The organism is Burkholderia sp. BCC0097, from assembly GCF_902832985.1.
Taxonomy (GTDB): Bacteria; Pseudomonadota; Gammaproteobacteria; order Burkholderiales; family Burkholderiaceae; genus Burkholderia; species Burkholderia orbicola.
The window spans coordinates 56,527-167,599 of record NZ_CADFDM010000008.1 but is presented as its reverse complement, the minus strand read 5'-3'; the positions used below and the strand labels follow the sequence as shown (position 1 = coordinate 167,599).

At 67.3% G+C, this 111,073-nt stretch carries 109 protein-coding genes and 1 pseudogene (2 of these 110 running past the window's edge); 59 read left to right on the top strand and 51 right to left on the bottom strand.

Going from position 1 to position 111,073, the window contains the following annotated elements; genetic code table 11:
- A protein-coding gene (locus tag HWX07_RS26685) for a glutathione S-transferase family protein (protein WP_175878292.1) crosses the window boundary here: on the top strand, positions 1-491 show its 3' portion. 169 nt of this gene lie to the left of the window's left edge; the window shows 491 of its 660 coding nt (coding positions 170-660); the start codon falls outside the window, past its left edge; it ends in the stop codon at positions 489-491.
- A gap of 102 nt (positions 492-593) precedes the next feature.
- Here HWX07_RS26685 and HWX07_RS26680 read toward each other — a convergent pair whose 3' ends face one another.
- The gene (locus HWX07_RS26680) at positions 594-1,286 is read right to left on the bottom strand and encodes a phosphatase PAP2 family protein (protein WP_175878291.1); all 693 of its coding nucleotides are present in this window, start codon (positions 1,284-1,286) and stop codon (positions 594-596) included.
- A 416-nt stretch (positions 1,287-1,702) separates the two neighbouring features.
- The gene (locus HWX07_RS26675; protein ID WP_175878290.1) at positions 1,703-2,941 is read right to left on the bottom strand and encodes an MFS transporter; all 1,239 of its coding nucleotides are present in this window, start codon (positions 2,939-2,941) and stop codon (positions 1,703-1,705) included.
- A gap of 101 nt (positions 2,942-3,042) precedes the next feature.
- Between HWX07_RS26675 and HWX07_RS26670 the strand changes: the two genes are divergently transcribed.
- The gene (locus HWX07_RS26670) at positions 3,043-4,041 is read left to right on the top strand and encodes a LysR family transcriptional regulator (RefSeq protein WP_175878289.1); all 999 of its coding nucleotides are present in this window, start codon (positions 3,043-3,045) and stop codon (positions 4,039-4,041) included.
- Positions 4,042-4,063: 22 nt separating this feature from the next.
- Here HWX07_RS26670 and HWX07_RS26665 read toward each other — a convergent pair whose 3' ends face one another.
- Both HWX07_RS26665 and HWX07_RS26660 read right to left on the bottom strand, forming a co-directional pair.
- Positions 4,064-4,702: a 2-hydroxychromene-2-carboxylate isomerase gene (locus HWX07_RS26665; RefSeq protein WP_175878288.1), complete on the bottom strand. Its 639-nt coding sequence runs from the start codon at positions 4,700-4,702 to the stop codon at positions 4,064-4,066.
- A gap of 145 nt (positions 4,703-4,847) precedes the next feature.
- The gene (locus tag HWX07_RS26660) at positions 4,848-5,666 is read right to left on the bottom strand and encodes an IclR family transcriptional regulator (RefSeq protein WP_175878287.1); all 819 of its coding nucleotides are present in this window, start codon (positions 5,664-5,666) and stop codon (positions 4,848-4,850) included.
- Between the two features lie 160 nt (positions 5,667-5,826).
- Here HWX07_RS26660 and HWX07_RS26655 point away from each other — a divergent pair, with 160 nt between their 5' ends.
- The 4 genes from HWX07_RS26655 (at position 5,827) to HWX07_RS26640 (ending at position 10,619) form a co-directional block, all read left to right on the top strand.
- Entirely contained in the window at positions 5,827-6,819 is a 993-nt protein-coding gene (locus HWX07_RS26655; RefSeq protein ID WP_175878286.1) for a hydroxymethylglutaryl-CoA lyase, read from the top strand.
- Positions 6,816-8,108 carry a CaiB/BaiF CoA-transferase family protein gene (locus HWX07_RS26650; RefSeq protein ID WP_175878285.1) on the top strand — a complete coding sequence of 431 codons (1,293 nt, stop codon included), beginning with the start codon at positions 6,816-6,818 and terminating at the stop codon, positions 8,106-8,108. Before HWX07_RS26655 ends, HWX07_RS26650 begins: the two co-directional genes overlap by 4 nt.
- Positions 8,109-8,191: 83 nt before the next feature.
- Positions 8,192-9,502 (top strand): MFS transporter, encoded by a 1,311-nt coding sequence (locus HWX07_RS26645; RefSeq protein ID WP_175878284.1) that lies wholly within the window; start codon positions 8,192-8,194, stop codon positions 9,500-9,502.
- Between the two features lies 1 nt (position 9,503).
- The gene (locus tag HWX07_RS26640; protein ID WP_175878283.1) at positions 9,504-10,619 is read left to right on the top strand and encodes an amidohydrolase family protein; all 1,116 of its coding nucleotides are present in this window, start codon (positions 9,504-9,506) and stop codon (positions 10,617-10,619) included.
- Positions 10,620-10,634: 15 nt separating this feature from the next.
- Here the strand turns inward: HWX07_RS26640 and HWX07_RS26635 are convergent, their stop codons facing one another.
- The 3 genes from HWX07_RS26635 to HWX07_RS26625 all read right to left on the bottom strand — a co-directional run bounded on the left by HWX07_RS26635 (position 10,635) and on the right by HWX07_RS26625 (position 12,052).
- Complete coding sequence (locus HWX07_RS26635; protein WP_175878282.1) at positions 10,635-11,111, bottom strand: SRPBCC family protein; 477 nt, start codon at positions 11,109-11,111, stop codon at positions 10,635-10,637.
- A 118-nt stretch (positions 11,112-11,229) separates the two neighbouring features.
- A complete protein-coding gene (locus HWX07_RS26630; RefSeq protein ID WP_175878281.1) occupies positions 11,230-11,715 on the bottom strand; it encodes an SRPBCC family protein in 486 nt (161 codons plus the stop codon).
- Entirely contained in the window at positions 11,687-12,052 is a 366-nt protein-coding gene (locus HWX07_RS26625; protein WP_175878280.1) for a metalloregulator ArsR/SmtB family transcription factor, read from the bottom strand. The genes HWX07_RS26630 and HWX07_RS26625 overlap by 29 nt, the downstream gene beginning before the upstream one ends.
- A gap of 202 nt (positions 12,053-12,254) precedes the next feature.
- On the opposite strand from HWX07_RS26625, the gene HWX07_RS26620 reads away from it, so the two are divergent.
- Positions 12,255-12,785 carry a GNAT family N-acetyltransferase gene (locus HWX07_RS26620; protein ID WP_175878279.1) on the top strand — a complete coding sequence of 177 codons (531 nt, stop codon included), beginning with the start codon at positions 12,255-12,257 and terminating at the stop codon, positions 12,783-12,785.
- Between the two features lie 152 nt (positions 12,786-12,937).
- Positions 12,938-13,516, top strand: coding sequence for a hypothetical protein (locus HWX07_RS26615; protein ID WP_175878278.1), 579 nt, complete (start codon positions 12,938-12,940; stop codon positions 13,514-13,516).
- A gap of 21 nt (positions 13,517-13,537) precedes the next feature.
- Here the strand turns inward: HWX07_RS26615 and HWX07_RS26610 are convergent, their stop codons facing one another.
- On the bottom strand, positions 13,538-14,125 hold the full coding sequence (locus tag HWX07_RS26610; RefSeq protein ID WP_175878277.1) for a TetR/AcrR family transcriptional regulator: 588 nt from the start codon (positions 14,123-14,125) through the stop codon (positions 13,538-13,540).
- 341 nt (positions 14,126-14,466) lie between these two features.
- Between HWX07_RS26610 and HWX07_RS26605 the strand changes: the two genes are divergently transcribed.
- Entirely contained in the window at positions 14,467-15,171 is a 705-nt protein-coding gene (locus HWX07_RS26605; protein ID WP_077220729.1) for an SDR family oxidoreductase, read from the top strand.
- 58 nt (positions 15,172-15,229) lie between these two features.
- Here HWX07_RS26605 and fabV read toward each other — a convergent pair whose 3' ends face one another.
- Positions 15,230-16,432: an enoyl-ACP reductase FabV gene (gene fabV, locus HWX07_RS26600; RefSeq protein ID WP_175878276.1), complete on the bottom strand. Its 1,203-nt coding sequence runs from the start codon at positions 16,430-16,432 to the stop codon at positions 15,230-15,232.
- A 160-nt stretch (positions 16,433-16,592) separates the two neighbouring features.
- Between fabV and HWX07_RS26595 the strand changes: the two genes are divergently transcribed.
- The 6 genes from HWX07_RS26595 (at position 16,593) to HWX07_RS26570 (ending at position 22,153) form a co-directional block, all read left to right on the top strand.
- Positions 16,593-17,126 carry a MarR family transcriptional regulator gene (locus HWX07_RS26595; protein WP_006480371.1) on the top strand — a complete coding sequence of 178 codons (534 nt, stop codon included), beginning with the start codon at positions 16,593-16,595 and terminating at the stop codon, positions 17,124-17,126.
- A gap of 88 nt (positions 17,127-17,214) precedes the next feature.
- Positions 17,215-18,534: an SDR family oxidoreductase gene (locus HWX07_RS26590; RefSeq protein WP_175878275.1), complete on the top strand. Its 1,320-nt coding sequence runs from the start codon at positions 17,215-17,217 to the stop codon at positions 18,532-18,534.
- Positions 18,531-19,001, top strand: coding sequence for a DUF2269 domain-containing protein (locus tag HWX07_RS26585; RefSeq protein ID WP_175878274.1), 471 nt, complete (start codon positions 18,531-18,533; stop codon positions 18,999-19,001). Before HWX07_RS26590 ends, HWX07_RS26585 begins: the two co-directional genes overlap by 4 nt.
- Positions 19,002-19,091: 90 nt before the next feature.
- Positions 19,092-19,961 (top strand): DUF393 domain-containing protein, encoded by an 870-nt coding sequence (locus HWX07_RS26580; protein WP_175878273.1) that lies wholly within the window; start codon positions 19,092-19,094, stop codon positions 19,959-19,961.
- Positions 19,958-21,457 carry a TIGR01777 family oxidoreductase gene (locus HWX07_RS26575; RefSeq protein ID WP_175878272.1) on the top strand — a complete coding sequence of 500 codons (1,500 nt, stop codon included), beginning with the start codon at positions 19,958-19,960 and terminating at the stop codon, positions 21,455-21,457. The genes HWX07_RS26580 and HWX07_RS26575 overlap by 4 nt, the downstream gene beginning before the upstream one ends.
- Positions 21,458-21,529: 72 nt before the next feature.
- Positions 21,530-22,153 carry a glutathione S-transferase gene (locus tag HWX07_RS26570; protein WP_124548632.1) on the top strand — a complete coding sequence of 208 codons (624 nt, stop codon included), beginning with the start codon at positions 21,530-21,532 and terminating at the stop codon, positions 22,151-22,153.
- Positions 22,154-22,233: 80 nt separating this feature from the next.
- On the opposite strand, the gene HWX07_RS26565 is transcribed toward HWX07_RS26570, so the two are convergent.
- Complete coding sequence (locus tag HWX07_RS26565; RefSeq protein ID WP_175878271.1) at positions 22,234-23,646, bottom strand: serine hydrolase; 1,413 nt, start codon at positions 23,644-23,646, stop codon at positions 22,234-22,236.
- Positions 23,647-23,887: 241 nt separating this feature from the next.
- Between HWX07_RS26565 and HWX07_RS26560 the strand changes: the two genes are divergently transcribed.
- The 5 genes from HWX07_RS26560 to HWX07_RS26540 all read left to right on the top strand — a co-directional run bounded on the left by HWX07_RS26560 (position 23,888) and on the right by HWX07_RS26540 (position 28,048).
- Positions 23,888-24,307 (top strand): HIT domain-containing protein, encoded by a 420-nt coding sequence (locus tag HWX07_RS26560; protein ID WP_069231728.1) that lies wholly within the window; start codon positions 23,888-23,890, stop codon positions 24,305-24,307.
- A 252-nt stretch (positions 24,308-24,559) separates the two neighbouring features.
- Positions 24,560-24,724, top strand: coding sequence for a hypothetical protein (locus tag HWX07_RS26555; RefSeq protein WP_162838116.1), 165 nt, complete (start codon positions 24,560-24,562; stop codon positions 24,722-24,724).
- Between the two features lie 154 nt (positions 24,725-24,878).
- Entirely contained in the window at positions 24,879-25,538 is a 660-nt protein-coding gene (locus HWX07_RS26550) for an isoprenylcysteine carboxylmethyltransferase family protein (protein WP_175878270.1), read from the top strand.
- Between the two features lie 377 nt (positions 25,539-25,915).
- The gene (locus HWX07_RS26545; protein ID WP_006496212.1) at positions 25,916-26,353 is read left to right on the top strand and encodes a hypothetical protein; all 438 of its coding nucleotides are present in this window, start codon (positions 25,916-25,918) and stop codon (positions 26,351-26,353) included.
- An 858-nt stretch (positions 26,354-27,211) separates the two neighbouring features.
- Positions 27,212-28,048, top strand: coding sequence for a bifunctional allantoicase/(S)-ureidoglycine aminohydrolase (locus HWX07_RS26540; protein WP_175878269.1), 837 nt, complete (start codon positions 27,212-27,214; stop codon positions 28,046-28,048).
- 145 nt (positions 28,049-28,193) lie between these two features.
- On the opposite strand, the gene HWX07_RS26535 is transcribed toward HWX07_RS26540, so the two are convergent.
- The 5 genes from HWX07_RS26535 to HWX07_RS26515 form a co-directional block, all read right to left on the bottom strand.
- On the bottom strand, positions 28,194-28,769 hold the full coding sequence (locus HWX07_RS26535; RefSeq protein WP_175878268.1) for a GNAT family protein: 576 nt from the start codon (positions 28,767-28,769) through the stop codon (positions 28,194-28,196).
- 267 nt (positions 28,770-29,036) lie between these two features.
- Positions 29,037-29,522 carry a GNAT family N-acetyltransferase gene (locus tag HWX07_RS26530; RefSeq protein ID WP_175878267.1) on the bottom strand — a complete coding sequence of 162 codons (486 nt, stop codon included), beginning with the start codon at positions 29,520-29,522 and terminating at the stop codon, positions 29,037-29,039.
- A gap of 174 nt (positions 29,523-29,696) precedes the next feature.
- A complete protein-coding gene (locus HWX07_RS26525; protein ID WP_175878266.1) occupies positions 29,697-30,524 on the bottom strand; it encodes a class I SAM-dependent methyltransferase in 828 nt (275 codons plus the stop codon).
- Positions 30,525-30,747: 223 nt separating this feature from the next.
- The gene (locus tag HWX07_RS26520; protein WP_244130039.1) at positions 30,748-32,082 is read right to left on the bottom strand and encodes an MFS transporter; all 1,335 of its coding nucleotides are present in this window, start codon (positions 32,080-32,082) and stop codon (positions 30,748-30,750) included.
- A gap of 228 nt (positions 32,083-32,310) precedes the next feature.
- The gene (locus HWX07_RS26515) at positions 32,311-33,105 is read right to left on the bottom strand and encodes an aminoglycoside phosphotransferase family protein (protein WP_175878265.1); all 795 of its coding nucleotides are present in this window, start codon (positions 33,103-33,105) and stop codon (positions 32,311-32,313) included.
- 243 nt (positions 33,106-33,348) lie between these two features.
- Here HWX07_RS26515 and HWX07_RS26510 point away from each other — a divergent pair, with 243 nt between their 5' ends.
- Positions 33,349-35,478, top strand: coding sequence for a PBP1A family penicillin-binding protein (locus tag HWX07_RS26510; protein ID WP_175878264.1), 2,130 nt, complete (start codon positions 33,349-33,351; stop codon positions 35,476-35,478).
- Between the two features lie 8 nt (positions 35,479-35,486).
- The gene (locus HWX07_RS26505; protein WP_175878263.1) at positions 35,487-36,098 is read left to right on the top strand and encodes a trimeric intracellular cation channel family protein; all 612 of its coding nucleotides are present in this window, start codon (positions 35,487-35,489) and stop codon (positions 36,096-36,098) included.
- A gap of 67 nt (positions 36,099-36,165) precedes the next feature.
- Here HWX07_RS26505 and HWX07_RS26500 read toward each other — a convergent pair whose 3' ends face one another.
- From HWX07_RS26500 to HWX07_RS26460, 9 genes are all read right to left on the bottom strand, one after another.
- Positions 36,166-36,987, bottom strand: coding sequence for a heme ABC transporter ATP-binding protein (locus tag HWX07_RS26500; protein WP_175878262.1), 822 nt, complete (start codon positions 36,985-36,987; stop codon positions 36,166-36,168).
- Between the two features lie 19 nt (positions 36,988-37,006).
- The gene (locus HWX07_RS26495; RefSeq protein WP_175878261.1) at positions 37,007-38,095 is read right to left on the bottom strand and encodes an iron ABC transporter permease; all 1,089 of its coding nucleotides are present in this window, start codon (positions 38,093-38,095) and stop codon (positions 37,007-37,009) included.
- 15 nt (positions 38,096-38,110) lie between these two features.
- Positions 38,111-39,028 (bottom strand): helical backbone metal receptor, encoded by a 918-nt coding sequence (locus HWX07_RS26490; protein ID WP_175878260.1) that lies wholly within the window; start codon positions 39,026-39,028, stop codon positions 38,111-38,113.
- On the bottom strand, positions 39,025-40,116 hold the full coding sequence (locus HWX07_RS26485) for a ChuX/HutX family heme-like substrate-binding protein (protein WP_175878259.1): 1,092 nt from the start codon (positions 40,114-40,116) through the stop codon (positions 39,025-39,027). The genes HWX07_RS26490 and HWX07_RS26485 overlap by 4 nt, the downstream gene beginning before the upstream one ends.
- A 49-nt stretch (positions 40,117-40,165) precedes the next feature.
- Entirely contained in the window at positions 40,166-42,439 is a 2,274-nt protein-coding gene (locus tag HWX07_RS26480; protein WP_175878258.1) for a TonB-dependent hemoglobin/transferrin/lactoferrin family receptor, read from the bottom strand.
- A 228-nt stretch (positions 42,440-42,667) separates the two neighbouring features.
- On the bottom strand, positions 42,668-42,895 hold the full coding sequence (locus HWX07_RS26475; protein ID WP_175878257.1) for a hypothetical protein: 228 nt from the start codon (positions 42,893-42,895) through the stop codon (positions 42,668-42,670).
- 193 nt (positions 42,896-43,088) lie between these two features.
- Positions 43,089-43,472, bottom strand: coding sequence for a DUF6232 family protein (locus tag HWX07_RS26470; RefSeq protein ID WP_175878256.1), 384 nt, complete (start codon positions 43,470-43,472; stop codon positions 43,089-43,091).
- Between the two features lie 124 nt (positions 43,473-43,596).
- Complete coding sequence (locus HWX07_RS26465; RefSeq protein WP_011548992.1) at positions 43,597-43,857, bottom strand: DUF2866 domain-containing protein; 261 nt, start codon at positions 43,855-43,857, stop codon at positions 43,597-43,599.
- A 221-nt stretch (positions 43,858-44,078) separates the two neighbouring features.
- Entirely contained in the window at positions 44,079-45,236 is a 1,158-nt protein-coding gene (locus HWX07_RS26460; protein ID WP_011694874.1) for a porin, read from the bottom strand.
- A gap of 593 nt (positions 45,237-45,829) precedes the next feature.
- On the opposite strand from HWX07_RS26460, the gene HWX07_RS26455 reads away from it, so the two are divergent.
- The gene (locus HWX07_RS26455; protein ID WP_175878255.1) at positions 45,830-46,636 is read left to right on the top strand and encodes a MetQ/NlpA family lipoprotein; all 807 of its coding nucleotides are present in this window, start codon (positions 45,830-45,832) and stop codon (positions 46,634-46,636) included.
- Positions 46,637-46,789: 153 nt separating this feature from the next.
- Here HWX07_RS26455 and HWX07_RS26450 read toward each other — a convergent pair whose 3' ends face one another.
- The 4 genes from HWX07_RS26450 to HWX07_RS26435 form a co-directional block, all read right to left on the bottom strand.
- Positions 46,790-47,905 carry a succinylglutamate desuccinylase/aspartoacylase family protein gene (locus HWX07_RS26450; protein ID WP_175878254.1) on the bottom strand — a complete coding sequence of 372 codons (1,116 nt, stop codon included), beginning with the start codon at positions 47,903-47,905 and terminating at the stop codon, positions 46,790-46,792.
- A gap of 222 nt (positions 47,906-48,127) precedes the next feature.
- The gene (locus tag HWX07_RS26445; protein ID WP_124466630.1) at positions 48,128-48,910 is read right to left on the bottom strand and encodes an ABC transporter substrate-binding protein; all 783 of its coding nucleotides are present in this window, start codon (positions 48,908-48,910) and stop codon (positions 48,128-48,130) included.
- A 226-nt stretch (positions 48,911-49,136) separates the two neighbouring features.
- On the bottom strand, positions 49,137-50,057 hold the full coding sequence (locus HWX07_RS26440; RefSeq protein ID WP_175878253.1) for a LysR substrate-binding domain-containing protein: 921 nt from the start codon (positions 50,055-50,057) through the stop codon (positions 49,137-49,139).
- A gap of 60 nt (positions 50,058-50,117) precedes the next feature.
- A complete protein-coding gene (locus HWX07_RS26435) occupies positions 50,118-51,065 on the bottom strand; it encodes a helix-turn-helix domain-containing protein (protein ID WP_175878252.1) in 948 nt (315 codons plus the stop codon).
- Positions 51,066-51,171: 106 nt separating this feature from the next.
- On the opposite strand from HWX07_RS26435, the gene HWX07_RS26430 reads away from it, so the two are divergent.
- Together HWX07_RS26430 and HWX07_RS26425 are read left to right on the top strand one after the other, a co-directional pair.
- Positions 51,172-51,480 carry a DUF3817 domain-containing protein gene (locus HWX07_RS26430; protein ID WP_175878251.1) on the top strand — a complete coding sequence of 103 codons (309 nt, stop codon included), beginning with the start codon at positions 51,172-51,174 and terminating at the stop codon, positions 51,478-51,480.
- Entirely contained in the window at positions 51,477-51,878 is a 402-nt protein-coding gene (locus tag HWX07_RS26425) for a CopD family protein (RefSeq protein ID WP_175878250.1), read from the top strand. The genes HWX07_RS26430 and HWX07_RS26425 overlap by 4 nt, the downstream gene beginning before the upstream one ends.
- A 9-nt stretch (positions 51,879-51,887) precedes the next feature.
- Here HWX07_RS26425 and HWX07_RS26420 read toward each other — a convergent pair whose 3' ends face one another.
- From HWX07_RS26420 to HWX07_RS26410, 3 genes are all read right to left on the bottom strand, one after another.
- A complete protein-coding gene (locus HWX07_RS26420) occupies positions 51,888-52,481 on the bottom strand; it encodes a hypothetical protein (protein WP_006480394.1) in 594 nt (197 codons plus the stop codon).
- 212 nt (positions 52,482-52,693) lie between these two features.
- Positions 52,694-54,082 (bottom strand): NCS2 family permease, encoded by a 1,389-nt coding sequence (locus HWX07_RS26415; RefSeq protein WP_244130038.1) that lies wholly within the window; start codon positions 54,080-54,082, stop codon positions 52,694-52,696.
- A 528-nt stretch (positions 54,083-54,610) separates the two neighbouring features.
- Entirely contained in the window at positions 54,611-55,288 is a 678-nt protein-coding gene (locus tag HWX07_RS26410) for a TetR family transcriptional regulator (RefSeq protein ID WP_175878249.1), read from the bottom strand.
- A gap of 48 nt (positions 55,289-55,336) precedes the next feature.
- Between HWX07_RS26410 and HWX07_RS26405 the strand changes: the two genes are divergently transcribed.
- Positions 55,337-56,002, top strand: a complete 666-nt coding sequence (locus HWX07_RS26405; protein ID WP_175878248.1) for a class I SAM-dependent methyltransferase — start codon at positions 55,337-55,339, stop codon at positions 56,000-56,002.
- Between the two features lie 122 nt (positions 56,003-56,124).
- On the opposite strand, the gene HWX07_RS26400 is transcribed toward HWX07_RS26405, so the two are convergent.
- From HWX07_RS26400 to HWX07_RS26375, 6 genes are all read right to left on the bottom strand, one after another.
- Positions 56,125-56,643: a DUF3455 domain-containing protein gene (locus HWX07_RS26400; protein WP_175878247.1), complete on the bottom strand. Its 519-nt coding sequence runs from the start codon at positions 56,641-56,643 to the stop codon at positions 56,125-56,127.
- Between the two features lie 219 nt (positions 56,644-56,862).
- Positions 56,863-57,978, bottom strand: a complete 1,116-nt coding sequence (locus tag HWX07_RS26395; RefSeq protein WP_175878246.1) for an alkene reductase — start codon at positions 57,976-57,978, stop codon at positions 56,863-56,865.
- 79 nt (positions 57,979-58,057) lie between these two features.
- A complete protein-coding gene (dkgB, locus tag HWX07_RS26390; protein ID WP_175878245.1) occupies positions 58,058-58,864 on the bottom strand; it encodes a 2,5-didehydrogluconate reductase DkgB in 807 nt (268 codons plus the stop codon).
- A 150-nt stretch (positions 58,865-59,014) separates the two neighbouring features.
- Positions 59,015-59,965, bottom strand: coding sequence for an LLM class oxidoreductase (locus HWX07_RS26385; protein ID WP_175878244.1), 951 nt, complete (start codon positions 59,963-59,965; stop codon positions 59,015-59,017).
- Between the two features lie 16 nt (positions 59,966-59,981).
- Complete coding sequence (locus HWX07_RS26380) at positions 59,982-60,305, bottom strand: adenylate cyclase (RefSeq protein ID WP_175878243.1); 324 nt, start codon at positions 60,303-60,305, stop codon at positions 59,982-59,984.
- A 28-nt stretch (positions 60,306-60,333) separates the two neighbouring features.
- Positions 60,334-61,536: an MFS transporter gene (locus HWX07_RS26375; protein WP_175878242.1), complete on the bottom strand. Its 1,203-nt coding sequence runs from the start codon at positions 61,534-61,536 to the stop codon at positions 60,334-60,336.
- 101 nt (positions 61,537-61,637) lie between these two features.
- Here HWX07_RS26375 and HWX07_RS26370 point away from each other — a divergent pair, with 101 nt between their 5' ends.
- Complete coding sequence (locus HWX07_RS26370; RefSeq protein WP_175878241.1) at positions 61,638-62,579, top strand: LysR family transcriptional regulator; 942 nt, start codon at positions 61,638-61,640, stop codon at positions 62,577-62,579.
- 70 nt (positions 62,580-62,649) lie between these two features.
- Here the strand turns inward: HWX07_RS26370 and zwf are convergent, their stop codons facing one another.
- Positions 62,650-64,125 (bottom strand): glucose-6-phosphate dehydrogenase, encoded by a 1,476-nt coding sequence (gene zwf, locus HWX07_RS26365; RefSeq protein WP_175878240.1) that lies wholly within the window; start codon positions 64,123-64,125, stop codon positions 62,650-62,652.
- Positions 64,126-64,327: 202 nt separating this feature from the next.
- Between zwf and HWX07_RS26360 the strand changes: the two genes are divergently transcribed.
- Together HWX07_RS26360 and HWX07_RS26355 are read left to right on the top strand one after the other, a co-directional pair.
- A complete protein-coding gene (locus tag HWX07_RS26360) occupies positions 64,328-64,906 on the top strand; it encodes a TetR/AcrR family transcriptional regulator (RefSeq protein WP_175878239.1) in 579 nt (192 codons plus the stop codon).
- Positions 64,907-65,059: 153 nt separating this feature from the next.
- Positions 65,060-65,935 (top strand): SDR family NAD(P)-dependent oxidoreductase, encoded by an 876-nt coding sequence (locus tag HWX07_RS26355; RefSeq protein WP_175878238.1) that lies wholly within the window; start codon positions 65,060-65,062, stop codon positions 65,933-65,935.
- Positions 65,936-66,160: 225 nt separating this feature from the next.
- Here HWX07_RS26355 and HWX07_RS26350 read toward each other — a convergent pair whose 3' ends face one another.
- Positions 66,161-66,871: an IclR family transcriptional regulator gene (locus HWX07_RS26350; RefSeq protein ID WP_175878237.1), complete on the bottom strand. Its 711-nt coding sequence runs from the start codon at positions 66,869-66,871 to the stop codon at positions 66,161-66,163.
- Between the two features lie 165 nt (positions 66,872-67,036).
- On the opposite strand from HWX07_RS26350, the gene HWX07_RS26345 reads away from it, so the two are divergent.
- The 11 genes from HWX07_RS26345 to HWX07_RS26295 all read left to right on the top strand — a co-directional run bounded on the left by HWX07_RS26345 (position 67,037) and on the right by HWX07_RS26295 (position 78,721).
- The gene (locus HWX07_RS26345; RefSeq protein WP_175878236.1) at positions 67,037-67,735 is read left to right on the top strand and encodes an RraA family protein; all 699 of its coding nucleotides are present in this window, start codon (positions 67,037-67,039) and stop codon (positions 67,733-67,735) included.
- Positions 67,735-68,682, top strand: a complete 948-nt coding sequence (locus HWX07_RS26340) for an NAD(P)-dependent oxidoreductase (RefSeq protein WP_175878235.1) — start codon at positions 67,735-67,737, stop codon at positions 68,680-68,682. Before HWX07_RS26345 ends, HWX07_RS26340 begins: the two co-directional genes overlap by 1 nt.
- A 21-nt stretch (positions 68,683-68,703) precedes the next feature.
- A complete protein-coding gene (locus HWX07_RS26335) occupies positions 68,704-69,645 on the top strand; it encodes an SMP-30/gluconolactonase/LRE family protein (RefSeq protein WP_175878234.1) in 942 nt (313 codons plus the stop codon).
- An 86-nt stretch (positions 69,646-69,731) separates the two neighbouring features.
- Positions 69,732-71,111 carry an MFS transporter gene (locus HWX07_RS26330; RefSeq protein ID WP_175878233.1) on the top strand — a complete coding sequence of 460 codons (1,380 nt, stop codon included), beginning with the start codon at positions 69,732-69,734 and terminating at the stop codon, positions 71,109-71,111.
- A gap of 46 nt (positions 71,112-71,157) precedes the next feature.
- Positions 71,158-72,309, top strand: coding sequence for a porin (locus HWX07_RS26325; RefSeq protein WP_175878232.1), 1,152 nt, complete (start codon positions 71,158-71,160; stop codon positions 72,307-72,309).
- An 11-nt stretch (positions 72,310-72,320) separates the two neighbouring features.
- Positions 72,321-73,367 (top strand): amidohydrolase family protein, encoded by a 1,047-nt coding sequence (locus tag HWX07_RS26320; protein ID WP_175878231.1) that lies wholly within the window; start codon positions 72,321-72,323, stop codon positions 73,365-73,367.
- Positions 73,364-74,644, top strand: a complete 1,281-nt coding sequence (locus HWX07_RS26315) for an MFS transporter (RefSeq protein ID WP_175878230.1) — start codon at positions 73,364-73,366, stop codon at positions 74,642-74,644. The genes HWX07_RS26320 and HWX07_RS26315 overlap by 4 nt, the downstream gene beginning before the upstream one ends.
- Positions 74,641-75,879, top strand: a complete 1,239-nt coding sequence (locus tag HWX07_RS26310; RefSeq protein ID WP_175878229.1) for an MFS transporter — start codon at positions 74,641-74,643, stop codon at positions 75,877-75,879. The genes HWX07_RS26315 and HWX07_RS26310 overlap by 4 nt, the downstream gene beginning before the upstream one ends.
- 11 nt (positions 75,880-75,890) lie before the next feature.
- Positions 75,891-77,213, top strand: coding sequence for an MFS transporter (locus HWX07_RS26305; protein ID WP_175878228.1), 1,323 nt, complete (start codon positions 75,891-75,893; stop codon positions 77,211-77,213).
- 2 nt (positions 77,214-77,215) lie between these two features.
- Complete coding sequence (locus tag HWX07_RS26300; RefSeq protein WP_175878227.1) at positions 77,216-78,148, top strand: amidohydrolase family protein; 933 nt, start codon at positions 77,216-77,218, stop codon at positions 78,146-78,148.
- Between the two features lie 177 nt (positions 78,149-78,325).
- On the top strand, positions 78,326-78,721 hold the full coding sequence (locus HWX07_RS26295) for a tautomerase (RefSeq protein WP_175878428.1): 396 nt from the start codon (positions 78,326-78,328) through the stop codon (positions 78,719-78,721).
- 127 nt (positions 78,722-78,848) lie between these two features.
- On the opposite strand, the gene HWX07_RS26290 is transcribed toward HWX07_RS26295, so the two are convergent.
- Complete coding sequence (locus HWX07_RS26290; RefSeq protein WP_175878427.1) at positions 78,849-79,814, bottom strand: GlxA family transcriptional regulator; 966 nt, start codon at positions 79,812-79,814, stop codon at positions 78,849-78,851.
- Positions 79,815-80,128: 314 nt separating this feature from the next.
- Between HWX07_RS26290 and HWX07_RS26285 the strand changes: the two genes are divergently transcribed.
- The 5 genes and pseudogenes from HWX07_RS26285 to HWX07_RS26270 all read left to right on the top strand — a co-directional run bounded on the left by HWX07_RS26285 (position 80,129) and on the right by HWX07_RS26270 (position 84,808).
- The gene (locus HWX07_RS26285) at positions 80,129-80,938 is read left to right on the top strand and encodes an SDR family oxidoreductase (RefSeq protein ID WP_175878226.1); all 810 of its coding nucleotides are present in this window, start codon (positions 80,129-80,131) and stop codon (positions 80,936-80,938) included.
- A gap of 31 nt (positions 80,939-80,969) precedes the next feature.
- Positions 80,970-81,839, top strand: a complete 870-nt coding sequence (locus tag HWX07_RS26280) for a type 1 glutamine amidotransferase domain-containing protein (RefSeq protein WP_244130037.1) — start codon at positions 80,970-80,972, stop codon at positions 81,837-81,839.
- A 20-nt stretch (positions 81,840-81,859) separates the two neighbouring features.
- Positions 81,860-82,012, top strand: a pseudogene (locus HWX07_RS37040) (2-pyrone-4,6-dicarboxylate hydrolase); the annotation flags it as partial.
- 218 nt (positions 82,013-82,230) lie between these two features.
- Entirely contained in the window at positions 82,231-83,421 is a 1,191-nt protein-coding gene (locus HWX07_RS26275) for a M20 aminoacylase family protein (RefSeq protein WP_175878225.1), read from the top strand.
- Positions 83,422-83,476: 55 nt separating this feature from the next.
- Entirely contained in the window at positions 83,477-84,808 is a 1,332-nt protein-coding gene (locus tag HWX07_RS26270; RefSeq protein WP_175878224.1) for an MFS transporter, read from the top strand.
- A gap of 46 nt (positions 84,809-84,854) precedes the next feature.
- Here HWX07_RS26270 and HWX07_RS26265 read toward each other — a convergent pair whose 3' ends face one another.
- Positions 84,855-85,775, bottom strand: coding sequence for a LysR substrate-binding domain-containing protein (locus tag HWX07_RS26265; RefSeq protein WP_175878223.1), 921 nt, complete (start codon positions 85,773-85,775; stop codon positions 84,855-84,857).
- A 136-nt stretch (positions 85,776-85,911) separates the two neighbouring features.
- On the opposite strand from HWX07_RS26265, the gene HWX07_RS26260 reads away from it, so the two are divergent.
- Together HWX07_RS26260 and HWX07_RS26255 are read left to right on the top strand one after the other, a co-directional pair.
- A complete protein-coding gene (locus tag HWX07_RS26260) occupies positions 85,912-86,685 on the top strand; it encodes a transporter substrate-binding domain-containing protein (protein ID WP_175878222.1) in 774 nt (257 codons plus the stop codon).
- A gap of 55 nt (positions 86,686-86,740) precedes the next feature.
- Positions 86,741-87,856, top strand: coding sequence for a succinylglutamate desuccinylase/aspartoacylase family protein (locus tag HWX07_RS26255; protein WP_175878221.1), 1,116 nt, complete (start codon positions 86,741-86,743; stop codon positions 87,854-87,856).
- Positions 87,857-88,107: 251 nt separating this feature from the next.
- Here HWX07_RS26255 and HWX07_RS26250 read toward each other — a convergent pair whose 3' ends face one another.
- Complete coding sequence (locus HWX07_RS26250; RefSeq protein WP_175878220.1) at positions 88,108-88,893, bottom strand: IclR family transcriptional regulator; 786 nt, start codon at positions 88,891-88,893, stop codon at positions 88,108-88,110.
- A gap of 227 nt (positions 88,894-89,120) precedes the next feature.
- Between HWX07_RS26250 and pcaF the strand changes: the two genes are divergently transcribed.
- Complete coding sequence (pcaF, locus tag HWX07_RS26245) at positions 89,121-90,323, top strand: 3-oxoadipyl-CoA thiolase (RefSeq protein ID WP_006480432.1); 1,203 nt, start codon at positions 89,121-89,123, stop codon at positions 90,321-90,323.
- A 100-nt stretch (positions 90,324-90,423) separates the two neighbouring features.
- Here pcaF and HWX07_RS26240 read toward each other — a convergent pair whose 3' ends face one another.
- The 3 genes from HWX07_RS26240 to HWX07_RS26230 all read right to left on the bottom strand — a co-directional run bounded on the left by HWX07_RS26240 (position 90,424) and on the right by HWX07_RS26230 (position 92,450).
- Positions 90,424-90,951, bottom strand: a complete 528-nt coding sequence (locus HWX07_RS26240) for a DUF523 domain-containing protein (protein ID WP_244130036.1) — start codon at positions 90,949-90,951, stop codon at positions 90,424-90,426.
- Positions 90,952-91,035: 84 nt separating this feature from the next.
- Complete coding sequence (locus tag HWX07_RS26235; RefSeq protein WP_175878219.1) at positions 91,036-91,596, bottom strand: GNAT family N-acetyltransferase; 561 nt, start codon at positions 91,594-91,596, stop codon at positions 91,036-91,038.
- Complete coding sequence (locus tag HWX07_RS26230; RefSeq protein WP_175878218.1) at positions 91,593-92,450, bottom strand: class I SAM-dependent methyltransferase; 858 nt, start codon at positions 92,448-92,450, stop codon at positions 91,593-91,595. The genes HWX07_RS26235 and HWX07_RS26230 overlap by 4 nt, the downstream gene beginning before the upstream one ends.
- A gap of 311 nt (positions 92,451-92,761) precedes the next feature.
- Between HWX07_RS26230 and HWX07_RS26225 the strand changes: the two genes are divergently transcribed.
- The gene (locus tag HWX07_RS26225; protein WP_175878217.1) at positions 92,762-94,306 is read left to right on the top strand and encodes a PAS domain-containing methyl-accepting chemotaxis protein; all 1,545 of its coding nucleotides are present in this window, start codon (positions 92,762-92,764) and stop codon (positions 94,304-94,306) included.
- A 408-nt stretch (positions 94,307-94,714) separates the two neighbouring features.
- The gene (locus HWX07_RS26220; RefSeq protein WP_175878216.1) at positions 94,715-96,259 is read left to right on the top strand and encodes a PAS domain-containing methyl-accepting chemotaxis protein; all 1,545 of its coding nucleotides are present in this window, start codon (positions 94,715-94,717) and stop codon (positions 96,257-96,259) included.
- Between the two features lie 115 nt (positions 96,260-96,374).
- On the opposite strand, the gene gabD is transcribed toward HWX07_RS26220, so the two are convergent.
- Both gabD and HWX07_RS26210 read right to left on the bottom strand, forming a co-directional pair.
- Complete coding sequence (gene gabD, locus HWX07_RS26215) at positions 96,375-97,844, bottom strand: NADP-dependent succinate-semialdehyde dehydrogenase (protein WP_047902325.1); 1,470 nt, start codon at positions 97,842-97,844, stop codon at positions 96,375-96,377.
- 91 nt (positions 97,845-97,935) lie between these two features.
- Entirely contained in the window at positions 97,936-99,219 is a 1,284-nt protein-coding gene (locus HWX07_RS26210) for a 4-aminobutyrate--2-oxoglutarate transaminase (RefSeq protein WP_124632738.1), read from the bottom strand.
- A 125-nt stretch (positions 99,220-99,344) separates the two neighbouring features.
- Here HWX07_RS26210 and HWX07_RS26205 point away from each other — a divergent pair, with 125 nt between their 5' ends.
- From HWX07_RS26205 to HWX07_RS26190, 4 genes are all read left to right on the top strand, one after another.
- Positions 99,345-100,853 carry a PLP-dependent aminotransferase family protein gene (locus HWX07_RS26205; RefSeq protein ID WP_175878215.1) on the top strand — a complete coding sequence of 503 codons (1,509 nt, stop codon included), beginning with the start codon at positions 99,345-99,347 and terminating at the stop codon, positions 100,851-100,853.
- A 137-nt stretch (positions 100,854-100,990) separates the two neighbouring features.
- Positions 100,991-102,055: a selenide, water dikinase SelD gene (gene selD, locus HWX07_RS26200; protein WP_175878214.1), complete on the top strand. Its 1,065-nt coding sequence runs from the start codon at positions 100,991-100,993 to the stop codon at positions 102,053-102,055.
- A 72-nt stretch (positions 102,056-102,127) separates the two neighbouring features.
- On the top strand, positions 102,128-102,721 hold the full coding sequence (locus HWX07_RS26195; protein ID WP_175878213.1) for a LysE family transporter: 594 nt from the start codon (positions 102,128-102,130) through the stop codon (positions 102,719-102,721).
- Positions 102,722-102,951: 230 nt separating this feature from the next.
- Complete coding sequence (locus HWX07_RS26190; RefSeq protein ID WP_175878212.1) at positions 102,952-104,031, top strand: purine nucleoside permease; 1,080 nt, start codon at positions 102,952-102,954, stop codon at positions 104,029-104,031.
- A gap of 217 nt (positions 104,032-104,248) precedes the next feature.
- Here HWX07_RS26190 and HWX07_RS26185 read toward each other — a convergent pair whose 3' ends face one another.
- The 3 genes from HWX07_RS26185 to HWX07_RS26175 all read right to left on the bottom strand — a co-directional run bounded on the left by HWX07_RS26185 (position 104,249) and on the right by HWX07_RS26175 (position 105,614).
- Positions 104,249-104,542, bottom strand: a complete 294-nt coding sequence (locus HWX07_RS26185) for a DUF4148 domain-containing protein (RefSeq protein WP_012339340.1) — start codon at positions 104,540-104,542, stop codon at positions 104,249-104,251.
- A 155-nt stretch (positions 104,543-104,697) separates the two neighbouring features.
- Positions 104,698-104,838 (bottom strand): hypothetical protein, encoded by a 141-nt coding sequence (locus HWX07_RS26180; protein WP_175878211.1) that lies wholly within the window; start codon positions 104,836-104,838, stop codon positions 104,698-104,700.
- Between the two features lie 89 nt (positions 104,839-104,927).
- Positions 104,928-105,614, bottom strand: a complete 687-nt coding sequence (locus HWX07_RS26175) for a response regulator transcription factor (protein WP_175878210.1) — start codon at positions 105,612-105,614, stop codon at positions 104,928-104,930.
- A 328-nt stretch (positions 105,615-105,942) separates the two neighbouring features.
- On the opposite strand from HWX07_RS26175, the gene HWX07_RS26170 reads away from it, so the two are divergent.
- Complete coding sequence (locus HWX07_RS26170) at positions 105,943-106,257, top strand: H-NS histone family protein (RefSeq protein WP_124698973.1); 315 nt, start codon at positions 105,943-105,945, stop codon at positions 106,255-106,257.
- 271 nt (positions 106,258-106,528) lie between these two features.
- Positions 106,529-107,236, top strand: a complete 708-nt coding sequence (locus HWX07_RS26165) for a hypothetical protein (RefSeq protein ID WP_175878209.1) — start codon at positions 106,529-106,531, stop codon at positions 107,234-107,236.
- 18 nt (positions 107,237-107,254) lie between these two features.
- Here the strand turns inward: HWX07_RS26165 and ceoR are convergent, their stop codons facing one another.
- Complete coding sequence (ceoR, locus tag HWX07_RS26160) at positions 107,255-108,259, bottom strand: putative multidrug efflux transcriptional regulator CeoR (protein ID WP_175878208.1); 1,005 nt, start codon at positions 108,257-108,259, stop codon at positions 107,255-107,257.
- 174 nt (positions 108,260-108,433) lie between these two features.
- Between ceoR and HWX07_RS26155 the strand changes: the two genes are divergently transcribed.
- The 3 genes in view from HWX07_RS26155 to ceoB are tightly spaced (at most 45 nt apart) and all read left to right on the top strand, a layout consistent with a single transcriptional unit that may run on beyond the window.
- Positions 108,434-109,294, top strand: coding sequence for an alpha/beta hydrolase (locus HWX07_RS26155; protein WP_074805355.1), 861 nt, complete (start codon positions 108,434-108,436; stop codon positions 109,292-109,294).
- A gap of 32 nt (positions 109,295-109,326) precedes the next feature.
- Positions 109,327-110,544, top strand: coding sequence for a multidrug efflux RND transporter periplasmic adaptor subunit CeoA (ceoA, locus tag HWX07_RS26150; protein WP_175878207.1), 1,218 nt, complete (start codon positions 109,327-109,329; stop codon positions 110,542-110,544).
- Positions 110,545-110,589: 45 nt separating this feature from the next.
- Positions 110,590-111,073, top strand: partial view of a multidrug efflux RND transporter permease subunit CeoB gene (gene ceoB, locus HWX07_RS26145; protein WP_011546851.1) — the 5' end (the start) only. It continues 2,702 nt past the right edge of the window; the window shows 484 of its 3,186 coding nt (coding positions 1-484); the start codon lies at positions 110,590-110,592; its stop codon lies beyond the right edge, outside the window.

The following is a 111,073-nucleotide window of genomic DNA, read 5'->3' as shown; positions in this document are numbered from 1 at the left end:
TCGACGCGGGCCGCACGGTGATCGAGGCGTCGATCATCATCGAGTATCTCGGCCTGACCCATCCTGGCCCCGTGCGTTTGCTGCCCGACGATTCGCGCGCCGCGCTCGAGGTGCGGACGATGGACCGCTTCTTCGACAACTACGTGGCGACGCCGCAGCAGAAGGTCGTGTACGACGCGCTGCGGCCGCAAGCCGAGCGCGATGCGCGCGGGGTGGCCGATGCGCGCGCGATGCTCGACACGTCGTATGCATGGCTCGACAGGACGATGGCCGATCGCGAATGGGCGGCCGGCGACCATTTCAGCCTCGCCGATTGCGGCGCGGCGCCGTTCCTGTTCTATGCGGACTGGACGCACCGGATCGATCCGGCGTTCGCGAACGTGATCGCGTACCGCAAGCGTCTGCTCGCGCGGCCGTCGTTTGCGCGCGCGGTCGACGAGGCGCGGCCGTATCGCTCGTTCTTTCCGCTCGGCGCGCCCGATCGCGACTGACGTGCGCTGTCTTCGCACCGCGTGCCGCGGCCGCGCATGGCCGGCAGCGCGCGCCGGGGCGACGGAACGACAGCAGCAGCGGCAGCATCGCGCAGGTGGCCGTCACATCGTGCGGGTGGCCGACTGCGCGAGCGTCAGCAGTTCGTCGAACTGCGTGATCAACTCGAAGCACAGCAGGAACGCGAGCGTATAGGCCGGCGCGGGGAAGCGCCGGATCATCTCCAGCACCTGCGGCGCGAAGCGCGAGCGGATCGCGTCGCGCGTCAGCAGCCACGCGATCGCGATGCCGATCGCCGCGCCCGCGATCAGGTCGGTTGGATAGTGAAAGCCGAGATACGCGCGCGGCAGACAGATGAACACGACCGAATACAGCAGCGCGAGGATGCCGACGCGGCGCGCGATGATGAAGATGCCGGTCGCGATCGCCATCCACAGCATCGCGTGATCGCTCGGAAACGAACTCCATGTCTGCAGCGTCGCCGCGCGCAGTCCGGCCGATGGAAAGTGCAGGTGCAGCTCGGGGTTGTAGATCGGCCGTATGCGAAACGGCAGCACCTGCGCGAGCACGCGGCCGACGGCGAGCGCGATGAGCCCGCTCGCGACGGTGGCGACGACCAGCTCGCGTTGCCGTTCGCGGGTCGGGCCGGGCTGGAACCACAGCCAGCACAGCACGGGAATGAGCACGAAGCCCTTGAACGTGTAGAGGCCCGCGATCACGCGGATCGCGTGATTCATCAGCGGGCCGAACGTCACATGAGTGAGGAAGACCTGGATCGTGGTGTCGAAATTATTCATGTCCTGTGCGACCCGGACGGACGCGCAGCGCATGACAGGCGGCCGGCTGGATCGAAAAGCGCGCTCGCACGGAGCGCAATGGGGGGCAAGTATGTCACCCGTTATTTCGAAGAAAATGCGAAAAAATACCGGGATTCCCCTGATAAAGCGGGGCGGGGTGGTGGGGCCGGATGGGCGCGCGCCGTGCGGCGCGGCAAGGCCGAATCGTCCGACGTTTGCGTGCGGGCGTGCACGGCCGCCGGAAAAATATTTGGGTGAACTGGACAATTCGGCACGCCGCCGCTGACCTTGCGCCGGATGAACGATTGCCGTGCCGGCGCGGCGCGAATCTGCCGGGCGGCGCAGCGTCACGCGCACCGATAAAAAAACGGGCAAGCCTCATCGGCTTGCCCGCCGGCGTGACGCGATGCCCGACTTCAGTTGCGCCACACCCGCACGGCGAGCGCGGCCAGCGACGTCGCGACGGCCAGCGCGGTCACCGCATTCCAGCCCAGTTGCGCGAGCAACAAACTGCCGATCGCGGCGCCGGCCGCCATCCCGATGAACATGCCGACGAACAGCACCGCGTTGAGGCGGCTGCGCGACGCGGGATCGATCCGGTAGACGATCGACTGGTGCGCGATCAGCGTCGCCTGCACACCGAGATCGAAGCCGATCGTCGCGACCGCGAGCAGCACGAGCTGCGCATGCGGCGACATCAGCGGCGCGGCGGCCATCGATGCGAACGACAGCGTCGCGATGCCGATCCCGATGCGCGTGACGCGCTCCGGGCCGTGATGGTCGGCCAGGCGCCCGGCGACCGGCGCGGCGAGCGCGCCGGCGGCGCCCGCGAGGCCGAAGGCGCCGGCGGCCGCGCTGCCGAGGTGGAACGGCGCGCCGTGCAGCATCACCGCGAGCGTCGACCAGAACGCGCTGAACCCGACGGCCAGCAGCCCCTGCGCGAGCGCGGCGCGGCGCAGTGCCGAATGCGCGCGCCACAGCGCGCCGAGCGAGCCGATCAGCGCGCGATACGGCAGCCGCGTGGTCGGCTCGAAGCGCGGCAACCCGCGCGCGGCCACGACGCCGATCGCGGCGACGCTGGCGGCCGCGAGCGCGAACATCGCGCGCCAGCCGGCCGTCTCGGCGACGAATCCGGCCACCACGCGCGACAGCAGGATGCCGAGCAGCAACCCTGTCATCACCGTGCCGACGATGCGGCCGCGATGCGCGTCGTGCGCGAGCGTCGCGGCGGCCGGCACGACGTCCTGCGCCATCGTCGCGGCGAGGCCGATCGCGAAGCTCGCCGCGAGCAGCAGCCCGAGCGACGGCGCGATCGACGCCAGCAGCAGCGCGACGACCAGCGCGGCGGCCTTGGTCACGATCACGCGGCGCCGGTCGAAGCGGTCGCCGAGCGGCGCGAGCAGCAGGATGCCGAGCGCATAGCCGAGCTGCGTGAGCGTCGGCACGAAGCCGATCGCCCGCGCCGACGCGCCGAGATCGGGCGCGAGCGCGCCCAGCATCGGCTGCGCGTAGTAGAGCGGAGCGACGCCGAGGCCGGCGGCGGCCGCGAGCAGCAGCACGAGCCGGCGATCGGGCATCGAATGGGCGGCCGCGGCCGGACGGGCCGGAGCATGCGCCGCGCGGGGCGCGGCATCGAGACGGGTCGGGGTGGACATCGCGTACATCCTCGGTGGAAGAATTGGATGGACGCGAGTGTGGCGGTACACGGCCGGCGACGGTAGTGCCGCCTCGCGCAGATTTGTTATACGCTCCACGAATGACCGAAAAATCCTCTCCTTCTCCCACTGCTGGCGGGTCTCGGCGCATCCAGGCGGTACCGGTGGACGGCGCCGGCTATCGTTTCGAGCTGATGGAAACCTTCGTGCGCATAGTCGAGGCCGGCAGCCTGTCGGCGGCCGCCGTGCAACTGCATACGACGCAGCCGACCATCAGCCGGCGGCTGCAGGCGCTGGAAAATTCGCTCGGCATGCGGCTGCTGCAACGCACGACCCATACGATGCGGCTGACCGTCGACGGCGAGCGGTGCTTCAAGCAGGCGAAGGAGCTGCTGGCGAGCTGGGCGGCGTTCGAGGCCGATTTGCGCGGCGCGCAGGAGGAACCGGACGGCCTGCTGCGCGTCGCGGTGCCGCACGCGTTCGGGCAGCAGCGTTTCGTCGCGCCGCTCGCGCAGTTCCTGCGCGACTACCCGCGCGTGTCGGTCGAGTGGCTGCTGCAGGACGAGGTGCGCGATTTCGTCGGCAGCGGCATCGATTGCGCGATCCAGGTCGGCGAGCCGACCGATCCGGGCGTGGTCGCGATCCGGATCGCGAAGGTGCCGCGTTTCGTGGTCGCCGCGCCGTCGGTGCTGAACGGTGCCGACGTCCCGGCCGACCCAGACGCGCTGGCTGCGCTGCCGTGGCTCGCGTTGCGCACCTACTACCGCAACGAGCTCACGCTGACGCATGCGGTCACGGGCGACACGCGGCGCATCGCGATCCGGCCGCGCATCACCACCGCGAACCTGTATGCGCTGCGTAGCGCGGCGCTGCTGGGCGTCGGTGCGTGCGTCGGATCGTCATGGATGCTCGCCGGCCATCTCGCGCGCGGCGAGCTCGTCCATCTGGCACCCGAGTGGCAGGCCGCGCCGCTGCCCGTCTATCTGACCTATCCGCATGCGCAGTTCTATCCGTCGCGCCTCGTACGGTTCGTCGCGATGATGCGCGAGGCCGTGCCGATGCTTGTCGAAGGGCGCGAGGGCGATCCGGCCGGCGCGTGACGGCCGCCGTGCCGTCAGCCCGTCAGCCGCGCCGGACGCCTTCGGGCAGCGCGCTGATGCGGCGCACTTCGGGCGAATCGAGCCACGCGCGCGACGTCGCGCAGTCGACGAACATGTCGGTCGCGTCCTCGCCCCAGAACAAGTCGCCGTCGAGTACGAAGGTCGGTACGCCGAATACGTTCTCGGCGATCGCGCGATCCGTGTTCGCGCGCAGCGCGTCCTTGACCGGCTGGGCCTCGACGGCCGTCACGCCCTCCGGAAAACCGACGGCTTCGCATAGCGCGGCGAAGCCTTCCGGCGTCGATACGTCCTGACCGTCGCGCCAGATATGCCGGAAGATCCGCCGGATCGCGTCGAGCGAGCCGCCCATCGCGATCGCGAGGCGCAGCGGCTTGATCGGATTGAACGGGTGCGCGGGCGGCATCCGGAACGCAATGCCGAGCTTGTCCGCACGGTATTGCGCATGCCGATAGGTGAACACGCGTTTGGCCGCGATTTCCGCCGGCGCTTTCTGGCCCCAGTGCGCGAGCAGCGCGCCGAGCACGATCGGCCGCGGCTCGAACGCGGCGGCGGGCGGCAACCGGTCGAACTGTTCCTGTTGCAGGTAGGCGAACGGCGAAACGAAATCGAAATACCAGGTGGCGCTGTGCGCGGCGTTCATCGCGGGTGTCTCCTCGAGCGAATCCGGTTGACGGTTGCACGTTCGGTGCGTCGCCGGCGAACGGCGCGCTGCGTGCATCGGCGGCCAGTGTCGCATGCGGCCGCCTTTCGCGCTGCCGTATCGCGTGCCGCGCGCAACCGGCGTCCTACGACCGGGCGGCGTCGTCCGCCGACGACGCGAGCCGCGCGAGACTGTCGCGCACGGCCGCCGCGTCGTAGCGTGCGCCCGCGCCGCCGAGCGCGACGGTCGCCTTCTGCGCGAGCGGCAGCAGCATCGTGAGCGCCGCCGTCATCGCCGGCGCGGGGGCGAGCCGCGATTTCGGACCCGACACCGTCAGCGCGCCGACGCATTCTCCGGCCGCGCCGAACACCGGCACGGACGCCGATGCCGTTTCCGGGTCGCGCTCGCCGTACGACGCGGCCCACAGCTGTTCGCGCACGTCGTTCCAGCGGGCGTCGTACGTGTCGGTGAAAGCCAGCAGCACCTTGCCCGATGCGCCCTGGCCGACCGGAAATTCCTCGCCGACGCGGATCGACACGCGCACCGCCCGCGCGGGTTCGACGCGATACAGCACGGAGCGCACGTCGCCCTGGCGCACATAGAACGACGCCGTTTCCCCGAGCTCGCGGCTCAGCGTCTCGAGGAGCGGCTCGACCACCGGGCCGACGCGGAACGAACGCTGGTACAGCGCGGCAAGCCGCAACGGCTCGTGCCCGACCGCGTACTGGCCATCATCGAGCTTGCGCATGAATCCGCCATGCTCGAGCGCGGCGAGCAGGCGCAGGATCGTGCTCTTGTACAGCCCGGTGCGGCGCGACAACTCGGCGAGCGACAGCCGGTCGTCGGTCTGGCCGAACGCACGGAGGATCGCGAACGCGCGGTCGAGCACCGCGACGCCGCTGGACGCTTCTTCCGTCGCCGGATCGGCTGCGTCGCCGGCGTGATCTGCTGGATTCCTGGGCACGGCCTGCTTCCTTCGAATGATGGTCGGCGGACTATATCGTTCTATCTGGCAGAACACAAGTTCCAGAAAAACGCGATTTCACGGGTATACCCCGCTTATCGCCCATTCGACGCCCGCTTAAAGTTCTGTCAAACAGAACTATGTTCTTTCAGATAGAACGATGAGGTGTCGAATGAAGGAAAATCCGAAGATGCTGGTCAGCGAAGTCGGCCCGCGCGACGGGCTGCAGAGCATCAAGACCGTGATGCCGACGGCCGCCAAGCTGAGCTGGATCACCGCGCTGGCCGCGGCCGGCCTGCGCGAGATCGAGGTCGGGTCGTTCGTGCCGGCCACGCTGTTGCCGCAGATGGCCGACGTGCGCGAAGTCGTCGCGCACGCGCTCGCGATTCCCGGTTTGCACGTCGCCGCGCTCGCGCCGAACCTGCGCGGCGCCGAGGGCGCGTTTGACGCGGGCGTGCACAAGCTGACGCTGCCGGTCTCGGTCACGGAAGCCCATTCGCTGGCGAACATCCGCAAGACGCCCGCGCAGATGATCGACGAGGTGCGCGCGATCGTCGCGCTGCGCGACGCGCGGTTTCCGTCGGTGCAGATCGAGGCCGGCGTGTCGGTTGCGTTTGGTTGCACGATTGCCGGCGCGGTCTCCGACGACGAGACGATTGCGATGGCCGTCGCGATGGCCGAATGCGGGGTCGACGAAATCGGCTTGTCCGACACCAGCGGTTATGCGAATCCCGCACAGGTGCGCCGGCTGTTCACGCGGCTGCAGCGCGAAGTCGGCGACAAGGCCGGCGGCGCGCATTTCCACAACACGCGCGGGCAGGGGCTCGCGAACGTCGTCGCGGCGCTCGACGCCGGCGTGACGACGATCGACGCGAGCCAGGGCGGCCTCGGCGGCTGCCCGTATGCGCCCGGCGCCACCGGCAACATCGTCACCGAGGATCTCGTGTTCCTGCTCGAAGCGATGGGATACGACACGGGCGTCGACGTCGACGCGCTGCTCGCCGCGCGCGCGATCCTGCAGGCGGCGCTGCCGTCCGAGGCGCTGTACGGCCACGTGCCGGACGCGGGCTTGCCGAAGGGATTCCGCTATGCGGATGGCCGCGCGCCGTCGGCCGCGCAACCGGAAGGATGCATGACGGGAGTCGCACGATGAACGATCGACAACCGGCTGCCGCGCTGCCGTATGCAGGCGTGCGCGTGATCGAGATGACGCACATGGTGATGGGCCCGACGTGCGGGATGCTGCTCGCGGATCTCGGCGCGGAAGTGATCAAGATCGAACCGATCGCGGGCGACAGCACGCGGGCGCTGCGCGGTTCCGGCGCGGGCTTCTTCGGGATGTTCAACCGCAACAAGAAGAGCGTCGCGGTCGACGTGAAAGACCCGCGCGGGCTGGAGATCGTGCGGCGGCTCGTCGCGACGGCGGACGTGTTCAGCGAGAACTTCAAGAGCGGCACGATGGACCGGCTCGGGCTCGGTTACCCGCAGTTGGACGCGCTGAATCCGCGCCTCGTGTACGTGTCGCACAAGGGCTTCCTGCCGGGGCCGTACGAGCATCGCACCGCGCTCGACGAGGTCGTGCAGATGATGGGTGGCCTGGCCTACATGACGGGCCCCGAAGGGCGGCCGCTGCGCGCGGGCGCGAGCGTGAACGACATCATGGGCGGCATGTTCGGCGCGATCGGCGCGATGGCCGCGCTCGCGCAGCGCGAGCGCACGGGCCGCGGCCAGCAGGTGCAGAGTTCGCTGTTCGAGAACAACGTGTTCCTCGTCGCGCAGCACATGATGCAGTTCGCGGTGACGGGGCAGGCCGCGTCGCCGATGCCGAGCCGGATTTCCGCGTGGGCCGTCTACGACGTGTTCTCCGTCAAGGATGACGAACAGATTTTTCTCGCGGTCGTGTCGGACACGCAGTGGGCGCTGTTCTGCGACGCGTTCGGCCTGGCCGCGCTGAAGGACGACCCGCGCCTCGCGACCAACAACCTGCGCGTACAGGCGCGCGAATGGCTGCTGCCCGAGCTGCGCTCGCGGCTTGCGCCGTACTCGGCCGCGGAGATCGGCGCGATCTTCGAATCGACCGGCCTGCCGTATGCGCCGATCACGAAGCCGCAGGACCTGTTCGACGATCCGCATCTGCTCGCCACGGGCGGCCTCGAAACCGTGACGCTGCCGGCCGACGCGAGCAGCGCCGGGCGGCCGGTCGACACGCGCACCGCGCTGCTGCCGCTGACGCTCGCGGGTGAACGCCTGCGGCTGCGCTCGGCGCCGCCCGCGCTCGGCCAGGACACGTGCGCGCTGCTCGGCGAACTCGGCTACACGCCGGACGACGCGCGTGCGCTGATCGAGGCGGGCGTCGTCGCGGGGCGGTACGGCGCGGACGTTTCCGCGCACGGCGACGCGCCGGGCGGCGCGCCGTCGGCGAACGAAGTGGCGAGCGCGTAGCGCAGCCGCGATTCATCGAACGAACAAAGGCGTCCGGGCCGCGCACCGCGCGGCAGAGGAGCGCCGCATCCACGGAGACAACCATGACATCCGCTTCCCCGGCGCTGCCCGCCGATCGAGAGACCGACACGTCGATCGAGCAACGGGCCGTGCGCAAGGCCGCGTGGCGCTTCATCCCGCTGCTCGCGCTCGCGTATTTCTTCAACTACCTGGATCGCACGAGCGTCGGCTTCGCGGCGCTCACGATGAACCGCGATCTCGGGCTGACCGCGACGCAGTTCGGCTGGGGCGCGGGGATCATGTTCGCCGGCTACTGCGTGTTCGAAGTGCCGAGCAATCTCGCGCTGTACCGCTTCGGTGCGCGCCGCTGGCTCGCCCGCATCATGATCACGTGGGGGCTGATGGCGGCCGCGACCGCGCTCGCGACCGGGCCGACCAGTTTCTACGCGATCCGCCTGCTGCTCGGCGTCGGCGAAGCCGGGTTCTTTCCGGGCGTGATCTTCTTTCTCGCCGTGTGGTTTCCGGCGAGCTACCGCACGCGTGTGCTGGCGTGGTTCACCGTGTCGACGCCGCTGTCGTCGCTGGTCGGCGGCCCGCTGTCGACATGGCTGCTGCAGCTCGATGGCACGCTGGGGCTCGCCGGCTGGAAGTGGATGTTCATCGTCGAAGGGCTGCCCGCGTGCGCGCTCGGCTTCCTCGTGCTGAAGCTGCTGTCGGATTCGCCGGCGAATGCCGCGTGGCTGTCGGACGACGAGCGTGCCGCGCTGCAGCGCGCGTTCGAACGCGACGGCGCGGCGGCTGCCGGCCGCAAGAAGCGCTTCGGCGTCGCGCTGCGCGACGTGCGCGTGTACGTGCTTGCGCTGATCTCGTTCGGCTTCACGATGGGCTCGTACGGGATCGGCATCTGGTTGCCGCAAATGCTGAAGGCGCACGGGATGTCGACGATGCAGACCGGCTGGCTCTCCGCGGTGCCGTACTTCTTCGCGACGATCGCGCTGCTGTGGTGGGCGAAACGGGTGGACCGTCGCGGCGGCCCGGTCGCGAACCTGGCGATCGGCTTGTGCATCGGCGCGGTGGCGCTCGGCGTGTCGACCCATTTCCTGACGCTCGGGCCCGCGCTCGTCGGCATCACGCTCGCGCTGATCGGCACGATCGCCGGCCGCACGATCTTCTATACGCTGCCGTCGCGCTTCCTGTCCGGCCAGGCCGCGGCCGGCGGGCTGGCGCTGATCAATTCGATCGGCGCGCTCGGCGGCTTCGCGGGCCCCTATCTCGTCGGCTACCTGAAGGACAGCTTCGGCACCTTCACGGCCGGGATGCTCGGCCTCGCGATCGTGCTGGCGATCACGACGCTGCTCACGCTGTCGCTGTACGCGTTCGACCGGAGCGAATGAGATGACCTTTTCGATCAAGCGGCGCCGGTTGATCGGCGCGGCCGCCGCCTCGCTCGCGCTGCCCGCGTTCGCCGAGACGGCAGCCAACGATGGAGTTCCCCGCATGACGCAAAGCAACTACCTCACGGTTCGCCCCGACTGGCTCGCGTCGGCGCTCGAACCCGCGCTCGAGCCCGACCTGCCGATCGTCGACGCGCATCATCACTTCTACGAACGGCCGGGCTGGATCTACATGCTCGACGACTATCTGCGGGACGCGCGCTCGGGCCACAACATCCAGGCGTCCGTCTACATGCAGGCGCAGACGCGTTACCGCGATTCCGGCCCGGCCGCACTGAAGCCGGTGGGCGAGACGGCTTACGTCGCCGGCGTGACCGAGCCGCTGCAGCACGGCCCCGTGGCTGTTGCGAAAGGCATCGTCGGCCATGCGGACCTGCGGCTCGGCGAACGCGTGCGCGACGTGCTGGAAGCGCATGTCGAAGCCGGGCGCGGACGGTTTCGCGGCGTGCGCCACCTGAGTACGTGGGATGCCGACCCGACGCTCGCCAATCCGCTGTCGGCGGTACCGCGCGGGCTGCTGCTCGATCCCGCGTACCGGGCCGGCGTCGCGCAGCTCGCGCCGCTCGGGCTGTCGTACGACGCGTGGCTGTTCTTTCCGCAGTTGCCCGAGTTGTTCGATCTCGCGAAGGCGAACCCCGACACGCGGATCATCGTCAATCACTGCGGCGGCGTCGTGCGGATCGGCAGCTATGCGGACAAGCGGCCGGAGGTGTTCGAGCGCTGGTCGGCATCGATGCGCACGCTCGCGCAATTGCCGAACGTGTACGTGAAGGTCGGCGGCCTCGGGATGCGCATCAACGGGTTCGATTTCGAGAAAGGCGCGAAGCCGCCGTCTTCGGCGCAGCTCGCCGACGTGTGGAAGCCGTGGATGATGACCTGCATCGATGCGTTCGGCCCCGGGCGCTGCATGTTCGAGAGCAATTTCCCGGTCGACAAGGGCTCGTATTCGTTCGTGAACGGCTGGAACGCGTTCAAGCGGCTGACCGCGCAGGCCAGCGCGGACGAGCGCGACGCGCTGTTCCGCGGCACGGTCACGCAGGCGTACCGGCTCGGCTGACGCGCGGGCGCGGCGTCACCCGGCTTCCACCAGCGCCGCGAGCCGCGCCAGCGCCATCTCCCAGCCGGTCTCGTTGTCGGCGGCCGGCACGCCGGGCGGTACGCCGTCGTGCACGGCGTCCACGCGCGTGCCGCCCGCTTCGTCGGACAGCGTGATCGTGATCGTCATCGCGCCGCGCAGCATCGGATCGTCGGTTTCGAATACATCGATCTCGACGATCTGCTCGTCGGGCACGAGCGTGACGAAGCGGCCGTGATAGGTGTCGGTGCGCGCGGTGGTCTTGCCGGTGCCGGCCGACGGTGCGTCGTAGCTCAGCGACACGCGCAGCGCGCCGCCTTCGCGCGTGTCGTACGCGTGCACGCGGCAGGTCATGCCGTCGGGCACCTTCCATTGCTCGACCGCGTGCGGGTCGAGCAGCGCGCGATAGACGCGCCCGCGCGGCGCGTTCAGGTGCCGGCTGACCCGGGTCGAATGCGTGTGCGTGTGCAACATGTCGCCTCCCGCGAAGCGTGCGAGACGGTGCACGCCGGCGCCCGGCGTGTCGTCATGCTTCCTTCAGGAATCCTAGGCGCGGGCGCGGCGGCATGCAATGACCGCACGCGCAGCGGCGTTAGCGCAGCGCGGCGGCGAAGTCGTCGAGCTGCGTGATGCAGGTGTTCCAGCCCTCGAAAAAGCCGAGCGCTTCGTGGCGCTCGCGCGTCGCGGCGTCGGGATGCATCACGCGCGCCTCGTAGCGGCTGCCCGCGTCGTCGTCGGCCATCGTGACGATCGCCGTGAAGCCTAGCCACGGCGTCTGCGGCCGCCAGCCGCCCGCGAGCATCGATGTGAACGCGATGCGCGATTCCGGCACGATCTCGAGGAAACAGCCGGGGTTGTCGCTCGTGCCGCCGTCGGGGCCGCGCATGAACGTATGGAAAGCGCCGCCCGGCCGCAGGTCGAACGCGCGCACCTCGGTGGTCCAAGGCTTCGGGCACCACCATTCCTTCAGCAGTTCCGGGTCGGTCCATGCGCGCCACAGCGCGTGGCGCGGCGCGCGCAACGTGCGCGTGATCACGAGATCGTGGGCTTCAGCGGGTTCGACGTGGCTGGCTGACATCTTGCTCCTCCTGGTGACGGCGTTCGACGAATTCGACGAGACGATCGGATCGCGCTTCCCACTGCGCGCGCTGCGCGGCGAGCCATGCCTCGGCCTCGGTCAGCCGGCTGCCGACCAGCGCGCAGGTGCGCGAGCGGCCGGTTTTTCGGGTCTTGACGAGGCCGCTGCGCTCGAGCACGGCGACATGCTTCATGAACGACGGCAGCGCCATGTCGAACGGCGCGGCCAGCGCGGAGACGGTCCGCTCGCCGTGGCCGAGCGCGCTGACGATTGCACAGCGCGTCGGATCGGCGAGGGCATGGAACACGTCGCTGATGCCGGGTTGAAGGTTATCCATTTGGCTAAGTGTAGGCGGTGGCGCGGCGAAGCAGCGAAAATATTCGTCACGTACGATAGTGGGGCGGTAACGCGCGCGGACCGGGCGCTGTGTTGCCGGACGCGTGCCGTCGCCGAGCGAGCCTCGACGCCCGGCCGGCGTTCTTTCCGACCCGGCCCATGCCGAACCCGCGCGTGCGGCCTACCTGACTACCGGAGATTGCATGACCGAACCTGTTACCGTGCGCCGCGTCGGCGCGAGCGAAGCGATCGCCTGTGTCGACGCGCTGGCCGACGTGCTGATCGATTGCGTCGAAGGCGGCGCGTCCGTCAGCTTCATGTTGCCGATCGAGCGGGCCACCGCCGTCGCGTTCTGGACGCGCGTGGCCGAAGGCGTCGCGAACGACGAACGCATCCTGCTCGTCGCCGAGGATGGGGCCGGCCGGATCGTCGGCACCGTGCAGGTCGTGACGGCGCTGCCCGAGAACCAGCCGCATCGCGCGGATATCGCGAAGATGCTCGTGTCGCGGCACGCGCGCCGCCAGGGCGTCGCCGCGCGGCTGATGGCGGCGGCCGACGCGGCCGCGCGCGACGCCGGCAAGACCGTGCTCGTGCTCGACACGGTGACGGGCGGCGACGCCGAACGGCTGTACGAACGGGCCGGCTGGCAGCGTGTCGGCGTCGTGCCGAACTTCGCGCTGATGCCCGATGGCGCGCTGTGCGCGACGACGTTCTTTCACAAGCAGTTGGTGTAATTGTGTAATGGCGTCCGTCATGCACCCGGTCGCCCCGGCGCTTGTGTTCTTCACGCTCGCGGCGGGGACTGAAAATCCGGGTCGGAAGCGTCGCCGGTCCCATATATTCACGCCAGAAGACTTCAACGAAACGCCACGGAACCGCCGCCTGGATGAAACGCTCCCACGTCGCTTTCGCCCTCACGGGCCTGCTTGTCGCGCTGCCGATTGCCGCGTATGCGCTCGTCAAGCCGCTGCGCGTCGTCGCGCCCGCGCTGATTCCCGGCGTGTCGTGCCCGAGCGCCGACATCTGCACGGACGATGCCGCGAAGCTCGGCGATGCACGGCAGCTCTATCGCGACGGCTCCGCGCGCGCGGCGGCGGCCGTCGGCGCGTTCCGGGCCGCACCGCGCGTCGTGTTCTGCGCGACGCGCGCGTGTGCCGATGCGTTCGGCCTCGGCTCGCGCGCGGGGCTGACGCTCGGTGATTTCGGCGTGGTGATCGCCCCGCGCGGCTGGCAGACCTACTTTCTCGCGCATGAGCTGATTCATCACCGGCAGGCGGAAGTGCTCGGCAACGTCGCGATCGTTACGAAGCCGCGCTGGCTGATCGAAGGGATGGCGTATGGGCTCAGCGACGATCCGCGTCATCCGCTCGCGCAACCGTTCGAGTCGTGGCGCACGCAGTTTGCCGCGTGGAATGCGGCGCGCGGCGCGCAGCCGCTGTGGGATGCCGCGCGGGCAGTCCGATAGCGCGCGAACGGCGATGAGCCGCTATGCCGGCACGGCTGCTGGATCGTCCGGCTGCCCGACGAGCGTGCGGCGCGCCGCATCGAGAATCTCGTCGGCCAACGCGGGATCGGTGCCGGCGACAGCGCGTGACAGCACCAGCGCGCCGACCATCTGGCTGAGAACGGCGATCGCGTCGTCGCGCGCGGCGGCCGCGGCCGAGCCTTCCGTGGCCACCAAGCGTTCCAGTCTCTCGAGATACGCGGCGACGCCGCGCGTGTAGCAGGCGCGCGCCGCGTCGGTCAGCCGCGGCGCATCGCCGGCGAAGCCCGACAGCGGGCAGCCGCCCTCGACGTTGTCGCGATGCGCGCCCGACAGGTACGCCGTCACCTGTTTCGCGACGCTGCCGGCGTTCGGCGAATCCGCGCGATCCTGCATCGCCTTGTCCATCACTTCGGCGATCAGCGCGTCCTTCGACTTGAAATGGTTGTAGAAGCCGCCCTGCGTGAAGCCGGCCTCCTTCATCAATTCCGTCAGCCCGACGGCGTCGACGCCGCGCAGCCGGAACAGCCGCTCGGCGGCCGCGACGATCGCGTGGCGGTTTTCTGCCGCCTGTTGTCTCGAGACGCCCATTGATGCCTCCCTCTTTCCGGCAATTGCCCCGATTGAAAATCACAATGGCGATCACCATTGACGTGCCTAAGCCACGCTGGCACCATGCATCGCAAAGACGATGGTGATCGACATCGAGATTCGAGTGTAGCCGACTTCGCGGACGAAGCGAAGCAACCGGCGCGGCATGGATCGAAGTCGGTCAGGGTCTGGGGTGCGGCGAGGCGCGGGCGGCGGGACGGCCCGGCTGTCGGCACCGGCGGTGCAACGGTTCGGTACGCGATGGCGGCGTGTTTTTTCACCGGGTCCCGAGCGTGCGGCGAACCGGCGCGTACGGGATCGAATCTCCGAAAGGAAGGGTCATGAAGATCGAAGGTGCAGTCGTTTTCATCACGGGCGCGAACCGCGGGCTTGGCCTCGAGTTCGCGAAGCAGGCGCTCGAACGGGGCGCGCGGAAGGTCTACGCGGGCGCGCGCGATCCGGCCAGCGTGACGTTGCCGGGCGTCGTGCCCGTGAAGCTCGACGTGACCGATCCGGCGGCGGTCGCCGCCGCAGCCGATGCGGCGCGCGACGTCACGCTGCTGATCAACAATGCCGGCATCGCGCGGCTCGGCAGCCTGACCGACGACGGCGCGGTCGATGCATTGCGCGCGCACCTGGAGACCAACGTGTTCGGGATGCTGGCGATGTCGCGCGCATTCGCGGGAACCCTCGCGGCCCACGGCGGCGGCGCGATCCTGAACATCCTGTCGGTCGCGAGCTGGGTGAACCGGCCGATCCTGTCGGGCTACGGCGTGTCGAAGTCGGCCGCATGGGCGCTGACCAACGGGCTGCGCCATTCGCTGCGCGAGCAGCGCACGCAGGTCGTCGGGCTGCATGCCGGCTTCATCGATACCGACCTGACGGCCGGCCTCGACGTGCCGAAGGCCACGCCGGCCGACGTCGTGCGCCAGGCGTACGACGCCATCGAAGCGGGGGCGGAGGAAGTGTCGACCGACGAGTTCACGCGGCAGGTGAAGGCCACGCTGTCGTCGGGCGTTTATCTGGAAGAGCCGGCGCCGCGTTGACGCCGCCGGTCGTGCGAACCCGCCGCCAGCGCCGTGAGCGCGGCGGCGGAGCGACGCGTCAGACCGTCGTGTCGATGAGGCCCGGGATCTTCACGTCCGGGTTCACGTCCGCGTCATAGTCGACGCCGGCGATCTCGAAGCCGAACAGGCGCAGGAACTCGGTCTTGTAGCCCGCGAAGTCGGTCATCTCGTACAGGTTCTCGTTCGTCACCTTGTCCCACATCGCGACGACCTTCGCCTGCACCTGCGGATCGAGTTCCTTGTAGTCCGCGCGCAGGCGGCCTTCTTCATCGACGTGCGGCGTCGCGCCGTACAGGCTGTCCTTCAGGAGCCCGTACACCTGCTCGATGCAGCCTTCGTGCGTGCCGGTTTCCTTCATCACCTTGAACAGCAGCGACAGGTAGAGCGGCATCATCGGGATCGCCGAGCTGGCCTGCGTGACGACGGCCTTCAGCACCGACACGCGCGCATCGCCGCCATGCGCGGCCAGCTTGTCGCGGATCGACAGCACCTTCTTGTCGAGATCCTTCTTCGCTTCGCCGATCGAGCCGTTCCAGTAGATGTCGTGCGTGATTTGCTCGCCGAGGTACGTGAACGCGGTGGTCTTCGCGCCGTCGGCCAGCACGCCGGCGTCGGCCAGCGCGTCGATCCACATCTGCCAGTCCTCGCCGCCCATCACCGCGACGGTGCCGTCGATTTCTTCCTGCGTCGCCGGTTCGAGCGAGACTTCGCGGATCACTTCCTTGTCGGTGTCGAGGCCGCGGAACGTGACGGCCTTGCCGACCGGCTTGAGCGTCGAGCTGATGGTTTCGCCGGTCTTCGGATGCGTGCGGCGCGGTGCGGCGAGGCTGTAGACGACCAGATCGACCTTGCCGAGATCCTGCTTGATGGTGTCGATCGTGACCTGCTTGACCTTGTCGGAGAAGGCGTCGCCGTTGATGCTGCGCGCATACAGCCCCTTTTCCGCGGCGAATTTCTCGAACGCGGCGCTGTTGTACCAGCCGGCCGTGCCCGGCTTCGTCTCGCTGCCGGCCCGCTCGAAGAACACGCCGAGCGTGTCCGCGCCCGAGCCGAATGCGGCCGAGATCCGGGCGGCGAGGCCGTAGCCGGTCGACGCGCCGATCACGAGCACCTTTTTCGGGCCATTGGCGATCGGGCCGTGCGAAGTCACGTAGTCGATCTGTTCCTTGACGTTGGCTTCGCAGCCGACCGGATGAGTCGTCACGCAGATGAAGCCACGCACGCGCGGTTTGATGATCATGGAAACCTCTTGTCTGAAAGGCGGGGACGGCCTGAAATCGGAAAAATCCCGCGCATTGTAAAGGAAGCGGCCGATCGCGGGCGGGCGCGGCCGGAAGGTGCCGGATCGCCCGGTTATTTCTATCTTGACAGAAATAACTGAAAAAACTAAATTCCCCACCATGGAACTCACACCGATTGCCGAACGATTCATTCTCCACTGGGGCGAAATGGGCTCGCGGTGGGGCGTCAACCGCACCGTCTCGCAGATTCACGCGTTGCTCTACCTGGCCGGACGGCCGGTTGCGGCCGACGAGATCGCCGAGACGCTCAACGTCGCGCGCTCCAACGTCAGCACGAGCCTGAAGGAACTGCAGGCGTGGCGGCTCGCGAAGGTCGTGCACGTGCTGGGCGACCGCCGCGATCACTTCGAGACGTCGACCGACATCTGGGAGTTGTTCAAGCTGATCGTCGAAGGGCGGCGGCAGCGCGAGATCGAGCCGACGCTCACGGTGCTGCGCGATTGCCTGACGAATCCGGAGATCGCGAACGAGAGCCGCGAAACCGAGCAGCGCATCCGCGACACGCTGCAGTTCGTCGAGACGCTGACGACCTGGTCGGACGAGATGCTGCGGCTCAAGCCCGATACGCTGATGAAGGCGCTCGGCATCGGCGCGAAGATCAGCCAGACGGTCAGGCGCAAGCCGTCGAAGTAAGCGGTAACGGCAGAGCGGGCAGCTAGCCCGCTTTTTTCGAGATTGTTATTTCTGTCTGTACAGAAATAACTGTAAATAGAGAGTGAAAATGAACGCAGCCTTGCCGTCGACCTGCCCGCCCGAGCGCACCGGCGCACGAGGCGTGACCGTGCTCGTCTGCGGCGCGAACGGCTTCATCGGGCGGGCGTTGTGCGCGCAGCTCGAAGCCGGCGGGCATCGCGTGCTGCGCGGCGTGCGTCACGCGGCCGGCCCGCACGACGTCGCGATCGACTTCGCGCACGACGTCGATCCGCACGCGTGGCTCGCGCGGCTGAAGGGCGTCGACGTGGTGATCAACGCGGTCGGCGTGCTGGCTGATCGACGCGGCGCGACGCTCGATGCCGTGCATCGCGCCGCGCCGTGCGCGCTCTTTACCGCGTGCTGCCGGGCCGGCGTGCGGCGCGTGATCCAGATCTCCGCGCTCGGCGTCGAGCGCGGCGACACGCGGTACTTCGCGAGCAAGCAGGCGGCCGACCGTTTCCTGCAGACGCTGCCGATCGACTTTCACATCGTGCGCCCCGCGCTCGTCTACGGGGCGGCCGGCGCGTCGGCGCGATTTTTCCGGATGCTCGCGAGCCTGCCGGTGCACGTGCTGCCGGCCGGCGGCCATCAGCGGCTGCGCCCGGTGCATGTCGCCGATCTCGCCGAAGTCGTGGCGCGGCTCGTCGTACAGCCGGGCGATTCACGGGCGGCGTGCAGCCGCGTGATCGACGTGGTCGGTCGTGACGAAGTCGAATATCGCGAGATGCTGGCCGCCTACCGCGCCGCGCTTCGGTTTCCGCCGGCGGCCCGCGTGTCGCTGCCGGGCCCGCTGGTCGGCGCGGCGGCCGCGCTGCTCGGCGCGTGGCCGGGAGCGATGCTGACACGCGACACGTGGACGATGCTGCGCGGCGGCAACACCGGCGACCCGGCGGCGGCCGCCGCCGTGCTGGGCCGGCCGCCGCGCGGCATCGGCAGTTTCATCGGCGCGGAAGCCGCCGCGCTTCGCCGCGACGCGCTCGCGATGTGGCGGCGCCCGCTGCTGTTGGGCGCGCTCGCGATCGTGTGGATCTGGACAGCGATCGCCAGCGCATTCGTCCATCCGCTGCCCGCGAGCCTCGCGCTGCTTGCGCCCGCGCACCTGACGGGCGTGCCCGCGCTGATCGCGCTCTACGCGGCCAGTGCGGTGGATTTCGCGTTCGGGATCGCGACCGTCGTCGCGCCGTCGCGGCGCCTGTGGGCCGCGCAGGCGGCGCTGATCGTCGCGTACTCGGCGGTTATCGCGGTCACGATGCCGGGCCTGCTGGCCGAACCGTTCGGCCCCGTGCTCAAGAACGTACCGATTCTCGCCATCCTGTTGATCCTCTATTCAGAAGAAGAACACGTATGAACACCTATCTCGTCATCAAGGCCCTTCACATCCTGTCCTCGGTGCTGCTGGTCGGCACGGGGTTCGGCACCGCGTTCTACCTGTTCTTCGCGAACCGTACGCGGTCGGTGCCCGCGATCGCGGCCGTGTCGCGGCTCGTGGTGCGCGCGGACTGGTGGTTCACGACGCCGGCCGTGATCTTCCAGCCGGCGTCCGGGCTGTGGCTCGCGCACACGACGGGCTGGCCGTGGCATACGCCGTGGCTGCTCGCGTCGATCGTGCTGTACGCGGTCGCCGGTGCGTGCTGGCTGCCGGTCGTCTGGCTGCAACTCGAACTTGCATCGATGGCGAAGCTCGCGCACGCGAACGGCGATGCCGCATTGCCGGCGCGCTACTGGCGCTACGCGAAGCGCTGGGAACTGCTCGGTTATCCGGCGTTCTTCGCGATGCTGACCGTCTATTTCCTGATGGTGGTCAAGCCGATGTAAGCCGGTCGTCGTCGCACGGGAGCGGCGGCGTACGCGGGACAGCAGTCGATCGGTTCATGATGCTTGCGAAAACAAGAAGGAGTGCAAAGCATGAATGCAAATGAATTGGTGCTGTATTTCGATGGGCGATGTCCGTTATGCGTCGCGGAAATCCGGCGTCTCGGCGAGCACGACGTGCGACACCGGCTCGCGTTCGTCGACATCGCCGAGCCGGGTTTCGATCCGGCGCCGCTGGGCGTCGACCTGCCCGCGCTGAATCGCGAACTGCATGCGCGTCTACCCGATGGACGCATGCTGACCGGCATCGACAGCATCCTCGCTGCTCACACGCTACTCGGCCGTCGCGGGCTCGTCCGGCTGCTTCGCGTGCCGGCGATGCGTGCCGTATTCGCATCGCTGTATCGCCGCCTGGCGGGCAATCGGCAAGCGGTATCGCGGTGGCTCGGGTATCGCGCAGAAGCCTGCTGCGAAGGCGGTACGTGCAGCATCGGCAGGAACGCCGAAAGCGCAGCAGCGAATCGCCCGCCACAAGACATCCCGCGCCGCATCGTCGTGCGCTGGATGTACGCAGCCGTAATCGTGCATCTGCTCGTCGGCGTGGTGCTCCCGTGGATCGCGGGCGCATCCTGGCTCGACGCGTATCACCGCGGCATCGAGCGGCATTTCTGGTCGGCAGCGGCACCCGGAGCCGCGCGCGCCCAGCAGGTCTGGTGGATGTCGCTGCTCGGCGCGACGGTGCAGTGCGCCGCGATCTGGATGCTCGCGCTCGTCCATCTCGGCAACCAGTTACGGAAACGGGAAGTCTGGGGCTGGCTGCTGGCCGGCCTGTTGATCTGGGCGCCGCAGGACATGCTGTTGTCGTGGCAGGCGCAGGTGTGGGGCCATGTAGTGATCGACGTCGTCGCGCTCGTCGCGATGGTGCCGCCGCTGGTCTGGCTGTGGAGGAGGGATACCGCATGAACACGTTGCCTGCTTTCGACTGGGCGCTCAACCTGCTGATCGTGCAGGGCGCGATGGGCGCATTCGATACGCTCTACCATCACGAACTCACGCAGGACCTGCCGCACAGCCCGCGCGCGCGGCTCGAACTGGCAATTCACGCGGTAAGGTCCGTGCTCTACGGCCTCGTGTTCGCGTCGATCGCGAACGTCGCATTTCATGGCGCGTGGGTCGCGGCCCTCGCGGCGGTCGTGGTCGTCGAGGTGGTGCTGACGTTGTGGGATTTCATCGTCGAGGACCAGAGCCGCAAGCTGCCGGCGACCGAGCGCGTGCTGCACACGCTGCTGGCCGTCAACGGCGGCGCGCTGTTCGGGATGATCGCGATGCAACTCGCCGCGTGGGCGGTCGAGCCGACGGCGCTGCACGCGATCGACGTCGGCTGGCGCGGCTGGCTGCTCAACCTGTTTGCCGCCGGCGTGACGGTATCGGGCGTGCGCGACGGGATCGCCGCGTGTCGCCTCGCGCGCCGCGCGTCGGACGCCAACCCGTTCGCGGGGCAGCGGCCCGGCCACGTGCTCGTCACCGGCGGCACCGGCTTCATCGGCGAAACGCTCGTCAACCAGTTGCTCGACGCAGGGCAGACGGTCACGTTGCTGGCGCGCGATCCGCTGCGCGCCGCCTACCTCTTTCAAGGCCGCGTGCGCAGCGTGACGTCCATCGACCAGTTGCAGCCGCACGAGCGCTTCGACACGGTCGTCAATCTCGCCGGCGCGCCGGTGCTGGGCGCGCGCTGGAGCAAGCGCCGGCAGGCGCTGCTGCTCGCCAGCCGCGTCGGCGTGACGCAGGCGCTGATGCGCTGGGTGGAAACCGCCGAGGTCAAGCCGCGCACGTGGATCCAGGCGTCCGCGATCGGCTACTACGGCGTGCGGTCGGGCGACGAACGGCTCGACGAAGGCAGCAGCGCAGGCACCGGTTTCATGTCGGATCTGTGCCGGCGGTGGGAGGCGGCCGCCCAGCCGCTCGAACGCCACGGCGTGCGCGCGGTGGTGCTGCGGCTGGGCATCGTGTTCGGCCCCGGCGGCGCGTTGCGCCCGATGCTGCTGCCGCATTACTTCGGGCTGGGCGGCCGCTTCGGCGACGGTGCGCAGGTGATGAGCTGGATTCACCGCGACGACGTGCTGCGAATCGTGGCGCGCGCGATGTCGAATCCGGGCATGCACGGCGTCTACAACGCGGTCGCACCGGTGCCGCTGACCCAGCGCGCATTCGTGCAGGTCGTGACGAAGGTGCTGCGCCGCCCCGCATTTCTGCACATGCCGGCCGCGCCGCTGCGCGCCGCGATGGGCGAGATGGCCGAGCTGCTGCTGGACGGGCAGCGCGTGATGCCGGCACGCCTGCATCAGGACGGGTTCATGTTCCGCTTCCCGACGGCCGAGCACGCGCTGCGTGACCTGACGAACCGGCCGCACACCGATTTCGCGCCCGCGGTCTGCCGTTTCCCGCGTGGTCGTGTATAAATTCGGCGTGAACGCGTTCGGAGCGTGCCGTGCGTCCCGAACACGCCGCACCCGACCTCTCAAGGAGACTGCATGCTGCACGTCCTCGGCAAGATTCCGTCCATCAACGTCCGCAAGGTGCTGTGGCTGTGCACCGAACTGAACCTGCCGTTCGAACAGGAAGACTGGGGCGCGGGCTTTCGCACGACCCACGATCCGGCCTATCTCGCGCTGAATCCGAACGCGCTGGTGCCCGTCATCAAGGACGACGATTTCGTGCTCTGGGAATCGAACACGATCATCCGCTACCTCGCGAACCGCTACGGCGGCGATGCGCTGTATCCGGCCGAGCCGCAGGCGCGTGCGCGGGTCGACCAGTGGATCGACTGGCAGGGTTCGGACCTGAACCGCTCGTGGGTCGGCGCCTTCCTCGGCCTCGTGCGCAAGTCGCCCGACCACCAGGATCCGAACGGCATCGCACAGTCGATCGCCGGCTGGACGACGCACATGCGCGTGCTGAATGCGCAACTCGAAAGGACCGGCGCGTACGTGGCCGGCAACACCTTCACGCTCGCGGATATTCCGATCGGCCTGTCGGCGAACCGCTGGTTCGGCACGCCGTTCGAACATCCGGACCTGCCGGCGGTGTCGCGCTATATCGAACGTCTCGCGACGCGCGAAGGTTTCAGGCAATACGGGGGCAGCGCGAATCCGTAAGGCAGCGCCGGCCGCGCGTGAAGCGGCGGTAGTGCAATCGCCGCCGCTTCACGATCGATTCACCGGCGCGCCTTCCGTCGTCACGCACCGGGCGCCGGCACCGCATCGAGCACGCGGGCGAGAAACGCCTCGTGATTCCACGCGGCTTCCGGCCGTGACAGCCCGAGCCGCACGACCACCAGCTCGCGGCTCGGCACCACGCTCACGAACTGGCCTTCATGGCCGACCGCATGAAACGCGTCGGCCGGCATCGTCCGCGCGTGCGGATCGCGATCGTTGAACGGCTCCGGCACCTTGACCCACAGCTGCGCGCCGAATTCCTGGCGCGACGACTGCGGCGTCGCGCGCGTCAGGTAGTGCACCCAGCCCTCCGGCAGCAGCCGCTGCCCATTCCACACGCCGTCCTGCAGCAGAAGCTGCCCGAAGCGCGCCCAGTCGCGTGCGCTCGCATACATGTACGAGGCGCTGACGAGCGTGCCGGACGCATCGGGCTCGAACACCGCGCTGCGCATCCCGAGCGGCGCGAACAGCGCGCGGCGCGGAAACGCGAGATAGTCGGCGTCGCTGCCGCCCAGCGCTTCGCGCATCACGCGTGCGACGATCGCACTCGTGCCGCTCGAGTACGACCACCGTGTGCCGGGCGTCGCGGCCAGCGGCTTCGCCGACGCGAACCGTGCGGTATCGGGCTGCGTGAACAGCATCACCGCGACGTCGGACAGCGGGTCGTCGTAGTCCTCGTTGAATTGCAGGCCGCTCGTCATCCGCAGCAGCTCGTCGAGCGTGATGGCCGCGCGCGGATCGCCGCTGCCGCGCCATTCGGGCAGCAGCGCCGACGCGTCCGGCGACAGCTTGTGCTGCGCGACCAGCGCGCCGACCAGCGCGGCCGTGACGGTCTTCGTCATCGACCAGCCGGGCAGCGGCGTATCGGCCGTGAAGCCGGGCGCATAGCGTTCGGCAATCACCTGGCCGCGCCACATCACGACGACCGCGCGCGTGCGCCGCGGCCGCGCCGGATCGGGTTCGTCGAATGCGCGGTCGAGCGCGGTCTGCAACTGGTGCGCGTCGACGCCGGCGGGCGGCGTGGCGGGTGCGGGCGGCGCGGGCGGCGGATCGGCGAGGGGCGGTAACGCGGCGGGCAACGTGGCCGCCGCTGCGCCGGTCGGGACCCCGAGCGCGAGTGTGCAGCCGAGCCCGGGCCGGAAGTCGGCTTCGCGTTCGGCGAAGCCGGCGAAGGTCGCCACCGCGCGATGATGGTCGGGATCGAGCGACGGCCGCACCAGTTTCAGCAACGGATGGACACCGGCCATGATGTCGACGTCGATCACGGACGCGGCCGGGCGGCCGGACACGAACACGCCCGAACACAGCGCCTTGGCCGCATAGCCGGTCGCGATCGGCGCGAGCCGCGACAGCATATGGCCCGTGTAGCCGATCGCGGCCACGAGCGCGAGCGCGAGACCGCGCAGCATCAGCTTCTTGAGGGGAATCGTCATGCGCGAGCGTCCTCGGTGGCGTGCCGGCCGGCAACGATCCGGCAGTGTCGCAGGTTCGGGCGAGACGGTGCAATCGCGGCCGCGTGACGTGTGGTGGCGGTCGCATGCGTTCGCGCTGCCGCGTGCCCGACAGTTCGGCCGGCGTCGCGTGGCGGCGAGTTGATATCGGGCCGGCCATCGGCCGATAATCGTCCGGCATTGCTCTCCCAGTCCCACTGTCCAATCGAGATCGGAAAACGCCATGTCCTACGACAACAACAACCCGTTCGCCCGAATCCTGCGCGGCGAACTGCCGTGCGTGAAGGTCGCTGAAGACGACGCGACGCTCGCGATCATGGATCTGATGCCGCAGGCCGACGGTCACGTGCTCGTGATCCCGAAGGAGCCGGCCGCGCAGATCTTCGAGCTGTCCGGCGACGCGGCCGCGGCCGGTATCCGCATGACGCAGCGCGTCGCGGCGGCCGTGCGCGCGGCGCTCGAGCCGGACGGCGTGTTCATCGGCCAGTTCAATGGCGCGGCAGCCGGCCAGACCGTCCCGCACGTGCATTTCCACGTGATTCCGCGCTGGGAAGGCGCCGAGCTGCGGATGCATGCGCGCGACATCGCCGACGCGGCGACGCTCGAAGCGCTCGCGCAGCGCATCCGTGCCCGCTTCGTGTAACAGCCTCAGCGCTGTCGGCGCGGCGGCCGCCCACCGGCGGGCCGTTGCGCCGATCCAGCCTGTTTCAGCGGTCACACGGGGTAACACGTGTAACGGCCCGGGAAACTCGGCCGGCCACGCCCGGCGCTAGACTCCGCGCATCGTTTCATCGAGCGACAGGAAGGGGCGTTACCTCTTCGTGCCGGCCGCCGCATCGTGCGGCGGCGCGGCCTTCGCGCGGTGCCATTCGTTTTTCGCGCCGGGAACCGAACCATGTCCAGACTTCTCATCACGCTTGCCCTGATCGGCGGCCTGTCCGGCTGCTACGTCGCGCCGCCGTACGGCTACGCGCCCGCGCCGGCCTACTATGGCTATGCGCCTGCGTATTACGCGCCGCCCGTCACCGTCGGTATCGGCGGCCACTTCCACATCCGCTGACCCGTCGCGGCGCGTGGGCCGGCCGTCCTGGCCCGGTCGGGCGCCTTCGGCCTGACGATGTGCGCGAACTCCCGCGCCGCATGACGGCCGCGCACGGCACCCGGTGTGCGCAGTTCCTATACTTCACAGGAAAGCGCATCTCCGCGAGGCCGTCGTGACAGTCACCCCCAAGGTCGTCGTCCTGTCGAGCGTAGCCACGCTCGTCTATCTCGGGCTTGCCGTGCTCGGCAGCGGCGGGTTCGCTGCGTTCTTCTCGCATCCTCAACTGACCGTCGTCGCGATCGCGACCCTTGTGATGGCCGTCGCCGCGCTGTTCACCGAAGGCAACCTGAGCAGCGGCGAACGCGAGAACCGCGACAACCGCTGGGTGCTCGCGGCCTTCGCGGTGAGCGGCTTCCTGCTCGCGTACCTGCCGGCGCTGACCGACCGGTTCGACGTCTGGACTGTCGGCGGCGACACGGTGCGCTGGATCGGCGTCTGGCTGTACCTCGTGGGCGGCGTGCTGCGCATGTGGCCCGTGTTCGTGCTCGGCAAGCGCTTCAGCGGGCTCGTCGCGATCCAGCCGGGCCATACGCTCGTGACCGGCGGCATCTACAGCCGCATCCGCAATCCCAGCTATCTCGGCCTGGTCGTCAATTCGCTCGGCTGGGCGCTGGTGTTCCGCTCGGGCGTCGGCGTGCTGCTGGTCGTGCTGACGCTCGTGCCGCTCGTCGCGCGAATCCGCTCGGAGGAAGCATTGCTGCGTTCGCAATTCGGCGCCGAATACGACGCGTATTGCGCGCGGACGTGGCGTTTGCTGCCCGGCGTGTACTGACCCCGTCATCTTTTCTCTCACCGTCGTTCGGATGCCCGTTACCGGCGTGTGCGGATGTGTTGCCACGTGTGTCTCGAACGTGCGATTGCATGCATGACCGGCGTGTCGCAACGTGGGGCCAGACTGCCGCCGGAGCCAACTCCGGCAAGGGTTTCAGCCGGATTCGGCGGGCGCGTCGAATGTCTGCGATTCGTAAACAACTTGTTACCACAATGTCTACGGCAGGAATGCGGGACCGGTGCTATTCTTCGCCGCAAGCTCAATGAAATGAATTGGTCCGCAGTCCGGCACAATGCCTGGCCCGACGTCGATCGATTCAGATCGTCGTACCGAGCGGACCTCGATAACCAGAATTGCGAACAAGGAAGAATACGGGAATGTGGAAGAAAATCGCCCCCGCTCTCGTCGTCGCCGCGTTGACCGGCGCGACTGCACTGCCGGCCATGGCCGGTGACTTGAACAACGCGCTCGGCGGCGCGCTCGGCGGGGTTGCCGGCGCAGCGGTCGGCGGCGCGGTCGGCGGCAGCACCGGCTCCGTCATCGGCGGCGCGATCGGCGGCGGCGCCGGCGGCGCGGTGACGTCGAACCGTCGCGAGCGCACCGGCGCGATCATCGGCGGCGCCCTCGGCGGCGGCGCGGGTACCGCGGCCGGCAACGCGATGGGCGGCCGCACGGGCGGCCTGCTGGGCGCGGCTGTCGGCGGCGGCGCCGGCGCGGCGCTCGGCGGCAACATGTCGCGCAGCTCGTACGATCGCGATCACGGCGACCGCGGCTACCGTCACCGCAAGCATCGTCACCACCGCGACTGGGACTGATCGCCGCTGGCGCGACACGGTGCGCGATTCGCGCACCGGCGCGCCGACGGCGTCGGCATCCCGACGCGAGCTTCAGCCCGGCGTTTTGCCGGGCCGCTTCGCCGGCCAGGCCGGCGATTCTCTTCCGGCTTCATCAGCCGCTGCCAGATGCCCGATCGACGGGCCGGCAATTCTTCTCCCGACGTTTTCTCCGTTTCTCGACGACATCAGTTGCCGCGTCCGAATGTGCCCGGACAGGGGCGGCCGAGTCACATCTGCTTGTCCTTCGACACGTCGGTTCGCTCCGATCTGACCTGACCGTCTCCTGCGACCGCTGACGCAGCACTCCACTGCCGCGCACGTATCGACCGCCTTCACTCGATCCGCGTAACGCGATACATCGAGACCGGCGCCTTGCACGCCGCGTTGCCGTGTGCGGACGCATCGCGCGAACATCGCAACCGTCAGGATTTCCCTGATAGTCGGCGCACCCCTGCCACGCATCCCGACCGCGCATCGCGGGCGCCGGCCGGTAGTGGGAAATCGAATGGATGTCATCGCAACATTTAATTGGTCGATCGCAATCGACTTCGCTATCGTCGGCGATGCTCGCGTACGGAGCCGAACCGTGCCGCCATCCGCGCCTCGCCGCCTGACCCGCGAGCGCCGCGGCCCGGCCGACGGCCCGACAACCCGGGCCGCCGTGTCCGCTGAACCGGGCGGACCCGACGCGAAGCCTGGCCGACCGAACGAAGGCGCATGCGTCTTCAAGCCACCCCGGCAACGATGTCCCGCCGTCGCATGCGTGCTCCACGCGCATGCGAACCGCCCGATGCCGTTTGCGCCCGGGGCCGGCCCAACCCATTGCCTGGATGCAATATGTCTAAGACAACGTATTACGCGCCGCATGGCGGCCACCCGCCGCAGACGGATCTGCTGACCGATCGCGCGATGTTCACCGAGGCGTACGCGGTGATCCCGAAGGGGGTGATGCGCGACATCGTCACGAGCTGGCTGCCGTTCTGGACCCACACGCGCCTGTGGGTGATCGCCCGCCCGCTGTCGGGTTTCGCGGAAACCTTCTCGCAGTACATCGTCGAAGTGAACCCGGGCGGCGGCAGCGACAAACCCGAGCAGGACAAGCACGCCGAAGCCGTGCTGTTCGTCGTCGAAGGCGAAGCCGAGCTGACGCTGCAAGGCCAGAAGCACACGCTGAAACCGGGCGGCTATGCGTTCATTCCGCCGGGCGCCGACTGGACGCTGCACAACGTCAGCGATGCCGCGGTGCGTTTCCACTGGGTGCGCAAGCACTATCAGGCGGTCGACGGCATTCCGCTGCCGGACGCGTTCGTGACCAACGAGCAGGACGTCGAGCCGATCCCGATGCCGGGCACCAACGGCGCATGGGTGACGACGCGCTTCGTCGACATGAGCGACATGCGTCACGACATGCACGTGAACATCGTGACGTTCGAGCCGGGCGGCGTGATTCCGTTCGCCGAAACGCACGTGATGGAGCACGGCCTGTATGTGCTGGAAGGCAAGGCGGTCTATCGGCTGAACCAGGACTGGGTCGAGGTGGAAGCCGGCGACTTCATGTGGTTGCGCGCGTTCTGTCCGCAGGCGTGCTATTCGGGCGGGCCTGGGCGGTTCCGTTATCTGCTGTACAAGGATGTGAATCGGCACATGAACCTGACGCTGAATCCGGCGCGTTGAAGCGCGGCGCAGGTTGGATGCGAAAGCCCGCCGGTGTTTGCCGGCGGGTTTTTTTTCGGGTTCAGCGTGGGGTTCCCGAAGCGGTCAGCCGGTTCGCTCGGAAGCGGTCGCTCATGTGGCGAAGCTAAGGGCTTTGACCCGCTCATCAGCCATGAGGTAGGCAATCAGAACGTAACAACGAAAACTGCAGGAGATCATGATAGGCACCACGCCAGTACCCGGCTTGACGCTGATACCCTTCACGGACAAAGCCCAGCGTCTCCAGCACTTGTATAGAGGATGCGTTCTGAGGGTGAACCTGGGCTTCGATACGGTTTATCTGCATCGTGTCGAAACCGTAATCGATCGCGGCAGAAAGGGCTTCGTTCATGTATCCGTTGCCACGCGCAAACGTAGCTAGCTCATAGCCAACGGCGCAGCTTCGCCAATTTCGATTCCATCGGAAGAGGCCGCACGTACCAAGTAAATGGCCGTCCGAAAGTCTCTCGACAGCCCAACGGACGCCAGAGCCACTGCGCCGCCAGTCGGCAAATACCTGAATCAACTTGTCAGCCTCGCCTATATCGATCATCGGATCGGTACCGAACCAGCGCATACCCTCAGCGTCGCCGTGCATCGCGAACAGCGACGGTGCGTCGCTGGGCAAAAGCTCCCGCAATGACAGCCGGGAAGTTGTCAGCGTTGGGAACGTGCTTTCCGTTTCGCCCCGATTGATGGACACCAGCGCCCCCTGTGTCGATGTTTCACTTGGTTTCAATAGATTGTCGCCGATTCAGTCCCACCGATCCAATGTCCGGTGTTGGGTGCGGATTCAACTCGACGCGACGGACTACTGCCGACCCACACGAGACAGTCACATGGTCCGAAAGCGGCCCCCTCATGAAGGGGGCAACGTCCGCATCCTGATGCCCGAAGCCTAGCGGAAGTTGTTCGGGTACTCGGGGCACTCGCTTGTGGTTGCGACTGTGAATAAGCTTGGCCCTGAGCGCTAGTCCGAACGGGATGTCGCCCTGGCGGTAGCACGCCGCACCGCCGGTTTCGTGGCGAGTTCATCCAGTGTGGTGGAGAATTCGAAGCCCTTTTCGTTTTCACGCGTCACCACAAACCCAAGTTTGCGATGAAACGCGATAGACAACCGGTTGGTCTTGTAGACATGGCTTCGTAGCTCACCGATCCGTCGTTCGCTCGCCAGCGTCGCAATCTTCGCGAACAGTTCATTTACTACGGTGTACGTCCGATGCAAGGGGTGGGTACCCAATGCACCAACGAACCAGCACGCTCCTGCTTTCGGCCGAAGCATTGCATAAGCCACGAGTTTGCCGTCCCGTCGCACGTAGCAAAGCTCATTGATCTCCAAGGATTTGCACAATTTCGCCCGATGCTCGTCTACGTCGAAGGCGTCGCCGGCTCGCTCAGTGTGCTCACGTAACGTCAGTACATCAAGCGCGAGAAGTTCGTCAACAGAAGGTGACATAGGTGGAGGTACGGATGATGGAGAAGTGCGCTGCAAGAGTACTTCGGATCAAAACCTTCGCGAATTCATACTACCTCGCTGACTGACCGCTTCTGCCCGTGTCATACGGAACCAGTAACCGTATTTGATTTTCAATGATCCGGAATTTGATGTCGAGCGACCGCAACTGGCGCGCTACGCGGCAGTGGCCTGAATAAGACGCAGCCCCCATCCCGTCTTCAACGTACTGTCTTCGCGCTGCATAGGGGCAAGCGCCGACAATAGTTCGCTCTTGAACTGCGCGCGCGTTGCTTCCGACATCCTGTCAGTATCGTAAGTGTCCAGCATATCCAACCATAACTGCTCGGGTGTGGGGTTCCAATCAATTTCGAGGTCTTCAAAGACGACATCAACAAAATCATGCTGGAGCAGTTCGCTCCACCCAGCTTCGCTGCGTGTGCGAGCATCACCGAGTGGTAAGTGGGCCAGATTCGCCTTCGCAATCGGTCTGAATATTTGTAAAAACACTTCGCCGACTTTCCCGGTCAGAAAGGCCCGCCCGACGACGGCGGAAAAGCTGCCGCCTTTACGCAATATCCGATGGATTTCACGAATTACCTGCTCTATGTCGTCCATTAGCATCAGGGCCATGTGGGACAGTACATAGTCCACCGATCCGGTATGGAGCGACAGCTCTTGTGCGCGCTCATTTATCAACCGCACATCCTTTGGCAATACCGCCCGGGCCGCACTCAACTCGCCGTCGCTCATGTCGATACCGATCAACTTCGTACCTGCGTGGCCCCTGTCGCTCAGAATTTGCAGCAGCAGCCCATCACCACATGCCAGATCGACCACAGTGTGCGACATCTCGTCATTCGGTACACGTCGAGCCAGCGCATGATAGGACGATGGGTATTCCGCCTTCGTAGAACGCGCCGGACGATTGCCATAGGCCCGGCTCGTTGCTCCTGCGCGACGCCGGTGAAAATCTTTCAAATAGACTTCTGCTTGAGATGTCATTCGTGTGTGACCCGGTTGTTCAATAATGCTTGGCGGTACGCTTGGCCTCTGGATCGTTCAATTCCGCGCGGATTGTCAACGAACTGGAGCGCGTTGTCGACCGACTATTCCTGGTCGGCTGCTGTCTCATGCGAATGGCATACATCGCGCAATCTAGCCACGGCGTTCGATAGCACGCGACCCTGAGCGGCGTGGCATGTCCTGGCCGTTGCCGTGCCGCGATCTACGTGGTCTGTCTCGATTCGGGCACCGTGGATGATGCGAATGCATGGGGATATTCGTTAAGAAACCAATCTTTCACCTGCTCGTGGCTGAGCGCAAAGAATTCGCGCGACCGTGGTATCAAGACAAAACCAAAAGCGAGCAGACAGGTGGCGAGACCGAAGCACGTATAGACCTTGCCCACTGCCCAATGCGTGAGCGCCGCGCCGGCGACCATCGGGCCAAGAATGCCCGCAATCTGCGTGGTCATCATGCTCGCAGCGAGAATGCGCACGCGGAAATTCTGCGGGATAGCCAATGAGCGGTGAGTCGCACCAACGAGCCCCATCGATGCATTGGCGAACCCCACACATGTAAGCGTCAATACGAGAACGGCGGGTGAGTGGGCCCAGCCCGAAGCAGCAAGTGCCAGCCCTTCGCACATCGCGGCCCCCACCCGCACGTTGAATCGGCCGAAACGACTGACCAGTGCATCAGAACCACGAAAGCTTCCGAGTAGTAAACCTAGGGATAAGGCCGCTTCACAAACACCTAACCACAGACCCGACAGTCCGAGTGATTGAACTTTGAGTGGGATCAGCATGCCGACTGCGGGGCCCTGGAATATCCAGACGAGGAAGTTTACGAGTGTCCAGCCGCGCTCCAACGGCACGATCCATTTAGCATGCAGTCCGGCGCGCAGGTCTTCCCACCAACGGGCTAGACCGCGATGGTGTTCGCGATGCCGAGATTGGGGTGGAAGATGCAAAGTCACGTAAGCAGCGACGCCGAGCAGTATGCCGTTCATCCAGAATGTTGCAGCCATGCCGCCCAAGGTCAGTGTCGCACCAGCCAATGCTGGACCTAAGGCACGGCCAACTGCCTGCGTCGATTTACGAAGACGAAGCGCTTCGCCCAGACGATTCGCCGGAACAAGTTCAGCCGAAATGGTGGAGCTGGCTGGATCAACGAAAGCTTTCGCTATAACGGTGACCACGCCTAGGCAGATGATGAGCATGAGTCGGTAGTCGGACAGCGAGGCGAGCGTCGCGAGGGTGAAGGCGACGATCATCAAGGCGCATATACCCCATGCCATCTGCCGTCTCTTTGCGTAGCGATCCCCGAGTGGCGCAAGCAGTGGCATCGCAAAAATGGTGGCGATGGCGATGCTGACGCTGTAGATCGCCAAGTCATGAGCGCCGCCCCGGTGAACGATCCACCAAGGGAGCGTGATATAGCCAACCATTTCCGCCAGGATCCTCATCAGGTCGCTGAGAAGCAGACTGGCAAGAGGGGCGTCGATCGAGTTTGCGCGAGCCTTGATTTCCCGAATCACCGTCTTCCCCCTGTTGAGCATCGACGATGCTACCTCGACATTTTTCTCGCTGTTTAGATGCCCGTCTCGAGGGGGCGACGTGTCACTAGTGGACGCCGTACACAGTCGATTCACCGTTGGCGGCGCTTCGGGTAGCGATTTCATCAATTCGTTGCATTGACGGATTGAATTCGCAGCCGAAAGCCGCCCATTCTCCCGGCATTCCCCGGCAACGCGTAATGAATCCGCTTTCGTCGGCGATGCGTATCGCTATAACCCGAGCGCACCCGCTGCAAGCATCGCAACCTCCAGCCGCGTATCGGCCGGCAGCTCGTCTTCCATCAACCACACCGCCGACAGCCCCGACCACGCGAGAATCCACTGCAGCAGCCGGCGCCGGTCGAGCCCCGCGGCATCAGCCACGAGCACAACCCGTCGCTCGAATCGGACCGGATCGACCGCGATGTCATGCGCGGGATTGCAGAACAGGTTCGCGTAATCGAACGTGCGCTCGCCGCGCAGCCCTTTCGGGTCGATCGCACGCCATCCGCGATCGCCGAAATGAAGAATGTTGTCGTGGTGAATGTCGCCGTGCAGCACCACTTCGTCGGCGGACGGACCAACCAGCAACCGACGAGCGACCGCCGCCGAGCGGCGCAGCGCCTCGTTGTTCGCATCGTTCGACAGCAGCGCGTAAAACCAGTCATGCAGCGGCACGACCGAAGGCACCTGCGGCGCACGATGCGCGTGCAGCCGCGCGACGACGTCGCAAGCGATACGCATCGTATCGTCGTCGTGGCCCGCAGCCGACAACGCAGCCAGCGACGGCGCCGGCTGCGCGCGTTCGAGCAGGATCGCGTCGCCGTCGTGCTGCCACACCTGCGCGGCGCCTTGTCCGTTCCACCAGGCCATCAGTGCATTGCCGCGGCGTTCTTCGTCGCACGTGGCGACTTTCAGCATCGCCGGACGCGCGTGCCAGACGACGGGCAGCAGGCCGCCGCTCGCGGTCAGGATCGGGCCGCCGTCGGGAACGAGGCCCCACAGGTCGAGATATCGATCGAACATCCGACGATGGTACAAGCGAACCGGCTCGCGCGCCCCGGCACACTCGACCGCAACGACATGCCGCAAACCCCTATACACGGTGCGAGTAGGCTCAAAAGCGCTTTCCTAAATAAAATTTAGCCAGCCAAACTTTGGCTAAAGAATGTTCCGGTTTCGCGCCATCCCTTCGACAATGCGCGCCTTTCGTGACCGATCGGCGCCTGTCTCGCGCCGGCCGTCGCGGCACTGCAGAAGGAGCCCGACATGACCGATCCCACCACCAACCCGTCGCCGCCGCCCGCGCCGCCATCCACACCGCCGCGCCGCCGCCGCGTATGGCGCACGCTCGCGGGCGCGCTGCTCGGCCTGACGCTCGCGTGCGCGGGCATCGGCGCATGGACGATCGATCGTATCTGGACGCAGTTGCCATCCGTCGAACACCTGGCCGTCTATCGTCCCGCGCTGCCGCTGCGGATTTTCTCGCGCGACGGCGACCTGCTGGCCGAATACGGCGTCGAGCGGCGCGAGTTCGTGCCGCTCGAACGCATCCCGCCGCTGATGCGGCATGCGTTGCTCGCGGCCGAGGACGCGAAGTTCTACGAGCACGGCCCGGTCGACATCGGCGGCCTCGCGCGCGCGACGTTCGCGAACGTCGTCACCGGGCAACCGGGGCAGGGCGGCAGCACGATCACGATGCAGGTCGCGCGCAACTTCTACCTGACGCGCGACAAGGTGCTGAGCCGCAAGCTCGCCGAGATCCTGATGGCGGCCAAGCTCGAACGCGCATACAGCAAGAACAAGCTGCTCGAGCTGTACATGAACGAAATCTATCTGGGCGAGCGCGCATACGGCTTCGCGGCCGCCGCGCACGTGTACTTCGGCAAGCCGCTCGACACGCTGAGCGCGGGCGAGGCGGCCGTGCTCGCGGGGCTGCCGAAGGCGCCGTCCGCGTTCAACCCGGTCGTCAACCCGGCGCGCGCGACTGCGCGGCGCAACTACGTGCTCGGCCGGATGCATGCGCTCGGCCAGCTCGACGACGCGGCGTATCGCGCGGCCGTCGACGCGCCGATCGCGCTGGCGACCACGCCGCCGCCCGGCATCGTCGCGGCGCCGTACGTCGCCGAGCGGGCGCGCCGGATGATGGTCGAGCGGTTTCATGACGACGCGTACACGCTCGGCCTCGACGTGACGACCACCATCTCGATGCGTGACCAGCGCGCGGCCGAAGCGGCACTCGAACGCACGCTGAGCCGCCAAGCGCGCGCGAAGCGCGACGCACGCAACGGGCTCGAAGGCGCGCTCGTGTCGCTCGATGCGGCCACCGGCGACATGCTCGCGCTGGTCGGCGGCGCGGATTTCAATCGCAACGTGTTCGACCATGCGCTGCAGGCGTATCGCCAGCCGGGGTCGAGTTTCAAGCCGTTCGTCTATTCGGCGGCGCTGGAGAAGGGCTACTTCCCCGGCGTGCTCGTCGACGATACGCAGCGCACGCTCACGCACGCGGAAACCGGCGCGCGGCCGTGGCGTCCGCGCAATTTCGGTAATCGCTACGAAGGCTTCATCCCGGTGCGGCGCGGGCTCGTGCGCTCGAAGAACCTGGTCGCGGTCAGCCTGATGCAGGCCGCCGACGCGCGCTACGTGCAGCAGCATGCGGTGCGCTTCGGCTTCGATGCGCAGCGCAATCCGGCGTCGCTGCCGCTTGCGCTCGGCGCGGGCGCCGTGACGCCGCTCGAACTCGCGAGCGCCTACAGCGTGTTCGCGAACGGCGGGACGCGGATGGAGCCGCGCCTGATCCTGTCGGTGAAGCAGCGGCACGGCGGCGCGATGTACGAGGCGACCGTGCCGGCGGGCGAGCGGGTCGTGTCGGCGCGCAATGCGTTCGTGATGGACAGCATGCTGCGCGACGTCGTGCGGGCCGGCACCGCGCGCGGCGCACTCGCGCTCAGGCGTGACGACGCGGCCGGCAAGACGGGCACGTCGAACGGCTCGAAGGACGTATGGTTCGCCGGCTATTCGTCGGGCATCGTCGCGGTCGCGTGGCTCGGCTACGACACGCCGCGCCCGATGGGGCGCGCGACCGGCGCGACGCTGGCGCTGCCGGTGTGGCTCGACTACATGAAGACGGCCGTCGACGGGCGCACGCCGGTCGCTGCGACGCCGCCGCAGGACGTCGCGCTCGTCGATGGCGATTTCGTCTACGCCGAATACACGCGCGGCACCTGCACGGCCGACGTGCCGGCGTATATCCGCAGCCGCTTCGCATGCGGCGGCGCGGCGGCCATCGATGCACCGGATGCGCCGGCCGACCACGGCAAGCGCGACGAACCGATGCCCGCCGCCGTCGACGCGGCCGAGCGCGAACGCGTGCTCGACCTGTTCCGGACCGACGACTGACGCGCGCCATGCATACGCTCTATCTGATTGCGATCGTCGCGGAAGCGATGTCGGGGGCGCTGATGGGCATGCGCCGCGGGATGGACCGCTTCGGCCTCGCGCTCGTCGGCGCGGTGACGGCGCTCGGCGGCGGCACCGTGCGCGACGTGCTGCTCGGTCACTATCCGCTCGGCTGGATCGCGCATCCCGAATACCTGGTGATCACGTTGGTGGCGGCGACCGTCGCGTCGTGGGCGGCACGACACGTCACGCGGATGAAGACGCTGTTCGTCACCGTCGATGCGATCGGCCTCGCGGCGTTCACGATCATCGGCTGCGACATCGGTGCGTCGACCGGCACGGCGCCGATCATCGTCGTGCTGGCCGGCGCGATCACGGGCGTGTGCGGCGGGATGCTGCGCGATTTGCTCTGCAACGAGATGCCGCTGATCCTGCGCGAGGATCTGTATGCGAGCGTCGCGTTCGTCACGGGCTCGCTGTATGTCGGGATGCAGTATCTCGGCATCGACGCGGGGTTCGTGACGCTCGTCGCGCTGGCGGCCGGCTTCTCGATGCGGATGCTCGCCGTGCGGCTCGGCTGGAAGATGCGGAGCTTCGGCGCGGCGGACGTCGAGCATTGAGCGCTCGCGCCTGAGCTTGCCGCGCCGGCATTCGGTCCGGCTGCATCATCTGAAAGACGTTCCATTCCTACGCGGGCACCATCACCGGCGGCGTCCCGTCGCCGGTTTCCACCATCTTCACCGCGAAGCCATAGCACCGCGCGATATGGGCCGGTGTCATCACGTCGCGCGGCGCGCCATGCGCGACGATCGTGCCGTCGGCGAGCATCGCGATCGCATCCGCATGCCGCGCGGCGAGGTTCGGATCGTGGACGATCGCGAGCACGCCGAGCTGCCATTCGCGCGCAACGGCGCGCACGGTATCGAGCAGCCGGTGCTGGTGCGCGAGATCGAGCGCGGCGGTCGGCTCGTCGAGCAGCAGATAGCGCGGCCCGGGTTCCGTCGCGTCATGGTCCGGCCACAGCTGCGCGAGGACGCGAGCGAACTGCACGCGCGCGAGCTCGCCACCCGACAGCGTCGTGACGTCGCGACCGACGAGCGCATCGGCGCCCGCACGTTCGAGCGCACGCCACGCGATGTCGCGATCGCGGTGTGACGTGGCGCCGCTGCGCCGCGCATGCGGATAGCGGCCGAGCAGAACGATTTCGTCGACGCTGAACGGGAACGCCGGCTGCGCGGCCTGCGGCAGCACCGCGCGCAGGCACGCGAGCCGCGGTGCGTCGATGCGCGCGAGCGGTTCGCCATTCAGCGTGACGTCGCCCGTCACGCGCACGCCGTTCGGCGCGACGCTGCCGGTCAGTTCGCCGGCGAAGGTTTTCAGCAGCGTGCTCTTGCCCGCGCCGTTGCGGCCGAGCAGCGCGGTCACGCGGCCGGGTTCGATCGACAGCGACAGGTCGCGCAGGATCGTGTCGTGCCGGCGGGCGACGTCGAGGTGGTGGGCAGTCAGCATGGTCGTCGTGAAGAAGGGATCATCCGCCGAGCGCGCCGCGGTTCTTCCACAGCAGCGCGAGGAAGAACGGCGCGCCGAGCAGCGCGGTCAGCACGCCGAGCGGAATGTCGGCGGGCGCGGCGAGCGTGCGCGCGGCAAGATCGGCCGCGAGCGTCAGCAACGCGCCGAGCAACGCGGCGCCGGGTAGCACGATGCGCTGGTCGGGGCCGCATGCGAGGCGCACGCAATGCGGCGCGACGAGCCCGATGAAGCCGATGATGCCCGCGCACGACACGAGCGCGCCGACCGCGAGCGCGACCGCGACGAGCACGCGCCGTTTCAGTTGCTGCACGGGCACGCCGAGATGCAGCGCTTCGGTTTCGCCGAGCTGCAGCGCGTTCAGCGCGTCGCGTTCGCGCGCGAGCAGCACGCAGCCGATCGCCACGCACGGCGCGACGGCCGCCAGCGTCGACCATTGCGCACCGCCGAGGCTGCCGAGGCTCCAGAAGGTCAGCGAACGCAACTGCGCGTCGTCGGCGACGAACGTGAGCAGCCCGATCGCTGCGCCGACCAGCGCATTGATCGCGATGCCGGCGAGCAGCAGCAGCGGCAGCGCGAGCCGGCCGCGCGACGCGGCGAGCCGGTAGACGAGCGCCGCGACCGCGAGGCCGCCCGCGAACGCGGCGGCCGGCAATGCGGCCGCGCTCGCGTGGGCGGCGAATAGTGCGGGGCCGAGCACGATCAGCGCGGTCGCGCCGAGCGCGGCGCCGCTCGACACGCCGACGAGCCCCGGATCGGCGAGCGGATTGCGGAACAGCGCCTGCATCGCGGCGCCGGTCGCACCGAAGCCGCCGCCGACCAGCAGCGCGAGCACGACGCGCGGCGCGCGGATGTCGAGCAGCACCGCGCGCGCCTGCTGCGCGGCCGCGTCGCCGCTCAGCGCGGCCCAGGCTTCCGCCAGTGGAATGCGGTATGCGCCGACGCACAGCGCGACGATGGACATCACGCCCACCAGAGTGGCGAGCGCGACCAGGACGAACGGTGCAAAGCGGCGCGACGTGCCGAGGCGCGCGGCACCGGCGTGCGGGGCACGCGACGGTGCGTTGAAGGGCGAAGCGTGAGCGGGCATCGGGTCGATCCGAAATCAGGCGAGCGCATCCGACAGGCGTCGATGCAGGGTCGTGACGGCGAGCGGCAGGCGCGGGCCGAAGCCGAGCAGGAACAGCGCGTCGAGCGACACGACGCGCCGCGCGCGGCCGGCCGGCGTCGCGCCGAAGCCGGGCGTCGCGAGCAGCGCGGCGTGACCGCCGACGGCCGCCAGCCCTTCGTCGGAGATCAGCACGACGTCGGGGGCGGCCGCCGCGAGCGCCTCGGTCGTCAGCGGCTTGTAGTGATCGAAGCCCTGCATCGCGTTGCGCGCGCCCGCGTAGCGGATCATCGCATCGGCGGCCGTGTGCTGGCCGGCGACGAGCGCCTGGGCGCCGGTATGGTTCAGCACGAACAGCACACGCGGCGGCTGCGCGCCGCCGGGCACGCGCGCGGCGACCGTGTCGCGCGCGGCCTGCCAGTCGCGATCGAAACGCTGCAGCAGCGCGGTGCCGGCGTCGCGCACGTCGAGCGCCTGCGCGACGCCGGTGATCTTCGCGCGCACCGATTCGACGTCGTGACGCTCGTCGAACGTCGTCACCGCGACGCCGGCGCCCTTCACCTGCGCGATCGCGGTCGGCGGGCCGGCTTCCGCCGATGCGAGCACGAGATCGGGCCGCAGCGACAGCAGCCCTTCGGCCGACAGCGCGCGCTGGTAGCCTACCTTCGGCAGGCGCTTCGCGGCGTCGGGATACGTGCAGGTCGTGTCGGCGCCGACGAGCCGGTAACGCGGCGTCTCGGCGCCGCCGAGCGCGAATGCGGTTTCCGCCAGCGCGCCGCCGATCAAGATCACGCGCTTCGGGGCGGCCGGTGCGCGTTGGGCGAACACGCCGCCGGGCAGCGCACCCGCGAGCGCGCCGGCCGCCGCGCCGGCCAGCAGCGACCGGCGGTGCGGATCGAACGGCCGCGCGCTCACCGCGCGGCCCCGCGTGCGGCCGCCGGCAGCGTCGCGACGAGCGCGCGCCAGTCATCGCGCTCGAGCTTGCCGGGCTTGCGCTCGCCGAACAGCAGCGCGACGTGGTCGCCCTGCCGGTCGAACAGTTCGAGCGACGTGACGATGCCGTCGCTCGTCGGCTTCTTCACGACCCAGGCGGCGGCGATCAGGTCTTCGCGCACATGCAGGTTGAAGCCCGGATCAAGCACGTTGATCCACGCGCCGACCTCGCGCACGTTCGCGACGGGGCCCGTATGGATCTGGATCATCCCCGCGTTGCCGACGAACACCATGATTGGCTGGCCGCTCTTCGCCGCCTGCTCGAGCACGTGGCGCAACGCATGCGCGGTTTCGACCGGATACGCGTAGTGCGGATCGGCGAGGCGCAGCGCCTGCATGCGGCTCACGCCGAAACGCTGCGTGATGCCGAAGAACTGGTGCGTGTCGGTCATCGCGTCCCACGCGGCGCGAAAGCCCGCGACGTCGATTTCGGTGTCCGCGCGCTCCGGCGTTTTCGGTGCGGCGGGCGCGACCTCGAGGCCCGGCTCCTGCGACGGCGCGCGCCAGCGTTCGACGAACGCGTCGTACGCGGCATGATCGCTGTGCGCGCGCAGGTAGACCTTGTGGATCGCATGGCCCTGCGCATCGAAGAACTGCAGGCTTTTCAGCGGGCCGTGCGCGGTCTCGTCGCGCACCGCGAACGCCGACACCCAGTGACGATAGAAGATGCGCAGGTCGATGTCGCCGAGCGCGAGCCCGACCGGGCCGTCGTGGCTCATCTGCGCGTACTCGCCATCCTTTTCGTGGACGGCCGTGTCGTTGCGCGTCAGCGCCATCACGCGGCCGAGGCGCGGCATTTCCTCGAACATCGCCGGAAAGCGCGCGTCGAGCCGCACGACGTGCTCGCCGACGAACACCGCGAGCGCCTCGCCTTCGCTGACGCCGAGCGCCTGCGCGACGTCGCGGTTGCGCAGCTGGCGCTCGGTCTTGAGCTTGATGAACGCGTCGCGCAGCGCGGCGGCCGCGCGGGCCGGCGTGGCCGATTGACCGGGAAGGGCGGATTGCATCATGTCGGACTCCTTCGAGTAACGGTTGGGGTGGGCGCGCGGGCAGCGCGCATCAGAAATCCACTTTCATGCTGACGGCGACCGTGCGGCCGGGCGACGAATACGCGTCGAGCACCTGCGAATCGGCCGCGATGCCGCGCACGTCCGACCAGTTCCAGTACTTGCGGCCGAACAGATTGCGAATGCCGATCGTCGCGCTCACGTGCTTGTTGAAGCGGTAGCCGCCGCGCAGGTCGACGACGAACGAGGACGGCGGCGTGAAGCACGCCTTGTTCGAACAGTCGGACTTGTCGACGTCCTTGTCGCGTTTGGCGGCCTGGAACAGCAGGTCGGTCTGCACGAACCAGCGTTCGGTCGGCTCGTACCGCACGCCGAACACGGCCGAGAACGGGTTCACGGTGTTGAGCGGCTGGCTCGCCGCGCCGTCGTTCTGCGTCGAGCCCTTCGTGAACGCCATCGCCGTCTTCAGCGTGATGCCGTTCGGCATCACCCATTCGGCGCGGCCTTCGAGGCCATGGATGCGCGCGTCGGCGAAGTTCACGTACTGGAACACGAACGGGTCGACCGGCCGGCCGCTGCCGGCGATCGTCGTGCGCGAGATGAAGTTGCGGTAGCGGCCGGTGAATGCGGCCGCGCTGTAGCGCACGACACCGTAGCCGGTGCCGCCCTTGCCGCGCAGGCCGGCTTCGAACGTGTCGCTGGTTTCGGGCTTCAGGTTCGGATTGCCGATCGACGTGTAGCCGTACACGGGGTTCGAGAAGCTGCTGTTCACCTGGTCGGGCGTCGGCGCGCGGAAACCGTGCGCGTACTGAACGTACGGAATGACCGCGGGCGTGATCTCGTAGAGCACGGCGACGCGCGGCGACAGTTCGTTCGCGCTCGTCGACACGGCCTTGCCGGTGAACAGCGGATCGTTTTCGGTCGGGCTCAGCCGGTACGTGTCGAAGCGCAGGCCCGGCGTGACGAGCAGGCGGCCGTAGCCGATCTGGTCCTGCACGAACGCGCCGAACAGCGTGTAGTCGGTGTCGGGAAACGCCTTGTTGGGGAACGCTTCGCCGACGCCCGGCACCGTGCCGTCGCGCAGGTTCGTCACGCGCGACAGGCTGCCGTCGACGCCGTAGAGCAGCTTGTGCGCGAGCGGGCCGGTCGAAAAGCCGCTTTCGGCGAACGCGGCGCCGCCGAACGTGCGTTCCTTGTACTGGTTGTCGCGCGAGCGCGAGGGTAGCCTGCCGCGCGTCTCGAACGCGTACTGGTCCTGCTTCGCGTCCTGGTAGTAGAACTGAACGTGCCCGGTCTGGAACCAGCGGAACGCGTCGTCGCGAAAGTCGTAGTCGACGCTGAAGCGGTTGCGCTCGAGCCGGTCGTGGGTCGTGAGGCCGAGCGTGGCCGGCACATTGATCGCCGACAGCACGTCGGTGCTCACGCGCCGCTGCACTGTTTCGGCGGTGAACCTGATCGTGTCGCGCGTGGTGGGCGTCAGCACGAGCTTGCCGAGCAGCGATTCCGAATACACGTCCTGCGGGTTCGACGTCGTGCGCAGCGTGCTCGCCGAGTTGTTGCTGCCGCGCGTGTCGACCTCGTGGCCGCGCCGGCCGTCGGCGATGATCATCCCCTGGATGCGATCGTTGCCGCCCGCGGCCGACACCGTCGCGCCGATGCTGCGGTCGGTCGAGTCGTAGCTCGGCCGGAACGAGAAGTAGTAGGGCTTGTGGTAGATCGACAGCAGGTCGCGCGGGTCCTTCGTGATGAAATTCACCGCGCCGGTCAGGCCGTCGCTGCCGTAGAGTGCCGACGCAGGCCCGCGCAGGATCTCGATGCGCTTGAGCGTATCGAGATCGGCGTAGTCGCCACGGCCCGCTTCGAGCGGGCCGAACGAAAACGCGTTCGGCAGACGGATGCCGTCTTCCATCAGCAGCACGCGATTGCCTTCGAGGCCGCGGATGTTGATGCTCGAATCGCCGTCGCGGCCGCCGCCGAGCGCGGCGCTGCCGGGTCGGTACGCGGTGCGGCGCACGGTGATGCCCGGCTCGTAGCGCAGCGCGTCCTTGATGTTGGTGGCCTGCTGTTCTTCGAGATCCTCGTCGGTGATCACCGACACGGACGCCGCCGTGCGGCTCGCTGCGGTGGCGGTGCGGGTGGCCGTGACGGTGACGGGGTCGAGCAGCGCCGCCTCGCCGTGCGTGGATGCGGCGGCGGTGGTCAGGACGGCGGAAGGCGGAGTGGCGCCTTGCGGCGACGAATCGGCGTGAGCCGGGGCGGCGGACAGGCCGAACGCGCCGAACAGCGCGGCACAGATCGGCCGCCGCGCCAGCGTATAGCAATGCACAGGTGGTCTCCCATTGACGATAACAAGCCCGAAGGCTGGCTGGGCGACGCGTTCACCTGGCTGGCCCGTTTGCACGCGACATGCGGCAAACGGCGATTTGAAAGGCAACTGACAACTTTACCAGTGTAAATGAGAATCATTATCAATACAAGGACGCAAAGCCGCGCGTGCGAGTGAGCGCTCGCCTGCGCGGCCCGGGCGAGGCGTGGGGAAAAGTCTTCGAGAAACTCAGGCCAGCGCTTCGATGCGGATCAGCAGGTTGCGCGCATGCGCGATGAACGCCTCGTGCGTGGCGCGATCGCTATGGCTCTCGATCCCGGCCTGTTCGGCGAACGCGATCTGTTCGGTGTAGAGCTCGACGAGCGCACGGCGCGTGTCGGGGGGAAGCGCGCGGATCATCGACACGATCAGCAGTTCCTGCGCGCGAAGCATGCCGGACAGCGATTGAGCGTTCATGCTGGCCTCCTCGGACGATGCGGCGGCGAGCCGCTCTTTCCATACTAGGCGGTCGGCGTCCGCCGTGGAGGCGAGGTGCGTGGGGGGCGGCGGCGGGCGGTACGCGATGCGACGCGAACGCCGCGCGAGCCGATATTCGCCGCGAATGTGTGCGGCCCGCGCGAACCGGCGCGGGCACGCATGCGAAGGAAAATCAGCCGGCCGCGGTGGCGGACCGCGCATCGCGCACGATTTGCGCGACGCGTTCGACGAATTCGGCGTCGACGCTCGACAGCGCTTCGCGCTTGCCGTCTGGCATCTCGACCATCAACCGGTACGTGATGTCCTGCGTGGCCCACGTGAGATAGCCGACGACGACGAGCATCACGCCGACCACCAGCGCGGCGCTCGATGCGCCGATGCCGCCTGCGACGGCGATGGCCGCGCCGATCAGCGAGATCAGCGACGGCACGAGACGGTTCTTCGGGATCTTGACGACATCGACGTGGCGGATGTCACGCAGTGCGAATACCTGCCCGGCGGCCGACAGGCCGTTGCGTGTGACCATGACGCCGCGTTCGTTGAATGCGTTTTCCATCGTGTGGTGCGTGGACGAAAACGCGCAGCGTAGCAGGTTTCGTTGCCGCGTCAAACGAGACCGACTGCCGCACGGTGCGTGCGGCATGGCCGACAGACGGGAAGCGGGTGGAGCGCAAACGCGTTCAGAACTGCAGCCGGCCGTCGCCGTAAAGGCGGCCGGGCACGTGCGACGCGACAACCTCGGCGATCTCTTCGTCGGTCGATTCGGCCGGCACGATCTGGCGCCGCGCGGGCGCGTCGAGATGCATCGTCCACTCGACGAGGCGATAAGGACGGCCCCAGGGCCGCTGCATTTCCACCGAGACGCGGCAGCTCTGGACCGGCAGCGAGTGTTGGCACGTGAGAATCGCGTGCAGATGGCTGAAAACGGTATCTTCGATCATCGTGGCCTCCGATCCTGTCTTGTGGGCAGTTGATGGCGGTGCCGTAGGGGTGTCTCAAAAAAAAAGCCGCCGATGCTCAGGCGGCCAACAGGGGGGGTGGAAGCATCCTCTCAGCCCAGAATTAAGCGAAACTTAAAAGCCCATAAAAAAGCGCCCCGCGTGCAGCGGGGCGCTTCGTGCCGTCGTGATCCGCGCGTGACGCGGCCAGTTAAGCGGATGCTTTAGAACTTGTGGCGGATACCGATACGTGCGGCGATCTGGTTCTTCGAACCCGTGCCCGACGTATTGAAGTAGCTCGTGCTCGAGCCGATCTGCGCTTGCACGCCCTTGCCCGAAGCCTGCTGGTACACGACCAGGCCGTACACGTCCGTACGCTTGCTGAGTGCGTAGTCGGCGATACCGTTGACCTGGTTCCAGTGCCACGAGTTGCCGTTCTGCGTCGCGTTCGTGTACGTGTAGCCGAGGCCGCCCGACAGTGCCGGCGTGAAGGCGTACTTCGCGCCTGCTTCATATGCGTTGTAGAACGTGCCGCCCGCGCCCGACACCGTCGAGAACTGCGTACGCGTCCACAGCAGCCATGCCGTTGCCGGGCCCCAGACGTAGCGGCCACCCACGCCGTACGTGCGCAGGTCGCGGACGTTGCCGGTGCTCAGGTTCGCGATCGTCGTCGAGAAGCCGGGCGTCGACTGGCTCGGGTAACGGATGTCCGTGTACGCCGCGCCGACCGAGACCGGGCCGTTCGCGTAGTTCAGGCCGAAGCTGTATGCGCGCGACGAGCCAGCGGTCGTCGTCGTGCCCGTCGTCGTGGCCGGTGCGCCAGCGAAGTCGGTCGAGTTCGAGAAGCCGTACAACGCGCCGAACGTGAAGCCCGAGTAGTTCGCGCTCTGGAACTTCACGGCGTTGTTGATGCGGCTCGACGTGAGCTGGTCGATGTCGTTCACGTGGTACGCGTAGTTACCCGCGACCGTGTTGCCGCCCGTCGAGTAGTTCGAACCGAGGATGTCGGTCGAGAACGAGTACTGGCGGCCGAACGTGACCGTGCCGTATTGCGACTGGCTCAGGCCGACGTAAGCCTGGCGACCGAAGATCGCGCCACCCTGGCCGATCGTGCCGTTGCCGCTGTTGAAGCCGTTTTCGAGCACGAAGATCGCCTTCAGGCCGCCACCGAGGTCTTCGGTGCCGCGCAGGCCCCAACGGCTGCCCTGGGCCACGCCGTCGTCGTACTTGAACAGCTTGCCCGTGCCGCCGTTGGCGGTCTTGCTGTGGTTCACGTAGCTGATACCGGCATCGATGACGCCGTACAGGGTCACGCTGCTTTGTGCGTGCGCCGTGCCGGCCGTTGCTGCCAGGGCGGCGATGGTCAACAGTTTCTTGTTCAAAGGATTCTCCGAGCGAATGAATGGCGTGTCCAGTTGCGGTTCCGGCGCTCTCTATGGGCGCTTTCACGGACCGGCGCAACTTTATCGGCGGGCCACGTAATGAATATGACAGCGACTGTCATATGAAGAATGTGTGGTGCCGATGCGACATTAGGGCCTGCTTGCATAGGGAACGTGCATGCGTTGCCACGAGAACGGCCGCTCGCGAGGCGCGCGCCGCCGCGAATACTCGCGTATCGCCAAGGAGCGCAACGCGGCGAGCGGCCGTTCTCGTGGCACCCCCAAACTAAAAATCAATCCACGGGAATGCCTGAAATCGCCCGCATGGCGGCGTCGTTCGTCGCTTGTTTGGCGCGGCCAAACGGCGCTCCTCACTCCTTGCCCTGCGAGCGATTTCAGGCGTTCGCATGCACGTTCCCTATGCAAGCAGGCCCTAAATTCTGCCCGGGTTGTATAGCGGGGGTTATACCGATTTCGGCTGAGATTCGATTCCGAACAGGAATATGCACATGAAATAAGCTTGGTTGATCGCGTTCCGCGCCTCATGCCACGATCCGTCCTCCAACAATTGACACGGGACAAGAGGACACCACATGCGACGTTCGATCCTGACCGGCCTCGGCGCACTCGCCGCCGCACTGGCATTCGCCGCGCCCGGCGCGCACGCCGACTCCCAAACGCTGAAGGTCGGCACGATGAGCGGCCCCGACGCGCAAATCTGGACCGAGGTGACGAAGGTCGCCGCGCGCGAAGGCCTCGCGATCAAGGTCATCGAATTCAACGACTACGTGCAGCCGAACGCGGCGCTCGACGCGGGCGACCTCGATGCGAACGGCTTCCAGCACCAGCCGTTCCTCGACAGCCAGATCAAGCAGCGCGGCTACAAGATCGTCAACGTCGGGCTGACCTACACCGCGCCGATGGGCTTCTATTCGAAGAAGATCAAGTCGCTGAAGGATTTGCCGGTCGGCGCGAAAGTCGGGATCCAGAACGATCCGTCGAACGGCAACCGCGCGCTGCTGCTGCTGCAGAAATACGGCGTGATCAAGCTGAAGCCGGGCGTCGGCGCGAACGGCGTGAACGCGACGCCGCTCGACATCGCCGAGAACCCGAAGAAGATCAAGATCGTCGAGCTCGATTCCGCGCAGTTGCCGCGCGCGCTGCCCGATGTCGACGCCGCGTCGATCAACACCGATTACGCGGTGAAGGCCGGACTCACGCCGGTGAAGGATGCGATCGCGATCGAGGATCTGCGCGGCCCGTACGCGAACCTGATCGCGGTGCGCGCGCAGGACAAGGACAAGCCGTGGGTGAAGAAGCTCGTCGCGGCCTATGAGTCGGACGACGTGCGCAAGTTCATCGACCAGAAGTTCGGCGGTGCGATCGTGCCGGCGTTCTGAACGGTCTTCGCGCGTAGCGGCCGGCGGCGCAGTATCGGCCGCCGCCGCGCGCGCCGGAAAGCAAATCGCCCGCGCAAGCGGGCGATTTCGTTTGACACAGCCGATGGCGTGCGGTGCGCGCCGTGGCCCGGCGCGCGGGCCGGGCGCTCGGGCTCAGGCCGACAGCAGCGACCCGGTGCGGATCGCGGTCGCGCCGGCGATCCGCGCGACTTCCATGCCGGCCGTCGCGAAGCGCACGACCTGGCGCGCGTACAGCACGCCCGACACGCTGCTCTTCAGCGTGACGACGCGATCGGTCAGCGGATCGACGATGTCGGCCACGGCCTGCCCGGCCTCGATCATCGCGCCGACCGGGGTACGGAACACGATCACGCCCGACACGGGCGCGACGAGCGGATCGGTGCCCGCGAGCGGCGTGGCCGGATGCGCGAGCGGCGGCAGTGGCGCCGGCGTGCCTTCGACGATGCCGCGCTCGGTCAGGTATTCGATGATCGCCTGCGCGTCCTTTTCCGCGAACTCATACGACACGTCGCGTTCGCTGCGCAGTTCAACCGTGACGGAAATCGCGCCGTTCGGGATCGGGAAGCGGTCGCCGAAGCGGTTGCGCAGATCCGACCAGCAGAAGCTGTGGATTTCGTCGAACGGGTTGCCGACCGAATTCAGCGCGAGCAGCGACGCCTTGGCATCGAGATAGCGCGCCAGCGGCTCGACGTCCGCCCACAGATCGGGATTCGTGTAGAGGTGCATCACCGCATCGCTGTCGCAGTGCAGGTCGAGCACGATATCGGCGTCGAACGAAAGCTTCTGCAGCGCGAGGCGCTGCGAATCGAGTTCGGTGCGGGGCTTCTGTTCGTCGAGCGCTTCGCGCATCGCGGTGCGCACGGCGACGAGATTGCGCTGCGCGTCGTTCGTGAGGCGGCTTTCGACGTGCGGCAGCACGAGCGCCGCGAGATCGTGGAAATTGCGGTTGAAGTTCTGCATCGAGCCGAGCTCGAAGCGGCCGAGGTGATCGCCGAACACGTGCTGCGACAGGCCGATCGGGTTGGGCACGGGCACGATGACGACTTCGCCTTGCAGCTTGCCGGCCGTCTCGAGCGCGGCGATCTTGCGGCGCAGCAGCGTGGCGACCAGCATGCCGGGCAGCTCGTCCGCGTGCAGCGACGACTGGATGTAGACCTTCTTGCCGCCGCGCGGGCCGTAGTGGAAGCTGGTGATCTGGCGTTCGGTGCCGACGGCGGGGGAAATCAGCGGATGGGTCTGCGTTTGCATGATGGGGGAGTGCGGCGCAGCCGCGAGTGATCCGTGTGCTTGGAGGATCGATTGTACGTTGCCTTCCTCGCCGCCATCAAACCGGCCCCGGAGCGCGCAGTTTTCCGTTGAGAATCATCAGGTTGGCGCGGAAAAAATAACATCGCTCGCACCGCGCGCAAAAAAACGGGCTCCTTGCGGAGCCCGTTTCCATCATGCCGAATCGTGCGTCGGTCGGCCGGATTACTTGCCGTAGACGTCGAAATCGAAGTACTTCTTCGCGATCTTGTCGTACGTGCCGTCCTTGCGCATGCCGGCGATCGCGCCGTCGATCTTCGTCTTCAGGTCGGTGTCTTCCTTGCGCAGGCCGATGCCGGCGCCGTTGCCGAGCGTCTTCGGATCGTCGAGGTCCTTGCCGGCGAAGTCGAAGTTCGCGCCGCGCGGCGTCTTCAGGAAGCCGATTTCAGCCTGCACCGCGTCCTGCAGCGCGCCGTCCAGACGGCCGGAGATCAGGTCGGCGTAGACCTGGTCCTGGTTCTGGTAAGGCACCACGTTCACGCCCTTCGACGCCCAGTACGTCTTCGCATAGGTTTCCTGGATCGTGCCCTGCTCGACGCCGACCGACTTGCCCTTCAGCGATTCGGCCGTCGGCTGCAGGCCGGCGCCCTTCTTCGTGACGAGGCGCGTCGGCGTGTTGAACAGCTTCGACGAGAACGCGATCTGCTCGGCGCGCGCCGGCGTCATCGACATCGACGACAGCACGCCGTCGAACTTGCGGGCCTTCAGTGCCGGGATCATCCCGTCGAAGTCGTTTTCGATCCACACGCATTTCGCGTTGATGCGGCGGCAGATCTCGTTGCCGAGATCCACGTCGAAGCCGACCACCTTGCCGTCGGCGCCTTTCGATTCGAAAGGCGGGTAGCTTGCGTCGACGCCGAACCGCACGGTCGACCAGTCCTTCGCGTATGCACTGCCGGCCGATACGGCGAGCAGGGCCACGGTCACAGCCGCAAGAATCTTTTTCACTCGGTGACTCCTCGTTTTGTTCGATGGGTGCGCGGTTGTGCCGCGCCGTAAGCCTTCGGCCCGCCGCGGCTTCGCGTCGGACAGTCCGTTTCGCCCGCCCGATGGGGGCGCGCGACGTGCGCAAGATTATCAAGACAAAATACCGGCAGGGCGCCTAGGACAAGCCCCGATACCGGGCCCGGCGGCGGCGCGTCGGATGCGCAGCCGTTTCACACACAGGAACGATTCAGCCGAGCGTTTCGTTGACCGCGCGCTGCAGGCACGTGACGAAGTGCGACACGGCGGGCGTGGGCAGCAGGTCGCGCCGCGCGATGATCGACAGGTCGAAGCGCGGCATGCTTTCGTCGAGTTCGGCCGTGCGGATGCCGAGCGGCGCGACCATCGCGGCGAGCGGGCGCGTGAAGCAGCCGATCACGTCCGAGCGCGCGACGAGCCCGAGCGTCACCGCGAACGACATCGGCGAGCGCAGCAGACGTTTCGGCAGCGGCAGCCCGTGCGCCTCGAACATCCCCACCATCACGCTGTGCGGAAACTGCTCGGCGCCCACGGTGACGATCCACTCGGCGTCGAGCAATTCCTCTAACCGGCGCGCCCGCGCGAGCGGATGACCGTCGCGCATCACGATCGTGAATTCGGTCGACAGCAGCGGCAATTGCGTGAAATCGCGGTCGAGCGCGGGCACATGGTGCATCGCAGCGATGTCGAGCGTGCCGTTGCGCAGTTGCGCGAGCGCGTCCGGCACCGTCATTTCCTCCAGATGCAGGCTGACGTTCGGCATCGACTGGCGAAACGCCGTCACCGCATCCGGCAACGCGGTCAGCGCGATCGACGGCATCGTGCCGACCGCGACGCGGCCCGACATCTCGCCTTTCACCTGCTCGACGGCCTCGACCGTGCGGCGGACGTCGCCGAGCAACTGCTCGGCGCGCGGCAGCAGCGCCGCGCCGCAGGCGGTCAGCTCGACGCCGCGCACGCTGCGCACGAGCAGTTCCGCGTTGAGCGCCGTTTCGAGCTCGCGGATCGTGTGCGTGATCGCCGGCTGCGTGACGCCGAGCTCGCGCGCGGCGGCGCGCAGGCTCTTCAGGTGCGCGGCGGAGACGAATGCCTGGAGCTGCGCGATGTTCAGGGGATTGCGGATGCGGGTCATCGGTCGGGTCCGGTTGGCGCGAGCGGGAGCGGTGGGTTCGGGGGCCGAGCCCGCTGAAGGTCACGCATCGGCGCGCGCGCGGAATGCCTGCCGATAGCGCTGCGGCGACGTGCCGACGATACGCGCGAAGCGTTCGCGAAACGCGGTGACCGAACCGAACCCGGCTTCCGTCGCCACGTGTTCGATCGACAGCTCGGTCACCTCCAGCAACTGCTGCGCATGCCGCACGCGAGCGGTCTGCAGCCATTGCCCGGGCGACGTGCCCGTCTGCTCCTGGAAGCGCCGCGTCAGCGTGCGCACGCTCGTCGACGCCTTGCGCGCGATCGCGTCGAGCGTCAGCGGCTGGCGCAGGTTCGCGTGCAGCCAGTCCATCAGGTCGTGCAGCCCGTCGCCGCCGGCCGGCCATTCGGGCGCGATGAACTGCGCCTGCCCGCCTTCGCGCACGCGCGGCGCCACCGCGCTGCGGGCGGCGTCGACGGCGACCGCCGCGCCATAGTCGGCCTGGATCATGTGCAGGCACAGATCGAGGCCGGCCGCCGCGCCGGCCGAGGTGAGGATCTGGCCGTTGTCGACGAACAGCACGTTCGGGTCGACGTCGACGTTCGGATGGCGGCGCGCGAGTTCGGCGGCCGCGAGCCAGTGCGTCGTCGCGCGCAGGCCGTCGAGCAGCCCGGCTTCCGCGAGCACGAACGCGCCGCTGCAGATCGATGCGATCCGGCATCCGCGCGCGGCCGCCGCGCGCAGCGCGTCGAGCACGCGGCGCGACGTGGGCGCGAGCGGCACCGACGTGCCGGGAACCATGATCGTGTCGGCGTCGGCCAGCGCATCGAGGCGAAACGGCGGGCGCAGCTCGAACAGCTCGCCGCCGACGCGCGGCTGCTCGCTGCACACGCGCACGCGGTACGCCGGCTCGACATTCGGCGCCCGCACGCGCGCGAAGGTATCGCAGGCGACGCCCAGATCGAACGGGACGACCTCGGGCAAGGCGAGAACGGCGACCGTGTGCATGGCGTTCGAGGCCGTGGCCAGAATCCGTTGAAAGATGTCATTCTAGCCAATGGCTCGACCCGGCGCCACACGCGACAATCGCGGCGGACTACCTGGAGGCCTGCCGATGAAACAAGACGATCGCGACGCGTTGCGGAACCTGCAATACCTGTCGCTGCTGGAGGCGACCACGCTCGTCGTGCTGGTGTGCGTGGCCGTGCCGCTCAAGCATCTGGCCGGCTATCCGGTGGCGGTATCGATCATGGGCCCGGTTCACGGCATCGCGTTCGCGATGTACGTGTGGGCGGTGGTCGGCACCGCGTCGAGCGGGCTGTGGAGCAAGCGCGAGGTCGCGCGGCTCGTGCTGTCGGCCGTCGTGCCGTTCGCGGGGCTGGCGAGCGCCGGCTGGATCGCGCGCAGGCGGCACGCGCGATGATCTACCTGATGCTGAAGGTCGTCCATCTGGCCGCCATCGTCACGTTCGTCGGCGGGTTGTTGTTGTCGTCCGTCGCGGTGCGGATTGCGAATCTCGCCGTGCATCGCGCGGTGCGGCGCTGGGATCGCACGGTGACGGCGCCCGCGCTCGCGATCGTCTGGATCGCCGGCCTCGCGCTCGCGCTGAGCGGCCACTGGTTCGGCGCCGCGTGGCTGTCGGTGAAGCTTGCGCTCGTCGTTGCCTTGTCGATGCTGCACGGGGTCCTGGCCGGCACGCTGCGGCGCATGGAGCGCGACGATCTCGTCGTCGTGCCGGCGCCGTGGCTCGGGCACGCGGCCGGCGTGGTGATCGTCGTGATGGCGCTCGTCGTCGGGCTGGCCGTGATCAAGCCGTTCTGACGGAACGACTCAGGCCAGCGCGATCTCGACCGCCGCCAGCGTACGACGCCGAATCCAGCCGCTCCCCAGCCGGATCGCGAGCCAGTACGGCGTGAACAGCGCGCGCGTGCGCGCGCTCGGGCAATGGACGAAGGTTTCGGTGCGCAGGATGTGCGCGCCCGACGCGAGCCCGACCACCTCGAACCGCAGCACCAGCTTCGCATCGCGCGGGTCGTCGTGCCGGACGAAGGCGTCGGCATCCGCGAGCGGGCGCACGTCGGGCGTCGGGCGCCAGAAGCGGCCGACGAGGCCGAGCGACAGCGATGTGTCGTCGCGATGGAGCGGCGTGAAGGTGTCGAAGCCGAAGCGCGCGCGTTCGGGGCGGGCCGGCGCGTGGCGCAGCGCGCCGGCGATGGCCGCCGGGAATTCGCGCACCGTCAGCAGCGTGTCGATGACGGGATCGGCGCGCATGTCGAGCGACGCGACGACGTCGATGATGCGCGCGGGCGGCGCGCCGATCGGCTGCGATTCGTGCACTTCGTGGAAGCCGAACGACGGAATGAACGGCGGCTTGCGCGCCGAGGCCCGGGTGCTCGATTCGGAGACGATGCCGAGTGTGTTCATCGCGACTCCTGAAGGCAAAACGCGATCGTAGCACCGGGCGCGAACGGGTGTCGCGCCGTTTGCGCGCAGCGCGTCGCGTCGCGCCGCACCCGCAAAAAAAGCCTGGAAACTCGCGTTCCCAGGCTGGAGGCCATCAACGATGATGGTGGAGGAGACGATGTCGTCCCGATGCGCGCCGCCCTTCTACCGGCGATGTCGCGCATGGCTTGCGCTCAGATGGCCCAGCCGCCGAGATAGAACGTGACGAGCACGGCGGCGATGAGCACGGTGCCGACGTTGAGCTTGCGGAATTCGCCACTGGCGACGCGGCCGATCACGAGCGTCGAGAAGCCGAGCATGATGCCCGTCACGATGTTCGCGGTCAGCACGATGAACACCGCGCACACGAGGCCCGACATCGCGTCGACCATGTCGTCCATGTGCAGCTTGCTCACGCTGCCGAGCATCAGCAGGCCGACGTACATCAGCGCCGGTGCGGTCGCATACGAGGGCACGAGGCCCGCGAGCGGCGAGAAGAACATCACGACGAGGAACAGCAGGCCGACCACGGCCGCCGCGAGGCCCGTCTTCGCGCCGGCGGCCACGCCGACGCTCGACTCGATGTAGGCCGCCGCCGGCGCGCCGCCGAGGAAGCCGGAGAAGATCGAGCTGATCGAATCGGCGGTCAGCGCGCGGCCGCCGTTGATGATGCGGCCGTTCGCGTCGAGCTGGCCGGCTTGGCCCGCGACCGCGCGGATCGTGCCGGTCGCGTCGAACACGGCGGTCATCACGAGAGCCAGCACGCTCGGCAGCACGGCCATCGACAGCGCGCCCTTGATGTCCATCGCGCCGATCAGCGACGCGTGGCCCGGTGCGCTGAGCGACGGCAGCGCGAAGATGCCGCGGTACTTCACGCCCGGATCGAAGATCAGGCCGAACACCGAGATCGCGATCACGACGAGCAGGATGCCGCCCGGCACGCGACGCTTTTCGAGGCCGAAGATCGCGGCGAGGCCGACGACCGACATGATCACCGGGAACGCGGTGATCTGGCCGAGCGAGACCGGCAGGCCGGCGCCCGGGTTCTTGATCACGAGGCCCACGTCGTTCGACGCGATCAGCAGCAGGAACAGGCCGATGCCGATCCCCGTGCCGTGCGCGACGCCCGCGGGCAGGTTGCGCAGGATCCACGAACGCACGCCGGTGACCGAGATGCCGGTGAACACGAGGCCCATCAGGAACACGGCGCCGAGCGCGACCGTCGGAGGCAGCCCCTTGCCGAGCACGAGCCCGAACGCGGTGAACGCGGTCAGCGAGATCGCGCAGCCGATCGCGATCGGCAGCTTCGCCCACAGGCCCATCAGCAGCGAGCCGAACGCGGTCGTGAGGCACACCGCGACGAACACCGCGCTCGTGTCGAAGCCGGCCTTGCCGAACATGCCGGGCACGACGAACACGGAATAGACCATCGCGAGGAAGGTGGTCACGCCGGCAATGATCTCGCGGCGCTGCGTGCTGCCGCGCGACGAAATGCCGAAGTACCGGTCGATGGCGCCGTTGGCGCCCAAGCCGGTTTCTTCCGCGCCGACGCCGACCGTCGGCTGCACCGGGGTATCACTCATGAGCTTGCTCCTTTATCAGCATGCTGAAACGGCCCGTAGCGAACCGTCGTCAGGGTGTCTCGTATCTAGTTGGATTGATCGGCAACGTCGTTGGGACGCATGACGCGTGGTGTGTGTCGTTACGGGCGAGTCGAAACGATCGCGAGGGTGTCGCGTCGGACGACGCGTGGTGTGGGCGACCCCGTCACGTGTGCTTTGCCGTAGCGAAGGTTAGGCGAGCCGCCCATCACGTCCCATCGGGGGAAGAGCATGCAGCGCATGTCGCAGCGCTTATATCGGCGTGCGACGGGGCTCCGTCGCGCCGGCCCGCGTGTATACGCCTAGTTCGAATCCGTTAAGGCGACTATTTGAATGCAGGGTCGGCAGGCAGCGCGCAAGCGGGCGAGGCACTGGATCTTGCGAATTGCTTTCAGAATGGGCCGGAAGCCGGCGCGAACCGGGGCGGGTGACGGGATTCATCGCCGCGCGCCACCTGCATCCGGACGATACGGCTGGCGCGCGTGAGCGGTTTCCGTGTCGGCGCGGGCCTCAATCGTGCGCGAGATGCGCGAGATACGCGCAGAACATGTCGGCCATCGCGGCCGAATAAGCGTCGATTTCCGCCGGCGTGCGCGCCGTTTCGGAGAATGCCTTGCCGCCCGTGGTGAGCGTCGTCAGGATCAGCTCGCACGCGAGCGCATGCGTGGCGTCGGGCACGTCGGGCAGCGCTTCGCGCATGAACGCGCTGAACGCACGATTGCCCTCGACCTTCACTTCCTGCGCCTCGGGGGCGTCGCGATAGAGCGGGGCCGCATCGTCGAGGGCGATGCGCATCGGCGCCTCGTCGCATTCCGAACGGATGAACGCGTGGACGGCGGTGCGCAGCCGCTCCGGCGGCGTCTTTCGCGTGTCTTGCAGTATCCCGCACAGCATGTCGTGCGTCTGCCGCCACTCGTCGTGCTGGAGCCGGAACAGCACGGACGCCTTGTTCGGGAAGTACTGGTACAGCGAGCCGACGCTCACGCCGGCCCGCTCGGCCACGCGCGCCATCGTGAAGCGCTGCGCGCCTTCACTCGCCAAAACCTGAATAGCCGCTTGCAGGACGTCCTCGACGAGACGGGTCGAGCGCGCCTGCCGAGGCTGCTTGCGCGTGGCGATCGGGGCGTTTCGGCGGTCGGTCATGAGCGGTTTGCCAATGCGAATAGTAAAACCTGAATAGTTCGTCATATTCTAGTCGGGTGCAACGACGCACTCAACTGCTACCGGAGATATCGCATGACCACCCTGATGCTCGACCCGCTGGCTTCGCTGCTGGCGCGCCTGTTCGACGAAGCCGACGCGTCGTCGCCCGCGACGAGCCCGGCCTTCGCCAACGTGTCGCGCGACGAGCAAGTGCGGCTGATGCGCAGCAAGACGGACTACGCCGAGTTGTATGCGCGCCTGAAGGACTACCCGCTTCCCGTGTCGCGCGAGACGGGCATGCTGCTGTACATGCTCGCGCGCGGCGGCGGTGCGAAGGCAATCGTCGAATTCGGCACGTCATTCGGCATTTCGACGCTGCATCTCGCGGCCGCGCTGCGCGACAACGGCGGCGGGCGGCTGATCACGAGCGAGTTCGAGCCGTCGAAGGTCGTGCGCGCACGGGCGAACCTGGCGGCAGCCGGATTGGCCCATCTCGTGGAGATTCGCGAAGGCGATGCGCTGCGTACGCTGGCTAACGATCTGCCGGATGCGGTCGATCTGCTGCTGCTCGACGGTGCGAAGGCGCTGTATCCGGAGATTCTCGCGCGGGTCGAGCCGCGGCTCGGGGCGGGCGCGTTCGTCGTGGCCGACAACGCGGAATACAGCCCCGATTACCTGGCTTACGTGCGTGCGCCGGAAAACGGCTATCTGTCGGTGCCGTTCGGCGGCGACGTCGAACTGTCGATGCGGACGCGCTGACCAGACGGAACGAGGGTGTCGGCGATTTCACGCTTTCCCGCATCAAATATAGGATGGTTGATTAAATCGAGGCATGGCGAAAGGCGACGGGATGATGCCCGTCGCTTGCGACGTCGTGCGCGTCACTTCAGGAACACGTAGCGCGCGAAGTACGGGAAGCGGCCGACCGCATGCTCGGTCGTGCAGGTCGCGACCGGCGGCGTGCCGCCCGCCGTGTCGAGCCGCTGCACGAAGCGTACGCCGGCGAGCGTGCCGGTTGCCGCCGGCGTCGCCGCGAGCAGCAGTTGCGGAACGCTGGCCGCGCTTGCGCTCGGCACTTCCGCGAGCTTCTTGCCGGTAATGCGGCTGCCGTCGAGCGCTTCCCACGATGGCCCCGCACCGTGCCGCACGACGAGCGTGCCGCTTTCATCGAACAGCATCGCCTCCGGGCGCTTGAAGGCCCACGCGAGCCGGTGGTCGGCATCGTATTCGCACGCATAGATCTGCACGCCGGTCGCGGTGGTCGCCAGCACCGGCGTGGCCGGCGCTGGCGGCGCGAGGCCGGCGGCCTCGTCGGCGTGGGCGGGCGCGGTGAAAACCGCCAGGGAAAGACCGGCCGCAAGGGCCAGCAGCATGTCGCGTGTCGGGGAGCGGCTTGGCATGACGGGGCGTCCTTTCAGGTCGGGTGACGGTCGTACGGCGTCGATCCCGTCAACGTTAGACGCCGATCGCACAGGCTGCAATGCGGAAATGACAATCGCGCCGATAGTCGCCGCGATTGCCGCAGGGCAGGCGCGCGATCAGCGGATCGCGACCGGTTTGATGTTGACCTGCGTGGAGCCGACGTACAGCGGCTGGCCGAGCACGAACGGGAGAAGCGTTCAGGCCGCGGCTTGCGCGAGCGTCGGGTAGTCGGTCAGGCCGTGGGCGCCGCCGCCGAACAGCGTGTTGCGATCGTGCGGCGCGAGCGCGGCGCCGGTGCGCAGCCGCTCGGGGAGATCGGGGTTCGCGACGAACGGGCGGCCGAATGCGACGAGGTCGGCCCAGCCGGCGGCGATCGCTTCGCGGGCGCGCTCGGCGGTGTACGCGCCGGCATAGATCAGCACGCCCGGGAACGCGGCGCGCAATTGCTGCTTGAAGGCGACCGGCATCAGCGGCGCGTCGTCCCAGTCGGCTTCCGCGATGTGCAGATAGCCGACGCCGAGTTCGCCGAGCAGCTTCGCGGCGGCGAGGTAGGTGGTTTCCGGGTCGTCGTCGACGCAGCCGTTCAGCGTGGTCAGCGGGGCGAGACGGATGCCGACGCGCGACGCGTCGCCGGCTCCTTCGATCAGCGCCTGCGTGACTTCGCGCAGGAAGCGCAGCCGGTTCTCCAGCGAGCCGCCGTACGCATCGGTGCGCGTGTTCGCGTTCGAATCGATGAACTGGTTCACGAGGTAGCCGTTCGCGCCGTGCAGCTCGACGCCGTCGAAGCCGGCTTCGATCGCGTGGCGGGCGGCGGCGCGGTACTGGTCGACGATCTCGCGGATCTCGTCGATCGACAGCGCGCGCGGCTCGGACGCCTGCACGAAGCCCGGCGTGCTGCCGTCTTCACCGGCGATGAACACGTTCACGCCCTTCGCCTGGAGCGGCGACGACGATACGGGCTGCTGGCCGCCGAGCAGGCTCGTGTGACTCAGCCGGCCGACGTGCCACAGCTGCGCGAAGATGCGGCCGTGCGCGGCATGCACGGTGTCCGTCACCTTGCGCCAGCCGGCGACCTGTGACGGCGTGTGGATGCCGGGCGTCCACGCGTAGCCCTTGCCGAGCGGCGCGATGTAGGTGCCTTCGCTGACGATCAGGCCCGCGCTCGCGCGCTGCGCGTAGTACGCGGCCATCAGTTCGTTGGCTTCGTCGCCGGGCTGGCTGGCGCGCGAACGCGTCATCGGCGGCATCACGATGCGGTTCGGCAGCGTCAGCGCGCCGAGTCGCAGCGGTTGGAAAAGCGGGTCCTGGGTCATGGTGGTGTCCTGTCGGGTCCTGTCGGTGCCGCGGCCCGGGGGCCGCGGATGGGTCATATCGGATGAAGCCGCCGCGTGCTCAGTCCCACTTCGGCGCGAGGCCGGCCGGGTCGACTTCGCGGCCGTTGCGCTCGAGCGCGGCGATCTGCGCCATGTCTTCGTCGGTCAGGCGCAGCGTCCGCGCGAGCAGGTTGCTCGCGAGGTTCTCGCGCTTGGTCGACGACGGAATCACCGAGTAGCCGAGTTGCAGCGCCCACGCGAGTGCGACTTGCGCCGGCGTCGCGTCGTGACGCTGCGCGATCGCGCCGATCACCGGGTCGCCGAGCACCTTGCCGTACGCGAGCGTCATGTACGACGTCACGTGGATGCCTTCGGCGTTCAGGAACTCGACCAGCTTGCGGTTCTGCAGGTACGGGCTCAGTTCGATCTGGTTCGTCGCGATCGCATCCTTGCCGACGGCCGCGATCGCTTCCTTCGTCAGTTCGATGTTGAAGTTCGAGATGCCGATCTGGCGCGTGAGACCCTTCGCCTTCGCCTCCGCCAGCGCGGTCATGAACGCGTCGATCGACACGCCATTGCCCGGCGCCGGCCAGTGGATCAGCGTCAGGTCGACGACGTCGGTGCGCAGCTTGCGCAGGCTTTCCTCGAGGCTGGCCGCCAGTTTCTCCGGCGCGTAGTTGTCGACCCAGATCTTCGTCGTGAGGAACAGGTCTTCGCGGCGCACGCCCGATGCGGCGATCGCTTCGCCGACTTCGGCTTCGTTGCCGTAGATCTGCGCGGTGTCGATCGCGCGGTAGCCGACTTCGAGGCCGTTTCGGACCGAGTCGATGACGACCTGGCCCTGCAAGCGGAAGGTACCGAGGCCGAATGCGGGAATCTTGCTCATCTGTGCTCCTGAAAGAGGGGGAACGATTGCGGTATGGAAGTCATTCTGGCGCTTGAGACTGATGAAATAAACGCCTTTAGAGGTCAAAAATATTTGATTTGAAATCAAATATTGGCTCGCCATTCGCCCATTGGAATGCGCTTGCCGGCCTTATGCGGCAAGCGTCTGCGGATTCGTTTCCGGATGGAATGCGGGCAGGACGTCCGCCGCGATCTCGGCCATCGTCTCGTCGAGCGGCCGCCGGTTGCGGCGGAAATGCAGCCCGATGTGCCGCACGCCCGCGTCGCGCATCGCCGCGAGTTCCTCCGTCAGCGCGATGCGCCCCGCGCGGGCGCCGAAGCGGTGCCGCTGCAGCGGTTCGTGCGGATCTTCCGCGAGGTCGAGGTGGATGAAGCTGACGTACGGCTTGTCGCCCGCCACCGCACGCCAGTTCGCGGCGCGCTGCAGGTGATCGGCCGGCGTGCCCGGATACGCGAGGCAGCCGTCCATGTGCTCGCCGATCCACGCGGGCGTCTGCTGCGCGAGGCCCGCGACGAGCAGCGGCACCGGCGAGCGGGCGGCGGGCAGCACGTCCAGGCCGGGCGGCAGATGTCCGCGTGCGCCGTCGCGCAGCAGCGCGATCTGGTCGCGGAAGTTCGCGCCGCGCGACGCGAAGTCGCGGCCGAACAGCGGATATTCGACCGGCCGGTCGCCGCTCGCGACGCCGAGCAGCAGGCGCCCGCCGCTCAGTTCCTGGATCGTCGCGGCCGATTTCAGCGTCAGCAGCGGCTCGCGCAGCGGCAGCACGACGGCCGCGGTGCCGAGCAGGATGTCGCGCGTGATGCCGGCGAGGTAGCCGAGATACGAGAACGTTTCGAACACCTGAGCGGCGTCGCCGAACGACGGGTCGTACACCGGCACGTCGCGCACCCAGAGCGCGCGAAAGCCGAGCGTGTCGGCCAGTTGCGCGAGCTCCGCGTGGATTTCCAGGTCGGGCTCGCCGGGGTGGCGGCCGTCATGCCGGCGTTTCGCGTTGCCGGACGGGGTCCAGTCGTTGTCGAGCGGCAGTTCGATGCCGATGCTGAAGCCGCCGGCGGCGAGCTTGTCGAGGGAGGTGGACATGATCGGGTTGCTCCGTTCAGACCGCGCGCAGGCTGCCGTCGAGCCGGTAGAAATCGAGCGACGACGCGGTGAAGAACGAGCGTGACGTGCCGGCGGCGAAATCGTCGATGTGCACGACGGTGGCGCGATCGGATTCCTGCCACGAGATCGCGTAGGTCTCGCCGGCGATGGGCTGCCACGTGTATTCGACTTCGCCCTTCGCGCCCGCGTACGGGCCTTCGGTGATCTCGTAGCGCATGTGGCGGCCGTCCTCGTCGTACGCGTTGAGCGCGATGAGGCCGTCGTAACGGACTTCGAAAGTCTTGCCGGCGAACGGCGGACGTTGGGTCGATGCGTTCATGCTGGTGGCTCCTGTGAAAAGGTGACGTTCAATGGGCGAGTTCGACGGGTTCGGCCGTGCGTGCCGGCAGGCCCTGACGGCTGTCGAGACAGCCGCTCAATGCGGTGAGCGCAAACGCGCCGAGCGTGACGACGGCGGCGATCCACGGCGTGTGGCCGAGGCCGACGTTCGCGACGATCAGGCCGCCGAGCGACGAGCCGCCGGCCACGCCGAGGTTGAAGGCGGCGATATTGAAGCCCGATGCGACGTCGGTGGCGTCCGGCGCGAAGTGGCGAGCCTGCTTGACGACGTACACCTGCAGCCCCGGCACGTTGCCGAACGCCACGGCGCCCCACGCGAGCATCGTCAGCACCGCGAGCCATTTCACGTGGATCGTGAAGGTCAGCGCGAGCAGCACGATCGCGAGCAGCAGGAAGATCCGCTTGAGCGCCTTCACGGGGCCGACGGCGTCCGCGAGCTTGCCGCCCCACACGTTGCCGACCGCGACCGACACGCCGTAGCCGACGAGCACGAGGCTGACCTGCGACGGCGTGAAGCCGGCGATCTGTTCGAGCAGCGGCGCCATATAGGTGAACGCGATCAGCGAGCCGCCGTAACCGACTGCCGTCATCGCATAGACGAGCAGCAGGCGCGGCTGGGCCAGCACGCGCAGCTGGCGGGCGAGCGGCGCGGGCGGCGTCTGCGGCAGCCCGCGCGGCACGAAGGCGACCGCGCCGAGGAACGCGACGAGGCCGAACAGCGCGACGATCAGGAACGTCGCGCGCCAGCCGAAGTGCTGGCCGATGAAGGTGCCGAGCGGGATGCCGGCGACGAACGCGACGGTCATGCCGCTGAACATCGTCGCGATCGCGCTGGCGGCCTTGTCCTTCGGCACGAGCGTCGTCGCGATGATCGAGCCGACCGAGAAGAACACACCGTGCGCGAGGCCGGTGAGGACGCGCGCGACGATCAGCGATTCGTAGCCCGGCGCCTGCCACGCGACGAGGTTGCCGACGGTGAAGAGCGCCATCAGCCCCGCGAGCAGGGCCTTGCGCGGCACGCGGCCGGTGAGCGCGGTGAGGAGCGGCGCGCCGATGGCGACGCTCAGTGCATACAGGCTGACGAGCAGGCCGGCCGACGGCAGGCTGACGCCGAGATCGGCGCCGATCGTCGGGATCAGCCCGACGATCACGAATTCGGTGGTGCCGATGGCAAAGGCACTGATGGTCAGCGCAAGCAACGCGAGTGGCATGACGGGATCCGGGTTTCAGTAGGAATGGATCGCAGTGTGCCGGCTTTACTTTTGCGGAAAAACTGGTCTATAAACCAAATTGTTTTGATTTCAAATCAACAATGAAAATCACGCTCGACGAACTCCAGGCCTTTGCCGCCGTGGTCGACACAGGTTCGATCACCGCCGCCGCCCAGCAGCTCGACCTCACCGTGTCGGCCACGAGCCGCACGCTCGCGCGGCTCGAGGAGAAGCTGAAGACCACGCTGCTGCGCCGGACCACGCGCCGGCTCGAACTGACCGAGGAGGGGCGTGCGTTCCTGCAGGATGCGCGCGCGATCATCGAATCGGTCGAGAACGCGGAGGAGCAGATGCTCGCGCGGCGCGAGATGCCGTCCGGGCGCCTGCGCGTCGACGCCGCGACGCCGTTCATGCTCCACGTGATCGTGCCGCTCGTGCGCGGCTACCGCGAACGCTTCCCGAAGGTCGAGCTGGAGCTGAACAGCAACGAGGGCATCATCGACCTGCTGGAGCGGCGCACCGACGTCGCGATCCGGATCGGCCGGCTGAAGGATTCGACGCTGCACAGCCGGCGGATCGGCAACAGCCGGGTGCGCATGCTTGCGAGCCCCGACTACATCGAAGCGCACGGGCAGCCGCGCAAGGTCGAGGACCTGCCGAAGCACACGCTGCTCGGCTTCACGCAGCCCGAATCGTTGAACGTATGGCCGATCCTCGGCACGGACGGCGAGCCGTACCGCATCGAGCCGGACGTGTATTCGTCGAGCGGCGAAACGCTGCGGCAGCTTGCGCTGGAGGGCACGGGCGTCGTCTGCCTGTCGGATTTCGTGACCGCGCAGGATCGCGACGCGGGGCGGCTGGTGCAGGTGCTCGCGCGCCACACGCTCGACGTCCAGCAGCCGATTCACGCGGTGTACTACCGCAATACCGCGATCTCGTCGCGGATCGCGTCGTTCGTCGACTACCTGATCGAGGTGCTGGGCGGCGGCAGCGGCGGCGATGCGCCGGCGCGGCGCAAGGCCGCGTGGATGGAGCCGCAGTAGCGGCGCAGGGCAGGCGGCGCTGCCCTTCGGGAGCGGGCGTGCCGCATCGCGGCACGCCGTCGTGCTGCGATTACGCCTCTTCGGCCCACGACATCCCGTCGCGCGCGAGCAGGGCCGACGAAGCCGCGGGGCCGAACGTGCCGGCCGTGTACAGGCGCGGCCGGTCGCCGAGCTGCTTCCAGCCGTCGAGGATCGGCTCGACCCACGACCACGCGGCTTCGAGCTCGTCGCGGCGCATGAAGTGCGTGAGGCGGCCGCGGATCACGTCGATCAGCAGCCGTTCGTACGCTTCCGCGCGCCGTTCCGGAATCGCCTGCTGCAGGTCGAGGTTCAGGCTTACCGGCACCATGTTCATCCCGCTGCCCGGCTCCTTCGCGAGCATCTGCAGCTGGATCGACTCTTCCGGCTGGAGCTGGATCACCAGGCGGTTGCCGTAATTGCGCGGGCCGGTCGGGATGATCGAGAACGGCATGTCCGCGAACTCGATCACGATTTCCGACTGGCGGCGCTGCAGCCGCTTGCCGGTGCGCAGGAAGAACGGCACGTTCGCCCAGCGCCAGTTGTTGATGTGCGCGCGCAGCGCGACGAAGGTTTCCGCGCGGCTGTCCGCCGGCACGTTGTCTTCCTCGAGATAGCCCTTGACCGGCTGGCCGTCCACCGCGCCGGCCGTGTACTGGCCGCGCACCGTGTCGCGCGCGACGTCCGACAGCGACATCGGCCGCAGCGAGCGCAGCACCTTCAGCTTCTCGTCGCGCACCGCGTCCGGGTCGAGCGACACGGGTGGCTCCATCGCGACGATGCACAGCAGTTGCAGCAGGTGGTTCTGCACCATGTCGCGCAGCGCGCCGGTATGGTCGTAGAAGCCCGCGCGGCTGCCGACGCCGACCGTCTCCGCGACCGTGATCTGCACGCTGCGGATGTTCGGCGCCTGCCACAGCGGCCCGAAGATCGGGTTGCCGAAGCGCAGCACCATCAGGTTCTGCACGGTTTCCTTGCCGAGATAGTGGTCGATCCGGTAGATCTGCGATTCCTCGAAGTGCTTGCCGACCGCATCGTTGATCGCCTTCGCGGACGCGAGATCGTGGCCCAGCGGCTTTTCGAGGACGACGCGCGAGTGCGCGTCAACGAGGTGCGCGGCCGACAGGTTGTCGCAGATCGTCGTGAACAGCTCCGGCGACGTCGACAGGTAGAACACGCGCACCGCGTCGCTACGCGCCGCTTCGGCGAGGCGCAGGTAGTCGTCCGGCACGTTCACGTCGATCAGCACGTACTTGAACAGGTCGAGGAAGCGGCTCCACGCGTCGGCGTCGTACGCCTTCTCGTCGATGAACGGGCGCGACTGCTCGTCCATGAACTTGCGATAGCCGTCGATGCCCCAGTCGCGGCGGCCGACGGCGATGATGCGCGTCTCGGGCGGGAGATTGCAGTGCAGGTGCGCCATGTACAGCGCGGGCAACAGCTTGCGGGCGGCCAGGTCGCCGCCGCCGCCGAAGATGATCATGTCGACGGGCCGGTCGGCCGCCGTCTGGGAAGGCTGATTCGTCATGGGAGGTTCGCGGTTTGAAACGGTGAACGTGAAACGAACGTCGAGGGCAATGAGGCGCCGGATGCTCGGGCGCCGGTACGGCAAAACGCAATAGTGCACCGTTTTGATGGTTTGCGTATGCGTTCCCCCGGATGTAACAGGGCTTGCGTTCCGGATGCCGGGTTGATTATGATTGAGCGCTCACTCATTAAAGGAATCGAACGTGGCCCGACCGCGCAGTCCCGACAAGCACGACGCCATCCTCGCCGCGGCCGCGCGTGCGCTCGCCGAGGACGGCGCGAGCGCGACGACCGCGCGCATCGCGAAGCTCGCCGGCGTGGCGGAAGGCACGGTGTTCACGTACTTCGAGACCAAGGATGCGTTGTTGAACGCGCTGTACGTGAGCCTGAAGGCCGGCCTGCGCGAGGCGATGATGACCGGGTTTCCGGAACACGCGCCGGCCGAGCAGGCCGTGCGGCATGCGTGGAACGGCTACGTGTCGTGGGGCGTCGCGAATCCGGACGGGCGCCGCGCGCTGCAGCAGCTCGGCGTGAGCGGCCGCATCGACGATGCGCATCGGGCGGCCGGCGCGGAAGGCTTCGGCGGGATCGGTTCGCTGCTGCGTGAACAGGTCGGCGCGTCGGGCACGCTGAACCGCGACGAAGCCCATGCGTTCTGCTCGGCGTTGTTCACGTCGATCGCGGAAACCGCGATGGAGTCGATCGCACGCGATCCGGCGCGGGCCGACGCATACCGGGAAGCGGGATTTCGCGCGATGTGGGCCGTGTTGCACACGGTGTGAATCAGGGATGGCCGTCGTGGCGGCGTGTGCCGCGACGACGGGCAGGGCGTTTCAGGCAGGGCGATGCAGGTCATGAAGGATCGATACGTCGCCCATATTAATGAGTGAGTAATCATTCATTTTCATCGTTTCACCACGATCAAGGAGTGGAAAATGTCGAAAGTCTGGTTGGTAACGGGGGCCGCGCGCGGCCTCGGGCGAGCGATTTCGGAAGCGGTGCTGGCGGCGGGCGACCGGCTGGTGGCGGGCGCCCGCGATCCGGCGCGACTGGCCGATCTGGCCGAGCGGTATGGCGACCGGCTGCTGCCGGTCGAACTCGACGTCACCGACGAAGCGGCGGCCGCGCAGGCCGTCGCGGCAGCATGCGCCGCGTTCGGCCGCATCGACGTGCTGGTGAACAACGCGGGCTACGGCCACACGGCGCCGTTCGAGCAGATGAGCGCCGACGCTTTCCGCGACCAGATCGAAACGAACCTGTTCGGCGTGATCAACCTCACGCGCGCGGTGCTGCCGACGATGCGCGCGCAGCGCGCGGGGCACATCTTCCAGGTGTCGTCGGTCGGCGGGCGGACGTCGACGCCCGGGTTGTCCGCGTATCAGGCCGCGAAGTGGGCGGTTGGCGGATTCAGCGACGTGCTCGCGAAGGAAGCCGCGCCGTTCGGCGTGCGCGTGTGCACGCTCGAGCCGGGCGGGATGCGCACCGAATGGGCCGCGCAGGCGAAGCGCGGCGTCGACGATCTGCTGCCCGACTATCAGCCGTCGGTCGGGAAGATCCTCGACCTGCTCGGCGCGTATGGCGGCCAGGAGATTGGAGATCCCGCACGCATCGCGGCGCTGATCGTCGACCTGTCGCGCCGCGACGACGTGCCGCTGCGCCTGCTGCTCGGCGGCGATGCGCTGTTCGTGTGCGAGCAGGCGGAACGGCAGCGCGCGGAAGAGGTGGCGCGGTGGCGGGACGCCACGCTGTCGACGCAGTTTCCGGATGCGAAGCTGCCGGACGGGCTGGATGCGTTGAAGGCGTTCGAGTAAGGGCGGCCCCGTCGCGGACGGCGCGTCGAGCGCGTCGCTCGTGCAAGCCGGGTCGCGTGCCGGCGCGCTCGATTTTCTCGGCAGACCCGGTCGGACGGGCCGTCGCATCGATGCGGCGGTGCATTCGTCATGCCGCAGCGTGCGGGTGCGGCGTCGTGCGAAGGTGTCCGCGGTCAGGCGACGAACGGCTCGTCGCCTTGAACCATGCCTGTGTCAAAACGGCGATCAGGTGCCGTACAGGTTCTCGCAGAGCGCGACACTCGCCCCCAGCTTCCGGGATAGATCGGCCGCCGCGTCCAGTTGCGGTCGATCCAGCTCGCCCGACTCGTGCGCGACGCTGAGGCGAGACGCAGGGCCGGAAAGCGTCAGTGCCGCCATGAACTTGTCGCCGGCGCCGAAGATCGGCACCGCGAACGCTGCTGTGTGCACATCGCGTGCACCCGCGGTGAAGAGGGGCAGTGCGGGCGGCTTGTCGTATATCGGTTCGCCGAGTCCCCAGAAACGGATCACGTGGCTGATGGCCGTGTCGTCGAGCGGCAGCATCGTCCCCGCGAGCCGCGTTTCACGCAGGCCTTCGGACGGTTCGACCCGGAACAGGCAGAGCCGCTGCCCGTTGTCGTGCACGTAGTACGATGCGCTTTCTTTCGTCAGCGCGGCTAGCGCATGCAGCGCCGGTTCCACCACCGTGGACAGATGGAAGGATTGCTCGTACAGCTTGCCGAGGTACAGCACGCGGTGCCCAAGCGAATAGTTGCCAGACTGTGCGCGCACGACATAGCCCATTCGCTCCAGCGAGTTCATCAGGCGATAGACCGTCGTCTTGTGCATGCCGGATGCCTGCGACAGCATCGCGAGCGACTGCGATTCGGCGCCGGGCTTGAAGCAGTCCAGCAGCGAAAGCGCCTTTTCCACGGCAACCACGCCGTCATTACCCATTGCTTCTCTCCCGTCGACACACAACAGATATTGTACAGAGTAAAACGGTGGTTTACCACGTAAAAGGGTAAACGCCAGTGCCGTGACGCGCCTCGTCTGGCTATAGTGATTTCACCACGTACACCAGTGTTGTACAGAGTACAACGCGCAACCCGAGGTCGAATCATGAGCAAGACATCCGCCAGCACTTCTTCGATCAACCGCGACATTGAACGCGTCTCGCCGGAACTCGTTCAGGCGGCCGCGCGTTATCAGGCCGCGATCCTCGCCGACGTCGCCGGCCGCCGCGGCACGGTGCATGGCCGCGTGCGGCCGTTGTCGCCGAAGATGAAGGTCGCCGGCCCGGCGGTCACGGTCGAAGTCCGCGCGGGTGACAACCTGGCGATCCATGCGGCGCTCGCCGTCGCGAAGCCGGGCGACGTCGTCGTGGTCGACGGCAAGGGCGACATCTCGTGCGCGCTGCTCGGCGAAATCATGGCGGCGCAGGCGAAGGCGAGCGGCATCGCCGGCATCGTCATCGACGGCGCGGTGCGCGACGCGCACGAACTGGCCAACGGCGACTACCCGATCTTCGCGGCCGGCCTCAATCCGTGCGGCCCGACCAAAAGCGTCGCGGGGCGCGTGAATGCGCCGATCTCGCTGGGCGGCACGACGGTGAATCCGGGCGACCTGGTGGTCGGCGATGCCGACGGCGTCGTCGTCATTGCGCGCGCCGACGTCGCGCGCGTCGTCGATCTCGCGCAGAAAAAGCTCGACGTCGAAACCGCGCGTATCGCGGCGATCCACAAGGGCGACCTTCGTCCGGGCTGGATCGAGAAGGAGCTGCGCGCAGCCGGCATGCTGGCCGAAGGCGAGGCGCTGTGATGCAGACCGCTTCGCACAAGCCCGTCGTCCTCGTGACCGCTGCCGACCTGGCGCCGCAAGCGCTCGAGATGCTTGCGCAGTTCGACGTCGTGTTCGCCGGCAAGCAGCCGACCGAGGACGACATCGTGGCGCTCTGCACCCGGCACAAGCCGGTCGCGATCATCGTCCGCTACGGCAAGGTCAACGCCCGCATCATGGACGCCGCCGAAAACCTGCAGGTGATTTCGAAGCACGGCAGCGGCATCGACGTGATCGATCAGGACGCGGCCGCCGCACGCGGCATCGCGGTGCGCGCCGCGGTCGGCGCGAATGCGGCCGCCGTCGCCGAGCACGCATGGGCGCTGCTGCTCGCGTGCGCGAAGTCGGTTCCGCAGCTCGATATCCGCATGCGCGAGGGCCATTGGGACAAGGCGACGCACAAGTCCGTCGAACTCGACGGGCGCACGCTCGGCCTCGTCGGCCTCGGCGCGATCGGCCGGCGTGTGGCCGCGATCGGTGCGGCGTTCGGCATGAAGGTGCTCGCGTTCGATCCGTTCGCGAAGGAAGCGCCGGCCGGTGTGAAGCGGGTGCCGCTCGACACGCTGTACGCGGAGTCGGACGTCGTGTCGCTGCATTGTCCGCTGACGGCCGACAACCGCCGGATGCTCAACCGCGACACGCTCGCGCGTTTCAAGCGCGGCGCGATTCTCGTCAATACCGCACGCGGCGGCTTGATCGACGAAGCCGCGCTTGCCGACGCGCTGGCGAGCGGCCACTTGCGCGCGGCCGGCCTCGACAGCTTCGACGTCGAGCCGATGACGGTGCCGCACCCGTTCCAGCAGATCCCCAACGTGATTCTGTCTCCACATGTCGGCGGCGTGAGCGATGCCGCGTACGTGAACATGGGCAAGGGCGCGGCTGCCAACGTGCTCGCGGTGCTCGACGAACGCGCGCACAGCGCGGCTTGAACCCTGGACATCGAGGTACGCATGTTTTATCTGACGAGTCCCGACGTGCGCGAAGCCGACGTGTTCACGCGCATGCCGGAGAAGTTTCGCAAGCCGGACGCCCGCACGGAATGGGCGCGCGCGAACCGCGGCGGCATGGTCACCGATTCCTTTCTCGAAGGGCCGGTCTGGGACCCGGACGGCTATCTGTTCGTCACCGACATTCCGCACGGGCGCATCTTCCGCATTTCGCCGTCGGGCGACTGGGATCTCGTCGTCGAATACGACGGCGAGCCCAACGGGATGAAGCGCTTCGACGCATCGCACCTGATCATCACCGACTACCGGAACGGCCTGATGCTGCTCGATATCGAGCGCGGTGAAATTCGCCCGTATCTCGAGCGCCGCAACACCGAGCGCTTCAGGGGCGTGAACGACCTGACGTTCGACTCGGCCGGCAACCTCTATTTCACCGACCAGGGGCAGACCGGGCTGCACGATCCGACGGGCCGCGTGTATCGGCTGTCGCCCAACGGCAAGCTCGACATGCTGCTCGGCACCTGCCCGAGCCCGAACGGGCTCGTCCTGTCGCGCGACGAGAAGGTGCTGTTCGTCGCGATGACGCGCGGCAATGCCGTGTGGCGCATGCCGCTGCAGGCCGATGGGTCGGTCACCAAGGTCAGCCAGTTCTTCACGTCGTACGGACCGAGCGGCCCCGACGGCCTCACCGTCGATCTCGAAGGCCGCCTGTTCGTCGCGAATCCGGGGCTCGGCCGCGTGTGGGTGCTCAACCATTGCGCGGAGCCCGTCGAAATCCTGACCGGACCGAAAGGGGCGTCGCTCACGAGCGTGTGCTTCGGCGGCCCCGACATGAAGACGCTTTTCATCACCGAATCGACGTCCGGTTCCGTCCTGAAAGCGGACATGAGCATTGCCGGCCCGCTGCCGAAACAGGCAGCGAAACGGGCAGTGAAGCAGGACTGAGACCCACGAGCCGGGAAGCCGCGCGTCGGCTTCCCGCCAGCATGCCGAAAGATCGCGCCGCCAGCCGCGCGACGAAGGAGACAAGCATGACCATTTCGCACGCGCTGCGTGCCGGCGACGACGCACCGCGCGCCGACGCGCCATCCGCGGAGCGCCTGGCCGGCGACGATTACGCGGCCAGCGAGCGCACGCTCGCGAAGGCGTTCCGGCGCATCCTGCCGTTCATCTTCGTCTGCTACGTGATCAGCTATCTCGACCGGACCAACGTCGGATTTGCCGCGCTGACGATGAACAAGGATCTCGGTCTGACCGCCGAGCAGTTCGGTGTCGGTGCAGGCCTGTTCTTCATCGGCTATTTCCTGTTCGAGATTCCGAGCAACCTGATCATGCAGAAGGCCGGGGCGCGCGTATGGATCGCGAGAATCATGATCACGTGGGGCCTGTTCTCGATGGCGACGGCATTCGTCGTCGGACCGAAGAGCTTTGCGGCCGCGCGTTTTCTGCTCGGGCTCGCCGAGGCGGGATTCACGCCCGGCATCTACCTGTATTTCACGCACTGGTTTCCCGGCAAGTGGCGCGCGAAGGTGACGGCCGCCTTTCTCGTCGGCATTCCCGTCGCAAACATGATCGGCTCGCCGATTTCCGGCGCGCTGCTCGAACTCGGCGGCCTGCATGGGCTGCGCAGCTGGCAGTGGCTGCTGCTGATCGAAGGCGTACCGGCGGTGATCCTCGGCATCGCGTGCCTGTTCGTGCTGGCCGACCGTCCCGAGAAAGCCGCGTGGCTCAGTGACGAAGAGAAGGCGTCGCTCGCGAAGCGCCTCGCGTTCGAGCAGCGCGACATCGGCGCGAAGCACGGCAGCACACTGCGCGACGCGATGACGAACTGGCGCGTGTTCGTGCTCGCGTTCGTCAACTTCTGCGGGATCGTCGGCTCGCTCGGCGTCGGCTTGTGGATGCCGCAGATCATCAAGCAGTTCGGCGTCGAACACGCGGTGGTCGGTTGGCTGACGGCCATTCCGTATGCGATCGGCGCTGGCGTGATGCTTTGGTGGGCGCGTATCGCCAATCGCGCGGCCAACCGCATTCCGTATGTCGCCGGTGCACTGGCACTCGCCGCGGCGGCGTTGTGTGCGAGCGCCTTCATTCATGCGCCGGTTTTCAAGCTGATCGCACTGTGCGCCACGGTGAGCGGAATCCTCGCGTTCCAGGCGACTTACTGGGCCATCCCGTCGGGATTCCTCACCGGCCGGGCCGCCGCGGGCGGACTCGCGCTGATCGTGTCGGTCGGCAATCTCGGCGGCTTCGTCGGGCCGTCGATGATCGGTGCGCTCAAGCAATTCTCCGGCGGCTTCACCGCGCCGCTCATCGCCGTGTCGGGTGTGCTGCTGCTCGGCGCGTTGACCATCGCGTGGCTCGGCGATCCGGGCTCGGGCGCCGGCGAAGCGCCTGCCGCCCGCGAGCCGTGAATTTTTCTTCGTCGGACCCACCCATAAAAAACAGTTTGGAGACTTCATGTTGTCGAATCACGTCAGCCGCAATACCCGCCCGACATCCCGCTTCGTGCTCGGCGCCCTCACCGTCGCGAGCGCGGCCTCGTGGTGCGGTGCCGCCCATGCAGAAAGCAGCGTCACGCTGTACGGCATTGCCGACGTCGGCATCGAGCACATCAACAACACGAGCACCGGCGGCGCGCAGACGCGCGAAGCGTCGGGCAATCTGTCCGGTTCGCGCTGGGGGCTGAAGGGCGTCGAGGATCTCGGCGGCGGCATGAAGGCCCTTTTCCAGCTGGAAAGCGGCTTCAACATCAATGACGGCACGACCGCGCAGTCGACGAAAGGCCTGGGTTCGAATGCCGCCACGACGTCGCGGATTTTCGGCCGGCAGGCGTGGGTCGGGCTGGCGTACCGGGGCCAGCAACTGACGTTCGGCCGCCAGAATTCGCTCTTCTACGAACAGGCCGTGGCCTTCGACCCGATGGGCGCGTCGTCGCGGTATTCGGTGCTGTCGGTCGACTACGCGGCGGCCGCGCGTATCGACAATTCGGCGAAGTACACCGGCGTGTTCGGCCCGCTGACGGCGCAGGCCATGTACAGCACCCGCTACGACACCGGGTATGGCGCCGAGGTGCCGGGCGCGCAACTCACCGGCCGCTTCTTCAGCGGGGCGCTGACTTTCGCGCAAGGGCCGCTCGCCGCGAGCGTGTCGTACGAGCAGCGCAACAGCAACACCGTCGCGACCAACACGGGCATCGAGCGGCGCGCCACGGCCGCCGCGTCGTATGCGATCGGACCGGTGAAGGGATTCGCCGGTTATCGCTATCTTCAGGCGTCGAACGCGTTCCTGCCGGCGAACCCGATCCGTGTCGCGAACGGCGCCGACGCCAGCGCGGCGAACCTGTACTGGGCCGGCGCGCAATACGCGGTGTCGCCGGCGTTCGTGGTCACGGCGACGGCCTATTACCAGGACGTGCATTCGACGAGTGCCGACCCGTGGCTCGCCGTGCTGTGTGCGGATTATCTGCTGTCGAAGCGCACCGATATCTATGCGACGGCGGGTTTCGCGCGCAACAAGGGCGGCTCCGCGCTCGGCGTGAACGGCTATGGCACGGTCGCGCCCGATCACAACCAGACGGGCGTGGTGATCGGCATGCGCCAGAAGTTCTGACGGCGAGCGCGATGCAGACCGTTCATGCGCCCCATCTGCCCGTCCGGCCCGAGTGGCTCGCCCTGCGCGACGAGCCGGTGCTCGAACCCGAGCTTGCCGTCGTCGACGCCCATCACCACCTGTGGGACCGCCAGACCGGTCGCTATCTCGCGGACGAGTTCGGCGCGGACGTGCGCAGCGGGCATCGGGTCGTGTCGACGGTCTACGTGCAGTGCCGATCGATGTTGCGTGCAAGCGGGCCGGAGGCGTTCAAGCCGGTGGGCGAAGTGGAATTCGCGAGCGGCGTCGCCGCGATGTTCGACAGCGGCGCATACGGCCCCGCGCGGTGCTGCGAGGCCATCGTCGGCGGCGCCGATCTGTCGCTCGGCGCGGAACTCGAGGCAGTGCTCGACACGATGCTGCAGGTGTCCGGCGGGCGACTGCGCGGGATCCGCAATCCGCTCGCATGGCATGCGAGCCCCGACGTGCGGTCGAGCCCGGTGACGCCGCCGTGCGACCGGATGTCGGAGCAGGCTTTCAGGCAGGGCGTGACGACGCTCGGCCGCTACGGGCTGTCGCTCGACGCGTGGGTCTATCACACGCAGCTCGATGATCTGTACGAACTCGCGCGCGCGTCCGAGGACGTCATCGTCGTCATCGACCATTTTGGCGGCCCCGTTGGCGTGGGGCCGCATGCCGGCCGGCGTGCCGAAGTGCATGCGCAGTGGAAACGGCAACTCGCGCGTCTCGCCGCGCTGCCGAACACGCGCATGAAGCTCGGCGGCGCTGGCATGACCGTGTTCGGCTTCGACTTCGCCGCGCGCGAGCTGCCGCCGTCGTCGCAGGAACTGGCGGCGGCGTGGCAGCCGTATTTCAACACCTGCGTCGAACTCTTCGGCGTCGATCGCTGCATGTTCGAAAGCAACTTCCCCGTCGACAAGGGGATGTTCGGCTATCGCGTGCTGTGGAACGCCTTCAAGCGACTCGCGTCCGCGATGTCGGCCGATGAAAAGGCCGCGCTGTTCAGCCGGACGGCCGCATCGACGTATCGCATCGCGCTTCCCGGAGACAACCCATGAAGACGAATGCAACCGTGGCGACGCAGGACATGGCGTCCGCAGCCGCGGAAAAAGGACTTACGCGCATGACCGGTATCGAGTGGCGTTCGCTGTCGCTCGCGGGGCTCGGCTGGACGTTCGAGAGCTACGACTCGTTCCTGCTGTCGCTGCTGCTGCCGACGCTCGCGCTGCAGTTCGGGCTGAGCAAGGCGCAGCTCGGCATGTTCACGAGCGTCACGGCGGCCGGACAGATCATCGGCGGCATTCTGTTCGGCTTCGTGTCGGACCGGATCGGGCGTGTGCGCACCGCGCTGCTCTGCGTCGGCATCTACTCGCTGTTTTCCGGCCTGATCGCATTTGCGCCCGATGCGCACTCTTTTGCCGCGTTGCGCTTTTTCGGCGCGCTCGGCATGGGCGGAACCTGGACCGCCGGCGCGGCGCTCGTCGCGGAAACCTGGCATCCGAGCCGGCGCGGCAAGGGCGGCGCGCTGATGCAGATGGGCTTGCCGATCGGCGCGATTCTCGCGATCGCGATCTCGGGCATCGTCGGCGCCGCGCATGGCGGGTTGGGCGGCGACAGCTGGCGTCTGCTGTTCCTGATCGGCGCGTCGCCGTTCTTCATTCTGTTCTGGGTCGCGCGCAAGACGCCGGAGTCGCCGATCTGGCTCGAACGCCGGCACGCGAAGTCGCAGGCCCGCAAGCTCGACACCGCGAGTCACGAGAAGCTGAACGTGCGCGGCCTGCTCACCGCCTTCTGCTTCATCTTCTTTTTGCAGTACCTCTACTGGGGCGTATTCACGTGGACGCCGACGTTCCTCGTCACGGTGAAGCACCTCGACTTCGTGCATAGCCTGAAGTTCGTGCTGGCGTTGCAGTTCGGCGCGATCACCGGGTTCCTGCTGTTCTCGGCATGGGTCGACCGGCTCGGCCGGCGGCCGATGTTCCTGGCCTACCTGCTGGTCGGCGCGCTGGCCGTCGGCGTGTATATCGTGTCGGCGAATCCGTTGCTGCTGATGACCGCGATCTTTCTGACCGGCTTCAGCGTGAACGGGATCTTCGCGGGTGCCGGCCCGTTCCTCGCGGAGATCATCGGCAATACGGCATCGCGCGGCTTCTTCATGGGTCTCGCATACAACGGCGGCCGGCTCGGCGGTTTCATCGCGCCGTTGGTCATCGGTGCGCTGGCGTCGACGTCGGGCGGCTTCGTGCTCGGGCTCGCGACGACAATCGTCGCGTTCGTCGCCGCGGCCGCGGTCGTGCTGTTCGCGCCCGAAACGCGCGGAAAGGCGCTGTCATGAACGTGGCGACGCAAGCGGGTTGGGTGAACAGGCTGTTTCCCGCGCTGTCGGAGGCGTCGCTGCGGCGCTACCTGAGCGGGAAGGTCGCGTCGGTGCTCGGCAGCTGGACGCAGAACGTCACGCTGAATCTGCTGATCTATCACCTGTCCGGCTCGGCGGCGATCCTCGCGCTGCTCAACTTCCTGCTGTACGGGCCGCAGTTGATCGTCGCACCGGTGGCGGGCTCCCGCATCGGCTCGGCCAACGCGCGCCGCGTGACGCTCTGCGTGCTGACGGCGTCGCTGCTGCTGACGGGCAGCCTCTTCACGTTGTCGCTGCTCGGCCTGCTCGGCGTGAAGCTGATCCTCGCGCATGCGCTGGCGATCGGCGTGTCGAGCGCGGTGGAAACGCCGGCGCGGCAGGTGCTGCTGCTGACGAGCCTGCAGGATGCGACGCACACGTCCAACGCGGTCGCGATGAACACGATGGTCTACAACGTCGGACGCATGGTCGGCCCGACCATCGCCGGATTCGTCTATCCGACGCTGGGGCCCCGCACGTCGTTTGCGATCTATGCGCTCGCGCTGTGCTTCATGGCGGCGTGCGTGCGGTCGATCCGGGCAGCGTCGGTGGACCGCCCGTCGCGCGCGGAAAGCGGCCTGCGCGACGCGGTCGGCTACGTGCTGTCCGATGCGTTCTCGGCCCGCTATCTGCCGATTCTCGCGTGCATCGGCTTGTTCGCCGGCAGCTACCAGACGCTCGTGCCGCTGCTCGCGGACCAGGGCTTTCACGACGCGGCGCGCTTTACCGGCGTGTTCTTCGCGTGCGCCGGCGCCGGCTCGTTGAGCGCGGCGGTGCTGCTGTCGTCGGCGCTCGGGCCGCGCGCGTCGCACCGGTTCATCGCGTATGCGCCGTGGACGGCAGTCGGCGCGCTGGCCGTGCTGGCCGCGACGACCGATGCGGCGGGATCGATTCCCGCGTTCTATGCGCTCGGCTTCAGCCTCACCTTCGCGGCCACGTCGACGAACGCGACGATTCAGCGGCAGTGTCCGGAACACGTGCGCGGCGGACTCGTCGGGATGTACGGCATGGCCTACAACGGCACGATGCCGTTCGGTTATCTGCTCGTCGGCAGCGCATCCGAGGCGCTCGGCGTGCGACACACCTTCGCCGCAATGGCCACCGTGCTCGCGTGCGGCGTCGTGGCGGTCATCGCGTGGCAACGGTTTACAGGAACGCGCCCAGGCGCACAATAAACGGAGACAACATGCAAACCGCTTTCATGGACGCGTCCGCGATCGAGCGCCGGACCATACGAAAGGTCGTCTGGCGACTCATTCCCTTTTTGATGATCTGCTACCTGCTTGCCTTCATCGACCGGGGCAACGTAGGGATGGCGTCGCTGCAGATGAACCATGACCTCGGGATGTCGGCGCAGGTGTTCGGTTTCGGCAGCAGCCTGTTCTTCATTTCATACTTCTTTTGCGAAGTGCCGAGCAATCTCGCGCTGCAGAAATACGGCGCGCGGATCTGGATCGCCCGGATCATGATCACGTGGGGCATCGTGTCGGCGGCGACCGCGCTCGTGCACAACGCGACGACGTTCTACGTGCTGCGTTTCCTGCTGGGCGCGGCCGAGGCCGGCTTTTTCCCCGGCGTGCTGCTTTATCTGTCGTACTGGATTCCCGCGCAGTATCGTGCGCGGATCGTCGCGACGTTCATGGTCGCGATTCCGGCCGCGAGCTTCATCGGCTCGCCGGTCTCCGCGCTGCTGTTGCAGATGGACGGCGTCTGGGGCCTGCGCGGATGGCACTGGCTGTTCATCCTCGAAGGCATTCCGACCGTGCTGCTCGGCATCGCGTGCCTGTTCGTGCTGACGAACAAGCCGGAGAACGCGAAGTGGCTCGACGACGACGAGCGTGCGTGGCTCTCGACCACGCTGGCCGCCGGCCACAAGACGCGCAAGAAGGTGCCGTCGCTGCCGCTTTCGCAACTGTTCCGCAACCGCTACGTGCTGTGCCTCGCGCTCGTCGACACGTGCGCTTCCGCGGCAGGCAGCACGCTGTCCGTGTGGCAGCCGCAGTTGCTGAAGTCGTTCGGCCTGACCGTCATGGAGACCGGCCTGCTGAATTCGGTGCCGTATGCGGTGGCCTCCGTCCTGATGGTCTACTGGGGCCGTCGCTCGGACCGCGTCGGCGAACGGCGCTGGCACACGGTCGTGCCGATGCTGCTGATCGGCGTGGGCCTGTTCGCGACGTCGCTGAGCGGATCGCTGCTGCCGACGGTCTGCATGCTCTGCGCGGTACTGGTCGGCGCGTATTCGTTCAAGGGCCCGTTCTGGGCGCTCGCGACCGACATGCTGTCCAACAGCACCGTGGCGGCCGGGCTCGCGACGGTCAATGCGATCGCGAACCTGCTCGGCGGCGGGCTGATGGTGAACGTGTACGGGTGGGTGAAGGCGGCGACGGGCAGCTACGCGCTCGCGTTGATGCCGCTCGCGATCCTCACGCTCGTGAGCGTCGCGACGCTGCTGCTGCTCACGCGCAATCATGCGGCCGGCAAGCTGGTCGGCAAGACGGGGACCATCTGATCATGGCGCGCATCGCGAGACGCGAGTTCCTCAGGATCGCCGGCGCGACGCTGGCTTCGGCTGCATTGCCGAGGCTGGCCGCCGCCGACGAAACGTGGTCGAGCGGCACCGAGCGGCCGGCGTTCCAATTGCCCGAAGGGGCGATCGACTGCCATATGCACATCTACGACGACCGGTTTCCGGTCGCGCCGGGCACGACGCTGCGCCCGCCGAATGCGACCGTCGCGCAATACCGGCGCGTGCAGACGCGGATCGGCGTGAAGCGCAACGTGGTCGTGACGCCGTCGACGTACGGGACGGACAATCGCTGCACGCTGGCGGCGCTCGCGCAGTTCGGTGACGACGCGCGCGGCGTGGCCGTCGTCGACGGCACCGTGAGCGACGACGAACTTCGGGCGCTCGATCGCGGCGGCATCCGCGCGATCCGGTTCAACCTGAGCTATCCGGGCGCGACGACGCTCGACATGCTGGCGCCGCTCGCCGCGCGCATCGCGAACCTCGGCTGGCATATCGAGTTGGTGGTGCAGGGCGCGCGGCTGCCGGAGCTGGAGCCGCATCTTGCGGCGTTGCCTTGCCCGCTCGTCATCGACCATATCGCGCATGTGCCGCAGCCCGGCGGGCTGCCGTCGGCCGCGTTTCGTACCGCGCAACGCCTCGTGGAAAAGGGCCATACGTGGATCACGTTGTCGGGGCCGTACGTCGACAGCAAGACGGGCGCGCCTGCCTACGACGACGTCGCGCCGGTCGCGAAGGCGCTGATCGACATGGCGCCGGAACGCATGCTGTGGGGCACCGACTGGCCGCATCCGACGCAGAAGACGGACAAGCCGGATGATGCAAGCTTGCTGGACGTGATCGCCGGCTGGATCGGGCGGCCGGACTGGCAGCAGCGGATATTCGTCACGAATCCGGCGAAGTTGTATGGATTTGCATAGCGCGGGGAGGATGTCGCGAGACGCCTCCGCGAACAGGTGTCGTTTTTGAGCCCGTGTCCGGAATCGTGGCTTATTCGACATGGTGAGGGCGGCGAGCCGGGTGCCAGAATCGGCTGACGGCATCTGGACAGGCCGATGCCGCACGCGTTCGATCAATCACCCGGAATCCTGAATACCATGCCCTATCTGCAACTGGACGTGAACGACCACTATTCCGTGGAAACCAAGCAGTCGCTCGCCGCCAAAATGAGCGAGACCTATGCGCGGATGATGTCGGTCGATATTCGGCGTATCAGCGTCGCGATCCGCGAGCTGGGGCAAGGCGGTGTCTGGCGTATTGCCGCGGCCGGCGAGGCGCCTGTCCCGGTCGCCGTGATGATGCTGGATATCCGACAGGGCCGCCCGCCCGGGCAGCGCATGGAAGTGGCGCAGGCACTTTGCGCGCACTGCGTGGAGATTCTCGGCTTGCGTGAGGATCGGCTCAATGTCGAATTCACGCAGCATTCCGGCGACGAAATGTACCACCCGGCGCTGGGCGGCTATAGCCCGGAGTGGTCTTCCGGCGAGCAGTAGACTTTTCGTCTGGGTTGCTGGCTGCTTGCAGCCCTGACGCTTCATTGACGGAAACCCACTCGTCATTTGCGATGGACGAAGCGAGCGCTCACGGTCTGGGTAAGCAAGACTGCGCGTACCGGTCCGCCTATTGGTTCAACAAACCGTGGTTCATGAGCGGCGCAACCCCGGAGGCTCGCTGTATGGTCTGCGGCGGTTGCCCAAACGCGCGCAGAAATGCCTGGCGCATGCGCTCGCGGTCGCCGAAGCCGGTTTCTCTCGCAATGATTTCGATCGGGTGGCGCGTCGTTTCCATCATCAGGCGGGCGGCTTCCACGCGCAGCCGCTCGACTGCCTTCGCGGGAGATTGCCCCGTCTCCTCCCGGAACACGCGACTGAATTGGCGCGGGCTCAAGCGTGCCGCCTCTGCCAGGCGTTCCACCGACAGATCGCTCGCCAGGTTTTCGCTCGCGTAGGTCAGCGCCATTTGCACGCGGTCCGATCGCGCGTTCAGTTCCAGCAAGGTCGAGAATTGCGACTGGCCGCCGCCGCGCCGTTGGTACAGCACGAGCTTGCGCGCGACCATGCGCGCCGTTTCCAGTCCGAAGTCGCTTTCGACGATCGCGAGGGCGAGATCCACCCCGGCGCTCATGCCGGCCGACGTCCAGACCTGACCGTCCACGACGAAGATGCGATCTTCGTCGAGTTGCACGTTCGGATATTGCTTCTTGAAATCCCGCGCGTGATACCAGTGCGTCGTGGCCCGTTTCCCGTCGAGGAGCCCGGCGGCCGCGAGGACGAACGCGCCCGTACATATCGACGCAATGCGCCGCGAGTGGAAGGGCGCGCGGTGCAGGAACTCCACCAGCGTCGCCGACGGAAGCCGGCATTCGTTGTCCCCGGCGACGATGAGCGTGTCATATCCCGCTTTGGCCAGCGGTTCGGTGTTGACCGAAAAGCCCTGCGACGACATGACCGCGCCGCCGTGCTCGGACACGATTCGGAACTGGTACACCTCCTCGCCGCGGAGCAGATTCGCGTACTCGAACACGCTCGCCACCGCGAGCGCGAGCGACTGGAAATTTGGGTAAACAACGAGCCCTACGGTGTGCATGACGTCCGCCATGTGCGTGTCCTGATCAATTGAATCTAGCATAAAACGGACATCGTCACGGGCTGCGGCGGCGTGTCATCCAATGGCATTGCGCGCGGCCGCCTTCGGGACGCAAGGCACCGAGCGGAGCCAACGACAGAAACGATTTTGGGTAATCGAGCGCCTGTTCCAAAGGACGAATCTGCAAGGTTTCCGGTCAGTGCACGGATGGCATGAATCATTGCATATATGACATTGAGGATGAGGTCGGTCGAAGCCAGAATTCGTTCCACGAACCGACACCCGGTCGGCTCGATTCACGGAACGGAAAAATCATGACCACTTCCACGAAAGGCACCGCGCTGATCACCGGCGCATCGGCTGGCATCGGCGCCATTTACGCAGACCGCCTCGCGAAACGCGGCTACGACCTCATCCTCGTGGCGCGTAACCAGGACCGTCTGAACACGCTCGCACGCCGCCTCACGGCCGAGACCGGCCGCTCGGTCGAGACCGTCGCCGCCGATCTGAACGACAAGGTTGCGCTCGCGAAGATCGAAGGCATCCTGCGCGAGAACAGCACCATCACGATGCTGGTGAACAACGCGGGAATCGGCTCGGTCGCGTCGATTCTCAACGGCGACGTCGACACGATGGAGTCAATGATCCATCTGAACATCACGGCGCTCACGCGCCTGACTTACGCGGTCGCACCGGTGTTCGCCAGCAAGGGCACGGGCACCATCATCAACATCAGCTCGGTCGTGGGTATTGCGGTCGAACTGCTCAACGGCGTGTACAGCGCATCGAAGTCGTATGTGCTGAGTTTCGGTCACACGCTTCAGCGCGACCTGGCGGACAAGGGCGTACGCGTGCAGACCGTGCTGCCTGCAGCGACGGCGACCGAGTTCTGGGATGTGGCCGGCTATGCGAAGCAGAAGGAGGCCGCCAGCACGATGACCGCCGACGACCTGGTGGATGCCGCGCTTGCGGGCCTCGATCAGGGCGAGCTCGTGACGATCCCGACGCTGCACGACGGCGACGGCTGGACGCAATGGGAAGCGGCCCGCCGCGCACTCACGCCCCAATTCGCCAACGCCAAGGCCGCTCCGCGCTACGTGGCGGATGCCGGGACCGGCGCTTGAACCGGCTCACTCAATTTTTCGGAAGGGATTGATGATGAACATCCTCAGGATCGGTGCTGCCGTACTCGCCACGGCATCCGCGTTTGCGTTGCCGGTGGGCGTATCGGCGCAGTCGCGCGGCAAGGTGCTGGTCGTCATGTCGAGCGCTCACGAACTCGATTTGCGCGACGGCAGGAAATATTCGACCGGCTATTACCTCAACGAATTCGTCGTTCCGTACCGCAAGCTCGTCGAGGCTGGCTACGAGCCGGTGATCGCCAATCCGAACGGCGACATGCCGGTGATGGACGCGAACTCGAACAACAAGCTGTTTTTCGGCGGCGACGATGCAGCGCGCGCGGATGCGCTGAAGTACGCGCAAGGTATCGCGCAACTGAAGCATCCGAAGACGCTGGCCGCCGTCGTCTCGGAGGGGACCGGCGGTTACGTCGGCCTGTTTATTCCGGGCGGCCATGCGCCGATGGTCGACCTGCTCAAGGACCGGAATCTCGGCAAGATCCTGGTCGGCTTCCACGACAGCGGGCGTCCTACCGCGATCATCTGTCACGGGCCGACCGTGTTGCTGTCCACACTGCGCGACCCGAATGCCTTCGTTGCATCGATGGTCGCCAACGACGGCAACGCGAATTCCTTCGCGGCTGGCTGGCCGTATGCCGGTTACCGGATGACCGTCTTCTCGACGGGCGAGGAGCAGCAGCTCGAAGGTCCGAGCGGGCTCGGCGGCAACGTGCAGTTCTATCCCGTGAACGCGTTGGCCGAAGCCGGCGCTCACGTCGACACGGTGGCGAACTGGCACAGCAACGTGGTCGTCGATCGCGAACTGATCACGGCGCAGCAGCCGATGTCGGCGCCTGAATTCGGCGACGTCCTCGTGGCGAAACTGAAGGCTCGTACGAACTGAGCTCGTCTGCGATGGCGGCGGCCGCGCGTATCGCGAACCTCGGATGGCATATCGAGCGGGGGCAGGGCACGCGGCTGCCGGCGCTGGAGCGTCATCTCGCGGCGCTGCGGTGCCCGCTCGTCATCGACCATATCGCGCGGGTGCCGCAGCCCGGCGGGCCGGGATCGGCCGCATAGCGGCCGCATCTATCGGGTGGGCTATCGATATGGAGTGTGTGCGGCGAAACGGTGCAGGTTCGACCGACATCTCCGTACTAACCCTGATTAAAAACACTTATCACGGTGAAAAATTCAGCATCTTCTTGAACCGATATCGGCTGGCTATAGTGGCTCGCTTTCCCGCATGCAAACGCCGCGTGCGAGACACGCAGACAATCAGCAGGAGCCTCTTGATGACCACCGATACCCGCTTCACCGAAGTCGAGGATCTGATGCCCGCCGCCGGCGGGCTGCGCGAGATCCGCCACCACATCCACCATCATCCCGAGCTCGCGTACGAGGAGCACGACACGGCCGCGCTCGTCGCGGACAAGCTCGAGCAATGGGGCTGGCAGGTGACGCGCGGGGTCGGCAAGACGGGCGTGGTCGGCACGCTGCGGGTGGGCGACGGCACGCGCAGCATCGGCATCCGCGCCGACATGGATGCGCTGCCGATCGTCGAGGCGACCGGCCTGCCGTATGCGAGCGGCACGCACGGCAAGATGCACGCATGCGGCCACGACGGCCACACGACGATGCTGCTCGGCGCCGCGCAGCATCTCGCGAAGACGCGCAACTTCTCGGGCACCGTCCACCTCTATTTCCAGCCGGCGGAAGAGCACGGCGTCGACAGCGGCGCGAAGAAGATGATCGACGACGGCCTGTTCGAGCGCTTCCCGTGCGACGCGGTGTTCGGCATGCACAACCATCCGGGCGCGGCGCCCGGCGTGTTCCTCACGCGGCGCGGTCCGTTCATGTCGGCCGGCGACAAGGCGATCATCACGATCGAGGGCGTCGGCGGCCACGCGGCGCGGCCGCACCTGACGGTCGATCCGGTCGTCGTCGCGGCGAGCATCGTGATGGCGCTGCAGACGATCGTCGCACGCAACGTCGACCCGTCGCAGCCGGCGGTCGTCACGGTCGGCTCGATGCACGCGGGCACCGCGAACAACGTGATTCCGAACGGCGCGCGCCTCGAACTCAGCGTACGGTCGTTCAGCCCGGAAGTGCGCGCGTTGCTCAAGCGCCGTATCACCGAATTGGCCGAAACGCAGGCCGCGAGCTACGGCGCGAGCGCGAACGTCGAGTACATCGAAGGCTATCCGGTCGTCGTCAATACGGATGCCGAAACGGATTTCGCCGCGCAGGTCGCGCGCGAACTCGTCGGCGATGCACACGTGGTCGAGCAGACCGACCTGCTGATGGGCAGCGAGGATTTCGCGTTCATGCTGCAGCAGCGGCCGGGCTCGTTCGTGCGGCTCGGCAACGGCGAAGGCGAGGACGGCTGCATGGTGCACAACCCGAAATACGACTTCAACGATCGCAACCTGCCGATCGGCGCGGCGTTCTGGACACGCCTCGTCGAGCGTTACCTCGGACAGTGATCGCGGCGGCGGCGCGCGGCCGGCGCTTCCGGCGCATTGACAGGAGAGGATAGCGATGCAGAAAGATCATCTCGCGCTGCACCCCGCGCCGGCGGAGGCCGCTGAAACCGGCACGCGCGATGCGCCTGCCGTCACGAAGCGAGGCGCGATCGCCGCGGCCGTGATCGGCAACTGGCTGGAATTCTTCGATTTCACCGTGTACGGCTTCTTCGCGGTGCTGATCGGCAAGCTGTTCTTCCCGTCGAGCGACCCGACCACGTCGCTGCTGCTGTCGGTCGCGACCTTCGCCGCCGGTTTCTTCACGCGGCCGCTGGGCAGCGTCGTGCTCGGCGTCTACGCGGACCGCAAGGGGCGCAAGGCCGCGCTGAACCTGACGATCATGCTGATGGCGCTCGGCACCGGCCTGATCGCGATCGCGCCGACCTATGCGCAGGTGGGCGTCGCCGCGCCGCTGCTCGTCGTGTTCGCGCGCTTGCTGCAGGGTTTCTCGCAGGGCGGCGAATTCGGCGCGGCGACGTCGACGCTGCTCGAACAGGGCGGCACGTCGCGCCGCGGGTTCCGCGCGAGCTGGCAGCTCGCGACGCAGGGCGGCGCCGCGCTGATGGGCTCGGGGTTCGCGGCGTTGCTGTCCAACACGATGACGAAGGATGCGCTGGAAGGCTGGGGCTGGCGGCTGCCGTTCCTCGTCGGCGTGCTGATCGCGCCGGTCGGGATGGTCCTGCGTCGCCGGCTCGCGGACGACGCACCCGGCGACCGCCATCACGGCATCGAGCGCGGCGTGCTGCGCGAGCTGTTCTCGAAGCACACGCGCACGGTGCTGCTGCTGATGCTCACGGTGATGGGCGGCACGGTGTCGACCTACATCCTCACCTTCTACATGCCGACCTACGCGATCCACACGCTCGGCCTGCCGATGAAGCTGTCGATGTTCGTCGGCGTCGCGTCGGGCTGCGTGATGCTGGTCACATGCCCGCTGTTTGGCTGGCTGTCGGACCGGCTCGGCAGCCGCCGCCTGCCGATCTTCGTCGGCCGCGGCGTGCTGGTCGCGCTGCTGTTTCCCGCGTTCTGGCTGATGAACCACCATCCGACGCTGTCGGTGATCCTGCCGTTGACCGCGCTGATGCTGCTGTTCTATTCGCTCGGCTCGGCATCGGAAATGGCGCTGATGTGCGAGTCGCTGCCGCGCCACGTGCGTGCGACGGGCATCTCGATCGCGTATGCGCTCGCGGTGACGATCTTCGGCGGCACCGCGCAGTTGATCGCGACCTGGCTCGTGAAGACGACCGGCAGCAAGCTCGCGCCGGCCGGCTACGTGGCCGCGTGCGTGGTGCTGTCGCTGATCGCGGTCGCGATGCTGCGCGAGACGGCGCGGGAATCGCTGGACTGACCGGGCGCGCGATGCGCGGCGCGGACGGCGACGCGGCCGTGTGCGCTTACCGCCCGCGCACCACCCTCAGATACGACGCGAGCATCGTCGCGAGTTCCTGCGCGGCCGGCGTCAGCGGCACGGCCGCGCGCTGCAGCAGGCAGATGTCCTGCGCGTCGGCCTGCTCGCGCACGGGCACCTTCACGAGCGCGCCGCCGAACGGCCCGTGCCGCGTGATCGCTTCGGTTTCGAGCGCGAGGGAATCGGTCTGCGTGACGATCTGCAGCGTCTCGAACATCCCTTCGACGGTCGCGAGAATCTTCGGCGGCGGCTGGCCGTGCGCATCGAAGTACGCGAGCAGCCGGTTGACGACCGGATCGGCGCTCAGGTTCGGCGAGCGCGTGGACACCCATCCGTAGTCGGCCAGCTCGGCGAGCGATTGCGCGTGCATCGCCGGGTGCCCGTTACGGCAGACGACCACCGGCGCCGACGTGCGCAGCGGCGTGACCGCGAGATCGGTCGTGTCGGTCTGCTTCGCGATCAGCGCGATCGCGAAATCGACCGCGCTCTCGCGCAGCCAGCCGATCATCATCCGCGACGTGCCGGTGCGCAGGTGCACGTCGACCTTGTCGAAGCGCGCGCGGAACGCGGTCAGCACCGGCGCGAACGCGTCGATCAGCGGTTCGGTCACAAGGCCGAGCGTGACGGTGCCTTCGTAGGCGCCGCTCAACTGACGGATTTCCCGCTCGACCTGCTCGCATTCGCCGAGGATCGAACCGGACCGCGCGAGCAGCCGCTGGCCGACGGCGGTCGGCACGATCCCGCGGTTGGTACGCGTGAACAGCGTTGCGCCGAGCGTCGCCTCGAGGCCTTGCAGCTGCTGCGTGACGCCGCTTTGCGCGAGATCGAGTGCGCGGGCGGCCGCGCGCAGGCTGCCGTGCTCGACGACGGCCTGGAAGATGCGGAGCTGGGACAGCGTGAACGCCATGGGAAGCAGCGAGGCCGGTGATCGGAAATACCGATCATGATAAGCCAGCCGATGGTTCCGGCGGCCGCGCGCGGCCCCTACGATCGCAGGCAGTTCGGCTCATGCCGTTCATTCCTCTTCCTGCCCATCGTCGACCATGAAACGTTTCCTCGTTCCGTTCGTTTCCCTGTGCCTTGGCCTGGCGGCCACGTCCGCATATGCGCTCGACGCGCACGTGGTGCGACTCGGCATCGACCCCACCTATCCGCCGATGGACGCGAAGGCGCCCGACGGCAGTCTGAAGGGCTTCGACGTCGATCTCGGCAACGAGATCTGCCGCCGCGCGCAGTTGCGCTGCCAGTGGGTCGAGCTCGAATTCTCCGGGATGATCCCCGCGCTGCAGGCGCGCAAGATCGACGCGATCCTGTCGTCGATGGCGATCACCGCGAAGCGCGAGAAGCAGATCCTGTTCTCGTCGAAGCTGTTCCGCTTCAAGTCGCGACTCGTCGCGCGGCCCGGCAGCGGGCTCGACGGCACGGCGGCGTCGCTGGCCGGCAAGCGCGTCGGCGTGCAGTCGGGCACGCAGTTCGAATCGTGGGCGCTCGCGCACTGGGCGCCGGCCGGCGTCGGCGTGGTGCCGTACAAGAGCCAGGACGACGTGTTCGCCGATCTCGTGAACGGCCGCCTCGACGCGGCGCTGCTCGGCGCCGTGGAAGCCGACTACGGGTTCCTGCGCCAGCCGCGCGGCAAGGGTTTCGCATTCGTCGGCGCGCCGCTCGACATGGGCGATCGCGGCGTCGGCATCGGCATGCGGCAGTCGGATACCGCGCTGAAGGCGTCGATCGACGGCGCGATCGCGTCGATGCTGAAGGACGGCACGTACGACCGGATCGCGAAGCAGTATTTCGATTTCAATCCATACGGCGACTGAGCGCCGTGCTGGCCCGTTCTTCCGATTTCCTGCTTTCATCCATTCGAGACCATCGATGCAGATTCGCACCACGCCGCTCCTGTCGCCGTCGATCGGCACGCAGCGCACGCTGACGAGCTTTCATTTCGGGCCGGCCGACAGCGGCCGCAAGATCTACCTGCAGGCCGCGCTGCACGCGGACGAGACGCCCGCGATGCTCGCGGCGTTCGTGCTCAAGCAGCGTCTCGCGCAGCTCGACGCCGAAGGCCGGCTCGCGGCCGAGATCGTGCTCGTGCCGGTGTCGAACCCGATCGGCCTCAATCATCATCTGCTCGGGCAGTTCATTGGCCGTTTCGATCTCGCGAGCGGCCGCAACTTCAATCGCGGCTTCCTGCCGCTCGCGGAGATCGCCGCGCGCGCGCGCGACCGGCTGGGCGACGACGGCGCACGCAATCGCGCGATCGTGCGCGAATGCGTCGGCGCGGCGCTCGACGAAATCGCGCCGCGCACCGAGTTCGATGCGCTGCAGCTGGCGCTGCTGAAGCTGTCGCACGACGCCGACGTCGTGATCGACCTGCATTGTTCGCTCGAAGCGGTGATGCACGTGTACACGAGCGATACCGCGTGGCCGCAGGTCGAGCCGCTCGCGCGGTATCTCGGTGCGCAGGTGTCGCTGCTCGCCGAGGATTCGGGCGGGCACGCGTTCGACGATGCGCATCACCTGCTGTGGTCGCAGTTGCGCGCGCATTTGCCGGACGGCATGCCGATGGCGGCCGGCACCGTGGCCGTGACGGTCGAGTGTCGGGGCCAGCGCGACGTGACGTACGAGTACGCGCAACGCGACGCCGACGCGCTCGTCGACTATCTCGTGTGGTGCGGCGCGGTACGCGGTGAACGTGCGCCGCTGCCGCCGCTGGCCGCGCCGGCCACACCGCTCGCGGGCAGCGAACAGTTCTATGCGCCAGTGAGCGGGATTCTCGTGCATCGTGCGGCGATCGGCGCGGCGATCCGTGCGGGCGATCCGCTATTCGACATCGTCGATCCGCTGACGGATGCGATCACGACGATCTCGAGCGCGACCGATGGCGTGTTCTACATGCGCCGCGCGATCCGTTTCGTGACGGCCGGTGCGCCGCTTGGCCGCGTGACCGGCACGGTGCCGGTGCGAAAGGGGATGCTGCTGGGCGCGTGAGCGGCGGGACGGGCGCGTGTCCGAATGGGGCCCCGCAATTTCGTTCTCGTCAGATTGACCGTGTTGGAGCGCATCACTAAATTGTGCGACGCGGAGTGCGCTCCGTGTTCCGTGAGAAGGACGTTGCAAGTAGAGTCAGAGTTGAGCGGGCGGCGAATGCCGCCCGTCTTTTTATCCGCGTTATGCGTGCTCTGCGCGTTTCGCGCCATCCGCGAATGTCGTATTGCCGATCCGGCAAGCGAAGTAACCGCTCACCCGCGCCGCGCCACCAGCTCCGATACCGTCTGCGCGGCCTGCTGCAGCGGCCCGAGAAACTCCTTCACCATCTGCTTCGCGGTATGCCGCTGTGCGTTGCCGCTGATGTTCATCGCGGCGATGATCTGCCCGCGTCGGTTGCGGATCGGCGCGGACAGCGACAACAGCCCCACCTCGAGTTCCTGGTCGACCACGGCCCAGCCCTGCTGGCGCGCCTGCGCGATCGCCGCCTTCAGCTCGCCGATGTCGGTGATCGTGCGCGGCGTATGCGCGCGGATGCCGCTCTGCGCGAGCGTTTCGTCGAGCGCCGCGTCGTCGAGCGCGGACAGTAGCACGCGGCCCATCGACGTGCAGTACGCGGGCAGCCGGCTGCCGATCGACAGGTTGATCGTCATGATCTTGCGGGTCGGCACGCGCAGCACGTAGACGATTTCGGTGCGGTCGAGCACCGCGGCCGAGCAGCTTTCGTGGATCTGTGCGGACAGTTGCTCCATCACCGGATCGGCGAGATTCCAGAACGGCATCGATGTGAGATAAGCGAAGCCGAGTTCGAGGATCTTTGGCGTGAGCCGGAACAGCCGGCCGTCGGCCTCGACGTAGCCGAGCGTCTGCAGCGTGAGCAAGATCCGTCGGGCTCCCGCGCGCGTGAGGCCGGTGGCCGATGCCACCTCGGTGAGCGTCTGCTCCGGGCGCGCCGCGTCGAACGCGCGGATCACCGCGAGGCCGCGCGCGAACGACTGTACATAGGAGTCGCCGGGTTTCTGGATGTCTTCGGTTGTCATGAACGGTTGGTTTGTCGTGCAGCCGAGAAGATAGCGCATGGGGCCTGACGCGCCAACCGCCCGGCGGACCGCGCGCTTGACAGGTCGTCCCCGCACTCCCTATGATGCGTTGAACGTTCGATACACGATCTTATGTTCGTATATAGAACATTTAAGCGCATCCCGGCGGGCAATGCAAGGGGCGCGCCCTGTTCATTTCCCAGCCTTCCACGGGACCGGAGACACTGATGACCGAAGCTTTTCTGTGTGATGCGATCCGTACGCCGATCGGGCGTTACGGCGGTGCACTGTCCGGCGTGCGCGCCGACGATCTGGGCGCGGTGCCGCTCAAGGCGCTCGTCGAGCGCAATCGCGACGTCGACTGGACGGCGATCGACGACGTGATCTACGGCTGCGCGAACCAGGCCGGCGAGGACAACCGCAACGTCGCGCGCATGTCGGCGCTGCTCGCGGGCTTGCCGGAGGGCGTGCCGGGTTCGACGATCAACCGCCTGTGCGGTTCCGGCATGGATGCGGTCGGCGTGGCCGCACGCGCGATCAAGTCGGGCGAAGCCGCGCTAATGGTCGCGGGCGGCGTCGAGAGCATGACGCGCGCGCCGTTCGTGATGGGCAAGGCCGCGAGCGCGTTCGCGCGCCAGGCCGACATCTACGATACGACGATCGGCTGGCGCTTCGTCAATCCGCTGATGAAACAGCTGCACGGTGTCGATTCGATGCCGGAAACCGCCGAGAATGTCGCGGTCGATTACAACATCAGCCGCGCGGATCAGGACCTGTTCGCGCTGCGCAGCCAGCAGAAGGCCGCGCGGGCACAGCAGGACGGCACGCTGGCCGAAGAAATCGTGTCTGTCACGATCGCGCAGAAGAAGGGCGACCCGGTGGTCGTGTCGCGCGACGAGCATCCGCGCGAGACGTCCCTCGAAGCGCTTGCGAAGCTGAAGGGCGTCGTGCGCCCCGATGGCTCGGTAACGGCGGGCAACGCGTCGGGCGTGAACGACGGGGCCGCCGCACTGCTGCTGGCGAACGAGGCAACCGCGAAGCGCTTTGGCCTGACGCCGCGCGCCCGCGTGCTGGGGATCGCGACGGCCGGCGTCGCGCCGCGCGTGATGGGCATCGGCCCGGCGCCCGCCACGCAGAAGCTGCTCGCGCGGCTCGGGATGACGATCGACCAGTTCGACGTGATCGAACTGAACGAAGCGTTCGCGTCGCAAGGTCTCGCGGTGCTGCGCATGCTCGGCGTGGCCGATGACGATCCCCGCGTGAACCCGAACGGCGGCGCGATCGCGCTCGGCCACCCGCTCGGCGCATCGGGCGCGCGCCTCGTGACGACCGCGATGTACCAGTTGCATCGCACGAACGGCCGCTTTGCACTGTGCACGATGTGCATCGGCGTTGGTCAGGGCATCGCGATCGCGATCGAACGCGTCTGATCGGCGTGATGCGGTGAAGCGGCCGGATACGTGCTGCTTTACCGCTGAGCTGCTTCTGCCACGATGGGCGGCACGAGGGGTCTCGTGCCGCCCATCGTCGTTAACCGGCCGGCGACAGTTGCCTGAGGCGCGCGTGGAGCGCGTCGATCTCGGTGTCCGCGAACACCTCGATGCCATGCTCGCGCAGCAGCGCCGCCGTGACGCCGGCGCCCGCCTGTCTCCGGCTCTCGAAACTTCCGTCGTAAATGAACGTGCTGCCGCACGACGGGCTGCCGTCGGCGAGGATCGCGAAGCGGCAATCGTGTGCCTGCGCGAGGGCCAGCGCGGTTTGCGCGCCGGCAACGAATGGCGCCGTCACGTCGGCGCCGTTCACGTCGACGATGCGTGCGTGCCCCGACAGCACCTGCTGCCCCGATGCACCGCCGGCGATCTCGGCAGGCGGGCGCGGCACGCTCAAGCCGCCCGCCAGCTCCGGGCAGACGGCCACGAGACGCCCTTCGCGCTGCCACCGTTCGAGTGCCTCGTGCGCGGCGGTCTTCGCCGAGCCGTTGTAACGGACCGGATGACCGACCACGCACATGCTGACGAGGATTTTCGGCGAGGCGGGCGGTGGCAGGTCGTTGTTCAATGTCGCGCTCCGTGACGGCTGATGGCAACGGATGACGGCTGGGGCAGGGCGGAAAGCTCTACGCTTCATCCGTGCGCCGGGCCGTCACGCGGTCGGCCCTTCGAGGTGAATATCCTCGGGCTCGAGCGCGTAAAGCTCGGGATCGGGCGCCGTGCTGACCGTGAAGCCGAGCCGCAGGTAGAAGTCGATCGTGCGCTGCGACGGCGTCGCCGACACATACAGGCGCTCGGCACCCATCGCGCGTGCCTGCACCTGCGCCGCGCGGTAGAGCTGTTCGCCGAGCCTGCAACCGCGCCAGTCGTGGCTTACATGCAGGAACTTCAACTGCAGCATGTCGCCCCGCGGGCCGAGCGGCCGGCTGTCGACGATCGCTGCCGCGACGAGTCGCGCGCCGTCGAACCGGCCGAGAAACCAGCCGCCGCGGTCGTGGCAGTCGAGCAGGATCGGCGTGTAGTGGTCGGCTTCGCCGTCGGGCCAGCCGGACACGTCGTAGAACTCGGGCACGAGATGCAGCGCGCCGTCGCGCAATACGTACAGGTGTTCGATGATTTCTCGCCGGTCGATGGTCCACACGAGCGGCACGTCGTCGCGGGCCAGCAGGCGGGCCGACAGCGCGTCGCGCTCGGCGGCGGTGCGGCGGGTCATGCGGTCCTCCGGTGCGCGGCGATTGCGTACATCAACGGCAGGCGCGGCATGCCTTCGGGCGGCACCATCCGGCGGCCCTCCAGCTCGCGCATGCCGTCGAAGCCCTTCCAGCCGTTCGAGTACGGATATTCGTTCAGGCGGTCGATCGCGAGCCCGGCCGAGACCAGCGCATTCACCACGTCGCCGATGCCCCACATGAACTCGTAGCTCGGGTGCGGGTTCGCGAAATCGACGACGCCCGAATGGTCGTGCTGCGCGCCGAGCCCCGTGCCGGACACCGCGACGTAATCGCCGACGCCTGCGGGCTCCTCGGTCGCATCGTGCTTGAAGTAGTCGTAACGCGGCTGCCAGTGTTCGTCGAAATACAGTGAGAACGGATGGAATTCGACCATCGCGAAGCGGCCGCCCGGCGCGAGCAGCGCGGCGATCCCGCGCGCCCATGCGCTCAGGTCCGACAGCCAGCAGATCGCGCCGTACGACGTGAACACGCGATCGAAGCGCTTGCCGCGCGCGGCGGCTTCGGGCATCCAGTCGAGTATGTCGGCGCGCTCGAACCGCGCGGGCAGGCCCGCGTCGGCCGACAGTCGCCGCGCGAAGTCGATCGCCTCGTCGGAGATGTCGACGCCGGTTGCGTCCGCGCCGTCGCGCACGAGGCTCAGCGTGTCCTGTCCCGCGTTGCATTGCAGGTGCAAGAGCCGCAAGCCGGTGAGCTCGCCGAGCAGTTCGCGTTCCTCCGGAAACAGCGTCGAGCCGCCATTGCGGAAAAATGCAGCCTGATCGCCTTTATGGCTGTTATGCGCGACCGTCGCCGTATTCCAGGACAGCCGATTCAATTCATGCAATGCCTTTTTCATCGGATTCGAATTCAGGTCGAATGGAGCAGGATAAGCGAATCGTTTCGCCGCACGCAACGGCCGCCGGCATTGTCGATGCCGCGCGGCGCTTCGTGACTGCCAGATAAACGTGCATGGCGATTATCGCCGGATTATTTGATCGAAATCATGGCAATGGCTGGATTGCCCGTTTTATGCGCAACGGAATTAAGGTTTTCCGGCGAATTGCCGACAGTAAGGACGAGAGTGTCGTAAAGCGAGCAACCGTTTTTCGGCTACTGAGCGCGATTTCAGCGCGGCGCGGACGACAGATCCGCCTTTCGGAGCCTTGCATGCGCAACAACCAGCCCGTTACCCAACAGGAATTCGATTTTCCCGACGACGTCACGCTGATGTCGACGACCGATGCCGACAGCATCATCACCTACGCGAACACGACGTTCGCGCAAGTGAGCGGGTTCTCGAACGAGGAACTCGTCGGCCAGCCGCACAACGTGGTGCGTCACCCGGACATGCCGAAGGAGGCGTTCGCCGACATGTGGGCGACGCTGCGGCGTGGCGAGCCGTGGACCGCGCTCGTGAAGAACCGCCGCAAGAATGGCGATCACTACTGGGTGCGCGCGAATGCGATTCCGGTGATGCGCAACGGCGCGCCGCAAGGCTACATGTCGGTGCGCACGAAGGCGCCGCACGACGAGACCCGGGCCGCGGACGCACTGTATCGCGCGTTCCGCGAAGGCAAGGCCGGCCAGCGCCGGTTCCACAAGGGGCTCGTCATCCGCACCGGGCTGCTGCGGATCGCGTCGCTGCCGCAGACGATGTCGGTGCGCGCGCGCGTTCATTCGGCACTGTGCGTGCTGGCGCCGGCGGTCGTCGGCGCGGGCTGGGCCTGCGGGCTCACCGGCGGCGGGCTCGCGGCGTTTGCCGGCGTGACGGCCGGCGCGGCGGCCGCAGCCGGCTGGTGGCTCGACGCGCAGATCGTGCAACCGCTGAAGCGGCTGCACGAGCAGGCGCTGAACGTCGCGACCGGCGAGAGCCGGCGCGGCGTGCGGATGAACCGCGTCGACGAGATCGGCATGACGCTGCGCACGATCAACCAGCTCGGGCTGATGTTCCGCTGGCTCGTCGACGACGTCAGCGAGCAGGTGCACAACGTGCAGCGCGCGAGCAACGAGATCGCGCAGGGCAACGGCGACCTGAGCGCGCGCACCGAACAGGCCGCGTCGAGCGTGCAGCAGACGGCCGCGTCTATGGCCGAGATGACGGCCACCGTATCGAGCAATGCGGAGACGGCGCTGCAGGCGAATCAATTGTCGGTGTCCGCGAGCGAGGCGGCCGAGCGCGGCGGGCAGGCGGTGAACGAAGTCGTCGCGACGATGAGCGAGATCACCGCCAGCTCGCGCAAGATCGCCGACATCATCGGCGTGATCGACGGCATCGCGTTCCAGACCAACATCCTCGCGCTGAATGCGGCCGTCGAGGCGGCGCGCGCGGGCGAACAGGGGCGCGGTTTCGCGGTGGTGGCCGGCGAAGTGCGCGCGCTCGCGCAGCGCAGCGCGAACGCGGCAAAGGAGATCAAGACGCTGATCGGCACGAGTGTCGAGCGGGTCGAGTCGGGTGCACGGATCGTCGACGGCGCGGGCAAGACGATGGAGGACATCGTCACGCAGGTGAAGCGCGTGTCGGATCTCATCGCGGAGATCAGCTCGTCGACGGCCGAGCAAAGTACGGGCGTCGCGCAGGTCGACCAGGCGGTCGTGCATCTGGACAACATCACGCAGCAGAACGCGGCGCTGGTCGAGCAGAGTACGGCGGCGTCGGAAAGCCTGAAGCAGCAGGCGACACGGCTCGTGGATGCGGTGAACGTGTTCAGGTGATGGATGCAAGCGTGCGCGACGTGCGGGTTCGATCAATGAATGCCGATGTCGCGCACTGCGCTTATTCAGATTGGCGAATTCAATCGAATGGCGATAAACGAGAAATATTCTTGTTTCAGATTTTTCGTCGCGTGTTAAATCGAGCCGAAATCATGCGGTCAATAATCAGACGAATCGCCCCCAAACCGTTGTCGGACAAGGCAATTCGTTTATCCATAAACAAAATATTCGGTGAAAGCGAGGTGATGCAGATTTAATGCATATTTACCCGAACGCGGCATAATGTTTTCGCCGGATTTGCCGAAAGTGCAGGAGCCTGACTCACACGCATGCGCATCGATCGCCATGCGCGGGGTCTCGAATCAATCGACGAGCGGACGCAAGATCCGCCACCCGGAGCTCCACACCATGCGCAACAACCAGCCCGTCACGCAACGCGAATTCGAATTTGCCGACGATGCGACGCTGATGTCGACGACCGATGCCGACAGCTATATCACTTACGCGAACGCGGCATTCATCCAGGTCAGCGGCTTTTCTCCCGAAGAGATCGAAGGCCAGCCGCACAACGTGGTGCGGCATCCGGACATGCCGAAGGAGGCGTTCGCCGACATGTGGGCGACGCTCAAGGGCGGCGAGCCGTGGACCGCGCTCGTGAAGAACCGCCGCAAGAACGGTGATCACTACTGGGTGCGCGCGAACGCGATTCCGGTGATGCGCAACGGGCAGCCGAAGGGCTACATGTCGGTGCGCACGAAGGCGACGCGCGACGAGATCGCGGCCGCCGAGGCGCTGTATCGCGATTTCCGCGAAGGCAAGGCCGGCAGCCGCCGGTTCCACAAAGGACTGATCGTGCGCACGGGCGTGCTGCGCATCGCGTCGCTGTTCCAGACGATGTCGGTGCGGGCGCGGCTGGTGTCGACGCTGTGCGTGCTGGCGCCGGCGGTCGTCGGCGCGGGCTGGGCGGCCGGGCTGGCCGGCGGCGGGCTCGCGGCGTTCGCCGGTGCGGCGGTCGGCGTGACGGCGGCGGCCGGGCTGTGGCTCGACGCGCAGATCGTGCGGCCGCTGCGGCAGTTGCGCGACGAGGCGTTGCGCGTGGCGACCGGCGAGAGCCGCAGCGGCGTGCGGATGAACCGCGTCGACGAGATCGGCATGACGCTGCGCACGATCAACCAGCTCGGGCTGATGTTCCGCTGGCTCGTCGACGACGTCAGCGAACAGGTGTTGAACGTGCAGCGCGCGAGCAACGAGATCGCGCAGGGCAACAACGATCTGAGCGCGCGCACCGAGCAGGCGTCGACGAGCGTGCAGCAGACTGCCGCGTCGATGGCCGAGATGACGGCGACCGTGTCGAGCAATGCGGAAACGGCGCTGCAGGCGAATCAATTGTCGGTGTCCGCGAGCGAGGCGGCCGGGCGCGGCGGGCAGGCGGTGAACGAAGTCGTCGCGACGATGAACGACATCACCGCCAGCTCGCGCAAGATCGCGGACATCATCGGCGTGATCGACGGCATCGCGTTCCAGACCAACATCCTCGCGCTGAATGCGGCCGTCGAGGCGGCGCGCGCGGGCGATCAGGGGCGCGGTTTCGCGGTGGTGGCTGGCGAGGTGCGCGCGCTCGCGCAACGCAGCGCGAACGCGGCGAAGGAGATCAAGACGCTGATCGGCGCGAGCGTCGAGCGGGTCGAGTCGGGTGCACGGATCGTCGACGGCGCGGGCAAGACGATGGAGGACATCGTCACGCAGGTGAAGCGCGTGTCGGACCTGATCGCCGAGATCAGTTCGTCGACGGCCGAGCAAAGTACGGGCGTCGCGCAGGTCGATCAGGCGGTCGTGCATCTGGACAACATCACGCAGCAGAACGCGGCGTTGGTCGAGCAGAGCACGGCGGCGTCGGAGAGCCTGAAACAACAGGCGACGCGGTTGGTGGAGGCGGTGAACGTGTTCCGCTGATCGCGGAGCAGGAAGGTGACGCGGGCGCGACGGAGAGGCGCCGGCCCGCGTCGGGCCGCCCGGTTCCGGCCGGGCGGCGAGGGCCTGTCGCCGGGAAGCGGCAGGCCCTGAACCGTCAGACGGCGAGGCAGAGGTACTTGATCACGACGTAGTCGTCGATGCCGTAGTGCGAGCCTTCGCGGCCGAGGCCCGATTGCTTGACGCCACCGAATGGCGCGACTTCGTTCGAGATCAGGCCCGTGTTCACGCCGACCATCCCGTACTCGAGCGCTTCCGCCACCTTCCACACGCGGCCGATGTCGCGGCTGTAGAAGTACGCGGCCAAGCCGAACTCGGTGTCGTTCGCGAGGCGGATCACCTCGTCGTCGCTGCCGAACTTGAACAGCGGCGCGAGCGGCCCGAACGTCTCTTCCTTCGCGACCTTCATCGCCGGCGTGACGCCCGTCAGCACGGTCGGCTCGAAGAAGCCGTGGCCGAGCGCGTGGCGCTTGCCACCCGTCACGACGGTCGCACCCTTCGCGAGCGCGTCCTCGATGTGCGCCTCGACCTTCAGCACTGCCGCTTCGTTGATCAGCGGGCCTTGCGTGACGCCCGGCTCCGTGCCGCGGCCGACCTTCAACTGGCCGACGGCCGCCGCGAGCTTCTGCGCGAACTGGTCGTACACGGCTTCGTGCACATAGAAGCGGTTCGTGCACACGCACGTCTGGCCGCTGTTGCGGTACTTCGACGCGATCGCGCCCTGCACGGCCGCATCGAGATCGGCGTCGTCGAACACGATGAACGGCGCGTTGCCGCCGAGCTCCAGCGACACCTTCTTGACCGTCGCCGCGCACTGCGCCATCAGCAGGCGGCCGACCGGCGTCGAGCCCGTGAACGACAGCTTGCGCACGATCGGGTTCGACGTCAGCTCGCCGCCGATCGCCTTCGGGTCGCCCGTGACGACGCTGAACACGCCGGCCGGCACGCCCGCGCGTTCGGCCAGCACGGCCATCGCGAGCGCCGAGAACGGCGTCGCTTCCGCCGGCTTCACGACGATCGGGCAGCCTGCCGCGAGCGCCGGGCCGACCTTGCGCGTGATCATCGCCGCCGGGAAGTTCCACGGCGTGATCGCCGCGCATACGCCGATCGCCTCCTTCGTCACGACGATGCGCTTGTCGCTCGCCGGCGTCGGGATCGTGTCGCCGTACACGCGCTTGCCTTCTTCCGCGAACCACTCGAGGAACGACGCCGCGTAGCCGATCTCGCCCTTCGCTTCGGCCAGCGACTTGCCTTGCTCGGTCGTGAGGATCAGCGCGAGGTCGTCGGCGTTTTCCATCATCAGGTCGTGCCATTTGCGCAGGATGACCGCACGTTCCTTCGCGGTCTTCTTGCGCCACGCCGGCCATGCGGCGTTCGCGGCGTCGATCGCGTGACGCGTTTCCGCCGTGCCCATCGCCGGCACGGTGCCGAGCAGGCCGCCGGTAGCCGGGTTGCGGACCTCGAACGTCTCGCCGTTCGTCGCGCCTTGCCATTCGCCGTTGACGTACGCCTGCTGGCGGAACAGCGACGGATCTTTCAGTGCCAGGGTTTCCTGAACCGTGCTCATATGCATCACCTGCTTCGAAAAAGGACGGATGAAAACGGCCGCCGCCGTCTTCACGACGGCGGCGGCGCATTCAGTTGAAGTGGACGGGCACTCAGGCCGGCACGCCGACCGTTTCCTTCAGCACTTCCTCGAGGATCACGAGCGCTTCGTCGAACACGGCTTGCGGGATCGTCAGCGGGAACAGGAAGCGCACGACGTTCGAGTACACGCCGCACACGAGCAGCAGCAGGCCGCGCTCGAGCGCACGCGTCTGCACGCGCTTCGTGAATTCGGCATCCGGCTCGCCCGAACCCGGCTTCAGGAATTCGACCGCGATCATCGCGCCCGGGCCGCGTACGTCGGCGATCTGCGGCACGTCGGCCTGCAGCGCATTCAGTTTCGCCTTCAGCACGTCGCCGAGTTGCGTCGCGCGCTCGCACAGCTTCTCTTCGTCGATGATCTCGAGCACCGCGTGCGCGGAGGCGACCGCCAGCGGGTTGCCCGCGTAGGTGCCGCCGAGGCCGCCGGGCGCGGCCGCGTCCATCACGTCCGCCCGGCCGACGACGCCCGACAGCGGCATGCCGCCCGCGAGGCTCTTCGCCATCGTGATCAGGTCGGCCAGCACGTCGTAGTGCTGCATCGCGAACAGCTTGCCGGTACGCGCGAAGCCCGTCTGCACTTCGTCGGCGATCAGCAGGATGCCGTGCTCGTTACAGATCTTGCGCAGCGCGCGCACGAATTCGGCCGGCGCCGGGTTGAAGCCGCCTTCGCCCTGGACCGGTTCGAAGATGATCGCGGCGACGCGCTTCGGATCGATGTCGGCCTTGAACAGCATCTCGATCGCCTTGATCGAGTCGGCGGTCGTCACGCCGTGCACGGCGTTCGGGTACGGCGCGTGGAACACGTCGCCCGGGAACGGGCCGAAGTTCAGCTTGTACGGTGCGACCTTGCCGGTCAGCGCCATGCCCATCATCGTGCGGCCGTGGAAGCCGCCCGAGAACGCGATGACGCCCGGACGGCCGGTCGCCGCGCGCGCGATCTTGACCGCGTTCTCGACGGCTTCGGCGCCGGTCGTGAAGAACGCCGTCTTCTTCGGGAAGTCGCCCGGCGCGCGCTCGTTGATCTTTTCCGCCAGTTCGACGTACGACGCGTACGGGACGATCTGGTAAGCGGTGTGCGTGAAGTTGTTCAGCTGATCGGCGATCGCCTTGACGATCTTCGGGTGACGGTGGCCCGTGTTCAGCACCGCGATGCCGGCGGCGAAATCGATGAAGCGGCGGCCTTCGACATCCCACAGCTCCGCGTTCTCGGCGCGGGCGGCGTAGAAATCGCACATCACGCCGACGCCGCGCGGGGTGGCGGCGTTCTTGCGGGCCTGCAGGTCGGCATTCTTCACGGTCATCTCCTTGATGTTCTGTCGGTGGGTAGGGAATCGGGCGCCTTGGCAGCCCATGGAGGCGACTATAATCACATTTGGCTCTGGCAATCAGAGCCATTTCAATAAATATTCAGGAGCCAATCATGCGCGCGAGCGTGTTGTCGGACTGGCTGGCGCAGCGCCTCGTGCGCGGCGGCGAACAGCCGATCTACCGGCAGCTTCACCGGCTGCTGCAACAGGCGATCCTGTCGCGCGAACTGCCGGCCGGCACGCGCGTGCCGTCGTCGCGGCTGCTGGCCGCCGAGCTCGGGATCGCGCGCAACACGGTCACGCAGGTTTACGAACAGCTTGTGCTCGAAGGCTATGTGAACTCGGCGACGGGGCGCGGCACGTTCGTCGCCGACAGCGCGCCGGACGAGATCGTCGGCGCGCCGCCCGACGCGGGCGCAGGCCCGGCCGTCGTGATGCCGTCCGCGCGGCGGCTGTCCGCGCGCGGCGCGCGGCTCGTCGAAGGCGCCGGCGTGTCGAAGCGCCAGGGCGGCGCGTTCATGCCGGGCGTGCCCGATGTGTCGCGTTTTCCGGCGCGCGTGTGGACGCGGCTGCACAACAAGTACTGGCGGCGCCTGCGCCCGGACCTGCTGACCTACGCGCCCGGCGGCGGGCTCGCGCTGCTGCGCGAGGCGCTGGCCGACTACCTGCGCACGTCGCGCTCGGTGCGCTGCACGCCCGAGCAGATCGTGATCACGACCGGCATCCACCAGTCGATCGACCTCGCGGTGCGGCTGCTGACCGATCCGGGCGACGCGATCTGGACCGAGGACCCGTGCTACTGGGGCGTGCGCAGCGTGCTGAACGTGTCAGGGCTGACCACACGGCCGATTCCGGTCGACGACGAAGGGATCGCGCCGTCGGCCGCCGATCTGGCCGAGCCACCGAAGCTGATGCTCGTCACGCCGTCGCACCAGTATCCGCTCGGCATGGTGATGAGCCTCGCGCGGCGGCGGATGCTGCTCGAATACGCGCGCCAGCACGGCTGCTGGATCATCGAGGACGATTACGACAGCGAATTCCGCTATGGCAGCCGGCCGCTCGCGTCGCTGCAGGGTCTCGACACGGCCGGGCAGGTGATCTACGTGGGCAGTTTCGGCAAGACGCTGTTCCCGGGGCTGCGGGTCGGCTATCTGGTCGCGCCGGAGCCGCTCGCGGAGAGTTTCGCGACCGCGAGCGCCGAGCTGTATCGCGAAGGGCAGTTGCTGCAGCAGGCCGTGCTCGCCGAATTCATCGCGGAAGGGCACTTCGTGTCGCATATTCGCAAGATGCGCACGCTGTACGGGCAACGCCGCGAGGTGCTGCTCGACGCGGTCGCGCGGCGCTACGGCGATACGCTGCATGCGCTCGGCAGCGACGCGGGGCTGCATCTCGTCACGCAGTTGCCCGATGGCGTCGACGATCGCGCGGTCGCGCAGGCCGCGCTGGAGCGCAACATCGTCGTGCGGCCGCTGTCCGGGTATTACGCGGACCGCTCACGGGCTGCCTCGGGTTTGCTGCTCGGCTATGCGTGCGTGCCGGAAGACGAGATCGCGACCGCGTTCGCGACGCTTGCCGAGGCGATCGACGAGCGGGCGTTCGGCGGGGCCGTGGCGGTGGCTTGAGGGGTGAGCACGGCAATATCGGCTCGTTGCGATTCCGTCAAAGATGAGTCGAGGCTCTTCGCGACGTGGAGAGCGTATCGGGCGCGCTCGCGCGGAATTGTCGATAATGGAACGTTGTTATTCACCGGATGCCGACGATGACCGAAGCCACCCAAGCCCAGCCTGCCGTTCCGCGCCTCACGAGCCTGTCGCACGGAGGCGGCTGCGGCTGCAAGATCGCGCCGGGCGTGCTGTCCGAGCTGCTCAAGCGCGCGACGCCGCCCGCGCTGTTCCCGGATCTGCTGGTCGGCACCGAGACGTCCGACGACGCGGCCGTCTACCGGCTCAACGACGAGCAGGCGATCGTCGCGACCACCGATTTCTTCATGCCGATCGTCGACGATCCGTTCGACTTTGGCCGCATCGCGGCCACCAACGCGCTCTCCGACGTCTATGCGATGGGCGGCAAGCCGATCCTCGCGCTCGCGCTGGTCGGCATGCCGATCAACGTGCTGCCGCACGAGACGATCGCGGCCGTGCTGCGCGGCGGCGAATCGGTGTGCGCGGATGCCGGCATTCCGGTCGCCGGCGGTCATTCGATCGATTCGGTCGAGCCGATCTACGGGCTCGCGGCGATCGGCGTCGTGCATCCGTCGCGCGTGAAGCGCAACGCGGCCGCGCGCGCGGGCGACGTGCTCGTGCTCGGCAAGCCGCTCGGCGTCGGCGTACTGTCGGCCGCGCTGAAGAAGAACCAGCTCGATGCCGACGGTTACGCGCAGATGGTCGCGACGACCACCAAGCTGAACCGGCCGGGCGCCGAGCTTGCCGCGCTGGCGGGCGTGCATGCGCTGACCGACGTCACGGGCTTCGGGCTGCTCGGCCATACGCTCGAACTGGCGCGCGGTGCGCAGCTCACCGCGCGCGTGCACTATGCGTCGCTGCCGTGGCTGGCGGGCGTCGAGACGTTCGTGGCCGACGGCGTGTTCACCGGTGCGTCGGGCCGCAACTGGGCCGCGTACGGCACCGACGTACGGCTCGCGGACGGGCTGCCGCCTGTCGCGCAGGCGCTGCTGACCGATCCGCAGACGTCGGGCGGGCTGCTGGTCGCGTGTGCGCCCGAGGCCGTCGACGACGTGCTCGCGTGCTTCCGCGCCGACGGTTTCGACCGCGCGGCCGTGATCGGCGAGATGGTGGACGGGCCCGCCCGCGTCGACGTCGCCTGACGCGTTTTCTCTCATGCAGGAGCGCCGTCGGTCGATAGAATCGATGCCTTCCGTTGAACGCACCGACGACCGATGAGCGACTTCCTGTTCGGGCTGATGATCGCGCTGTCGGTCGGGCCCGTCGCGCTGATGATCGCGAACTACGGCATGCGCGCCGGCACCGCGACCGGCGTGCGCGCGGCGATCGGCGTGGCCGCGGCCGACGGCTGCCATGCGGTCGTCGCGTTCACGATCGGCGCGATGCTCGCGAGCACGCTGGCGTTGCATCTGTCGCTGTTCCGCATCGTTGGTGCGCTCGTGCTGCTCGCGATGGGCGCGCGGATGCTGTGGCAGGCGCTGCGCGACCGGCGCCGCACGCTCGACGGCGACGTGCCGACGCCGCCGGGCGATCGCCCGTTCATGTCGATGTTCTTCGTCACGCTCGCGAACCCGCTCACCATCCTGCTGTTCTACGGCTATGCGACGGCTGCCGCCGGTGCGCACCGGCACTGGCTGCTCGGTGCCGCATGCGTGTTTGCCGGCAGTCTCATCGGGCAGCTCGTGTTCGCGTTCGGCGGCAGTGCAATCGGGCGCTTCGTGAAATCGCCGGGGTGGCTGGCCGCGAGCCATGTGGTCGCCGCACTCGTCGTGCTCGGTTACGGCATCGCGGGGCTGCTGCACGTGTAGCGCGATGTGACGCGGCGGATGCCGCACGCGGCGACGAACCGGATAGCATTCCTGACGTTCGCAAGGCCGCGACGAATACGCGATTTTCCGTCGCGCAACACGCAGCCGTTTGCACGAAACGCGGCCGGCCGTTTCGTAGTCGGGTTCCGCATCGCGCACGCCCGTTCTATACTCGTCGCGCAGTCTCCGACAGCCGTTCTCACCCAACATCATCGAAACAAGGAACGCCGATGCTGACTCGCTCCATTCTTTCCGCCGCCGCATTCTCGCTTGCCGCCTGTGCGACCGCGCCGTCGATCGCGCAGGACAACCAGGGCAACGATGCCGGCAACGCAGCCTTCGCCGAGACCGGCGCGCATGGCCGCCCGGTCAAGGTCATGATCATCACGATGTTCGGGCCGGAAGGCCAGGCCTGGCTCGACCGGCTCGGCCCGTGGCGCGACGTCACCGTGCCCGGCCTGTCGCCCGACTATCCGGCGGTCCACTGCAACAAGCAGGACGTGTGCGTGGTCACGACCGGCATGGGCTATGCGAACGCGTCGGCGACGATCATGGCGCTCACGTTCTCGCAACGCTTCGATCTGCGCCGCACGTATTTCCTGGTCTCGGGCATCGCGGGCGTCGACCCCGCACAGGGCACGGTCGGATCGGCCGCGTGGTCGAAATACCTCGTCGATTTCAGCCTGCAATGGGAGCTCGATGCACGCGAGATTCCGGCCGGCTGGAACACCGGCTATCTCGGCATCAACACGAAGAGCCCGAACGACAAGCCGCCGCTCGACTATCGCACCGAAGTATTCCAGCTCAACCCGCAGTTGACCGACGCCGCCTACGCGCTGTCGCGCAACGTCGTGCTGGCCGACAGCGCACAGGCGCAGGCCGCGCGCGCGAAGTTCACGTATGCGCCGGCGAACCGGCCGCCGACGGTGATCCAGTGCGATACGTCATCGGGCAACACGTGGTTCTCGGGCACGCTGATCGGCGAGCGCGCGCGCCAGTGGACCAAGATCCTGACGGACGGCAAGGGCACCTACTGCATGACCGCTCAGGAAGACAACGCGACGTATGAAGCGCTCAAGCGCGCGGCGAGCGTGAAGCGGGTCGACCTGTCGCGCGTGGCCGTGCTGCGCACGGGGTCCGATTTCGATCGGCCGTACGCGGGGCAGACGAGCGCCGACAACCTGCTGAACTACGCGGATCAAGGCGGTTTCGCCCCGGCGACCGAAAACCTGTACCGCGCGGGCAATCCGCTGGTGCAGGACATCGTCACGCACTGGGGCGAATGGCGCGACGGGGTGCCGCGCCGTTGAAGACCGGCGCCAACTCAGTTGGCGGTCAATCCAGTCAATGCGATTGCTGGGTCGAACGGAACGGCGTCCATACCGGCGTGGTGTCGTCCCAGTGATCGAGCGGCGAAGGAAGTTGGTCGTTCATCATGTGCTCCTGCAACTAACTGACTCAGCGAGTCGTCGACAAGGTGATTCGAGACGCCGCGCACCGGGCAATCCGCTGCGCGGCGTCGCGCGTTTACCGGCCCCCGCCGGCGAGCTGGTTGCCTTCCGGCAGCGGACGATACGGGCCTTGTGCAAGTTCGAGCCCCTGCGGATACGAAGTCGCCTTGCGCAGGTACGCGAGCGTGCCGTCCTTGCGTGCCTGCTCGACTTCCGCGCTCACTTCGGCGCGCGTACGCGGGCCGTTGTGCTGCGAGTACCACGACGTGTTGGCGTAATCGCCGGCGTGCGGCGTACCCGAATCGGCGAAGGCCGGTGCGGACACGGCAAGTGTGAGAGCAAGGGCCGAGAGAAGATGGCGGCGGTTCATGGTGTCACTCCTGGAGATGTCGGAGCTGGCGCCTGGGCGCTGACCCCGGTCCCGCCTGGCGGGATCTGTTCGATGCGCAACGAGGTGCGCGACAGGGTTTACTCTAGGTATCCGTTCCGTCGCGATAAATGGCGCAGACGCGAATTGAATTGTCGTCATACAGGAACAATCGGAATCCGCACGCGCAGTGAGGGCATGCCCGCGGCCTTGCCGGGCGGCGCCGACAGCGGAATCAGCGCATCGGCCAGGGTGCGTGTCGCGACGAGCGGCGCGCGTGGCGCAATAGTCCTTTGCATACGGCGACACGATGCGGTGGGCATCGCGTGCCGTTCTTCGCGCGTCGCGCCGACGGCAATCCGCGAGCGGCATGACGGCGGACGGCGCGTCAGATCGCTTCGAGCCGGTAGCCCAACGTGTACACCGCGCTGAGCCGCACACCGTTCGACGGCTGCAGCACGAGCTTCATGCGCAGCCGGTAGATATGCGTGTCGAGACTGCGCGACACGCCGGCCATATCGCGGCCCCATAGCGAGCGAATCAGCGCGTCGCGCGGCATGATGCGCCCGGGATTGCGGAACAGCAGCACGGCGAGATCGAACTCGCGCGGCGTCAGCTTGACCGGCACACCGTTCAGCAGCGCGGTGCGCGTCGTCGTGTCGATCGCGTAGCTGCCGAGATTGAGCACGTTGTGCCGGCTGTTGCTGCTTTGATACGCGCGCCTGAGCAGCGCATTGCTCCGTGCCAGCAGTTCGAACCGGTTGATCGGCTTCACCATGTAGTCGTCCGCCCCCGCGTTCATCGCGGAGAAGATCTCGTCCTCGCGCATGCGGTTGGTCAGAAAAAGGATGGGCAGGCGGCCGCCGATGCGCTCGCGCGTCCACTGAAGTACTTCGAATCCGGACATGCCGGGCACCTGCCAGTCGAGAATCAGCAGATCGACCACCGAACTCTCCAGGTGACGAATGGCCTGGTTTCCGTTGCTCACCGTCTGCACGCGATAGCCGGCCATTTCCAATATCGAGGCGATCAATTCGACATAGGCGGGGTCATCCTCGAGATAGAGGACGTTCATATTACGTACTCCTTCGATGTTGGCCGGAACGATCGGGCCGTATCGTGCATCCAGGCGCGAATGGATGATCCGACGCAGGCGCTCGACGATCGGCAGCACGTAATTTGCCGCGATATGCGGGTCGATGCGTCGAAAAAATTGTCAACGATTTTGAACGCTGGAAATGCGTGAATGTAGAGCAATGACTCAATTTTCGGCTGAATGATGGAAATGGAAAGGCCGGTTTTTGTTGACAAACGTTGTCAATGTTCGCGAACGACGCGATTACGCTTGATCGTGTCGGCAGCAGGTCGGCGCAACGACAGGAACGAACGAATCAGGAGCGGGCATGTTGATTTACAAGTCGTATGTGGAAAAAAAAGCACTCCTCGAGACGCAGCTGGAGCGGGAGCGTCTTGCCATTGCGGCGACGGTCCTGCTCGAGGTACGGCGTTGCGTCGAGGAGTTCGGCTTCACGCCGAACGAGATTTTTCCCGGCGACGGCACACCCGCCAGAAAGCGTCGCGCGAAATACTTCAATCCGGATACCGGGCAAACGTGGTCAGGCGTCGGCCGCGAGCCGACATGGTTGCGGGGGCAGGATCGAAGCCGGTTCGCGATCGATGCGCCGGCGGCCGATTCGAATCAATCTGAGCATTCCTGACGATGTAATGGCGGCGAATGAGTGTGTGAGTACGGGCGGCGTGACAACGCGACCGCTTCGGGGGCAGTCCGCCTGCGCGGTACATCGGCCATCGGCAGGGCAGCCGTTTGCTGGCTCGATCGTCTGACGAACTACCCACGGGAGCTGTGCCGCTGCGAATGGTACCGGTTCCATGATCACTATATTACAGATTCATTGTGACATTTAGTTAAACAGACCAATTTCGTGCCGGCAACGGGCACGACATGCGGGTCGTCAGCGGGGGATTCATATGAACGATGCGATGGCCGATCGCGGCCGAATGGGGCTGCGGCCCGAGCCCGTGTGCGTGGGTATCGGCGTGACGCACGAGACGCTCGAGATGTGTATTTCGTCGCTGAGCGTGATTTTCGGCTACCGGAACGAGACGTTCGGCATCGAGTCGCTGGCCGAGGCGATCGCCGCATGGGCGCCGGCGCTCATCGTGCTGGAATCGGCCGGCGGGGCCGAGCATGAGGTGGCATGCGCGCTTCAGGCGCTGCGATTGCCGCTTGCCATCGTCAAGACGCATCAGGCGCGGGACTGGCTCCCGGATTCGGCGACGCTACCGCTCGACGGAAAAGGGGCGCGGGCGCGCCTCCTGGCCGCGCTCGCCGACGCGCTGGACCGCCATCCGTCGTCCGGGCGCCTCGTCGAGCCGCTGTCGGATCCGCAACTGGCACATGTGCAGGCCCTGGTTCAGCGGCGACGTCAACTGGCGCGCATGCACATCGCGGAATATCAACTGCTGACGTTGTGTCACGCGAGCGTGCGCAATGGCATCGTGCAGACGATCGCATTCCTGAAACACCAGATCGCGGTGATCGATCGCCATTGCGCACGGCATGTGGACATGCAGCGCGTCGAATTCGCGCGGCTGCTGGCGCACGAGGTGCGGCCCGGCCGCGTCGCGCGTCACGTGCAGGTCGGCGCGTTCATCCGCAACTGGCGGGCGAAGTGACGCGGCGATGCCCTTCGCTCAGGCGACCCACTCGTTGATGACCGGCGTATCGAGCACCGGCGCGCGCTCGGCTTCCTCGAACGTGCGCTTGCTGCACGTCGCGTCGAGGCTGCCCTTGCCGCTCAGCAGCGGGCAGCGGTCGAACACTTCGGCGATCCAGTCGACGAACACGCGCACCTTCGGCGACAGATGGCGGCTATGCGGATACACGACCGAGATCGGCATCGGCAGCGGCTTGACCCCGGGCAGCACTTCCTTGAGCCGGCCTTCGCGCAGGTGCGGCAGCACCATGAACAGCGGCGGCTGGATCAGGCCGAAGCCTTCGACCCCGCACGTCACGTACGCATCCGCGTCGTTCACCGACACGATGCCCTCCATCTTCATCTCGACTTCCTTGCCGTCGATCAGGAAGGTCCAGTCGATCGTGCGGCCCGTGCGGCTGGAGAAGTAGTTCACGGCCTTGTGCTGGCCGAGATCGTCGATCGTCTGCGGCTCGCCGTGGTGCTCGAGATAGTCGGGCGACGCGACCGTCACGCATTCGAACAGGCCGACGCGGCGGGCGACGAGCGACGAGTCCTGCAACGCACCGACGCGGATCACGCAGTCGACGCCTTCCTGCAGGAGGTCGACAGGCCGGTCGGACAGGCCGAGTTGCAGGTCGATGTCCGGATAGCGCGTATGGAATTCGCACAGCGACGGAATCACGAGCAGCCGCCCGATCGAGCCCGGCATGTCGATACGCAACTTTCCGTGCGGCTTCCGGTTGTTGGCCTGGAAGCTCGCCTCGGTTTCCTCGACGTCCGCGAGGATGCGCACGCATCGTTCGTAGTACGCGGCGCCGTCCGGCGTGAGCGAGAGCCGGCGCGTGGTCCGGTGCATCAGCCGCACGCCGAGGAAGGCTTCGAGATTCTGGATGATCGTCGTGACGGACGCGCGCGGCAAGCCGAGCGTTTCAGCTGCCTTGGTGAAGCTGCTTGTATCGACGACGCGAGTAAATACCTGCATGGCCTGAAGCCGGTCCATCACAACCTCCGCAATTTAATTTGCCGCCGGAACAAGAAGGCTGCGCTACCTCGTGGGTAAACGCAGCCTCGGATTGTTCGGGGGCGTTGAATTGTGTTGCCGGATTATAGGCATTTATCCCAATGTCTGCCGGACCCAGAATTCGTTCCATCTCGAAATGGATGCTGCATCGTCATGGACGCCTCTGAATTCAGCAAATTCCTGAAAGCCGCGCTGCCCGCTCAAGCCTTGGCGGGCGCGGCGCTGACGGTTGCCGAAGTGGAAATTCCCGGCTACGCACAGGACATCGTGCTGCGCCTTTACCGCCGCCCGGACAAGACCGGGCTGCCAGTAGTGCTTTATTTCCACGGCGGCGGCTTCGTCCGCGGTTCGCTCGAGGACGCCGATTTCGCCGCGCGTTTTTTAGCAGAACGCTTACCAGCGCTCGTAGTGTCGGTCGACTATTCGCTCGCGCCGGCCTTTCCTTTTCCGGCCGCGCCGGAGGATGCGTATCGCGCCGCCGTGTGGGCGGCGACGCGTGCACGCGCGTTCGGCGGCAACCCGAAGAAGATCGGGGTCGCCGGGCACGACGCGGGCGGTCAGCTCGCGAACTGCCTGGCCTTCATCGCCCGCGACCGCGGCGAAGTCTCGATCGCCGCGCAGGCGCTGTTCGGGCCGATGCTCGACCCGAGCATGACGCGCATCGGCGACGCCGAGCGCCTCGCGTCCGACATCACCGCGCGCGAATGCGCGGCTTGCTATCGCGCGTATCTGCCGCAGGCGGCGCAGCGCATGCACCCGTACGCGGCGCCGATCGAATCGGTGCGCCTCGCGGGGCTGCCGCCGACGCTCGTCGTCACCGCGCAGAACGACGTGCTGCACGTCGAAGCGGAGAAATATGCGGGCTGCCTGATCTCGTCCGGCGTGCTCACGCAGGTGATCCGCTATCCGGACATCACGCACGCCGCGCTCGCCACGCACGAAGCCGCCTTCGAGGAAGCCGTGCGCTTCTTCCAGTGCCGCTTCCAGGCGCGCCAGCCGAACCGTCCCGAATAACCAGAACCAATCCACGCTTACTGGAGATCCACATGGCCATCCTACGCACCTCCCGTTCCCGAATCGCGACCGCGGCGATCGTCACGCTCGCCGTCGTCGGCCTCGGCACGTTCGGCGCGATGCGCGTGAACGCGAACGCCCCCGAGAAAGCGGCGGCGCCGCTGCCCGAAGTCGACGTCGCGACCGTCGTGCCGCAGACCGTGACCGACTGGCAAAGCTATTCGGGCCGCCTCGAAGCAGTCGAAAAAGTCGACGTGCGCCCGCAGGTGTCGGGCACGATCGTCTCGGTGAACTTCAAGGACGGCGCGCTCGTGAAGAAGGGCGACGTGCTGTTCGTGATCGACCCGCGCCCGTACCAGGCGGAAGTCGACCGCGCCGCCGCGCAGCTCGCGGCCGCGCAGGCGCGCAACGGCTATGCGCAGACCGACTGGCAGCGCGCGCAGCGGCTGATCGGCGACAACGCGATCGCGAAGCGCGACTACGACGAGAAGCAGAACGCGGCGCGCGAAGCGAACGCGAACCTGAAGGCCGCCGAAGCCGCGCTGGAAACGGCGCGCATCAACCTCGGCTATACGCGCATCACCGCGCCGGTATCGGGCCGCGTGTCGCGCGCGGAAATCACGCTCGGCAACGTCGTGTCGGCCGGCGCATCGGCCGCGCCGCTGACGACGCTGGTGTCGGTGTCGCCGATCTACGCGTCGTTCGACGCGGACGAGCAGACCTACCTGCAATACATCAACGGCGCGCGCAGCGGCCGCAAGGTGCCGGTCGAGCTCGGCCTCGCGAACGAAACCGGCTACTCGCGCAGCGGCGAGATCGATTCGGTCGACAACCGGCTCGACACGTCGTCCGGCACGATCCGCGTGCGCGCACGCTTCGACAACGCGGACGGCACGCTCGTCCCGGGCTTGTATGCACGGGTGAAGGTGGGCGGCAGCGCGCCGCACGAGGCGCTGCTCGTCGACGACGCGGCGATCAACACCGACCAGGACAAGAAGTTCGTGTTCGTCGTCGATCAGCAGGGCCGCGTGTCGTATCGCGAAGTGCAGCCGGGGATGCAGCACGGCAACCGGCGCGTGATCGTGAGCGGCCTTGCCGCCGGCGACCGCGTGGTCGTGAACGGCACGCAGCGCGTGCGTCCCGGCGTGCAGGTGAAGCCGCACATGGTCCCGATGACGGGCGGCGACGAGCCGTCCGCGCCGCTCGCGGACAACGCGAAGCCGGCCGCACCGGCGAAGGCGGATTCGTAAGCGGCGCGCCGCTTCGCATCCGCGTTCAACCAGACAGAGCCACACATGAACATTTCAAAATTCTTTATCGACCGGCCGATCTTTGCAGGAGTCCTATCGGTGATCATCCTGCTCGGCGGGGTGATCGCGATGTTCCTGCTGCCGATTTCTGAATATCCGGAAGTCGTGCCGCCTTCCGTGATCGTGAAGGCGCAGTACCCGGGCGCGAACCCGAAAGTGATCGCCGAGACGGTCGCGTCGCCGCTTGAAGAGCAGATCAACGGCGTCGAGGACATGCTCTACATGCAGTCGCAGGCGAACAGCGACGGCAACATGACGATCACCGTCACGTTCAAGCTCGGCACCGACCCGGACAAGGCCACGCAGCTCGTGCAGAACCGCGTGAACCAGGCGCTGCCGCGCTTGCCGGAAGACGTGCAGCGGCTCGGCATCACCACGGTGAAGAGCTCGCCGACGCTGACGATGGTGGTCCACCTGATCTCGCCGGACAACCGCTACGACATGACCTACCTGCGCAACTACGCGCTGA

What these genes read in the sequence shown, in the direction of transcription:
- HWX07_RS26680 (WP_175878291.1), bottom strand. Translation starts at nt 1,286, where the DNA reads ATGAATAATTTCGACACCACGATCCAGGTCTTCCTCACTCATGTGACG.
- HWX07_RS26675 (WP_175878290.1), bottom strand. Translation starts at nt 2,941, where the DNA reads ATGTCCACCCCGACCCGTCTCGATGCCGCGCCCCGCGCGGCGCATGCT.
- HWX07_RS26670 (WP_175878289.1), top strand. Translation starts at nt 3,043, where the DNA reads ATGACCGAAAAATCCTCTCCTTCTCCCACTGCTGGCGGGTCTCGGCGC.
- HWX07_RS26665 (WP_175878288.1), bottom strand. Translation starts at nt 4,702, where the DNA reads ATGAACGCCGCGCACAGCGCCACCTGGTATTTCGATTTCGTTTCGCCG.
- HWX07_RS26655 (WP_175878286.1), top strand. Translation starts at nt 5,827, where the DNA reads ATGAGGTGTCGAATGAAGGAAAATCCGAAGATGCTGGTCAGCGAAGTC.
- HWX07_RS26650 (WP_175878285.1), top strand. Translation starts at nt 6,816, where the DNA reads ATGAACGATCGACAACCGGCTGCCGCGCTGCCGTATGCAGGCGTGCGC.
- HWX07_RS26645 (WP_175878284.1), top strand. Translation starts at nt 8,192, where the DNA reads ATGACATCCGCTTCCCCGGCGCTGCCCGCCGATCGAGAGACCGACACG.
- HWX07_RS26640 (WP_175878283.1), top strand. Translation starts at nt 9,504, where the DNA reads ATGACCTTTTCGATCAAGCGGCGCCGGTTGATCGGCGCGGCCGCCGCC.
- HWX07_RS26635 (WP_175878282.1), bottom strand. Translation starts at nt 11,111, where the DNA reads ATGTTGCACACGCACACGCATTCGACCCGGGTCAGCCGGCACCTGAAC.
- HWX07_RS26630 (WP_175878281.1), bottom strand. Translation starts at nt 11,715, where the DNA reads ATGTCAGCCAGCCACGTCGAACCCGCTGAAGCCCACGATCTCGTGATC.
- HWX07_RS26625 (WP_175878280.1), bottom strand. Translation starts at nt 12,052, where the DNA reads ATGGATAACCTTCAACCCGGCATCAGCGACGTGTTCCATGCCCTCGCC.
- HWX07_RS26620 (WP_175878279.1), top strand. Translation starts at nt 12,255, where the DNA reads ATGACCGAACCTGTTACCGTGCGCCGCGTCGGCGCGAGCGAAGCGATC.
- HWX07_RS26615 (WP_175878278.1), top strand. Translation starts at nt 12,938, where the DNA reads ATGAAACGCTCCCACGTCGCTTTCGCCCTCACGGGCCTGCTTGTCGCG.
- HWX07_RS26610 (WP_175878277.1), bottom strand. Translation starts at nt 14,125, where the DNA reads ATGGGCGTCTCGAGACAACAGGCGGCAGAAAACCGCCACGCGATCGTC.
- HWX07_RS26605 (WP_077220729.1), top strand. Translation starts at nt 14,467, where the DNA reads ATGAAGATCGAAGGTGCAGTCGTTTTCATCACGGGCGCGAACCGCGGG.
- fabV (WP_175878276.1), bottom strand. Translation starts at nt 16,432, where the DNA reads ATGATCATCAAACCGCGCGTGCGTGGCTTCATCTGCGTGACGACTCAT.
- HWX07_RS26595 (WP_006480371.1), top strand. Translation starts at nt 16,593, where the DNA reads ATGGAACTCACACCGATTGCCGAACGATTCATTCTCCACTGGGGCGAA.
- HWX07_RS26590 (WP_175878275.1), top strand. Translation starts at nt 17,215, where the DNA reads ATGAACGCAGCCTTGCCGTCGACCTGCCCGCCCGAGCGCACCGGCGCA.
- HWX07_RS26585 (WP_175878274.1), top strand. Translation starts at nt 18,531, where the DNA reads ATGAACACCTATCTCGTCATCAAGGCCCTTCACATCCTGTCCTCGGTG.
- HWX07_RS26580 (WP_175878273.1), top strand. Translation starts at nt 19,092, where the DNA reads ATGAATGCAAATGAATTGGTGCTGTATTTCGATGGGCGATGTCCGTTA.
- HWX07_RS26575 (WP_175878272.1), top strand. Translation starts at nt 19,958, where the DNA reads ATGAACACGTTGCCTGCTTTCGACTGGGCGCTCAACCTGCTGATCGTG.
- HWX07_RS26570 (WP_124548632.1), top strand. Translation starts at nt 21,530, where the DNA reads ATGCTGCACGTCCTCGGCAAGATTCCGTCCATCAACGTCCGCAAGGTG.
- HWX07_RS26565 (WP_175878271.1), bottom strand. Translation starts at nt 23,646, where the DNA reads ATGACGATTCCCCTCAAGAAGCTGATGCTGCGCGGTCTCGCGCTCGCG.
- HWX07_RS26560 (WP_069231728.1), top strand. Translation starts at nt 23,888, where the DNA reads ATGTCCTACGACAACAACAACCCGTTCGCCCGAATCCTGCGCGGCGAA.
- HWX07_RS26555 (WP_162838116.1), top strand. Translation starts at nt 24,560, where the DNA reads ATGTCCAGACTTCTCATCACGCTTGCCCTGATCGGCGGCCTGTCCGGC.
- HWX07_RS26545 (WP_006496212.1), top strand. Translation starts at nt 25,916, where the DNA reads ATGTGGAAGAAAATCGCCCCCGCTCTCGTCGTCGCCGCGTTGACCGGC.
- HWX07_RS26540 (WP_175878269.1), top strand. Translation starts at nt 27,212, where the DNA reads ATGTCTAAGACAACGTATTACGCGCCGCATGGCGGCCACCCGCCGCAG.
- HWX07_RS26530 (WP_175878267.1), bottom strand. Translation starts at nt 29,522, where the DNA reads ATGTCACCTTCTGTTGACGAACTTCTCGCGCTTGATGTACTGACGTTA.
- HWX07_RS26525 (WP_175878266.1), bottom strand. Translation starts at nt 30,524, where the DNA reads ATGACATCTCAAGCAGAAGTCTATTTGAAAGATTTTCACCGGCGTCGC.
- HWX07_RS26520 (WP_244130039.1), bottom strand. Translation starts at nt 32,082, where the DNA reads ATGCTCAACAGGGGGAAGACGGTGATTCGGGAAATCAAGGCTCGCGCA.
- HWX07_RS26515 (WP_175878265.1), bottom strand. Translation starts at nt 33,105, where the DNA reads ATGTTCGATCGATATCTCGACCTGTGGGGCCTCGTTCCCGACGGCGGC.
- HWX07_RS26510 (WP_175878264.1), top strand. Translation starts at nt 33,349, where the DNA reads ATGACCGATCCCACCACCAACCCGTCGCCGCCGCCCGCGCCGCCATCC.
- HWX07_RS26505 (WP_175878263.1), top strand. Translation starts at nt 35,487, where the DNA reads ATGCATACGCTCTATCTGATTGCGATCGTCGCGGAAGCGATGTCGGGG.
- HWX07_RS26500 (WP_175878262.1), bottom strand. Translation starts at nt 36,987, where the DNA reads ATGCTGACTGCCCACCACCTCGACGTCGCCCGCCGGCACGACACGATC.
- HWX07_RS26495 (WP_175878261.1), bottom strand. Translation starts at nt 38,095, where the DNA reads ATGCCCGCTCACGCTTCGCCCTTCAACGCACCGTCGCGTGCCCCGCAC.
- HWX07_RS26485 (WP_175878259.1), bottom strand. Translation starts at nt 40,116, where the DNA reads ATGATGCAATCCGCCCTTCCCGGTCAATCGGCCACGCCGGCCCGCGCG.
- HWX07_RS26475 (WP_175878257.1), bottom strand. Translation starts at nt 42,895, where the DNA reads ATGAACGCTCAATCGCTGTCCGGCATGCTTCGCGCGCAGGAACTGCTG.
- HWX07_RS26470 (WP_175878256.1), bottom strand. Translation starts at nt 43,472, where the DNA reads ATGGAAAACGCATTCAACGAACGCGGCGTCATGGTCACACGCAACGGC.
- HWX07_RS26465 (WP_011548992.1), bottom strand. Translation starts at nt 43,857, where the DNA reads ATGATCGAAGATACCGTTTTCAGCCATCTGCACGCGATTCTCACGTGC.
- HWX07_RS26455 (WP_175878255.1), top strand. Translation starts at nt 45,830, where the DNA reads ATGCGACGTTCGATCCTGACCGGCCTCGGCGCACTCGCCGCCGCACTG.
- HWX07_RS26450 (WP_175878254.1), bottom strand. Translation starts at nt 47,905, where the DNA reads ATGCAAACGCAGACCCATCCGCTGATTTCCCCCGCCGTCGGCACCGAA.
- HWX07_RS26440 (WP_175878253.1), bottom strand. Translation starts at nt 50,057, where the DNA reads ATGACCCGCATCCGCAATCCCCTGAACATCGCGCAGCTCCAGGCATTC.
- HWX07_RS26435 (WP_175878252.1), bottom strand. Translation starts at nt 51,065, where the DNA reads ATGCACACGGTCGCCGTTCTCGCCTTGCCCGAGGTCGTCCCGTTCGAT.
- HWX07_RS26430 (WP_175878251.1), top strand. Translation starts at nt 51,172, where the DNA reads ATGAAACAAGACGATCGCGACGCGTTGCGGAACCTGCAATACCTGTCG.
- HWX07_RS26425 (WP_175878250.1), top strand. Translation starts at nt 51,477, where the DNA reads ATGATCTACCTGATGCTGAAGGTCGTCCATCTGGCCGCCATCGTCACG.
- HWX07_RS26420 (WP_006480394.1), bottom strand. Translation starts at nt 52,481, where the DNA reads ATGAACACACTCGGCATCGTCTCCGAATCGAGCACCCGGGCCTCGGCG.
- HWX07_RS26415 (WP_244130038.1), bottom strand. Translation starts at nt 54,082, where the DNA reads ATGAGTGATACCCCGGTGCAGCCGACGGTCGGCGTCGGCGCGGAAGAA.
- HWX07_RS26410 (WP_175878249.1), bottom strand. Translation starts at nt 55,288, where the DNA reads ATGACGAACTATTCAGGTTTTACTATTCGCATTGGCAAACCGCTCATG.
- HWX07_RS26405 (WP_175878248.1), top strand. Translation starts at nt 55,337, where the DNA reads ATGACCACCCTGATGCTCGACCCGCTGGCTTCGCTGCTGGCGCGCCTG.
- HWX07_RS26400 (WP_175878247.1), bottom strand. Translation starts at nt 56,643, where the DNA reads ATGCCAAGCCGCTCCCCGACACGCGACATGCTGCTGGCCCTTGCGGCC.
- HWX07_RS26395 (WP_175878246.1), bottom strand. Translation starts at nt 57,978, where the DNA reads ATGACCCAGGACCCGCTTTTCCAACCGCTGCGACTCGGCGCGCTGACG.
- dkgB (WP_175878245.1), bottom strand. Translation starts at nt 58,864, where the DNA reads ATGAGCAAGATTCCCGCATTCGGCCTCGGTACCTTCCGCTTGCAGGGC.
- HWX07_RS26385 (WP_175878244.1), bottom strand. Translation starts at nt 59,965, where the DNA reads ATGTCCACCTCCCTCGACAAGCTCGCCGCCGGCGGCTTCAGCATCGGC.
- HWX07_RS26380 (WP_175878243.1), bottom strand. Translation starts at nt 60,305, where the DNA reads ATGAACGCATCGACCCAACGTCCGCCGTTCGCCGGCAAGACTTTCGAA.
- HWX07_RS26375 (WP_175878242.1), bottom strand. Translation starts at nt 61,536, where the DNA reads ATGCCACTCGCGTTGCTTGCGCTGACCATCAGTGCCTTTGCCATCGGC.
- HWX07_RS26370 (WP_175878241.1), top strand. Translation starts at nt 61,638, where the DNA reads ATGAAAATCACGCTCGACGAACTCCAGGCCTTTGCCGCCGTGGTCGAC.
- zwf (WP_175878240.1), bottom strand. Translation starts at nt 64,125, where the DNA reads ATGACGAATCAGCCTTCCCAGACGGCGGCCGACCGGCCCGTCGACATG.
- HWX07_RS26355 (WP_175878238.1), top strand. Translation starts at nt 65,060, where the DNA reads ATGTCGAAAGTCTGGTTGGTAACGGGGGCCGCGCGCGGCCTCGGGCGA.
- HWX07_RS26350 (WP_175878237.1), bottom strand. Translation starts at nt 66,871, where the DNA reads ATGGGTAATGACGGCGTGGTTGCCGTGGAAAAGGCGCTTTCGCTGCTG.
- HWX07_RS26345 (WP_175878236.1), top strand. Translation starts at nt 67,037, where the DNA reads ATGAGCAAGACATCCGCCAGCACTTCTTCGATCAACCGCGACATTGAA.
- HWX07_RS26340 (WP_175878235.1), top strand. Translation starts at nt 67,735, where the DNA reads ATGCAGACCGCTTCGCACAAGCCCGTCGTCCTCGTGACCGCTGCCGAC.
- HWX07_RS26335 (WP_175878234.1), top strand. Translation starts at nt 68,704, where the DNA reads ATGTTTTATCTGACGAGTCCCGACGTGCGCGAAGCCGACGTGTTCACG.
- HWX07_RS26330 (WP_175878233.1), top strand. Translation starts at nt 69,732, where the DNA reads ATGACCATTTCGCACGCGCTGCGTGCCGGCGACGACGCACCGCGCGCC.
- HWX07_RS26325 (WP_175878232.1), top strand. Translation starts at nt 71,158, where the DNA reads ATGTTGTCGAATCACGTCAGCCGCAATACCCGCCCGACATCCCGCTTC.
- HWX07_RS26320 (WP_175878231.1), top strand. Translation starts at nt 72,321, where the DNA reads ATGCAGACCGTTCATGCGCCCCATCTGCCCGTCCGGCCCGAGTGGCTC.
- HWX07_RS26315 (WP_175878230.1), top strand. Translation starts at nt 73,364, where the DNA reads ATGAAGACGAATGCAACCGTGGCGACGCAGGACATGGCGTCCGCAGCC.
- HWX07_RS26310 (WP_175878229.1), top strand. Translation starts at nt 74,641, where the DNA reads ATGAACGTGGCGACGCAAGCGGGTTGGGTGAACAGGCTGTTTCCCGCG.
- HWX07_RS26305 (WP_175878228.1), top strand. Translation starts at nt 75,891, where the DNA reads ATGCAAACCGCTTTCATGGACGCGTCCGCGATCGAGCGCCGGACCATA.
- HWX07_RS26300 (WP_175878227.1), top strand. Translation starts at nt 77,216, where the DNA reads ATGGCGCGCATCGCGAGACGCGAGTTCCTCAGGATCGCCGGCGCGACG.
- HWX07_RS26295 (WP_175878428.1), top strand. Translation starts at nt 78,326, where the DNA reads ATGCCCTATCTGCAACTGGACGTGAACGACCACTATTCCGTGGAAACC.
- HWX07_RS26290 (WP_175878427.1), bottom strand. Translation starts at nt 79,814, where the DNA reads ATGCACACCGTAGGGCTCGTTGTTTACCCAAATTTCCAGTCGCTCGCG.
- HWX07_RS26285 (WP_175878226.1), top strand. Translation starts at nt 80,129, where the DNA reads ATGACCACTTCCACGAAAGGCACCGCGCTGATCACCGGCGCATCGGCT.
- HWX07_RS26280 (WP_244130037.1), top strand. Translation starts at nt 80,970, where the DNA reads ATGATGAACATCCTCAGGATCGGTGCTGCCGTACTCGCCACGGCATCC.
- HWX07_RS26275 (WP_175878225.1), top strand. Translation starts at nt 82,231, where the DNA reads ATGACCACCGATACCCGCTTCACCGAAGTCGAGGATCTGATGCCCGCC.
- HWX07_RS26270 (WP_175878224.1), top strand. Translation starts at nt 83,477, where the DNA reads ATGCAGAAAGATCATCTCGCGCTGCACCCCGCGCCGGCGGAGGCCGCT.
- HWX07_RS26265 (WP_175878223.1), bottom strand. Translation starts at nt 85,775, where the DNA reads ATGGCGTTCACGCTGTCCCAGCTCCGCATCTTCCAGGCCGTCGTCGAG.
- HWX07_RS26260 (WP_175878222.1), top strand. Translation starts at nt 85,912, where the DNA reads ATGAAACGTTTCCTCGTTCCGTTCGTTTCCCTGTGCCTTGGCCTGGCG.
- HWX07_RS26255 (WP_175878221.1), top strand. Translation starts at nt 86,741, where the DNA reads ATGCAGATTCGCACCACGCCGCTCCTGTCGCCGTCGATCGGCACGCAG.
- HWX07_RS26250 (WP_175878220.1), bottom strand. Translation starts at nt 88,893, where the DNA reads ATGACAACCGAAGACATCCAGAAACCCGGCGACTCCTATGTACAGTCG.
- pcaF (WP_006480432.1), top strand. Translation starts at nt 89,121, where the DNA reads ATGACCGAAGCTTTTCTGTGTGATGCGATCCGTACGCCGATCGGGCGT.
- HWX07_RS26235 (WP_175878219.1), bottom strand. Translation starts at nt 91,596, where the DNA reads ATGACCCGCCGCACCGCCGCCGAGCGCGACGCGCTGTCGGCCCGCCTG.
- HWX07_RS26230 (WP_175878218.1), bottom strand. Translation starts at nt 92,450, where the DNA reads ATGAAAAAGGCATTGCATGAATTGAATCGGCTGTCCTGGAATACGGCG.
- HWX07_RS26225 (WP_175878217.1), top strand. Translation starts at nt 92,762, where the DNA reads ATGCGCAACAACCAGCCCGTTACCCAACAGGAATTCGATTTTCCCGAC.
- HWX07_RS26220 (WP_175878216.1), top strand. Translation starts at nt 94,715, where the DNA reads ATGCGCAACAACCAGCCCGTCACGCAACGCGAATTCGAATTTGCCGAC.
- gabD (WP_047902325.1), bottom strand. Translation starts at nt 97,844, where the DNA reads ATGAGCACGGTTCAGGAAACCCTGGCACTGAAAGATCCGTCGCTGTTC.
- HWX07_RS26205 (WP_175878215.1), top strand. Translation starts at nt 99,345, where the DNA reads ATGCGCGCGAGCGTGTTGTCGGACTGGCTGGCGCAGCGCCTCGTGCGC.
- selD (WP_175878214.1), top strand. Translation starts at nt 100,991, where the DNA reads ATGACCGAAGCCACCCAAGCCCAGCCTGCCGTTCCGCGCCTCACGAGC.
- HWX07_RS26195 (WP_175878213.1), top strand. Translation starts at nt 102,128, where the DNA reads ATGAGCGACTTCCTGTTCGGGCTGATGATCGCGCTGTCGGTCGGGCCC.
- HWX07_RS26190 (WP_175878212.1), top strand. Translation starts at nt 102,952, where the DNA reads ATGCTGACTCGCTCCATTCTTTCCGCCGCCGCATTCTCGCTTGCCGCC.
- HWX07_RS26185 (WP_012339340.1), bottom strand. Translation starts at nt 104,542, where the DNA reads ATGAACCGCCGCCATCTTCTCTCGGCCCTTGCTCTCACACTTGCCGTG.
- HWX07_RS26180 (WP_175878211.1), bottom strand. Translation starts at nt 104,838, where the DNA reads ATGCAAAGGACTATTGCGCCACGCGCGCCGCTCGTCGCGACACGCACC.
- HWX07_RS26175 (WP_175878210.1), bottom strand. Translation starts at nt 105,614, where the DNA reads ATGAACGTCCTCTATCTCGAGGATGACCCCGCCTATGTCGAATTGATC.
- HWX07_RS26170 (WP_124698973.1), top strand. Translation starts at nt 105,943, where the DNA reads ATGTTGATTTACAAGTCGTATGTGGAAAAAAAAGCACTCCTCGAGACG.
- HWX07_RS26165 (WP_175878209.1), top strand. Translation starts at nt 106,529, where the DNA reads ATGAACGATGCGATGGCCGATCGCGGCCGAATGGGGCTGCGGCCCGAG.
- ceoR (WP_175878208.1), bottom strand. Translation starts at nt 108,259, where the DNA reads ATGGACCGGCTTCAGGCCATGCAGGTATTTACTCGCGTCGTCGATACA.
- HWX07_RS26155 (WP_074805355.1), top strand. Translation starts at nt 108,434, where the DNA reads ATGGACGCCTCTGAATTCAGCAAATTCCTGAAAGCCGCGCTGCCCGCT.
- ceoA (WP_175878207.1), top strand. Translation starts at nt 109,327, where the DNA reads ATGGCCATCCTACGCACCTCCCGTTCCCGAATCGCGACCGCGGCGATC.